The organism is Vibrio proteolyticus NBRC 13287 (genome assembly GCF_000467125.1).
In the GTDB taxonomy this organism is placed as follows: domain Bacteria; phylum Pseudomonadota; class Gammaproteobacteria; order Enterobacterales; family Vibrionaceae; genus Vibrio; species Vibrio proteolyticus.
On the sequence record NZ_BATJ01000001.1, the window covers coordinates 173,015 to 288,357 of the forward strand.

Here is a 115,343-nt window from a genome sequence, read left to right on the forward strand (position 1 = left end):
ATTGAAGAAAGCCCCCTCCTGTAAATTTAACAGTGGTCCTTTCTTCTTATAACTGGAATCTTTAATGCTCTCTTGCCTGAGCAGTTTTTTCTGCACCACAAAAAAGAAGATCACTAAAATAACGACAATAAAGAAAATATTTTCCATTAACCACTCATTACCCGTTTACCCCGCTAAGTTGTAATTCTTATGCGTTTCTTATACTTACGCAAGCAGAACCTGCCAGGAACTAACGGGACACCTTGACATATCGCCGTTCAGGGCGTCCAACCGTTCCATAATTTAAATCCGCTTCCAGTTCCCCTGCCGTGATCAGAAACTCCAGATAACGTCTGGCAGTCGTTCGACTGGCGCCTATTTTTTCCCCAGCCTCATCCGCAGTCAGACTGACTGGTGAGGTAAACAGCGCACGGATTTTATCCAGCGTCACACTGTCAATCCCCTTGGGTAGACGTCCGGAAGGTTTATCACTCCCGACATTGGCCTGAAGCATTTTGTCAACCAGGCTTTGATTGAGATCATCCACACTCCCCAGCTCCTGTTGACGTGACTGATATTTTTTCAACGCCGCCTCTAAGCGAGGAAACATGACCGGTTTAAGTAGATAATCCACCACACCACCACGCATCGCCGTCTGGAGTGTTTCCACGTCACGGGCAGCGGTGATAAGAATGACATCGCATCCCAGATTTTCACCCCGTAACTGATTAAGAATATTGAGTCCGGTTCCGTCTGGCAGATACACATCCAGCAAGACCAGCTGGGGTTTAAGCAACTCAAGTTGCATTTCAGCTTCTGCCTGAGTTGTCGCTATCCCGACGACGTCAAAACCGCCCATCTGCTCCAGATAGCGATGGTGTAATTGAGCGATAGCGATATCGTCTTCTATGATCATGACTCGGGTTAACGTACTCATAATTGATCTTCCTTGGGCAAATACACCGTCATCCTCGTTCCAAATTCTTTATGTCCATTAATTACCAACTCTCCGTGGTAACGCTGAGCTAACTGATTAACCAAATACAACCCCACGCCGCGGGTATGGTTATCTTTGCTCGATACTCCCCGTACGGTCAGTGTGTCTGGTGCAATGCCGTCAGGCAGTCCACATCCCTGGTCATCGACTTCCAGAATGATCTCATGGCCAAAGTCACTGATTGACACTTCAATTTGGCGCCGTTCCCGGGCAATGTGGTGCTCCGCTTTTATTGCACTCATCGTGGCATCAAACGCGTTGTCGATCAGATTACCCAGAATCGTCACTACATCCTCTGCGTTGATGCGCTCAGGTAAACCATTTAGCCTTGAACCTTCCTCCACAACCAGTTCCAACCCAAGCTCGCGCGCCCGCTCCGACTTGCCCAGTAACATACCAGCAATCAACGGGTCTCGAACGGTTTCGCGTAAAAATTCGATCAGACTCTGATAGTGTGCCGTCTCCTGACCGATCAGATGTTGTACCGCTTCCAACTCGCCCATTTGTACCAGCCCACTGATGGTATTGAGTTTGTTGCGGTGCTCATGAGTTTGGGAGCGCAGCAGCTCGGCATACGCTTTGGTTTGGGAAAGTTGTTCGGTTAATTCATTAATTTCATCTCTGAGCCGGAAACTCGATACCGCGCCAACCACCTTGCCCTCAACAATAATCGGGCTACGGTTCGCAATCAGTCGCTGACCATTGAGATACAGATTAATATCATGATCGGTTTTGCCTGTCTGAAGAACGGTGTGTAAGTCACTTTCCGGCAGCACTTTCGAAAGTGGCTGATTCAGCGCTGTGTCTTTGTCGATGCCGAGAATATCGCACGCACTGCGATTGATTGAGCGCAGTTTACCAGCACCATCAATACTCAAAATGCCTTCTTTGAGCGTACTCATGGTGACATCGAGTTCAACGTACAAGCGGCCGATCTCCTCAGGCTCAAACCCTAAAATGGCTTTTTGAAAGCGGCGTGATGCGTAGCTGGAAACGATCGCATTCGCGCCAACCACACCAAGTGCCATGAGGATGAGAAATACCAGGAACGGTTCGACTCTATCTTGCAAACGCTCAATAAGATAGCCGACTGACACCACACCAATGATGTCGCCATTGACATTGAATATCGCAGATTTTCCACGCACCGAAACACCAAGGGATCCTTTTGCCGTCGATACGTAGGCGCGGCCCTCAATCAAAGCGCCGTCATTATCACCACCACGCATTGGTAGTCCGATACGCTGATCTATCGGGTGCACAAGACGCACGCCTTGGGCATCTCCAATCACAATGAACGCCGCTCCAATCAAATCCGTCAGTTCGCGAAAACGCTGCTGATGTTCAACGATTTCACGATTCTCGACCATATTGATCACATAGGGAGAGCGAGCCAGAAATGCAGCGACACCCAAGGCTTTCTGCCCCATTTCTTCCTCTTGGGCATGTTTAACGTAAATGAACCCTGCTGCGACGAGCAACAGCAGTTCTATCAGCCCTGATAAGGTCATGATGATCAGCATTCGCTTACGAAAGCTGACTTGACTCCATTTCATACCACTATCCTTAGTTATCTGGCGCTAAGTTACCACTGAATCTTGTGAGGCTCTAAGCTGTCAGCCAATATCTGTGAGGATGAGTAAGGAAAAAGGCCGACAGAATGGAGTTCTGTATGTAAATTAGTCACTTACTATCAGTACTTCCAAAAAGGTGAAAATAGCTAAATATTAATCAAGTTGAATATGTGAATTGAGTCACATCAATTTTAGTCGATATAATCAGCGAAGGCGCTGTACGAATTGTATAATTATTATGCAGCGGCCACATAAGGATGCGAATGTTCAGCGCGGCAATTACAACATAATCAGCTGTCGTCGCGGGGCAATAACGAGGTCAGAGGGATAGAAAATGAGACGGGATGTTTTTGGGATTTGCCTTTCCAAATCCATGCTAAATAATAATCTAGGCGCCACTTTTACTCATGTGCGGGCTTACCAATCAGACGAGCGAAGTGACGATGTGCGGGTAATGAAATCTTATCCGCAAATGTCCGGGCAGGAAGTCCTCAATACGATGCAGGATTCCAAGAGCCTCATCTGGCGAGCAGAGTTTTGCTGTTTGCCGATGAAGTAGTCTATCCGGACTCTTTTCAGTGACTCTCGATTGAACTCGATCCAGCTTAAGGCTGGCTCTTTTTTATTATTGATTCTTTTATTCAAAACCGTTAGCCAAATGAGCTGCTACGCGATTTTCCGCTCCGGCGTCAATTCGAATTTGAATGCTTTGGCATGTTCCCGCCCGGTCACTAAACCCATTTGATACCCTTCCATCAGAACCGACTGTTTCATGGTTAAGCGCTGTACGTGAAAATCTTCCGGCGGTGCAATAACACGAATCACAGCATCGGCCGGCGGGTTATGAATAAACGCCAGCGAGTCATTGTAGTTATCGGCGCGTTTAAGCATGGCATCCGCCAACACAGGATGACGAGCAAACAGTTTCTTCATTAACCAGGGATTACGTGCCTGAGGCATTTCATAGCTGACCGGATGAGACAGAATCACCGTAATATCGCGCGCACCACGACGGTATGCTTCTTTGACAGGGATGGAATCGGCCACACCACCGTCAGTGTAACACCCACCAGAAAAACATGGCGTGTGCTTGTACGCGATTGGTAGTGCTGTCGTTGCCTCAATCGCTTTACTGAAGTTCTCACGGGTCACGCGGTAATAGTCTGCTGATCCAGTGTTCACATTGGTGGCGGCGGCAAGAAACGGAATAGAACTGAAGACACGTTCTTCATCGACGGGATAACGGCGGTTGGACTCTTCAAATAGCCATTTTACGTCAATCAGATCGCCACCTTTAATAAATCGGGTCGGGTCAAAAAAGCGCTTACTGGTGGCAAGCTGAGTAATGACATTAATGCTTCGGTGTGGGTAGTCCGCGAGATAACCAATCAGGTTCGATGCGCCAGCCGAAACACCAATGGCAAAATCATAAGGTTTATGATCCAGCTCCAGAAAAGCATCCAATACACCAGCGGCGAACACGCCCCGCATGGCGCCACCTTCCACAACGATTGCACTTTTTGACATCGGCCTTCCCCATTTAATCACTCAACCAAGTAATTAGGGTATCGGGATCAGCGAGTTAGGGAAAATAGATTGTGCTTATCGATCAGATAGACTGCACCTATTAATCGGTGTTTATTTGCGGTTATCCGGATGACGTGGACAATCAGCACACAGTTCCCTGCCCTGACATTTGAACACCAAACAGCAACTTGTTCGTACCAGTTGCAGTCGTCCACTTTGAGGGTGAACGCTCAGGCTTTTTAAGTGTTTATCCGGCAGTTGGCAGGCGTTCAACCATAACGCAGCCTGCTCAGTTAAGTAGTCATTCGTCAGCTCAGGAAAGAACTGTTGCACTTTGATAATACAACCAAGCAGCAGATCGGCCAGGAGATGATTGGTAAAGCCAGGACGGATTCGACTCCATTGGCTAATCTGGTCACGGTAAAACGCCAATAACTCCGTTAGCTGCCGACCAGCCTCAGCTATCAGGGTTTCCTCATCACCATGTATATGATTGGCATCGGCAAACCGGTATCCTGCGATGAATTCCGGCTGCACCAGTTGCGCCATGCGATGAATGTCAGGCAAGGTGCGAAAACCATAGATGGAGAGAAAAGCAATATAAACCGGCTGCCAGCATAATAAGTCCCAGGTACGCGTTAACCAGTAAGCACTGCCCGCATCCGGATTTGACTGAGCTAATCGATGGTACAACGCCTGAATCGTTTCCGAGGCCGGGGTACTGATATGAATGGAGAGTTCCGGAACTGGCCCGATTTCTCCGGAGAGATAAGGCGTGATCTGTTTTGCGTGATGAAACAACTCATCAAAAAACCCGTGCTGCATGTTCCGCCTGTTGTTTCCCTACAAGTAACTGACGACACGATTATGCCTTTTTTACCAATAAAAGCAATTAGTTCTCATTTGCGCTCGTGAATAAGAGTCACTTACAAAAAAGCCGGAGCAAAATGACTCCGGCTTGGTTATCCCACCAACAACAGCGTTTAGCTGGTTTGCGCTTGATCCTTTGTCTGTTCACGCAGCTTTGTCAGATACTTGATCCAACTCTTGGCCTGGCGAGATGGTTCGGTAGCATCTGCACGTTTTGCCTGGACCAATGCGGCTTCAATTTGATTGAGTTTGTATAAAGCCCGGGTTTTCGCCAACGCGACATCGGCTTTACGCGCCGGTGAGGTCACTTTATCTAACTCCTTCAACGCGCGCTGATAGTGCCCTTCCTGTACCAACAGTTGTGAGACATTCCAATGGTACTGCGCATTGAATTTCGCAGCTTTTGACCAGAACTCAATTGCTTTGTCCCACTCTTTTGCCTGTTGCCAGTATATGGCTTGTTCTTTGAGCAATTTAGCGTCTGAAGCCGAACCGTTTAACTCTGCTAATTGCTGTGCAGCTCGTTCAGGGATCCCACGTTGCGCGTAGAGTTGGGCTAACAAACGTATATCCTGCTGGCTTAACTCGACACCTTGCATCTTGGCCAGTGCCAGCGTGTCCAGCGCACTGCGGTTCTGCCCGACGCGTAAATGAAGGCTCACCAACTGACGCCACCAGGCTGATTTCTGCGGTTCCAGTGCGAGTAACAACTTCAGCGTCGGGATAGCGGGCTTCCACTGCTCTAACTCTAACTGCGCACCCAGCTTAAGTTGAAGTGCACTGGCATTGCTACGATTTCCGAAAGCTTCATACTTTGCAATCGCGTTCAACACCGGCTGCCACTTCTCAACCTGATAGTTCGCCTGAGCGATCCGGAACCAAACTTCATCCGCCTTTTGCGTCTTAGGTACCGATTTCACCAACGCATAGTAGTGCTTGAGTGACTGCGTGTACTGGCCGTCATTGAGCAACAAATCGGCCAGCATTTTTTCCGTGTGCCACGCCTGATCGTCGACCAGCGCACCACTGTTAACCGCCGACTTTAACGACGTAATCGCGTTGGTGTTATTGCCGTTTTGCCAATACACCACTCCAAGCATTCGATTGATCATCGCCTGGTCGTACTTACGCGATGTATCAATCCCTTGTAACAGTTGGATCGCATCTTTGTACTGCTCCTTCTGCGCCAGGTCGTTCGCTTTTTGTAACCGAATGGCCGTGTACTGGCTCAACTCGGCAGCAAGTGCAGAGGCTGAAAGGAGTAAGACTGATATGCAAAGGAGTAATCGCTTCATCACTTGTCCATCTTAAACTCAATGTTCACGGTTTGCCCTGGCTGAGCAACCCCTTCTCCATCCACCATTTGTGGCTGATATTTCCATTTCGTCAGAGCGCGAATCGCTTCACGTTCAAACACCCCTTCCGGGTTCGCACTCACGACTTTAATGTCCGTCGTGCGACCAGAGGCGTCAATGGTAAAACTCAGAACTACGGTTCCTTCGAGACGACGCTTCTGGGCGCGTGGCGGGTAACGCGGCTCAACCCGGTAAAGCGGCATCACTTGTTGAGTGACCCCAAAACCACCGAACTGTGGTGCGCTGACCGCCACACCCTCGACCGCGGTATCGAGCCCCATAGGTTGCAAAGAAGACATCGGTTTTGCCTGCTCAACCGAGCTGGTAGACCGCGTCACTTCGGTTTGCGGGAGTACTTCCGGTTTCTCCGGCGGTTCCGGCAAACTGCGCTGACGACGTTGCGTCTGCTGCTCATTCTCAACCATTACCATGTTGAAACTGAGTGCTTCAGTCGCATCCGGTGCTTTGCGCTGACTGTTGTCCACCATCCAGGCCATAAAGCTAAACAGCGCCATCGTCACGCCGAAAGCCACAGGCAAGGCAATAAGAACTCGCCGCATTAGCCTTTCTCCGCTGCCAGCGCAATGCTCTTGATGCCAGCGCCCTTAGCGGCGTCCATCACTTTCACAACGGTACCGTTGTACGCATGTTCATCCGCCTGAATCACCAGCGACGCATCAGGCTTGTCCAGAATCAGGTGTTCCAATGTTGCCTGAACACGTTCCGCATCGACCATGCGCTTATCTATATAGATGTCGTTAGCCGCAGTGATTGCCACAAAAATACCGGCGTCTTTCTGGCTAACCACATTCGAGGCCTGGGGTCGATTAACCTCCACGCCAGACTCTCGTACAAACGAACTGGTCACAATGAAGAAAATCAACATGATAAAGACGATATCCAGCATGGACGTTAAGTCGATCTGCGCTTCATCGTTTCGGGTATGACGTCGACCGAGTCTCATGACTGACTCCTTAAAGCTTGTTCTAATTTTAATTCACGCAAGTTGCAGGCTTTTGCCAACCGGGCATGGACAAACATCCCGGCCAATGCAGCGACCATGCCTGCCATGGTAGGTAACGTGGCCAGCGAAATGCCAGACGCCATCAATTTTGGATTGCTGCTGCCTTGTGCGGCCATCACATCGAAGACCGAGATCATGCCTGTTACCGTGCCAAGTAATCCCAGCATGGGGCAGATAGCGACTAACACTTTAATAAAACTGAGGTTCTGATTCAGCGCAATATGCGCTTCACCGATCCATCCTTCACGGATAGAGCGCGCGTACCAAGACGATTGATCGTGACGCTCTTGCCAACGCACTATCCATTCGGCCTTCTGTTTCGGAAACGTCATTGTGAGATACAAAATACGTTCCGTTACCAGCAACCAGCTGACCAGTACAACAGCCGCCAACCACCATAAAACCTGCCCCCCTTGCTGCATAAACTGCGACAACGACAAAGCCCAGTCACTGGACGTTATCGAGGCAGGTAGCCAGGAAAAGGAGAATAACGTATTCATTACGCAGCGTTCCCTACAGCTTGTTTCGCGTTATAGGTAGCCGATTCCTTTTCAGCTTCCGCCGCAACCAGACCAATACCCTGTTTCTCCAGAATATTGCGAATCGCTTCAGCCTGAGAGCTCAAGATGTTGTGGGCCAGTAGCAGAGGCATCGCCGCGACCAGGCCTAAAACTGTCGTCACCAGTGCCATAGAAATTCCCCCAGCCATTACTTTCGGATCGCCATTGCCAAACTGAGTAATGACCTGGAATGTTTCAATCATACCTGTCACCGTTCCAAGCAGACCCAGCATCGGTGCCAGAGCAGCTAAGAGTTTCAGCATTGACAGACCACGTTCCAGGCCCGTCTGCTCATCCACCACGGCTTCAAGTAATCTCAGCTCCAGCGCTTCAACACTGCGGTTTTGTTCTTTATTGTAAACTGACAGCACGCGACCAAGCGGGTTGTTACCCGGCTGGTCGGGTGTTTTCAACTGCTGACGAATTTTCTGACGCGCAATCGACAGTGACGCTCCACGGAACAGCGCAATGCCCAACCCAACCAACAACAAAGCAATGATGATCTTACCGACCACACCACCAGCATCGAAACGGTCCGCCAACGTTGGCTCTTGCGCTAGTTGCTCCAGCATGATGCCACGCGACGGGTCCAGGGATAAATGTTGTGTCTCGCCGGAAGCCAGTTGCGACGCGACAGATAGTGTCGGTGCATTGTCCGGTTGTTTCACATAAGCAATCGCATCCTGTCGTTGACCATTCCAATGAACGTAGCCCTGCTCGGTCACCAAACCAAACGCGCCAATACGCGCTGCGTTGACCTGCTCGGTAGCCCCGTCACCATTGATGAAGTTCAATGCACCAGTTGTAATTTCAGCACTCGCATTAATCTGGTCTTGCATCGCCAGCCATAGCCCTTGCAACTGCTTCATAGACGGTAACGATTTGGCTGCGACAATCTCATCGACCACAGAATTGTATTGATTGTGATCCCAGCTGATAACGGAAGATTTCAGTTCCGAATCCAGCTCTTTCGCATTTTGACGCACGACTCCGAACAACTCACCCAGACTACCGGTTTCCAGACGCAGCTGTTCTTCCAGACGCGCCAACGTGTCTTCGTTATCGCTGAACTGTTTGGCCAAAGCATCGGTATCGGCTTGAATAGCGTTACGCTTTGCCACCAACTGCGCTCGAAGCGCCGCAAGCTCTTTTTCTGTTTGTTTAAAGCCCGCTTCACGCTGTACGTTGTGTGCCTGCTGCTGCTTGGCCTCTTGTGCCGCTTTGTTAACCAGGCCAGTATCTGCAAATGACGTTAATGGTAATGCCGCCAAACACAGTGCGGCGACTAATGTTTTCATCTTCATTATTGTGCCTCCGCAACAGAAACCGGCAAGGTCACCAGACCCGGTGCAATTTGTTGATTGGCGATACTGAACGCTTTATCCAGCTCGGCTTTAACGCCTGAATCCAACGGCTGCCACTGTTTCGCTGACTGATTCCAGTTCCAGTACTGCCCACCATTCAAACTGCGTGCAACCAGCGACACTCGGCCAAGGTACAGCACATCTGCTTCGATGAGATTACCACCAAGTTCGATTGGTCCCTGATAGCTACCCAGCTTAGTGCCGTAATCCACTTCAATCTGATACGCTTCCAGAATGCGACGATATTTTTCCGCATCACTGACATCTGCGCGAGTCATTAGCGCTTCGAGCTTGTTCACGCGCTCTTCACGCTGCGCTTTTTTAATCGGTTTGTCGTTTTCAATGCTGGTTTTCAGCCCATCAATCATCTGGTACATCAAGGGCACAATGCCCTGACGGGTTTGTTTGATGTCTTCGATCTGAGTTTGCAGCGAAACGCTTTCCTGCTGCTGGTTTTCAACTAAGGCAGACAGGTGATTGCGATAAATCTCGAGATTTTTGATCTCTTCCCGAAGCTGTTCAATTTCGGCTTTGTGGGAAAGAGTGGTATCGGCGCTGTTGTCGATGCGTTGCTGACTGGCTGCGGACGCCTTGTTGGTTTTGCTTTGAATCGCTTCGGCTTGATTCAGCGATGTGGCGTTTGCACTGCTGATAGTTGTCGCAATCAGCAAAGCAAAGGTAGATTTTGAAAGATTCATAATGGTTATCGGTCGCTTAACGTATGGAACTTGTCCCAATTGATAAAAGCTATCATTATCAATAAAGGTCACATACTAGCGAATTTCACCATTTTTGCAATCAGACAGTGTCGAATATCTGCGAATAATATAATCAAAGCCCTGCATATGCAGGGCTTTGGATGGTCAGGCTTATTGATCGCTAACCAAAAGCACACTCGCTTCAAGCATCGTCGGGCCGTAACTCACCACTTCTGCATTACGCACATCAAACAGTATGATTTCACTGGTTGATTGAATATGGCTGTTACTCCAGACGTACGAGCGCACATCTCCGGCGCCATATCCTTCTTCATTGGTTGAATAAGGAAACGCATTCGCAAAGGCTTTGCTGTTCAGAGCTGGCTTCATGCACGCATGCTCTGCCAGTGTCATTAACTCTTTAACGCTGGGCATACGCCATTCACTTTTGCCAGCAAAGTGATACAGCGCGTGATTCTGGCTTTGGTTAATTGACTGTACCTCATTCAATGCCGCCTGCCAGAACATTCCTGTACCTTCGCCATCACAGCGCTGGTTCGTGCTGTTCCACTTTTTCCCGAGTGGACAGCGCATCCAGGTCAAACCGGTGACTTTGTCTTTGATGGTGCCGTTGCTATTGAACGCATAGCGCACATTAGGTGCGCTCTTTTGTAAATCAATCGAGCATTGTTGCCCTGCCATCCCAACTATTGGCATCAGTGATAGCAGGATACTGGTCGTCAATTTTTTCATTATTTTGCCTCCTTGGATACCAGACGGATCGGTAGCTGATACGACGTACCCATTCCAGCTTCAACCTGGTCACTGTATATCTCGACACCATAGGTGATGCCGCGAGTCTCACCGCGCGTCTGGGCAATCTGGATGTAACGCGCCCCTTCTACTTTGTATGCATCGTATTCGGTAAAGAATTCGGTTGATGTCCAGACTTCTCCCTCAGCAAATTCGCTGGCCACTGATTGACGAGGAAAGTACTGTGTCGTCAGGCCATAAACGCGACCGTCATCATCCGTTTGCGTTTCGCCAAAATCGATCAGGTCGTAGTATTCGCCAAAGGTCGGCAGTCGCCACTGGTCAATGCCACACACTTTATGTTGATTCAGATACGCGACGTACTCCTCGGTTGAGCAGATACCGTCAGTGGCTTTACAGCCTGTTGCGTCAATATCCGCTGCATATGGTTCAAACTGACCACTGACCTGATAAACGAACAGACGGTCCTTAAACTGAGGTGAGGCAGCATCGTCAACTTTACTTTCCCATACCAGACCGGTTCGCTCGTCGCGCACGCATGACCATTCTTCTGCATCGGCACTTAGCGGCTGACCATTGGCATCCAGCTTGGTCAGCTTGAATCCACCGTCTGCGGGGTCGTAACCGAAATCAGCGTCCTGCCCCGGGTAGTCCGCCTGCGGATCCGGACTGTCACCGGCATCGGAAAAGTAGCTGACGATACCGGTGTCATTGTGCCCCAGCTCCGCAGTAGCATTCACTAGCTCGGCCAACAAGGCGTCCATCATCTCATCTGTTGGCGCAGTCGCCAAAATGACGTCCTGATAGTCGGACAAGTTGCTGCTCAGCGCAGCCAGCATCGCATCCGCTTTGGATTTATCCATAGCGGCAATTAATGTCAGCATGTTCTGTTCCAGTGTCGCGTAGTCGTTGCTGTCGCCCTCATTGAGAAGGTTGTTTGACGCCGGCAACCCCATCGCTTTGAGCTCAGCAATGACGTTCGATACCGCAACAGACAAGCTGGCCCCCGCCGCCATCTGCCCTGCAACCAATGTCGTGATGGCATTGATTTGGTTGCCTGAGGTTTTACGTTGACCTGGCGCGACAAGAAATGCGTTCGCTGACGACATTCTGTTCGCATCGCGAGACAAGGAAGAAATGCCGGTATCCAGCGCCACTACCAATGGCGATTCCAAGATGGCCTTGTTGGTACTGGTGATGGTAAAAGCGCCATTTTGTGATGTGGTGGATGGCTCACCGCTGTCACAACGAAAATCTCCGTTAAGATCAGCACACACTTTTTCATTGCCATTGGCCGCTTGTGCGGTCACTGTTCCTGATAAGCTGTAAGTTGGAGCACTGGTGTCAGACCCGCCGGAACCTGAACCACCACAGCCTGCCAGCAACACAGCTGCGGCCAAAGCAGATAGTTGATATTTCATAATAATCATTCTTTATTTAGATGATGAATTAAAGCGCTCACGACGCCAGAACATCAGGCCACTCAGTAGCAGTAGTCCCCACGAGAGTGACCCGCCACCGGACCCGGATTCGTTATTGTTATTTTCAGTAGTGTTATCCGTCGTTTGACGACAGTTGTAGCCTGTCAGCCGTCCAACTGACCACTCGATCAAAGAGCCTGCATCGCCCAGAGAAAAATCGGTGATTTCCAGCCGCCAAGTGCCCGCCAGAGATTCGCCCGTAAACGCCTTTGCCTGAGCATCATGCTGACCCACCCAGTAAAGTGAGCGAGACGACTGAGAGTAAGCCTGATTGGCCATCAAGGTTTGACGTGTTCCGGCCGGAGAAACCAGAACCAACTTTACGTCTTGCAGGTTGTCATGTGCCAGTTTGACGTAAATGACCAGATCATCATCGATGCGCTGACTATCGTCGTTAATAATGAAGTTAAAACTCTTGAATCCGTAATTCACACTTCCGTTGTCTGCTTGCGTGGCATCCGGGATAACCGAGTTTTGCACCCGCACGGTTTGGTTGAGCTGAGGAATGCCAGCGATAAGAGACTGCACATCCGACCAAGTGTGTGTCTGCAAGTTCGGCTGGTACTGATAATCAAGTTGAGTGGTGACAGTGAACACCTCGCCACATACGTTATTTTCAGAGAGCTTAAGCTCTGTGTTCAACGTTTCAAACTTGTCCGAACGCAGCGTTTGAGATTCGCCAGTCGACGATTGAACGCGCCCCTCAACACTGGCTTGCCTGCCATTGCTAAGCAACCGAATCTTGACGGGCTGTCCGCTGTCGACATAACGCGCTTCAAACTCGGTGTTAAACGGTGCTTTCAACAACCCGTGCAACGCCAGGTTTTCCTTCAGCAATCGCTTATATTCACGTGCCGGATAGAGCTTGTCTGCAACAAACATCATACTCTCAGCCAGATCATGCATTTTCATCCCGCGGCCCAGACCATACATGGACTCAAGCACTAAGGTGTCGACTTCTTTAAAGGCCTCTTCACCATAGAGAGCCACACCTTGCTTCAGCGTCTGAAACAGCGGTGTTGACCACAGTTCGTCACCTAACTCTCCAGCCACACTCTCGTGAGCTCGGTATTCACTCTGTTCGAAGTATCGCGCTCGCTGATTCCACAAGCTGCGTGTCGACACTTTGTTACCGAAATAGCCATCCCAGTTAAATAAGGTATCAATCTCAAAGTCACTGCCCTGCTGATACAGTTTGCGGTAACTGTTGGAACCCGCCCAATAGTCGGCAAATCCTTCTGCCAGAGCGCCGGTGTGCCCGTAGCCCCAGTCTGGTACGATTTGATAGTGGATGGCGTGCCCTAACTCATGCACCACAACGTCAGCGTCCATAGCATCCGGAGAACCACCGACACCGAACATCAACGCTTTAGGGCCGAAGAAATAGCTGGAGTTGTTATTGGCTAACCCTCGCGCATCAAACACAAGTGGATCTTCAAACAGATCAAAGCCCAGTGATTGCAGGTACTGCAACGACTGATCAATCTGATAAAAAGCCATCACCTGAACGAAGTCTTCAGAGGCAAATGTGAGACGATTAAGCGCGTTTAAGTCAGCGATTTGCGTCAAACCTTCTTGCGGCAGAAAGGAGGCACTGTCGCTTTGCGACCACGTACCGCTATCCGGGTCCTGCTGCTCAAGGTACGCCGCATCAACTTGCATCACGCGTGAATTTGACAGATAAATTTGTCCACCCACATCAAGTACATCCACCTGACGTTCGACAAAACGAGGCGCATTAGGATAGTCAGACACACTCAGCCAGGGGCCATCCGGCGCAGGTTGCTTGTCCATTGTGCGTAGATCTGGATCCACTACGTTCACCCTGGCAGTCGTGACCGTCCCACTGGCCAGATCGGGCGGCGTTGTCGCCTCAAGTCGACGCGGTTGTTCCAGCTCAGCGGCTGTAATCGCCACGCCGTCACGCAGCACTGTATCTTCGAGGCTCTTAAACACACGTTGCACCACCCCACTGGTGTCGGTGTGAATCACAAGGGTACGTTGCGGTTGATAGGCGCCATCGACGCGGATATCAAAATTGTAGTAATGACCAAGCTGGCTATTCGACTCATAACGTAGCGTTGCGGTTCCTGCCGTTGGGTAATGCAGCTCGACGTAAGCGCGTGCCGCCGCCGGGTCGGCCACCACTTCATTGCCCGCGGGGTAATCCCACTCACCCGCATTCACTGTGGTCGCCGCAAGGCTCAACGCCAGTAAACTCAATTGAGGCTTCATGCTGACTCCTTAAAACGCATAACGCGCGTTGACGGTAAAGTAGCGACCCGGCTCAGTAGAAAAGCGGGTCTGAGACTCAGCAACGCCAGCCACATCCTGGTAGCGCACATATTCGCGGTCGAAAAGGTTAATCACGTTGAGGCTGACATAAGTGTTGGCATTGAAGTTGTAGCCGACGCCCAGATCCACCGTTGCCCAACCAGATGTGGTGGCACAATCCGCTTTCAAACCGAGATCCGTCGCGCAGCTTGGCGTTCTGTCCATGGCATCGGCCCAATTAAGACGTGCGTACCCGTTCAGGTGGCGATTGTCATATCGCAAACTGACGTTGCCTTCCAGAGGTGTAATGGAACGAACATATTCGCCGTCATCATCTTTGCCATTCACCCAGCCTGCTTTGGTCGAAGCGGTCCAGTCGTCAGCAAACGCGTATTCCACCGTCGCTTCCGCACCGTAAGTTTCGACACCGTCGATGTTTTCATAGCGTTTTTCGAACAATCCGCTAGCACCGTTAAAACCTTTGTCGACAACGCTAATGAAGTTATTGAATTTATTGTAAAAAATCGCACCATAAACACGCAGCGCACCGTCATCGTATTTGGTACCGATTTCGAAACTGTCGCTGGTTTCTGCTTCCAAATCGAAATTCGGCAGAATCACAAACGGAGTGATCGGAACAAAATCATGGCTGACGTAACCGTATGTTTTGTCATATTCAGGCGATCGGTAGCCGTGCTTGTAACTGACATAGGCATTGAGATCCGGCGTAAACTGGTAAGCTAAAGAGGCGCTCGGAGACAGCTCGCTGCTGCTGTTATCTTTCAAGTCTTCGTAGCCGATCGCATCGGCATCATCAGCGGTCAGGCGATGCGCGTCGAAACGCAGCCCGAGCATGGCTGTCCACCTGTTCCACTGCATGGCATCCTGGAAGAATACCCCCATAGAATAGCCGCGCGCTGGCGCAAATGGCGTCGAAGAGTCACTGATTTCCCCATTCCAGTCGGAGCGCGTTTCATCGACCGGACGATCGTGGTATGTGGTTTCAATCACAGCACCATACACCATGGTGTGTTCTACACGGCCCACATCCAGCACTTTGTTCACATCCAGCGACCAGCCTATTAATTCATCATTGAAGCGGCGACGTTCGATTTCGCGCCGTTGCTCTGTGATCCCATTGTTGTCACGGTTCATCAGACGATTGGTGTCTTGATCGTACTCAGTGGTACGGTAGTAAAACTTAGTATCGAGCGCGTCCATCCAGGTGTGTAACGCATCGTACTCAGCCCCAACCCAGAATAGGTACGTCGACGTTGTGTTCTCTTCGTTGTAATCCTTTATGTTCCACAGGCCGTCAGTCTGAATCGACGCAATGCCCTCTTGGCGCTTCATCGTTTCTGAATACAACTCAGCTTTTGCTTTCAACAGCCACTGATCATTCACTATGTGGTGCAGCGTGTATTCCGCACTGACACCGTCGACATCCCGGTTATAGAGATCCTGACGGTGGTTGCGCGTCTCTTCTCCAGTCCAATACGCCGCGCTAAGAAGGCTACTGGTATCGCCGACACGAAACGCCAGATTAGACGCAGCACGATATTTATTACTGATCCCTGTGTACGTCCCGCTGGCATCAACGTAAATATTTTCGCCGTTGAGGAAGTCTTCCGGTGTATTGGATTTGAGGATCACAACACCACCGATCGCACCGGAGCCATAGCTGGTCGAACTGGCCCCTTTTACCACCTGAATCTGTTTGAGCGTCGCAACGTCAAACGAGTTGCGACCGGCGCTATCATTTAAATCATCCGCCCCATAACCATCCGACATTGCGATACCGTCTTTAACGATTACGATACGGTTGCCCGACATCCCTCGAATCGTGATGTTTTGTGGCCGGCCAGCGCCGCCAGTCACGCTGACGCCTGGTTCATGGTTTAATGCGTCATACAGCTCTGTTGCACCTTCTTTCTGGATGTCGTCACCGCTGATCACCGCCACCGAGCCAGCCGTTTGTGATAAAGGTTCTTCATATTTGTTGGCGGTCACAACGATTTTTTCATACGTGCCTGGCTCAGATTCAGCGTGCACGAAGCCTGTTGCCAGTGCACTCAGCACAGCAACGTTCACTGGGGAAAGTTTCATTAACGACTCCGGTTAATCAGATGGTTGTAATTGTTCAATCAGAAATGCGTAATCCATCGCCTGCTGCGCTAGGGCATTGCGCCTGTCCGTTGCATGCCCGCTTTGAAAATCTGTTTTAAGAAGATACGGTCCGGCTTTGGTACTTGATTTCGAGATTCGAGCCAGATATTTTGCTCCCTCCCAGTACGGCACGCGCTGGTCATGCCAACCAGCTCGGACGAGCAAAGGCGGATACGCCTGGATGCGGATATTGCTCATAGGATCGTAACGCGTCATCGCCGCACGATCATTGACCGGGTTACCCCACTCCTGATACTGCTGCGCGGTGAGAGGCAGACGGGTATCAGACATACTGGCGATCACATCAACAAATGGCACATTGAGACTGGCCGCCGAAAAACTTTCCGGGCTTTGATTTATCGCCGCGGCAACCAGAGTTCCACCGGCACTGGCTCCGATAGCAGCGACTTTGCGTTGCCCTTGTTGAAACTCACTGAGTGCTTTGGCCACATGTACAAAATCTGCTACGCCTTGGGTTTTATTTACACCCCGCCCAGCTGCATACCAGGATTCACCGAAATACCCACCGCCGCGCACATGAGCAACGGCGTAGATAAATCCACGATCCAGTAGCGAGGTGATCTGAGGCATAAAATAAGGCTTCATCGTGAAACCATACGCGCCGTAGCCGTACAAAATCACAGGCGAATGCTTGCTTAATGCGGAAGGCTTGTATGCCAGTGTGACGGGGATTTGTACGTTTTCCGACAGTACGTCAATCTGCTCGGTTCGGTATTGATCACTTCGGTAATTTGGGTATTCGTCCTGGCTCAGCAACTGACGTGATGCATCGGCCACATCAAGAGCTTCCCATTTCGGCGGCTGAATCATAGACATAGAACGAATATGTATGGTGTTGCTGGCATAATCTCCCGGGCGGCTTAACCAACCAACCGTACCCGATTCAGCGAGCGGTTGTCTGATCCGCACTTTGCCGCTGCGGTCCAAAATGACGAATGTCTCTTGTCCTTTTACACGTTCGGAAAGCACAATGCCGTGTTCGAACAAATAATAGGTGTTAAGTTGAGCGCCATTTTGTGGCTGGTAGATGGCTCGCCAGTCAGAGGTATTGCTCAAAGCCGCCCGATACAGTCGGTTCATGCCAGACAAATTACTGACAAGGTAGACAGCGTTTTCTGCGATATCGGCGTAATACTCAACACCAGTTTTACGCGTGCGGATTGGCGCGGATAACATGCCAGAATTCAGGTTCAGTATCCGCTGCTCACTGGACAACTCATTGTTTACCTGCAACAGGGCATAGCGTTTGTCGCTGGCAACATAAGCAGACAACAACCATCCCGCATCCGCCTCTGAATACACTGTACGAGAGTCCCCCGACTCTAGGTTGTATTCAACCAGATTGGCTGGTCTCAGGTCGCCGTTGGTTTTTCTGATGGCGTACAGACGCGTACTGTTCGTCGACCAAAGGATCTCCGTATCACTGTGCTCGTCGATCACCCGCTCTTGCTGAGTTTTCAAATCAATCAGAGTTATCCGGTACGCTTCGTTGCCTTCATTATCTTCAGCCAGAGCCAGCAAACGGCCATTCGGACTCAGTGACCAATTCGCCAATTGATAATAGCCGTTGCGAGCAGCTCTGGATTCAACATCAAGCAATAGTTTGGATTGTTTGGTGGTTCGGTCTCGCTGAAGCAGCACTCTTTTCTCGTCTTTAACCGTCAGTAGAAACTCGCTTTGACCAAGAATGGTCCAGGGCTCCTGCGCTTTGGTCGGCGTGCTGTCACTCCACTCTTTGATTAACGCCTGCTTAAGGGGCTGCAAATGTTGTAGATATGAATCGGCCAGCTTGTTTTGTTCAGACAGATACGTTTGTACCCGTTCACTGCTGCGGGTGTCATCTCTGAGCCAGGAAAAGTCTTCACTGGCAGACAGATTGGTGGTTAATGCTGATACGGACAACAGAACAACATTCACTCGTTTCATACAATAAACTACAACATTCAAATCATTGATAAGGCGCGTATACTAACCACAAACGATAATGAGATCAATTATCATTTTTATTCAATAGGAAATTATGAGCACATAAACTTCTATCGGACACAAAATCACCAATTTGCGTTAATTTATTGTCTTAATTGAATAAAATTGAGACGAACACTCCCAATGAGCGCATGGTATTGAGGAGGGAAAATCCGAGTTACGGAGAAATAGAACAGAGTTACCAACGATGTGCTGCAGACAATTAGTAATAAAATTGACCGAGCTAAATACAGCCCGGCCAGAGGACATCAATGCCTACGCAGTAGAAAATTATCATCTACAGGAATGAATCGATCACTGACCTCGATCAGATTCTTAGCGGTGAGCCCAGGGACGCCATAAACATCCACACGAGTATTAAACCGTTGCTGAATACGCTCAACCAGAATGTCAAAATCGCCGTCACCTGAGAGCAGAATCACCCTGTCCACTTGTGCAGCGGCTTCGTATACGTCCAGAGCAATACCGACATCCCAGTCCCCTTTCGCACTGCCATCCTGGCGCTGAATAAATGGTTTGAGTATGACGTTAAAGCCGACGCCCCGCAGAATGTGATGGAACTGCCTTTGACCAGGATCGGTCGAGGCGATCGCATAAGCATTTGCAGTGACAACGTCACACCCTTCGGTGGCTACTGACCAAAAAAAGTTGTAGTCAAAATTAGCCCGGTATTTCTCGCGGGTGGTGTAATAGATGTTTTGTACATCCACAAAGATGGCGATTTTTTCCATAAGCTCGAACGTGTCTCTCATCACTAAATTGCGGTTATGATAACAGTTCCCGCCCGTGTTCGCCGGAAAATTACCAGCATCAGACCCTGCGACTGAAGCATCATTCTTGACGGTTAAACCAGGTCAACTTTTCATGCAACGATGTCACACTCCCCACCACAATCAATGCCGGACTCTCGGCAACCCTCCCTAACACAGGCAACTGCTCCAGTGTCCCGGTAAAAACACGTTGCGTGCGCCGCGTACCATTCTCGATGATTGCACACGGCGTTTCCGCTGACAGGCCATGTTTCAGTAACCGTTGCGTAATGTGGCCACTCTGTTTGAGCCCCATGTAAAACACCAGAGTGTGATTGGATTGTGCCAACGAACCCCATTCGATTTCACGCCCGTCTTTTTGTACATGCCCGGTGATAAACTGAACACTTTGCGCATGATCCCGGTGGGTCAACGGAATACCTGCGTATGCTGTGGCGCCCGCTGCGGCGGTGATCCCAGGCACAACTTCAAAAGCAATACCGTGCAAGGCAAGCTCTTCCAACTCTTCTCCGCCGCGGCCAAAAATAAATGGGTCACCGCCTTTCAGGCGTGCTACACGCAAGCCTGCATTGGCTTTCTCCACCAGAATCTGATTTATCTGCTCTTGAGGAACGCAGTGAAAATCGAGTTTTTTACCGACGTAAATCATCTCCGCATCACTGCTGGCCAGAGCTAGAATTTCCGGTGACACCAGACGGTCATAAACAACCACATCGGCCTGTTGAATGACTCGATATCCTTTTACCGTCAGTAGATCCGGATCGCCCGGCCCTGCGCCGACGAGTGAGACAAACCCGATATTCGCTGGAGTGTGGTTGGTAGTCATAGCAACGCCTGCCTGTTCAGATTTAGATATAAGAAGTAACACTCAGAGTACACCGCTGCGAGTGACGACTTTTTATAGCTAAGCCAGAAACATCCGAAATAGAAACGTCAATCTAATGCTGGCCCCACCCGTTAGAAATGGGGCCAACCCAAAGGCTTATTTTGCCATCGCCGTGGTTGCAGGGACTGGCTTCTCTTCTGCATTCAGAGCCGGCGCGGTTTTTGCGTGGGTCAGATACAGAGGCAGACAAGTCATCACAAGGCCACCAATAATGTTACCCAAGATGGTTGGAATGAGATTGAAGTTGAGCCAGGTCGCGATGCCAAAATCGGCGCCAAGCATCATACCCAGCGGAAATAGAAACATATTCACGACTGTATGCTCAAAGACCAGCGCAAAGAAGATGAAAATTGGAAGCCACATCATTGCTACGCGACCCGATACGGAACGTGAAGTCATGTTGCCGATAACCCCCAGACACACCATGAGGTTACAAAAGAGGGCGCGAACGAAACAGGTGATCCACCCGTCCATACCCATGTTTTCAAACCCAAGACTGCGTGCAGTCGATACGGCGACAAACTTCTTCGCCACTGCGTTAAACTCTAATGAAAAGTTGCCCGTAAGCGAGATAGCCACCAGGTAAGCAACGATCAGAGAACCAATCAGGTTACCCAAACCAACCAGTCCCCAACAGCGAAAAATACGCCCCCAGGTGATGCCCGGACGGTTGGCAAATCTAGCCAAAGGAGCCAGACCAAATACGCCAGTCACCAGGTCGTAACCCATCACACTGAGAATCACAAAACCCACAGGGAAAACAAGCGCGCCCACCAGGCCAATCCCCGTTTGCACCATTGCAGTAATCGCGACAACCACTGCCAGCGACAAAATGACGCCCGCCATGGTACCGCGCAGCAGAAGATCGCGTGTGCTGGTATTCGTTTTGGCCTCACCAACGTTAATCATGCTTTGCACGAATTCAGCAGGTTTAAAGTCTGTAGACATGTCAGTGTCCTTATTCAAAAAGTGAAAGTTAAAGATTAAATAGAGAAAGATTTCCCAAGACTGAACACTCAGTGTGCAGTGTTGCTTCCTGTCCCCCGACCATAAGCAACGGAAACCTTTGTCTATTGAAACTGCCGCCCCTCCCAGCATGAAGGAGGGGCGAAACGGCTACGCGCTAATCTCAACGCCGCTGTCAATGACCCGGGCTTTGTATGCTCGAACACTAAAACGCTCGTCTTCCATACAAGCACCTGTTTTCAGGTTAAAACGTTGCTTCTTCAGCGGGCTTGCTACCCAAAGCTCACCTTGATGCTCACAAATCAAACCGCGAGAAAGCACGTTGGATTGGAAGAATGGATCGGTGTTGCTGATCGCCAGCACTTCTTCCGATTCTGTTGGGCGAAATACCGCCACTTGCTGACCATTAACCAAAGCACAAACGCCAGTGCCCGGTACGATGTCGCTGATTTGGCAAATCTTTTCAAATGACATTTTCAACCTTCCCTTATGCTTCAATGATCGCTACGTGTAGGATGTCGCCTTTCGCTTCAGGGTGTTTCTCCGTGAAGGTCGCTGGGCGGTGTTGTTCGCGTTCTTGTACAAACACAACGTTGTCATCGCGCTTGTCAGAGTTGATGAAGTGCGCGAAACGAGTCAGTTGTGATTCGTCATTGATGGTTGCCGTCCACTCACATTCGTACTCGTCTACAAGCTTGGCTACGTCTGCTTCAAGTTGCGCGTTGATGCCCAGTTTGTCCTCAACAATCACTTCGCGCAGATAGTCGACACCACCTTCTAAGTTTTCCATCCAAACCGATGTTCGTTGTAGTGGTGCAGCGGTGCGGATGTAGAACATCATGAAGCGGTCGATGTACTTAATCAGCGTGTCTTTGTCCAGGTCGCTGGCCAGTAGATCTGCGTGACGTGGTTTCATACCGCCGTTACCACATACGTACATGTTCCAACCTGCGTCTGTCGCGATGATGCCAAGGTCTTTACCTTGTGCTTCCGCGCACTCACGAGTACAGCCAGATACACCGAACTTCATCTTGTGCGGTGTGCGGATGCCTTTGTAACGGTTCTCGATGTAAGAGCCCAGACCAACAGAATCCTGAACGCCGTAACGACACCAGGTTGAGCCGACACAGGTCTTCGCCATACGCAGTGCTTTTGCGTACGCCTGACCGGTTTCAAAACCAGCGTCGATCAGCTTGCGCCAGATCTCTGGAAGATCGTCTTTTTGCGCGCCAAACAAACCAATACGTTGTGCGCCAGTTACTTTGGTGTATAGGTCGTACTCTTCTGCGACTGTTGCTAGAGCACCCAGTGCTTGCGGCGTAACTTCACCACCCGCCATACGCGGAATAACAGAGTACGTGCCGTCTTTTTGGATGTTACCCAGGAAGTTATCGTTGGTGTCGTGCAGCTTAACCAGCTGTGGCTTAAGAATGTGCTCACCCCAGCAAGACGCCAAAATAGAGCCAGCCAGTGGTTTACATACTTCACAACCGTAACCTTTCCCGTACTTCTCCAGAAGCTCATCAAACGTTTTGATCTCTTCGATACGGATTAGGTGGAACAGCTCCTGGCGCGAGTAAGCAAAGTGCTCACACACGTCGTTCTTCACTTCGATACCAGATTTAGCAAGCTCGGCGTTTAGAACAGACGTCACTAGCGGGATACAACCACCACAGCCTGTACCTGCGCCAGTCACTGCTTTGATGTCCGCTAGCGTATGGTGACCGTCAGCCACTGCCTGAGCGATCTTGCCTTTGGTCACGTCGAAACATGAACAAATCACTGCACTTTCTGGTAGTGCATCGGCCCCTAAAACGGGTTTCTCAGCGCCTGCGTGTGCGGGAAGGATCAACGCATCTGGGTGTTCTGGCAGGTCAATGCCGTTCAGCATAAGTTGAAGCAGATCGCCGTAGTCAGACGTGTCACCCACTAGTACGGCGCCTAGTAGCTTCTTATTGTCTTCAGACACGATGAGGCGTTTGTAAACTTCTTGTTCTTCGTTTTGGTAAACGTAGCTCTTACAACCTTCAGTACGGCCATTCGCATCACCGATAGAACCCACTTTCACGCCGAGCAGTTTGAGCTTGGCAGACATGTCAGCGCCTTCGAATTTGCTTTCTGTGTTACCTAACAAGTGGTCAACCGCTACGGTCGCCATCTTGTAACCCGGAGCAACAAGGCCGTAGAACATATCGTTCCAAGATGCACACTCACCGATGGCGTAGACGCTTTCATCCGAGGTTTGACAATGATCGTTGATGGCAACACCGCCACGAGGGCCAACTTCTAGCGCCATTTGGCGAGCCAGTTTGTCTTGTGGACGAATGCCCGCGGAGAAGACGATAAAGTCTGTTTCTAACTCAGTGCCATCAGCAAAACGCATCACGTTACGTGCGTTTGTGCCTTCTGCTACAATCTCAAGCGTGTTTTTGCTGGTGTGAACGTTCACGCCCATACGCTCGATCTTTTGACGAAGTTGGTTACCACCAGCAAGGTCAAGCTGTTCTGCCATCAGTTTCGGCGCGAACTCAACCACGTGTGTTTCGACACCAAGTGCTTTCAGTGCCCCCGCGGCTTCAAGGCCAAGCAGACCACCACCGATCACCACGCCTGATTTGCTGTTCTTCGCGCACGCTTCGATCGCTTTGAGATCTTCGATGGTGCGGTAAACAAAGCAATCTTTGCTCTCATGGCCTTTGATCGGTGGAACAAATGGGAAGGAACCAGTAGCGAGGATCAGATTGTCGTATTGCACTTCACGACCGGTACTGGAATAGACTGTGCGGTTTTCACGATTAATATTAATCGCGCGCTCACCAATCAACATGTTGATGCCATGTTTCTCGTAGAAACCGTGTTTAACCAGCGACAGCTCATCAGCGGTGTGATGAGAGAAGTAAGAGGAAAGGTGAACGCGGTCGTATGCCACGCGAGGTTCCTCACAGAAAACCGTTATGTCCATCTCAGAGACATCGGCTTTCTCGACTAAGTCTTCGATATAACGATGGCCGACCATGCCATTCCCGATGACGACCAGCTTCAGCTTGCTCATATTCTTTCCTGCGAATTCGTTTTGTACTAAGCGCATTTTTAAATGTGAAAGAAAATGAAAAGATGATGTAAATCAATTACAACCTCAAACTACCCTAAAGGGGTAGAACGAAAGAGGTAACCTTACCAACATCCTGGTTTATCAGTACATTTCAGGCAAAGACATTCACTTACTAAGTGACATTCAGGATGAGCGAAAACCCTCAGATCCCATTTTGATGTAATTTTTTTTCATTCCAACCTATGTGAAGTGATCCACTTTTCAATCAGTCACTTATAACCAATAATGAATCTATGTCGCGTAATACCCTGATATTAAAGGAGCTGAAATGAAACTGATGAAATTGGGAGTGATGTGGCTTGTCGCCCTGACAACCTTGATTGGCTGTACAGGTATCCCTGCGAAAGTCGAGCCGGTACAGTCTTTTAATCTGCAACGCTACCTCGGTACCTGGTATGAAATCGCCCGGCTGGACCACAGTTTTGAACGCGGATTAAACCGGGTGAGTGCGACCTACTCTCTGAATCCGGACGGGAGCGTGAAAGTCATTAACCGAGGTTGGAATGAGGAGCTTCAAGAGTGGGATGAGGCAGAAGGCAAAGCAAAATTCGTCGACACACCAGATATTGGCCACCTCAAAGTCTCCTTTTTCGGCCCGTTTTATGGCAGCTATGTGGTGTTCTACTTAGAACCGGATTACTCCACTGCCTTGGTCAGCGGCTACAATACGGATTATTTATGGATCCTGTCACGCAACTCCGTCATTGCAGAAGAGAAGCTGGAATACTACATCGACATCGCAGCCAAAGCAGGATTTGATACCTCAAAGCTTATCTTTCCGGATCAGGAAGCCAAACTTCATAATGGAAGTCAGTAGTGTTCGCGCTTTGATCTTGGTCGCCCGCCAGTGTGTGGTCGGCCGTCTTGGGGCGGTATCGATCAAATGTTGATACGCGTCAGGCGTTAAGCGAATCTCGCCGCCGTGTGCTGCCAACAAAAGCTGGGGCTGCATGGCAAACACTCTGGCCAGAGACGCTCGGTACTTGTTGGGGTGAAACACCGGAAAAGGCGCAATCAGTTTGCGTTTTACTTCAACCATTAAGTCCGCAACGTAAAGAATGTCCTGCTGTGGATGATAGACCGAGAGATCGCGGTCGGTATGCCCCGGTGTTTCCATCACCATCCAATCTTCAAAACCGGGAATGCAGTCGCCGTCGTTGAGTTTATGATCTGCAACCAACCGGCGTGAATACCATAAGTTGGCCTTGGGGGTTCTGAGTCGATTCGCCATCCAGCGTGCCAAAGCTAAATCCGTCAGGTGCATTAAGAAACCATCAATTCCCTGATACCAATCAGCCTCTTTGTTAGCGCTGACAATAAAACACCCCGTCAGCGCACGCAGTTTATGCGCAGCACCGGCATGATCCGGGTGCATGTGAGTCACCACCACCACACGCAAATCATAAAAGCTACGCATCAGTTCTTCTTCAATGAAATGACGCAAATGTGGTATATCCGCCCGGCTAGCACCGTCGAGCAGCATCAGCTTATCCGGGTACTCGGCCAAATAAATGTTTTGTATATAACCTTTAATACAGTGGAGCTGCACAGTGTTCCTGCCTCTGTTGACTTTCCGTAGCAATCTGGTCAGACCAATACTTATTAATACTTTACTGTGAGGCATCGATCCGTGCCACACTGGGATGCTCAGGATGTGACATGTTAACAAGTTGTAAAACCAAACGCCCTTTCCTAATTGCATCAGGATGTATCAATACACTTTATCTTGGCGATTATCGCTGCCACACTTGTCTCTGGTTGTAGTTATCAAGGAACCTCTGCTTTGAAAAAAACGTCCTCCGTTACTCCGCCCGTCGCGGAAAAAATCCCTCACGCCCTGACAATGCATGGCGACACGCGTGTCGATAATTATTATTGGATGCGCGACGACAGCCGCACCAACGAGGCCGTTCTCTCGCATTTAAAAGCAGAAAACCGTTACGTCGATGAACAGTTGGCTCACACCCAGGCGTTACAACAACGTCTGTTTAACGAAATTAAAGGGCGAATTGTTAAAGACGACAGCTCGGTCCCCACACGCAAGGGGCCGTTTTATTACTCCAGTGAAGTGACCGGTGATAACGAATATGCCGTTTATGTGCGTGCCACAGATGCTGAAGGCACGGACAAACAGGTGCTCATTGATGCCAACCAGTTGGCTAAAGCCCATGATTACTTCAGCATTGGTGGCTTGAGTGTCAGCCCCGACAACAACCTGCTGGCGTATGGCGAAGATACGCTCAGTCGCCGAGTCTACACGTTACGGGTAAAAAACCTGACAACCTTGGAATATCTGCCTGATGTGATTGAAAATACCGCTGGTTATGCCGTTTGGCAAAATGATAACCAAGCTTTTTACTACGTGCGTAAAGATCCACAAACTCTGCTCGGCTATCAAGTCTACCGCCACAGACTCGGACAACCCCAGAGCGAGGACCAATTAGTTTACGAGGAGCCAGACAGCAGCTACTTCACCTTCATGGGGAAAAGCAAAGACCGGCAGGAAATCTACATTTACCACTCCAGCACGGAAACCAGTGGCGTGTCGATACTGGATGCAAACGACCCGGAAGCACTGCCCATCGCATTTTTCCCGCGTGAAGACGGCGTCGAATACGAGATCGCAAAATTGGGCGAGTGGTACTTCATCTACACCAATTACCAAGCAGTCAATTTCCGGTTGATGAAAGTCCATGCCAGTCAGCGCAGTGAACGAAACCAGTGGCAGGATGTGATTGCGCCTCAGGAACATGTCCAGTTAGTGGATTTTACGCTGTTCAACGATCATCTGGTGTACGAGCAGCGAGAAAATGGTTTGGCACGCATCACCGTCAGACGCCTTTCCACCGGTGACGAGTTCGGGCTTCAGTTTAACGACACCGCGTTCACCGCTTATCTGGCGGACAACCACGAGCTCGATAGCGACAACGTCAGGGTCTACTACACGAGCATGACCACGCCCGTCACCTATTATGACTTCTCTTTGGCCGACGGAAAACGCACGCTTCTCAAACAAACCAAAGTACTGGGTGACTTTGAGCCACAGAATTATCGCTCCGAAAGATTGATGATTGCCGCTCGCGACGGACAACGTATTCCGGTGACTCTGGTCTACCGTCAGGATCGGTTTAAGAAAGACGGCACAAATCCGCTCTACCAGTATGCATACGGCTCCTATGGACATACCATCGAACCAGGGTTCTCCTCTACTCGACTCAGCCTGCTGGACCGCGGCTTTGTTTATGCAATCGCACATATTCGTGGATCTGAAATGCTTGGCCGTCCCTGGTATGAAGATGGCAAAAAACTGAACAAGCAGAATACATTTAATGATTTTATCGACGTCACACGCTCACTGATTGACCAAGGGTACGCAGCCAGCGACAAAGTATTCGCGGTCGGCGGCAGCGCCGGTGGGTTATTGATCGGAGCGGTTGTCAATCAGGCGCCACATTTATACCACGGCGTAGCTGCTCACGTGCCTTTTGTTGACGTAGTCACCACCATGCTCGACGAATCTCTGCCCTTAACCACCAACGAGTACGATGAGTGGGGCAACCCAAATGAGAAGCTCTACTACGATTACATGCTGAGCTACTCTCCCTATGACAATGTCGGTGCTCAGGCGTATCCTAATATGCTGGTCACCACCGGGCTGCATGACTCTCAGGTGCAGTACTTTGAACCAATGAAATGGGTGGCCAAACTGCGAGAGTTTAAAACAGACGATAATGTCTTGCTGTTTAAAACCGATCTGGATGCAGGTCACGGCGGGGCTTCCGGACGGTTTAAGCCAATCAGAGAAGATGCGCTGGAATACGCATTTTTTCTCGACCTGCTCAATATAGACGCCTGAATACAATCAGCCCGGCCCCCGGCCGGGCTCACTTTTCTCTTCAGAGATCAAAGCAGCGCTACCAACAGATACGCGTTTAATGCCAGAACCAAGGCCACGATAACCACGCCAGCATATGCTACCCATTTGTTGTTTTTGAACTGCCCCATCAATCGCTCGCTGTTCGTGAACATCAACAAAGGAATGATCGCCAGCGCAATTCCGAAACTCAGTACCACCTGGCTCATCAACAAAATATCGGTGGTGTTGACTCCCCATCCAATCACGACAAAAGATGGTGCCATCGTGACTGTACGGCGCAACCATAAGGGAATCGAGAATCGAACAAAGCCCTGCATGACGACCTGTCCTGCCATCGTGCCGACCACGGTTGACGATAAACCAGACGCAATCAACGACACCCCAAACAGCGCAGCAGCTGCCTGACCGACCAGCGGGGTCAGAGTCAGATATGCGGTTTCAATTTCAGCAACATGTGGATGTCCGCTGGCATGAAAAACCGCAGCCGCCATCGCCACAATCGCAATATTAACGAAACCGGCAATCACCATCGCGATAACCACATCCAACCGCGTTGAGCGAAGCCGAGTCACTTTGCTTTCGCCATAGCTGTTTTTAAACAATGCGGAGTGTAGGTAGATCACGTGTGGCATTACCGTAGCGCCAAGAATACCCGCAGCCAGATAAACCTGACGAGAGTCTGAAAATCCTGGCGTCAACAAGCCACTCAGCATCTCTGTGCCGACAGGTTGCGCGAAGATCAACTCAGCGACGTAGATCATGGCGACCAATAGCAACAAAGCACCGATTATCATTTCAAGAGGCTTCTGCCCTTTCCTGCTGAACATCAAAATCATCACCGTCGCCGCCGCAGTTACCACGGCTCCCTGCACCAGGCTGATGCCAAACAGCAATTGGAACCCAACGGCAGCCCCAATAAACTCGGCCAGGTCAGTAGCAATGGCGATCACTTCTGCCTGAATCCAGTAGAAGCCCACCGCCCATTTATTGGGTAGATGGTCACGAAGGTGCTCGGCCAGATTCTTACCCGTCACGATCCCCAGTTTGGCCGACAAATACTGAATAAGCATCGCCATAAGGTTGGCCCACAGCACAACCCACAGCAATTGATAACCAAATGCTGCGCCAGACTCAATGTTGGTCGCAAAGTTGCCCGGGTCGATATAACCGATTGCAGCGATAAACGCCGGCCCCAACAACATAAGTTTACGTTTGAGCTTCAAAGACCAATGCATGTTTGCCGAAGGCGGACGGATTGTGATGGTCGAGGTATTCATAAGACTTTCTCCTCAAGGGTATGAGAAAAGATTACGACCAACGCAAATGAGAATCAATATCAAATGAAATTCAAAAACGAAACGTTAGATTCCAACTATCAATAATAAAAAACCAATCGTAAATACCTATATAGATTTTCCCATATGCTCGACACATATTCCGGCCAGGATCTCAGTTTTTTTCTCATGTAGATGAAGGGCAAGACAATGACGATTAAGGTATTACTGACGAATATGCATCAAGGACGAGTTATGAAAGACGAAACGCTCTCTATTCATTTTGGTTATGAAACCGATCCAACAACAAAGTCAGTCGCCACACCGATTTATCAGACGGTCGCTTACGAGTTTGACAACGCACAACACGGTGCGGATCTCTTCAATCTGGAGGTACCAGGCAACATTTATACTCGCATCATGAACCCCACTAATGACGTACTGGAAAAACGCATGGCGGCATTAGAGGGAGGAGTTGCAGCTCTGGCAGTGAGCGCCGGAAGCGCTGCGATTAACTATGCGATTCTGACGCTGGCTGAGGCGGGCGATAATATTGTCTCCACCCCTCAGCTGTATGGCGGCACCTATACACTATTTGCTCATATGCTGCCCAAACAAGGCATAGAGGTGCGCTTTGCAAAAGATGATCACCCGGAAAGCCTGGCAGAGCTGATTGACGACAACACCAAAGCGATCTATTGCGAAAGCATTGGCAACCCGGCGGGTAATATTGTGGATTTATCGGGGATTGTCGAAAAAGCTCATGCTCTTGGCGTACCTGTGATCGTAGACAACACGGTGGCCACGCCGGCGCTCTGCAAACCGATCGAATTTGGTGCCGACATTGTAGTCCACTCACTGACCAAATACGTCGGCGGACACGGCACAAGCTTAGGTGGCATTATTGTCGACTCCGGTCAGTTCCCATGGGCAGACCATCAGGAACGCTTTCCAGTCTTCAGCCGTCCAGAACCTTCCTACCATGGCGTTGTTTACACTGAAGCGTTTGGCCCTGCCGCTTTCATTGGTCGCGCCCGAACCGTGCCATTGCGCAACACCGGTTCGACGCTGTCTCCCATGAACGCCTTTATGCTGCTGCAAGGGCTGGAAACTCTGCCACTACGAATGGAACGCCACACTGACAATGCCCTCAAAGTTGCCCAGTATTTGCAACAGCATCCACAGGTCAGTTGGGTCAGTTATGCGGGGTTATCAGACTCGGTCTACTATCCTCTGGCCGAGAAATATATGAAGGGCAAACCATCGGCCATACTGTCATTTGGCCTCAAAGGAGGCTATGACGCCGGTGTACGCTTTTACGATGCATTGCAGATTTTTAAGCGACTGGTGAATATTGGCGATGCCAAGTCTCTCGCTTGTCACCCTGCGTCGACCACGCATCGTCAGTTGAGTGCTGAAGAGCAAAAACAGGCTGGAGTGTCACCAGAGATGATTCGTCTTTCGGTCGGGATTGAGCATATTGACGATATTCTTGCAGATCTGGAACAGGCACTTAACGCCTGACGAAAAAGGGGGCAGCCTCAAGCTGTCCCCCTTTAGTTTACAGTGCGGTTTCTTCCGTCAGATATTGCTCCGCCTGCTCTCGCCCCATGTATTTTCCGAGCGTTTTGAGCGGTACGTTTTTCAAATTGACCACAATCAAACCATCCAGAGCATTATTGAACGTCGGATCGACGTTAAAACACACCAGTTTCCCGTTCATCCCCAGATACTGACGCAACAACACCGGCAGCCCTTTTCCCTGCTCCATACGTGCCAACACTTTAGACAACAACGACACATTGGCTAACGCAGACAACATACCCGTTTGCCAAAATACCGGTTCCTTATCACTCAGGGGCACACTCGGCTGAACCAGACTGGCCTTATCCTGATCATAATGATGAATGGACAACGTTGCCGCCATTAACTGACGCGCCTGATGACTGTAGTCGTTGCTGATGCTAACCGGGCCAAACAAATGGGTGTATTGCGGATGACGATAAACAAACGTGGCAATTCCTTTCCACAGCAACAGCAAGGAGTTGAGGTTGCGCTGATATTTCTTTGAAACGACCGAACGACCGACTTCGAGGCTTTGATCGAGCGAATCAATGAACGCCTGGTCATAACGGAACAGGCTACGTGAATACAACGCCTCAATGCCGGCTTGATCAAGCAATTGATCTACCCGTCCCAAACGGTAAGCCCCCACCAGCTCCTGATGGTCTCGGTTCCAGACAAACAGTTGAAGATAATGTAAATCGTACTCGTCCAGATCGCATGCCAAACCACTGCCTTCACCCACGGAACGGAAACTGACTTCGCGGACCCGACCAATTTCACGCATCATGTTGGGAATCTGCTGAGAGTGTGTGCAATACACATCAAACTCCCCTTGACTGAGCAGTAGCGCATCTGGTGGTAACTGCGCCAGATCCGCTTCCAGCAATGTTACATCGACTTGGGTCATGACCGGCGTCTCATACGCGCCAGTATAGTCTTTCATTTGCTCAGTCTGTCGTCCCATCAAATAGGTGTTGAGACGAAAGTAACTGACCAGATCCGCATCGTTTTCAAATCCTTTCACTTCTGAATACGCAATTGGGCTGCCAATAGAGATATTAATGGTTGAGGCTTTTTTATTCAGCAACTCACGGCCTAGCATGGCAGTACGAAGCAAAGGATGAACGCGGCCAGCGCGGTAGAACCAACGACTGTTGCTACCATCGATAAAAACCGGCACCGTTACTGCCTGACTACGACGAACAAATTTCGCCACGGACTGACTCCATTCAATGTCCAATAACCCCGTTTCGCCCTGATGATAAGTCGATACTTCCCCGGCAGGAAAGACGACCAACACTCCCCCCAGGGCCAGATGCCGGTGTGCTTCACGAATCGCATTCGCATTGGTTCGCGCCGCGTCTTTGCTGACAAAAACATCGATACCAATAAACAAATCTTCAATTTCTGGCAGGCGTTTGAGTAACTGATTGGCCAGAACTTTCACATCATTGCGTACCGATCCAATAAGATCCGCCAGAATCACTCCTTCGATAGCCCCCAGCGGGTGGTTTGCCACAATCACCACCGGCCCATGCTTCGGGATATCGGACGTGGTGCCCTGCGCTAGTTGGTAATCGATATTCAGAACGTCGAGCGTGTAACGCATGAATTCAAAACTGGTCTCTGTTTTCGGACGCTGCTGATAATATTTATCCAGCTTAGCCAGCCCCGTCGCCCATTCGAGCATCGACTCTCCGACACCAAAGGGCGTATAACGTGGCAAACGAAACGGACTGTGTATCATCTCAGGCCTCCTTGTGAGTCAGTTTATACAAAAACCCTTTGTCTGAACGCCAGTCTCTGAACGCCAAAAAAGCTGCACATAGCCAAACCAGGCAAGCCATGCCAAATAATAAACCGCCGTCATCGCCCACCACCTTACCGGTGTCATCAAACGCAGGCATGATGACACCAAGTGGCGTGAACAGATGAAAGAAAATAGCGCCAGACATGATTCCGACCGCCATCAGAGCGCCCAGCCCATGGAAACGGGTGAACAGCAAAATCGAAGCAATCAACTCAGCGATGCCAATCAAGTAGCCACCGTAAGTCCCGAACCAAGCCAAACCAGACCATTCCGCCAGCGTGCCGAAAATATGATCGGTTTCATAGGAACCGGTAAACTTGAAAAACAGCGATTGAATGAAGACAAACGCAATAAACAGCGCTGGTAGATGCTTACTTAGTTGAAAACTCATGACCATTCCCTATTTGATCAATGCTGGCCAGTTTTTATCGGCCTGCTTGATGTGTTGTTGACGTTTTTCATCCCAACGCTGCTTGATCGCTTTATCGTAATTGAGGTAGAGCTTGTCATCCACAATCGCCCAATACTTCGGGTCTCCAGGGGCAAAATCGTTCTTTGCCGATACCGCCCAGGCGCAATAGCCACCATATTGAGGTGCGTATTTTTCCGGGTCAGCCTGAAAGCGTTTAAGGTTCTGTTCCGAGGCGAAATACCAGTCTGCACCTTTATACTCCACCGAGAATTCTGACTTACCTTTCACGGGTTTATTGTCGGTAAAATAGGCTACGGTGTCATAACCGTCCAATGCTTTGTTACTGAAAAAACCGGTATAAATGGGATCTTCAGCCCAAACGCTGCTGCTCACTAGCAGCAGTGCCATCATGATAAACTTCTTCATAACTGACTTCCTTTGTTAAGAGACCAGCGACGCCCGCCCGACAATGCGATACCGGTATTGCATAAGCGCATGTCGGGTCAAGTGCAGACACGGACATCCGGCAACATAGGCCATTGACGTATCGTCGCTGGTGACTGCGAGGTGGGTAAAACTGACCGTGTGCGCATCTTTTCGGTGCATACAGGTCGACATGTGTAAATATTCTGGATGATGCTGGGTGTGGAACTTCAGCAGTTGTTCTTCGCTCATCTCTTTCGATGTCAGATGCTGATAGATGCTTAGCCGGTAATCGCGAACCGCCACCAGATCAACACCAGATGAAAACAGTGGTGAGTCCGTCGCGTGAATCCGGCTTTGAGTACCGTCCCATTCCAACGCCATCACAGCTCGCAGTTCAGGCGTGAGTTCGGGGTCGAACACCAGCAGAGAAAATGGTGCAAACTGGCGAAGTTCCAGTTGTTTGAACGCGTGAATAACGCCATGCACGCTGTAATTCGACGCCAGCTGACGCAATAACAGGCCGCGACTGACGAGCTCGCCATCAGGGACAATGCCTTGGTAATTATTCAACAAACAGAGAGATAAGCCGTATTCGTTGAGACTGATCCAGCTTCCCATTCCCTGGGGGTCAATGGGCATCAATACTTCCACCCCATCAATGTTAAGCTGTTGTGGTGGCAACGCCAGTGCGCGCGACTTTTGTTCATCACGATTAAAGAACACCTGATAACCGTTACGATCCACTAACCAAGATACAGAACACATCGTCATTGCCCCCGATAAAATGACGCCGTAGCCGGCGCGAGACCAAATGTCTCGTAAGCCTTGATGCCCAGCAAACTAGCCACTACCTTCGCCATGGCAAAATGGTGGCTGGCATGTAGCGCTGCAAACGTCAGTTCACGCTCAAACGTTGACACTGAAGCGATGCTTTCACTCGCACTAAGCGACACCTCAGAGATCACGGTGACAGGTGCGTGCAACGCTTTCGGCGAGCAGTGCAAGACCCAATCGATCAGATGTTCGATCTCTTTCATCGCGGCCTGACGTGACGTTTCGACGTGGTGCCCTCGTCGGCGCTGATTGTAATCCACCACCCCTTCTTGTGTGTGTTGCAAAGCATGGAAGATATCCAGCCAGTGGCGGTAGTGCTGACCAATTGAACTGCAAAGGTGGGGCTGAGCCACATGAGTGTAGTCACTGTCCTCCAGGTGATGAAGAAACGCATACCCTTGATCCAGTGTTTCAACACAGCCTCGTACCGATGCAGGCTGAAGACTGGTTACGCTGGCGTTTGATGAATTCGTCTCAGAGAGTGCAAGCATTGTTGTCGCCTTTTAGTCAGTCGGTTGCCGGATATTGCTGAGTGAGTTGTTTTTCTTCCCGCCAGGCATGAAAGAGCTCTTTTAATGCTGGCGTTTGATGCCCGCGCTGCTTTTGCTGCGCACCGATATCAAACAGCATCCGGTACTGAGCCAGTAAAGTGGAAAAAATTTCGCGTAGCGGTGTATTGCGGTCCCAGATGTGGGCGGCTTCACTGCTGGCGCCATTAATTTCGAGAATCATAAAGCGCTCGCCTCGCATAAACTGATGAATATCCTCAAATTTGATATCAAGACGACCAAAGTGGAAACTGTCAAAATCATCAAAGATCTTATCCAGTTGACGAGTCAGTTCTTCTGTAATGAATTGATTGCCATTACGAAAGATCGAACCACGGCTGTGGCTGCCGGCAAAGGCTAACTGGAACTCTTCCCCTTTCTTGGGGACCCAATCAAGTTTGTCCGGATAACGAGGGAAATACAGATGCGTCAGTTGACCCGCTCTCGGGCAGCGCTCGATTAGGCGCTTCAAGGTGTGTTTACCATCACCGATCACCGAAGGCGCGTATTTCAGCGTCATGGAAAATATCCGTCCGCGCTGTTGCCCGGGATAGCGGACATAAAACACCCCGGCTTCAGCCTGATATGGCGCTTTTTGTTGGATAAGAAAACGGGCATGATCAGGAAAGCTTTCGATATAGTGTCTGAGTTGCATGTCATCTTGTACCAACTTAACCCCAACACCTCGACAGCCCAAATCGGGCTTCGCCACGACAGGGAATGCCAACTGCGCACTTTGCATTGCGTGAAGCGCAGCTTGCAGCTGGTCATCAATGGACCGCGTATCTTTCGTCAGTGTGACAAACGGAGCGATCCAGCGTTTGGCATGCGAACCGGCCAGATTGAGGATATCGTGTTTCGACTCCCCAACCATGCCGCTGAGACGAATCGTCGGATTGGCAATCAGCGGCAATGTCCAGTCTAAATAGCGGACGCCCTGCAACAGACTCTGCATCACGACCGGTGTGTAGAAAAACCAGCTGGGCAGGAACTCATACGGTGACACCGTACGGCCCGTATCCAACTCCAGTATCGGCATACCCGCGTTTATCCGGTTCAGTTCAATACATGGAATGTCAGGTATTAACATCAGGAAATCCCTCTTGTTAGTGTTTTATTCAGGAAACGGTTGACGAACACCAACCCAGAAAACGCCAGCGGAATCAATAACCATTGATAAGCGCTGGTTTGCTGCCAGACCGAAACACCCAGCCAGTACACCACTGAAAACACCAGCAGTGTCCATACTGCCGTCGCAAGCAATACCGCGGACAAAAACAGCCCCGCGGGTATGGCAAAGAAGCCGCTGAGCGTATAGCCCACAGTTCGTAAACCCGGAACAAAACGAATCACGAACAGGTTGCTAAACGCATGACGACTCAGCCGTCCTTTGAGGTGACGAAAATGGCGATTGGTTACCGCACGATAACGTAGACTCCGGACGCGCCGTGACCATTTCCCCAGGTAATACAAGCCAAGATCGCCGCTGGCAATACCGACAAAAATAGCCAGTAGCGCCACCGGATACGACGTCAGTTGTTGAGAGGCCAGTCCGGCTGCCGTGACGATTGCCAGGTCTTCAAGCAAATACGACAACGCAACAATGCCGACAAATAGCATCAGCGTGGAATGCGTTCCTGTGGTCAAAAATGACTGCAAATGTTCTGTCACGTGAAGTCCTTATCTGTTGGTATCTCTGGGGTAATCAAACTAAGCACAGGCAAACTGGTTCATTGACCTGCCTTTTACAAGACCGAGCAATCACAAAGAAAATTGCATAAGTATGAATTTTTTAACGTGTTACTTAATGAAAGGATAAAAATGGCGGGTTAGCGAATAAACTGGCGGTACTCAACCTGTACCAGGTAAGTTTTGGGCGGTTGATTACAAAAAAGCCCGCGAGAATCGCGGGCTGGCAAAAAATCAGAGCGTTCAGGAAGCTTGCCCACGCAAGCGCATTAAGCGTCCGTCAGTGCGATAGAGAATCAGTGACAGGAGAATCAATGAACACCCGACGATTTTGTTCATCGACAAAATTTCACCATACCAGAGGATACTGAGAATCACTGTCCAGACTGGCTCTAAGATCATAATTAACGCGGCGTTGGATGGCTGGCTGTGTTTTTGCCCTAATGTTTGCATCACGTAGCGTAAGCTGGTCGCCAGCAACGTACTGAGCGCGAACCATCCCCAAATGGACGGAGCAACAGACGTCGGAATTTCCTCAGTCAGTGACGAAACCATCAATGCAAGGCAACCGGTCACAAACAACTGAATGCAGGTTAGCAGTAACACAGGTAAACGCTGTGAGTATTTACTGTTCACGTTGAAGTGCAGCGCAAGCATAGTGGCACAACCGACAAACCAGATTTGACTTGCCGACTGTTGCCAGCCGCCCGCCAACGAGAGCGATGCCAGCCCCGCCACAGCAACGGGCATTGAAAACCAGAATGCGCGTTTAGGCCGCTCGCGAAAGAGTATCCAGGCCACAATCGGAACGATGAGCATCGACAAACTGACGATAAAGGCCCCTTCACCCAAGGTTTCGCTGATTGAGATTGCATGAATCCAGCACAACAAAGATCCGCTCAACAAACACCCAACCATGGCCGCTGACGCAATATCTTTCAGTTTGGCACGGCGCAAAGCGGTGAGACACAGTGGCAACAGGCACAACGACGCAATAGTAAACCGCAGCCCGATAAAGCCGAAAGGAGGAAGCCCCTGGATAGTTTCTTTCGAAAAAATCCAGCCAAATGCAGCCAACAAGGTGGTCGCCACCAGAATCAGGGCAGCTTTACGTTCAGAATTCAAGATAGACACTCTTCTAGGCGCGCGTTCGCTGTCATCAGCGAGCCAGCGCAGCGGTGGTTATGGTTGCTCAATCATGCCAGCTAAGTGCTTCACTTGCGATAAAAATTAACCGAAAGTCATGCGGATTACAGCTTCGTTTGCCAGTCACTTATTACGTCGATTATCGCCAAGCAATCGCCAGAGTGTGAACCAACTCATCCGATCCATAAATCTTTCATGATTTTGCCATTTTTTAAACACGGAACTGAAACATTGCATCACCAAGATAGCCAGCAAACGAAACAAAAGAACTCTCGTTCGAAACTAAAAAAGGGAACAACAATGAATAAGCTATGGTTAGCAGGACTGGCAGCAGCCAGCGTCTCTGGTTCAGCACTGGCAACGACGGAAATCACCTGGTGGCATGCCATGGGCGGCCAGTTGGGAGAAACGGTGAACAAAATCGCTTCCGATTTCAATGCTGCGCAAACAGAGTACAAACTGACACCAGTGTACAAAGGCAGCTACACAGAAACGCTGACGGCTGGTATTGCTGCGTTTCGCGCAGGTGAAGCTCCTAACATTCTTCAGGTATTTGATGCCGGTGCCGCAACCATTATGAGCGCTAAGGATGTCGCCAAACCCGTGCAGGACATCATGGTAGAGTCTGGCTATTCATTTAACGCGCAGGATTACTTGTCTGGCGTGCGAAACTTCTACGCAGACAACCACGGCAAAATGATCGGCATGCCATTTAACAGTTCAACGCCGGTGCTCTACTACAACAAAGATCTGCTCAAAGAAGTGGGGGCAGAACCACCGAAGACCTATGAAGAAATGGAAACGGTGATGAAGAAGCTGGCCGACAAAGGGCATGCTGGGTTTTCGCAATCTCTGACGCCTTGGATCATGTTTGAAAACTTCAAATCCCGCCACAACCTACAGCTGTCGGACAACAACAACGGTTACGACGGACTGTCGAGCAAAATCATGTTCAACACCAAAGACATGATGATGCATGTCCAAAAACTAAAAGCATGGTCTGACGAAGGTTACTACAAGTATTACGGCAGCGACTGGGACGCAAACCAAACACCATTCGAACGTCAGGAAGTCGCGATGTGGATGGGCTCATCCGGTTCATTTGGCGGGCTGAGAAATCGGGTTAAGTTTGATTTAGGAACGACCTACCTCCCTTACTGGGAATCGATCACCAAAAAACCAACGCATACCTTTATTGGCGGCGCCGCCCTGTTCGCACTCAACGGCCATGACAGCAATCAGGATAAAGGCGTAGCAGCGTTCTTCGCTTATCTGACCAAACCTGACACTCAGAAGTACTGGCACGAAACCACTGGCTATGTTCCGGTGACTGAGGCCGCCTACGAGCTCACTAAAGCATCAGGTTACTATCAAGAGCAGCCAGATGCCGAAGTCGGTGTTAAGCAACTGAGCTTGACCGACGGCAAGTGGACAAAAGGCTACCGTTTGGGTTACTACCCACAAATCCGCGAGGTGATGCACCGTGAATTCGACAATATCTTTGCTGGCCGTGAAAGCGTTGAGCAAGGTTTGAATAAAGTGGAAAACGAGAGCACTAAGTTGCTGAAGCGTTTTGCCCGCACGGTGAACTAACCACCACTGGCCTCTGCTCCCATCAGTAGAGGCCGTTTCTTTGTCTGTCACAGGCTTGTCTTTGATTTAACCTGGAATGAGTTGTGGAACGTCGTCAACAATTTCGTCACACCCCGCTGCCTTACCTGCTGCTGGCACCTCAGATTATTATCATCGCGGTGTTTTTCTTCTATCCGGCCGCTAAGGCGATTTATCTCTCTTTTATGCTGGAAGACCCATGGGGCATGTCATCGGTTTTTGTCTGGTTTGAAAACTATCAGATGCTGTTTGATTCCTCGGAGTACTTAGATTCCATCGGCTTTACGCTGCTATTCGCCGTTGTGGTTTCATTTCTTTCACTGGCGATTGCTCTGCTGCTTGCGGTCAAAGCCGACAATGTGCTGCATGGCCAAGGCCCGTATAAAATCACCCTCACCTGGGTGTACGCGGTTGCGCCTGCAGTGGCTGGCATCATCGGGGGCTTTTTGTTTAATCCGCACATCGGCGTGCTTAGCCACCTATTCAGTCAGTTGGGCTGGAATTTCAGCTTTCAGACCGACCCATTTGATGCCAGCGTAGCCCTGATTCTGGTTTCGGTATGGAAGCAGGTCTCCGTCAACTTTATCTATTTTCTGGCGGGTTTGCAGTCCATCTCTTATGCCGTAAAAGAAGCGGCCACACTGGACTGTGTCAGTGATTCAAAACGTTTCTGGACCATCACTTTCCCGCTGCTGGCTCCAACGGGCTTTTTCTTGCTGGTTATCAACCTGACGTACGCCTTTTTCGAAACCTTTGGCGTTATCGACACCATGACCTCTGGCGGCCCGGGAGGAACCACCACATCACTGGTATACAAAGTCTATCGTGATGGATTTGTGGGCGCCGATCTCGGTGGAAGCTCGGCTCAATCAGTCGTGCTGCTTCTGTTGGTATTGGTCCTGACGTTCATTCAATTCCGCTTTGTCGAAAAGCGGGTGCATTACTGAGGAAAGAACATGAAATCCAACAAACTTTCCGATCATCTGATCTTAATTCTCGGGGCTCTGTTTATGCTGGCACCGATCTGGCTGATATTTGCCAGCTCCACGCACGATCCTAATACGATCGTCAGTGACGGTCTACAGTGGCGGCTTGGCGATCATTTGGTGTCCATCTATCAGGAAGCCTGGGATAAAAGTCTCGGCTTCGCGGGCAACGTGACCGCGAAAACGATGATCATCAACTCTATGGTCATGGGACTGGGTTTTGCGATTGGCAAAATCATCATTTCCATGATGGCTGCATTCGCATTGGTTTATTTTCGCCTGCCTTATGCCGCCCTGTGGTTCTGGTTGATTTTTGTCACCCTATTACTGCCGCTGGAAGTGCGGATCATTCCGTCTTACGAAGTGGTATCCAGCCTCGGCATACTTAACAGCTATACCGGATTGATTCTCCCCCTGATTGCCTCTGCCACCGCGACCTTTTTCTTTCGTCAGTTCTTTAAAACCATCCCTGATGAACTGCTGGAGGCGGCTCAACTGGATAATGCCGGACCCGTACGCTTTTTCATTGATATTCTGTTTCCACTTTCCAAAACCATGATGGCGGCGATATTCATCATTATGTTCGTCGTCGGCTGGAACCAGTATTTGTGGCCAATCATGATGACCACCGATGAGAGCTATAACACCATCGTGATGGGCATCAAACAGATACTCAACAACATCAATGAAACCAGCCTGCCCCGCTATGATTATGCCTTTGCCATGGTCATTCTGGCGATGCTGCCTCCGGTGGTGATCGTGATTGTATTCCAGCGCTGGTTTGTGAAAGGACTCGTCGAAAGTGAAAAGTAACGCCCTCATCAGCACACACAATGTACATAACATCGTAACCACCGCTCAGGATAGCCGTATGAATATGTTAGAACTTAAGAGCCTGATCAAAACTTACGAAAATGGCCATCAAGCGGTCAAAGGCATCAACCTGGCCATCCGACAAGGTGAATTTATCGTTTTGGTCGGTCCATCTGGGTGTGGAAAATCCTCCGTACTGCGCTCTATTGCCGGGTTGGAAGCCATCAGTGGCGGTGAGATCCACCTTGGAGGCCGCCGGGTAGACAGCGAAAAGCCAGCCCTGCGTGACATCGCCATGGTTTTTCAGAATTACGCGCTTTACCCACATATGAGTGTTTACGACAACCTGGCGTACGGACTTAAAAACCGTGGTGTGGATAAAGCCACTATCGCCAGAAAAATTGCCTCCGTCTCGAAGACACTCAAAATTGAAGACTATCTGGACAGGAAACCGGCCAAGTTATCCGGAGGTCAGCGCCAGCGCGTCGCCATGGGACGGGCAATCGTTCGCGACCCTCAGTTATTCCTGTTTGATGAACCGTTGTCGAATCTGGATGCCTCACTTCGCGCCCACATGCGACTGGAAATTAAAAGGCTGCAACGTGAGCTCGGCGTAACCAGCATCTACGTAACCCACGATCAGGTGGAAGCCATGACACTGGCCGACCGTATCGTTGTACTCAATCAAGGTGATATTGAACAGATTGGCACTCCGGCAGAAGTCTACCACCAACCCGCCAGCACGTTCGTCGCCAGTTTCATCGGCAGCCCGGCGATGAATTTCCTCCCCGCAACGCTGGATAAGGGCTATCTGACGTTTGGCGAGCAGCGCATCTATCTGCCCGATTATGCTGACGTTGCTCACTGTCACGTAACACTCGGCATTCGTCCGGAGCATGCGGAACTGTCGCCATCAGAACACACCATGTCTCTGACACTGGATATCAGCGTTGTTGAGCCGCTTGGGCCTAACCAGTTGGTGCACGGACAGGTACAACAGGCACCTTTCATCGCCGTCACACCCGAAGTGGCCTTTGATACGGCTCAGCCATTAACGCTTCACATCGCACCTTGCAACCTGCACCTGTTCGATGACAACGGCAAGCGTATGTGCCCTTTCGCGCTGACTCAACAAACCGTAGCTTAGAAGGATTACCGTGAGTTTATCTTCCAGACAAAAAGAGATACTCAGCTATCTTCAGCAAGCGCACGGCGTGCTATCGAGTTCACTGCTCTCAGAAAAGTTCGCCGTGTCAGTACAAACCATACGTAAAGATATGAACGATCTGAGCGACAAAGGTATGGTACGTCGCGTACACGGCGGGATTACCTTACCGAGTGACAATGACAACCTGTCGTTTACCAATCGCGACATGCTCAACCTGTCCGCCAAACAAACCATTGCACAGTGTGTGGCCGATGAGTTGCCCGAAGGTAGCAGTATTTTTCTTGGTATCGGCACCACCCCAAAGCATGTTGCGCATGCGCTGCTCGATCATCCTGGCCTGACGGTTGTCACTAACAACATCAACGCCGCCTTAACGCTCAGTCGCAACCCGAATGTGGCTGTGCATCTGGCCGGAGGCGCCGTCCGTTCATCGGATGAAGATACGGTTGGCGAATCCGCCACCCACTTTTACCGCCAGTTCAATATCCGCATTGGTATCTTCGGTGTGGGTGGTTTAGGTGATGGTGGCCAGTTACTGGATTTCACGCCGGAGGAAGCGAGCCTGACCCGCGCCATCATTGAACAAAGTGAACAGTGTTGGTTAGTTGCAGACAAAACCAAGTTAGGGCGTTATGCTCCGGTGGTCAGCGGTAAGCTGTTTGAAATACAAAGAATGTTTGTCGACGAAGACACCATCGACATCGCGCGCCTGTGCCAGTTGAATCAGGTCGAGTTGGTGGTTGCCCAGTCTCGTGAGGAATAATTATGTCGCCAATAATTGTCGGTCACCGTGGTGTGGCCGGTCACTATCCGGAAAATACCCGCGTCAGCGTTCAGGCCGCCATCGATATGGGGTTGAAATGGGTCGAAATCGATGTTCAGCCAACCAGAGACAACGTCCTGATCGTCTGTCATGACCACACTATTGACCGTTGCAGTAACGGCAAAGGACGTGTTGATCAGTACACGCTGGCCGAGTTACAGCAGTTTGACTTTGGTCAATGGTTTTCAGCCCAATTTGCCGGCGAACCCGTCATGACACTGGCTGAACTGCTTCAACTTGCAGCGGAGCACGGACTGGGGCTCAATATTGAAGTCAAAGTGGATCGTCACGATGTAGCCAGCGTCGCTGCCCAATTGAAAGAGCAGTTGGACCAAGGCCCTCTCCCGCAATCGCAGATCCTGTTGTCCAGTTTCAGTCACGGAATTATTCGTGAGTTGCATCAGCATTGCCCGGGCTACCGTTTAGGCGTGCTGAGTGAACGGCTTTCAAAAAAAGACTGGGACGTTCTGCGCGAAGTCAACGCCTTCAGTTGTAACCTGAACTACACCTGGACCTCGGAAAAACACATCGATGAGCTGCACCAGCATGGCTATCAGGTGTGGTGTTACACCGTCAATCGGGCAGAGAAATTTAAACATCTGGATAAGGTGGATGCTATCTTCACCGATTACCCGGAACGTTTGTTAACCCTCGGTTGTGCATCATCATGATAATAGAGCCTTCCATTTGGATTTGGGTACCACTAGCGCTGGCAACACTGGCCGGGCTGCTTGGCCAGCCCAAAACCAGTTACGGTTTGTTGGCCGCCGCGATTTTTGGTGCGTTGCTGGAAGAGCGTCTATCTCTTCAGGCGTTAGCTACTGTACTGATCGGTTTGGGTGTGGCCTTTTTTGCACCTCGCCAGGACAGTGTCTGGAAAAAAGCCATTGCATATGGGTTCGTGCTGATCTGGTCGCTGGCCATGTTTGCGCACTTACTGCCTGGCTTTGCCAACCTGAAAGTACTGCACAGTGTCGTTAGCGGCCCCCAGAGCGTGCCGTTCAACATGCATCTCAACCTCGACAAACCCTTGGTGTTTTTCGCCTTGCTATTGGCTTATCCGATGTTGCTCGGTCAAGCTAAGACCGTCAACCTGAAAGTCTTATTGGCCTCTTCAACACTGTTGATCGTCCTGCTCCCGATTGCCACTGGCACCGGGGCAATTCGACCTGAGCTGACACTGCCTGACTGGTGGTGGCTATTTGCCCTTAACAATCTTCTCTTCACCTGTGTTGCCGAAGAGGCGTTATTTCGTGGTTTCATCCAACAATCTCTCACACGACGCTTTGGGTGGGTCGCAGGGCTGGTCGTCGCCAGTTTGTTATTTGGCCTGGCCCATTTCGCTGGCGGCATCACGCTGGTTCTGTTCGCGACGCTGGCCGGGTTAGGATATGGCCTGATGTTCCACTTTGCCGGACGATTATCGGTCGCTGTGACCGCACACTTCTTGTTTAACTTTGCCCATCTGATTTTCTTTACCTACCCCGTCGCCATTAGGTAAATTCCCCCAGACAAAACACCGGATCAACGTATCCGGTGTTTACATTCATGTTATTAATATATCTGTGACAACTGCGTGTTACAGATTGATTAAAAACGAATAATTCTCGTTTTTTGCATTTTTATCCTAAGGTTTGGTGATTTTATAAAACTCCAGGGAGGAGATAATGAAATATACCAAAACGTTACTGGCTATGGTTCTTTCCGCCACTTTTTGTCAGGCTTACGCCGAAGACAAAGTGTGGATCTCAATTGGTGCGGACGCCAATCAAACGGTGATGAAGTCCGGGGCAGAATCCATTCTTCCGAATTCCGTCGCCAGCAGTGGTCAGGTGTGGGTTGGACAAGTCGATGTCGCTCAGCTCGCTGAGCTTTCGCATAATATGCACGAAGAGCATAATCGCTGTGGTGGGTACATGGTACACCCTTCAGCGCAAAGTGCGATGGCGGCAAGTGCGATGCCCACTACGCTAGCCAGCTTCGTGATGCCGCCGATTACACAGCAGGCGACCGTCACAGCGTGGCTGCCTCAGGTTGACGCGTCACAAATCACCGGGACCATCAGTTCGCTGGAGAGCTTCACCAACCGTTTTTACACCACCACTTCTGGAGCTCAGGCCTCGGACTGGATAGCCAGCGAATGGCAGGCTCTGTCAGCCTCTCTGCCCAATGCCAGCGTCAAGCAAGTGTCTCACTCAGGCTACAACCAAAAGTCGGTCGTTATGACCATTACAGGCTCAGAAGCGCCTGACGAGTGGATTGTGATTGGTGGTCACCTTGATTCGACCATTGGTTCACACACCAACGAACAAAGTGTTGCACCGGGTGCGGATGATGATGCTTCGGGTATCGCAGCCGTCACTGAAGTGATCCGTGTGCTGTCAGAGAACAACTTCCAACCAAAACGTAGCATTGCCTTCATGGCTTATGCCGCTGAGGAAGTCGGCTTGCGTGGTTCACAAGATCTGGCGAATCAGTATAAATCCGAAGGTAAAAACGTGGTTTCCGCCCTGCAACTGGACATGACCAACTACAAAGGTTCTGCCCAAGATGTCGTGTTTATCACCGATTACACTGACAGCAACTTCACTCAATATCTGACGCAGCTAATGGACGAGTATTTGCCGAGTCTGACTTACGGTTTCGATACTTGCGGGTACGCCTGTTCTGATCACGCATCATGGCACAACGCTGGCTACCCCGCCGCCATGCCGTTTGAGTCGAAGTTCAACGATTACAATCCGCGTATTCACACCACTCAAGATACGTTGGCGAACTCCGATCCAACCGGCTCTCATGCCAAGAAGTTCACTCAGTTAGGTCTTGCTTATGCGATTGAAATGGGCAGCGCAACCGGTGACACACCAACACCAGGCAATCAGCTGGAAGACGGTGTGCCTGTCACCGATTTGTCTGGTAGCCGAGGCAGCAACGTATGGTATACGTTTGAACTGGAAACCCAGAAAAACCTGCAAATCACCACCTCTGGTGGCTATGGTGATCTGGACTTGTATGTGAAGTTTGGCAGTAAAGCCAGCAAACAGAACTGGGATTGCCGCCCATATCTCAGTGGGAACAACGAAGTCTGTACGTTCAACAATGCTTCACCAGGCACCTACTCCGTCATGCTGACAGGGTACTCCAACTACAGCGGAGCCAGCCTGAAAGCCAGCACTTTCTGACATACGTCACTAAAAAAGCCCTGAGCATAATACTCAGGGCTTTTGATTATAGACGTGCAGTAATCACGTCAATCTCCTGCTGCCATTTGGCCTGCAGCGCTGGCTTCTGATGTTTGGGCTTGCGCCGTTTATCGTCTTTCAGCAACTGTTCCAGTTCCAACAAACGTTCTAATAACGCATCATCGTCCTGTTGTGGCTCCACCGGAGAGTGACAAGCAGCTAAACGATCGAAGTCACTTTGCCGTCCAACGTGACCATCCGCATGCAATTGCTGATAGACCTCTTCCACGCTCAGGTACTCCGTTAACTCGCCATGTTGGATCAGCCAGAACCGATTACAGCTTTGCTCTATCAGCTGTCGGTCGTGACTCACGATCAGCGCTCCACCCGGATACGTTTTCAAGGTCTCAAATAACTCTTCTTTCCCTTCCAAATCCAGGTGGTTGGTTGGCTCGTCGAGAAACAGCATGTGGTAGCGCGCCAGCGTCAAACCAATAAACAACAACCTGGCACGCTCACCACCACTTAATGACGAGACGCTTTGCTGATGACGCTGATACTCAAACCCGGCGCTAATCAACGCCTGTTTGCGCATATCATCGCTCAATGGTGCAAAATCGCTCAGCGCTTCATTCAGCCCTGCCTCATCTTGTAGCTGTTGCAACGACTGATCGTAGTACCCCAATTTACATTGAGGATGGAGTTTGACACCGACAGTTTCGCGCTGTTGATAGTAGCTGTAGAGTTGCTTGAGCAATGACGATTTCCCTGTGCCATTGCTGCCCATGATCGCCACCCGATCGCCGCTTTTTACCTGCTTGTTGACGACATCAAACAGATGGACGGATGACTGTGGAGGCCTAACACTCAATTGTTCGATATCGATTAAGCGATTGGCCGGCAGCGCATCACCCTGCAAACTGAGAGTCCATGGAGCCCCGTCTGTCAGGCGGGTTTGTTGCTCGACCAGACGCTCTTTTCTGGCCTGCATGGTTTTGGCTTTACGGGCTAGATCTTCGTTGTCGTAGACCTTACCCCAGGTTGCTAGGCGTTTCGCACTCTGCTCCAGACGATCAATCTCTTTTTGCTCACTGGCATGACGCTGCAAATCTGCTTCGTCCCGCTCGGTCAGAGCGCCCCGTGCCAGAGAACAAGGCATCGAAAAGTGATGCAAGGTGCGATCTCGCATGATCCAGGTAGCATTGGTTACCCGGTCAAGCAATGCCTGATCATGTGAAACCACCACAAAGGAGCCTTTCCAGTGATTCAGAAAGTTCTCCAGCCACAACAGTGCTGGTAAGTCTAAATGGTTGCTCGGCTCATCCAGTAACAGCAGATCAGGTTGATTGATGATCGCCCGGGCCAGCAGCAGGCGCATGTGTTGTCCACCACTCAGGCTGCCAACGGTCAGGTGCCAGTCTGAATCTGAAAAGCCCAGCTCAGACAATAACTGTTCAGCTCGCCAGGTTTCACCTTGGCTGACTTTCTCCTCTAATGCCTGGATGAGGGTCGCCTGCGCCAGACGTTGAGGCAGGTGTTGTTCGACATAAGCCAGTATGCAACGGTTAGCGATGATGACTTGCCCGTTGTAGTCCTGTTCAACACCACTGATTTGTTTAAGCAACGTGCTTTTGCCACAACCATTGTGGCCAATCAGACCGATGCGGTCGCCTTGATTGATGGTAAAACTGACCTCTTCAAACAGAGGAGAAGAAGCAAAAGAAACGCTTAGTGATTGTGCAGATAGATAAGTACTCATAAAAACTCAAGAATTTTGGGCGCAAAGCGCCTTTGTCAGTTGCTGACAATAATTCTCCGAGCTCGAGTGAAGAGAACTCTTTTTGATTGCTGCCTTACGGCAGTCATAGATTCTAAATTTCGCTCAAGTCGGGATTATCGCAGCGCGAAGTCACAAACTCTTGAGCGAGCCTCTATAGCAAAGAAGCTTGCGTTGAACAAACGACACTGATGCATAGGGGACCTCCTTTTCAACGTTGAGGGAAACAGCATGTTTCCGGTGATTCGGTAACATAATCATAAACACAGGCGCCATACTCAGGCAAATACTGTGTCGAATAACAACGCGTAACTGCCTGTCTGATCTCAGTTTCTTTGCCTCAAAGTCAAAAAAGCCCGTTAGCAGACACCTAACGGGCAAAGGTTGAGAGAAATTCTGTCAGATTACTGCGCGTCCGGCTGATTCTCCGGCGCGGCTTCAACGAACGCCGGTAGCTGGTTTAAACGCTCCACAATGGCACCTAACAGCGGAAAATCTGTCATATCGATACCAAAGCGAATCGCGTTGTAAACCTGCGGAACCAGGCAAACATCGACCAGTGAAACGGTATCACCGACGCAGTATTGCCCTGCCCGACCATCCAACTTGTGCTCCAGAGCCCGAAAGCCGGTTTCGATCCAATGACGAATCCAAACTGACTTCTGTTTCTCTTCAACGGACAGTTCGTTAGTCAAGTATTGCAGCACTCTCAGATTGTTCAGAGGGTGGATATCGATAGCAATGTCCTGAGCCAACGCCTTGGCTGCAAAACGTGCCTCACCGAACAGTGGTGTGATTGGGCAATCGGGATAACGTTCATCGAGATAATCAATAATTGCTAACGACTGGTTAAGCACCATCTCACCATCCACCAGAACCGGAACCAGTTGACTTGGATTCAGCGCTTGATACTCGGCGCTGTGTTGCTCACCACCGTTGTTCACCAAATGAACCGACTTTTGCTGATAGGCCAGTCCTTTCAGATTCAGAGCAATGCGAACCCGATAGGCTGCCGAAGAGCGCCAATAGCCATAGAGAGTGCGTTCGGACATCAGTACTTCACCACTTTTTGGTTTATGGCACCAAATATACTGTGCCCATCCTGATCCCGCATTTCGATACGGATGGTGTCACCAAATTTCATGAAGCTGGTTGATGGCTGGCCATCACGAATGGTTTCAATCATGCGCACTTCTGCTATACAGGAGTACCCGACCCCACCTTCAGAAATTGCTGTACCGTAGTCTGTCCCTTGTTTGTTCGACACAGTACCAGACCCAATGATTGCCCCGGCAGACAGCGGACGCGTTTTCGCCGCATGCGCCACCAGTTCAGGGAATTCAAAAGTCATATCAACCCCTGCATTCGGACAACCAAATGCTTCTCCATTGTAGAAAGACAACAATGGCAAGCTGACTTTACCACCATCCCATGCATCACCCAGTTCATCGGGTGTCACGGCAACCGGTGAAAACACCGAAGAAGGCTTGGACTGGAAGAAACCGAACCCTTTTGCCAGCTCGGCAGGAATCAGTCCGCGCAATGACACGTCATTGACCAGCATCAACAAGCGGATCGACTGCGCCGCCTCCTGCCTGCTGGCGCCCATCGGTACATCCCCGGTCACAACCGCCACTTCGCCTTCGAAATCGATGCCCCACTCTTCGCTACCCAGTGGTATGTCATCACAAGGACCGATAAACGCATCGGAGCCTCCCTGATACATCAGTGGGTCAGTCCAGAAACTCGGTGGCATTTCCGCGCCACGAGCTTTGCGCACTAACTCAACATGGTTGACATAGGCGGAACCATCCGCCCACTGATAAGCGCGGGGCAGCGGCGATTCACACACCGACGGGTCAAATGGCATCTCATTCACCAGTTCACCGGCGTTCAGCGCCTGATAGACTTCCTGTAGCTGGGACTCAACACGCGGCCAGTAATCCAGCGCCTGCTGCAGATTCTCCGCCACATCCGGTACCGGAACACATTTGCTCAGATCGCGGCTTACCACCACGAGCAAGCCGTCGCGAGATTTGTTTTTCAGGGTTGCTAACTTCATTTCTTATCCCTATTTTTCTGGATGCTCTTTCCAGCTGTAGACGTATTCTTTGTTTTCAACCTGTTGCGCTTGCGGGCTGAAGTTCAATGCGTGACGGGTATCGATCATGACCGCCACTTCATCGGTAAATTTCTTCTTGTATTCGCGTCCGGCTTTAAATGCTTTCGGGTGCGGGCCGTGCGTAAACCCGGCCGGATGAAATGTCACCATGCCAGCTTCAATGTTGTCGCGGCTGAAGAAATCTCCCGCGTGGTAGAACAGTACTTCGTCGTAGTCGTCGTTGTTGTGATAAAACGGGACTTTTAACGCGCCCGGATCGCTCTCAATCGGACGAGGCACAAACGTACATACCACAAATCCCTGCCCCACAAAGGTGGTGTGCGCCGAGGGTGGCAAATGATAACGATGTGACATCAATGGGCGAATGTCTCGCCAGTTGAGTTTGACCACCGCCAAATCGCCGTGCCAACCAACTGCGTCCAATGGATTAAACGGGTACGTCACCACGCTGACCTGACCGTGACGTTTGAGGTGAACCTGAGTCTGATCCTCGGAGTATTGCGCACGAAATGATTCGTTGATCGACGGTACTTGAAGCACCGCAGGATCAAACACCGCGTGGTTGCCGACCAACCCTTTTTCAGGCAGAGAATAGGCCGCATCGGTATTTTCAATCATCAACACGAACATCGGCGCTTTGGGTTCAAGACGCCAGTTGGTCGAGCGTGGGATCATCACATAATCCCCTTCACCAACTTCCAGATGACCATAATCACAATACAGATCGGCTTGGCCCTGATGGATAAACAGCAGTTCATCCCCGTCGGCGTTACGGACCAGAAAATCCATTTTTTCGTCCAGTCGCCAGATGCGCACCTTACAATCGGCATTGTGCAGCAGATCCGGCACTGCCCATGGAGAGTGCTGGGCGGCAGTTTCAACCAGATTAAAATTGAAAGCACGCGGTCGTAGCTCGCCTTCCCACTCGCTCCAACCCGTGGGGGCGTGCTGATGGTGGAAATGGGCCGCTGGGCCGAAGAATCCACTTCGGCCCGCTTCCCGTTCATAAATCGCCTCTTCCGGAAAATCTGCGTGTGCCTGACGAGAACACACTCCCTCCCGGTGAGGGAATGTGATCCATTTATGCATCGCTCAGCACTCCACGACGAATCTGATCTTCTTCTATCGATTCAAACAGCGCTTTGAAATTACCTTCACCAAAGCCTTCATTGCCTTTACGCTGGATGATTTCGAAGAACACAGGACCGATAACGGTTTGAGTGAAGATTTGCAGCAGAATGCCATCTTTCATCGGCGCGCCATCGATCAGAATTTGCAGTTCACGCAGTTTGTCGACATCCTCGGTATGCCCTTCCACACGAGCGTTGACTTTCTCGTAGTAGGTGTCTGGTGTCGGCATAAAGTCCATACCACGTTCGCGCAGTGTGCTGACGGTTTTGTAGATATCATCAGTACTCAGAGCGATATGCTGGATACCTTCACCATTGTACTCACGGATGAATTCTTCAATCTGCGATTTATCGTCCGATGATTCATTAATCGGAATACGAATTTTGCCACATGGTGCTGTCATGGCGCGGCTAACCAGCCCCGTCAGTTTCCCTTCAATGTCGAAATAACGGATTTCACGGAAGTTACCAATACGCTCGTAAAAACCGGCCCAGACATCCATGTTGCCCTGCTTCACATTGTGTGTCAGGTGATCAATGACGTAGAGGCCCGCATCCATTTTCTTCAGGCGCTCTTGTGCATTGTCGTAGAATTTGAAGTCCACGTCATAGATGCTGCTGCTACCATAGCGGTCCACAAAGTACAGCAGGCTTTCACCAATGCCGTAAACGGCTGGAATACTCAGTTCCATCGGGCCGATTTCGGTTACGTACTGTTTCGCGCCGTTAGCAAGCGCATGCGCCATCGCTTGCGCAGAATCGTGTACACGGAAAGCCATGCCACACACGGAAGGGCCATGTTCTTTCGCAAACTCTTCTGCCTGACTATGAGGCTGAGCGTTGACAATAAAGCTGATCTCGCCCTGACGATACAGCCACGCCTCTTTTGAGCGGTGCTTCGCGATCTCCGCAAAACCCAGCGAACTGAACAGTGCTTTCAGGTCGGCAATGCCTTTCTCATTTGCAGCGGTATATTCCACAAACTCAAAACCATCAGTGCCCAGTGGGTTGTACGATTCAGTCATGCTCTACTCCTTTAGGTTCATCACAGGGGCGTCCACACGCCCTCACAAAGCGGTATGTATTAAAGGTGAAGCACAACCAATAAAAAGGAAATACAGCAGGCTAAATAGCTGTAATAAAAAGAAATGACGGACATTGTCACAATAAATTTACATAAATTAAACAACCTTTACATTGTTTGCATTAAACACCAGCTAAACTGATGTTTAGAGGCAAGTTTTTACTGTGTAACGAAACTCAGACGAGCACCCTGCAGGTGTAAATCTGTTACGCGGAAAGTACCGCTTGAATTACACAACAGGATTTCGAACAAAACGCTACGCAATCGATTCCCTATGCAACTTAGGTTTTTTGTAATTTAGGTGTGATTGTCGCGGAATGACAATTGTTTATTTATGGTTATTCACTATACTCTCCCTCTCATTTATGAGAAATCATTGAAATAATTAATAATTTGCTTGCATGCTAAAAAACAACCCAATATCAAAAAGCACTATTAAAGTCATCATTGCCATTCTCCTGCTGCCAATGCCTATCGTGTTTATGGCGGCTTACAAAGCAGGCTTGATGAGTATTGATGACGGACTGAGCAACATCGCTGACGGGTATGTTCATACCTTAGATGACATTATTGAAGACCTGCGTAGTGAAAATTTGAAAGCATTGCGTCACCCGGAGAACTGCGAACGTATTCAGCAAGACTTGCTGTTCGAAAGTGTCTTACGAGAAATGTTTGTGATCAAAGACCGCAAATTGATCTGCTCGTCCAAACGCGGGGAATCATCCATAGATGTAAGTGACAGGCTGCCAGAAAGTGGATTGCGAGCGGGAGTATTTCTCTATGATTTGGGGCAAGACATCAAAGCCCGGACACTGATCGTGGTCGACGTACACCGAACACAACCGAATATCGGGGTTGTCTCCGGGGTTGAAAAGCAGTTCGTCATTGCTAAGTTAGGCTACACCAATGACAGCCGGGTGAAGCGAGCCGTTATTCGTTCCGGTACACGTTACTTCCCGGTCGATGAGCGTTTTGAATCGGACACAAGACACACGGTGGTCAAGTCGAAAAAATTTGGTTACGAGATTTTTGTTGAAGCCAGTGCCGACTACAGCCGATCACAACAGGGCTTTTTCCTGTTGTCGGCATTGCCGGTCTCGCTGGCGCTGTCTGCGCTGATCTTCATATTAATGATGTGGTCCGGGCGTAAAAACACTATGCTGAGCGACATCAAAAAAGCATTGGCACGCCAGGAGTTCTTTCTGGTTTACCAGCCTGTCGTGGACATCGAAACCAATCAAATTTCAGGGTTTGAAGCGCTGATGCGCTGGATTCATCCTCAAACCGGGTATATCCGCCCAGATACGTTTATCGCGCTGGCGGAAGAACATAACCTGATCAATGAGCTGACCGATTATGTGTTCGACTGTGCGTACCGAGATTGCAAAGATTTGGTGTTTAAACACCGCGTTCACATCGGGATTAATGTGCCGCCTTCTTATCTCAACTGTAAAAACTGTCTGGAAAATCTCAAATTAAATCAGCAGCGTTTTGACGAGCTTAACCTGATCCTCGGGCTGGAAATCACAGAGCGCCAGTTACTCGATAAAGAAACTCAAAGCATACTCGATGATGTGCGTGCACTGGGTATTGACGTTGCCATCGATGATTTTGGCACCGGACATACGGCTCTCTCTGTGATGCAAAACATCCGCTTTGACTACCTGAAAATAGACAAATGTTTCGTTGACACTATAGGTATCGAATCCATCAACGCCCCGGTGCTCAATTCGATCATTGAACTTGGACATCAACTCAATGTTCATATCATCGCAGAAGGCGTGGAAACACTGGAGCAGGTCAAATACCTCACTGCGAAAGGCGTGCGTTTCCATCAGGGTTATTACTATTACCGCCCGATGATGCTCAATGAACTGAAACAACTGATCTGATTTATCCATGGCGCAAATGCCAAGCGCCGTGGATTCTTTGCATCAACAGCTCACCTGACGTTGTTATCAGGATTGGTGGTTTCTTTGATTTATCTCAGGGTTACACTGCCCCTAAGAGCGTTAAGGTAATCGCCTCTGTTCCCTATCGAGGTACCATAATGACTCAGATTAACCGCGAGCGTTTAGTTGAACACTTTATCCAGTTGGTGAAGATCGACAGCGAATCCTGCAACGAAAAACAGATTGGTGAGACACTGGCCGAACAACTGGGTTCTCTAGGATTCAGTGTCAGTAGACTGCCGGTCCCGGAAACGATCTCCAACGGATTCAATCTGTATGCCCGACTGGAAGGGACGCTCAACGACAGCGTGGTGCTGAGTTGCCATATGGACACCGTCAAACCGGGAGTCGGCGTGGAACCGGTCATTGAAGATGGCATTATCCGATCCAAAGGCAGTACGGTTCTTGGTGGCGACGATAAATCCGGCATTGCGGCGATCGTTGAAGCGGTGCGCGCCATCCAGGCAGACAAGCTCGCCCACAAAACCATTGAGATCGCTTTTACCGTCCATGAAGAAGGCGGGTTGTTTGGCTCCCGACACTTCGACATGGCCTATATCCAGTCCGACAAAGCCATCGTGCTGGATACCGGAGGCCCGATCGGCACTATTGTCAACGCTGCGCCCGGCCAGCAAAAGCTGACCGTCACAATTAAAGGCCGCCCCGCCCACGCTGGACTTGCGCCAGAGGAAGGCATCAGTGCGATTGGGGTTGCAGCGGAAGCGATCACTCAAATGAAACTGCTGCGTATCGATGAAGAAACCACGGCAAACATTGGCCTGGTGCAAGGTGGTGGCGCAACCAACATCGTGATGCCAGAGCTGAAAATTGTCGCTGAAGCCCGCTCACTCAATGACACTAAACTCGAAGCGCAGGTCGCTCACATGAGCGAAACATTTAAATCGGTAGCGGCCAAACATGGCGCCGAAGCATTGATTGAGTCCACTCGCGCGTATAACGCCTTCGTTTTGGATGACAATCATCCGCATATCGCATCGATCAAAACCGCCTTTGAAGCCATCGGCCTGACTCCGAAGACCAAACGCACGGGCGGAGGCAGTGACGCCAATAACTTCAATGCAAAAGGCTTAACCACAGTGAACATCTCCACCGGAATGGCCAAAGTGCATACCACAGATGAGCACATTGCTATTGATGACATGGTCAAAGTGACGGAATTTGTGAAACATTACCTGACGCACTAAATCGGTCAGTTTATGAGAGCTGATATCGCACCGCATCAGCTCTCATGGCACGATACTTCGCTAACAATTGCGCCTGAGTGCAATGCTCATCGCCAAAAAATAACCCACCTTCTTGCTTAAGTTGTCCATAATCCTTTTCTAAGGTATTCAGCACATAATCTGCCTTTTGCAGTGTGTAGTGCGTACATGACTTGCCGTGCACATCATCCAGCATATCGAGTAGTGTGGAACGAAACTTTTCCCGCTGGAATAAACGGCGCAGCGCCGATTCCTCCTTCAACGCCTGTCGCCAGTCGTTTAATAACGCATCATGCCAACTCAGCACTGCCTCACTGGCTCCGCGATCAGCCAAACGGCTACGTTTGTCCTGGTAGGCCTCAAACGCACAGGTTTTCTCACAGTGATACAAGGTCAATTGTTCCTGCGCACTCAAGGTGTGAGAGTGCTTAAGCAGATAATCGAAAAAGAACCGGGTTTCAAAACGCTCCACCCCGTGAAACATCGGTGTATCCAGACCGTTACTGTTAAATTCTGTTTTGGGATCAAAACGGTACATATAGCCAAAATCAAACAGCTTAATCTGGCCACTCTGGTCAACAAGCAAGTTACCCGGACATAAGTCCCACTCAAACAGTCCGGCCATTTCCAGCGAACAAATGGTTGAAAATATCTGACGAAAGACGCTTTCATCCAATCGCGATAAGCCCTCCCCCTCAATCCAGGGCGACAGAATCACGCCATGCAAAAAAGAGGCATAACGCGTATCAACGACGTGTACAAAACCGCCCTGAGCCTGTTGTTTGAGGTGGGTAAAATCGCAGCGTCGCTGTACTTCGTTGAGAAATGAGGTTTGCCCGTCAATGTTCTTTACTAGGCTTTGATCACGTTTACGTTTCAGGGTCCAGTTCTCTCCACCCAGATTCAGTTTATAGACCACTGCGGTCAGTCCGGAATCAAACACTTGCTGCACATAATTCGATGCTGATGTGGTTGCCGCCAACGTCACGACATCGATCCCCAAACCGTCGAGTGTACCGATCGATAACTCCTGCCCGCTTTCGACAAATGCCTTCTGCTGGACCTGACGTTTCTGTTCCTGATTCATGATTCTCTCCCTGACAAAACGCTCAATGTAGCGACAAGCAGGGTCTACAATCCGTGATGACGCCTTTGAAATCAGGTCATAAGCACAAAAACACCGGCGCGCGGGCCGGTGCTTGATGACGAAGAAAATCGCTTATTGTTTATCTTTGCCCGAGCCGTCTTTTCCAAACAAACCTTTCATTAACTCCATCGGCATCGGAAATAGAATCGTCGAGTTTTTCTCACCGGCTATTTCGGTCAGCGTCTGCAGGTAGCGCAGCAGTATCGCGTTTGGCTCAGACGCCAGTTTGCTCGCCGCCTCCACCAGCTTATCGGACGCTTCCATTTCACCAGAAGCGTGAATGATCTTGGCTCTCCGGGTTCGTTCGGCCTCCGCTTGACGAGCAATCGCCCGAATCATCGATTCGTTCAGATCGATGTGTTTAATTTCAACGTCAGACACCTTGATCCCCCAGCCGTCGGTTCTGGCGTCCAGAATCGCTTGAATGTCGGTATTCAGCATGTCTCGATTCGCCAGCATCTCATCCAACTCGTGCTGCCCCAGCACAGAACGCAACGTGGTTTGTGCCAGTTGAGACGTGGCCTGAAGGAAGTCCTCCACATTAATGATCGCTTTCTGAGCGTCGATAACCCGAAAATAGATCACCGCATTCACCCGCACAGACACGTTATCCCGGCTAATCACATCCTGAGTCGGAACGTCCATCACGACGGTACGTAAATCCACCCGAACAATTTGTTGAACCAAAGGAATCACAATGATCAAGCCCGGCCCTTTGACGCGTTGAAAACGCCCCAGGAAGAAGATCACACCCCGTTCATACTCACGCAGTATATGGAACATACTAAACGCCAGTAACAACAGAAGAATCACAGCCAGTACTGGGGTCAGCATGCCGCTTTCAATCAGAATTTCCATCATTTTTCTTTGCTCCCCGAAATCTTGGATACTTTCAGAGTCAGGCCATCAACTGCGTTGATCCGGACTGTCTCGCCTTTCTCGACCTGCTCCTGACTCTCTGCCGCCCACCGTTCCCCACTGACTTGCACAAACCCTTTGCCGTTGAAGCTCCCTAACACCTGAGCTTCACTATCGAGCAGCTCTTCCTGACCGCTGACTATTTTTTGTTTTCTCAGCTTTAACAAACGACCGAGTACGAAGACAATGAACCCGCCGGACAGCGCAGCAATACCGTAAATCAGATTCAATGACACTCTGAGCTCGGGGATATCGCTGTCGAGCAGGAATACCGAGCCCAGCACAAACGCCACCATCCCGCTGATACCAAATAAACCGAAACTCGGGATCAGCGACTCAGCCACCAACAAGGCCAGCCCTACACACATCAGGCCAAGACCGACGTAGTTAACCGGTAACAGCTGAAATGCATACAGGGCAATCAGCAAAGAAATCGCTCCGACAATGCCCGAAATGCCGAATCCAGGGCTGTAAAATTCAAGCAATAGTCCATACACACCGATGAGCATCAGAATATAGGCAATGTTGGGATCGGTAATGGTGGATAAGAACTGATTACGCCAATCCGGTTCACGCGGCTCCGTAACAGCTCCCGCCAGCTCCATCACGGTTAACTGATTATTGATTGTCACGCTCTTACCATTCGCCTGTCTGATCAGTTCAGCCGGCGTTTCGACAATCAGGTTAATCACATTCAGTTCTAAGGCTTCAGGAGCGGACAATGTCGCCGCCTCACGCACGGCCTTTTCTGCCCATTCAACGTTGCGTCCGCGCAATTGGGCCAGCGATCGAATGTAGGCAATCGAGTCGTTGAGCATTTTCTTTTCCATGGCAGAGGGCTCTGCCGATTTCTGATCCTCTTTTTGTTCGCCACCACCCGCCGGCCCACTGATGTTCACTGGCGTTGCGGCTCCCAATGTGGTTGCCGACGACATCGCTGCAATATGGCAAGCGTACAAAAGATAGGTCCCGGCGCTGGCAGCTCGGGCCCCCTGCGGATAGACCAGGCACAAAACCGGAATATTGGAGGCGAGAATATGTTGGTTTATATCGCGCAGGCTGGAAACCAGTCCACCCGGCGTATCAATAGTGATAACCAATGCGACCGCATTGGAAAGTTGATTGGCGCGCTGAATCTCTTTAATCAAATAGTCACCGACAGCAGGGCCAATTGCTCCGCTGATTGTCAGTACAGGAACTGTCTTTGTGTTCGCGGACGGTGCTTCCTCAGCGCCGTCCACATACGGACTCGGAATTCCGATGAGACAGCTCAAGATAATCCCGATAACCCACCGATACATCTTATTTGTCCACAACGAGATACCTTATCAGTGTAGCTCATTCTGTATACTCGTCATGGCACAGTGGGCACGTTCATTTATCTATGAAGTAGGCTCAATCCACTTTATGCATTAAAGAAACTTGGGTCGGCGCAGCCAGCCAGTCGATCAGTTTACTGGCCGCTTGACGGGTGTACGCTTGTTGGTGATGTGCGTCGAGATCGTGCTTATCAGTCCACTCCTCATACAAGTAAAGAGCAGTTTGACACTCGGATTCGTGCAGATCAAAGCGCAGGCAGCCCGGCTCGGCGCGAGTGGGTTCAAGAATGGACAGCAGCTCAGCTTTTACTTGCTCAAAATACTGACTTTTGGGCGTGATAGTCGCCATAACAAAAAGAGAAGTGTTGATCATTGCAATACCTTAACTTGATAAGTAAATTTCACTACTGGTTCTTGTAAATCAGCAGTTCTCCTTTGCCGACAGGCACCAAGGAAGTTTGCAGATGCGGCTGGGCCGTAACCCAATCCACGAATTCAGCCAGCTCCTGCTGGTGAGAAACCGCGTTATCACACACCATTAGGCCTCCAGGCTTTAACAGTACGAAGAGTCGTTCGGCCATGGCACAATAGGTCGCGCGGTTGGCATCCAAAAAGATGAAATCAAACGCACCGGACAACTCATTCACCAGCTCAGTAGCATCACCCCGTAACTGCGTGATCTTGTGACTCAACCCGGCACGTTCAAAATGTCTTTGCGCCTCATCCGCTTTGCTTGATAAGAACTCAATCGTAAAAAGCTGTCCATTGGCTGGCAGCGCATTTGCCAGCCACAATGAGGAATACCCATTGGATGTGCCGATTTCAAGCACTTGATTTGATTGCGTTGCTTTGATCAGCAACGCTAAAAATTCGCCTGTATCTCGAGTGATGTTGAGATACTTCTTGGCTCGATCGCTTTGTTGCGCATCGTTTTGCAACCCCACTTGCTCAAGTTCAACCAGCAAATTGCCTAGATTCATGATTCCCTCCACAAGGCAGCCAGAACATTAATAAGCAAACAGTAACATATAAAAATCTGTCATCAGCAGGCTTTTTGTTCTTAAATCACACTCACTTAACAAACAGAAAGCCAACTTAATGATTAGCAACAACAAAATTTCACTTTATTGTGCAAGTTCATTGACCTTCCCCTTAGGGAAAGGTCTATACTTAGTTTCTCTTTGAATGGATATGTTGTTATGCCTAAGTACTCTCTTCGTACAATTTGGATGACGTTGCTGACTGTGCTGGCCTTTTTAGTGTCTGGCGTATCATCAGCTGATCCAAGCATGGCATTTCAAATCTCATCCTCTGCACATCATCAGTCCATGATGTCGTCCCCGAGTACAACCGACCATTCGCCCAATGCGCATCACTCGATGGCAAAAAGCAATGGTTATGGCTGTGATGGCTGGTCCGGGTTACAAGACTGTTGCAACGTTACGTGTATTAGTGCTCTTGCCACCTTGCCTGCACCGATAACCAGTTTGACGCGCTCACACCTGCGCGCGCCCGTGCCTCACGATCTGCCTGCGATAAAAATCAAACGGCAAACCACACTCTATCGCCCCCCTATCGTCTGATTTCTTTTCAATCTGATTGTATTCCGTTTCCTTTAACACTTTAGAAACGGGTGTTTTCGCCTGGCCTGAATTCGTTCACGCCTCACGATTGATGGAATCTACACGTGAAAATCAAACCATCCATACTCGCTATTGCTGTGAGTGGACTGGTTGGGTTGACGTCTGCGCCACTGGCTGCTTCAGGCAGCGTACGTACGGCGGTACAACAAGACGTGCCCGCACACCAGCCCATACTCAAGCAATGGATTGAACTCGCGCTGGAAAATGATGCGAGTCGCAAACAAATCTACGCTCAGGAGTTATCCCTGAGGGAAACGGCCATCGCCAATGCCACACTGATGGATCCGAAACTCAAAGTCGGTGTCGGCGGCCTGCCCGTCGACAGCTTTAAATTTGATGACGATCCGATGACAAACATCTCGGTCGGATTGATGCAACAGTTTGAGCGAGGCTCAACACTTGATCTCAAACAAAAGCAAACGGGGCAGCAAGCCGATGCCATGCAACTGCAACGCCAGACACGTGAGCTCGAGGTCGCGAACAGCATGACCCAGCTTTGGCTTGAGCTGGGTTACCAGCAACAAGCCGAACGCATCCTGCGTGAGAACCTGCGCCTGATGAAAGAGATGGAGCGCTACATTGCGACCAACTATCAGCTCGGGAAGAGTGACACTCAGGATCTGATTCAAGCTCAACTGCAAGTGAGCAAGCTGGATGAAAAACTGCTTGCCAATCAACAAATGCAGCGTCGTATCCAATCCCAGTTGTCCGAATGGTTAGGTCCCGCCTGGCTCAGCAATCAGGCCCGGATTTCCGCCAGTAACACACTCGACTGGCCTGATCTGGAGGCCAAGTTACGCCAATCTGACGGCAACCAGCACTATGCTCTGCTAAACCAGCACCCCATGCTAAAAATGGCCGATGTGGCCGTCGCCACCAGTCAGACTCAGGTCGAACTGGCTGAGCAGGCATACACACCTCAGTTTGGCGTGGAAGTCATGTACGCCTATCGGCAAGCCAACAACATGCGAGGCGAACCCGCGTCGGATTTAGTCAGCGCCTACCTGACACTGGATATTCCGCTGTTTACCGGCAATCGTCAGGATCGCCAGCATGCCGCCGCGCAATATCAGGTTGGTGCCGCTAAATCCAACAAAGACCTGCTGCTGGCACAAATGAACGCCAAAGTGAACGCATTGCTGGTCGACAAGAATAACCTGGAGCAACGTCTGGAACGTTATCAGGACACCTTATTGCAACGCGCTAAAGAGCGGACCCGGGCCGTAGAACGCGGTTACCAGAACAACACGGCTCAGTTTAATGACGTGCTCACCGCCACAGCCGATGAGCTGGCGCTGGATCTGGAAAAGCAGCGGTTGTTAACGGATCTGAACATTGCTAACAGCAATCTGGCTTATCTGCTAGACGCATTTGGCTATCAAGTGAACCAACCCGATCTGTCACCGACTGCCTCATCTGCTCAGGAGCGCCAACAATGAAAACAATCACTATCACGACACTGGCACTGACCGTCGGTGTTGCACTCGGCTTTACCGCCAACCAATTTCTGCCAGTTGGGCAGAGTGCCGCCTTATCCGCCAGCACCGCGTCTTCATCAACCGATGAACCACTGTATTGGGTCGCTCCAATGGACCCGAACTATCGACGAGATAAGCCGGGGAAATCGCCGATGGGCATGGATCTCATTCCTGTGTATGCCGAAGATCAGGCCAACAATACACAGGCGGCGGGCACGGTCACCATCAGCCCCTCGGTGGAGAACAACTTGGGCGTCAAACGAGAAGCAGTAAAAAAGGCCTACCTTGCGCCGCGTATCGAGACTGTCGGCTATATCGCTTTTGATGAAAGTCGATTATGGCAAACCAACGTGCGTGTGGCTGGCTGGGTCGAAAAACTGCACATCAATGCGGTCGGCGAGAAAGTCCAACAAGGTGATGTGCTCTTCACTTTCTATTCACCTGATCTGGTCAAAGCGCAGGAAGAACTGCTTAATGCTTACCGGACGGGCCGTAGCGGCCTTATTAAAGGCGCCACTGAACGGCTAGTATCGCTTGGTGTCGACCGCGAACAGATCCGCCAGATCGTAAAAAGCGGTAAAGCTCAGCAAACCATCGCCATCAAAGCCTCCGCAGATGGCATTATCGCCAGCCTCAATATTCGCGAAGGGGGGTATCTGTCGCCGGCTCAGACGGTGATCAGTGCCGGCCCGCTTGACGATGTCTGGGTTGATGCCGAAGTGTTCGAGCGCCAGGCTCACTGGATCACATCCGGCAGTCCGGCCACCATGAGTCTTGATTCTCTTCCAGGCCAATCATGGCAAGGCGAAGTGGATTATGTCTACCCTATTCTGGATCCACAAACCCGCACATTGCGCATGCGGCTGAAATTCCCTAACCCGGATGGGGAACTCAAACCGAACATGTTTGCTGGTATCACCCTGCAACCCAAATCTCAACAATCGGTGCTCACCGTTCCACGCTCAGCCGTTATTCACGCAGGTGGCATGAGCCGTGTCGTGCTGGCAGAAGGTGACGGCCAATACCGCTCTGTGCGCATCGAAACCGGACGAGAAGCGGATGACCGTGTTGAAGTCCTTAAAGGGCTCGAAGACGACGACATTGTCGTGACCTCCGCACACTTTATGCTCGACTCAGAGTCGAGCCAGTCTGCCGATCTGTCACGCATTGATTCTGGTAACGACGCAGATGCCTTGAACAATACCGCGTGGGCCAAAGGAGAGATCACCGACGTGATGGCAGATCACCGCATGCTTACCATCCGCCACCAACCGGTGCCACAGTGGGACTGGCCGGGCATGACCATGAACTTTCAGGTAAACGAACAGGTTGACCTCTCGACTCTTGGCAGAGGTCAGGCCATTGAATTTGAGATGGCCAAAACCGATGCCGGCCAGTTTGAAGTTATTAACGTGAAAGCGGACCACAGCGTGCTGGCTGCGGAAGTCTGGGTGACGGGAGACATCACCATGCTGATGGCCGATTTCGGCATGCTCACACTGAAACATCAGCCAGTCCACGAGTGGCAGTGGGACGCAGGCGTGATGAACTTTTCGGTGGCCGATGACATCGATTTGTCCGCGTTCAAAGAAGGTGAAACGGTTCGGTTTCTGATCGCTCGCAGCGGCTCAGACTACACGCTGGTTGATATTGAACCGGCAATTCAGGGAGGCAAGTAATGATTGCAGCCATTATACGCTGGTCGATCAACAACCGTTTTCTGGTGCTGATTGCGACCCTGTTTCTGACTCTGGGCGGTTTATACAGTGTCAAGAACACCCCCGTCGACGCTCTGCCGGACTTATCGGATGTTCAGGTGATCATTAAAACCAGCTATCCGGGGCAAGCGCCTCAGGTGGTTGAGGATCAGGTCACCTACCCACTCACCACCGCGATGCTCGCCGTTCCAGGAGCCGTCACGGTGCGAGGTTATTCCTTCTTCGGCGACTCATACGTATACATTATCTTTGATGATGATACCGACATGTACTGGGCGCGCTCGCGGGTACTGGAGTATCTCAGCCAGGTCGCCCCTAAGTTACCACCGAATGCCAAGCCCACGCTCGGTCCCGACGCAACCGGTGTTGGTTGGGTTTACAGCTATGTGTTGCAGGACAAAACCGGTCAACACGATCTGGCCCAATTGCGCAGCTTGCAAGACTGGTTCTTGAAATACGAACTGCAAACCGTGAGCGGGGTGTCTGAAGTCGCCACAGTCGGTGGCATGGTCAAACAGTATCAGGTACAAATCGATCCGGCCAAACTGCGTGCCTACGATCTGACGCTACAACAGGTCAACAACGCCATACAAAATGGCAACCAGGAGACGGGTGCGTCAGTGGTTGAAGTGGCCGAGGCTGAACATATGGTACGTACCACCGGCTATCTGCGAAATGTCGACGATATCCGCGCGCTGCCGTTGAAAGTCACCAGCAAAGGTACTCCATTGCTGCTTGGTGACATCGCCGACATCAATCTGGGGCCTCAAATGCGTCGCGGCATCTCTGAATTCAACGGAGAAGGTGAAGCCGTCGGCGGTGTGATCGTGATGCGTTACGGCGAAAACGCCAGTGACGTGATCGCGGCCGTCAAAGACAAACTTTCCGAGTTGCAGCGCAGCCTGCCTGATGGCGTGGAAATTGTCTCGACTTACGACCGTTCAACGCTGATCAACGCCGCCGTCGACAACCTTTGGAAGAAGTTAGCCGAAGAGTTCATTGTGGTGGCGGTCGTGTGTGCTCTGTTTTTGTTCCACATACGTTCGTCGCTGGTGATCGCACTCAGCCTGCCGGTCGGTATCCTCTCGGCTTTCGTGGTCATGCACTGGCAAGGTATCAATGCCAACATCATGTCACTCGGCGGGATCGCCATCGCCATCGGTGCTATGGTCGACGGGGCTATCGTGATGATTGAGAACGTTCACAAACACATAGAACGCACCCCGTTGACCGACAAAAACCGTTGGCAGGTTATCGGCCGTGCGGCTGAGGAAGTGGGAGCACCACTGTTTTTCTCACTGCTTATCATCACGTTGAGCTTTGTGCCGGTTTTCGCACTTGAGGGACAAGAAGGCAAAATGTTCTCGCCTCTTGCCTTCACCAAAACGTACGCAATGGCCGCCGCTGCAGGCCTGGCAATCACACTGGTTCCTGTATTGATGGGGTACTTTATCCGCGGAAAGGTACTGCCAGAGCACAAAAACCCGGTCAATCGCGGCCTGGTGGCGCTCTATCGGCCACTACTGAACCTCAGCCTGAGCTACCCGAGATCGATGCTGATGCTTGCTCTGGCCCTGATGGCGTCTGCGTACTACCCCATCAGTAAAGTGGGCAGTGAGTTTATCCCACCACTGGATGAGGGCGACCTGATGTACATGCCGACTACCTACCCCGGCATATCCATCGGTAAAGCGCGCGAATTACTGCAACAGACCAACAAACTGATCAAGACCGTACCCGAAGTAGCGACCGTGTGGGGAAAGATTGGCCGCGCAGAAACGGCCACCGACCCCGCGCCATTGACCATGATCGAAACCGTCATTCAGCTCAAACCAAAAGAGCAATGGCGTGACGGCGTCACTACTGACGATCTCAGGAAAGAGTTTGATCAGTTGATTCAGTTCCCAGGGCTGACCAACGCCTGGGTCATGCCAATAAAAACCCGTATCGACATGTTGGCAACGGGGATCAAAACACCGATCGGGATAAAAATTGCCGGACCAGACCTGAACGTGATTGAGCAAATTGGCGCCGATCTCGAACCGATTCTCAATCAGTTAAACGGGACGGCGTCGGTGTATGCCGAGCGTGTCGCTGGTGGACGTTACGTCACGATCGACATTAACCGCCGTCAGGCGGCGCGGTATGGGTTGAATATCAGAGATGTCCAACAAGTGATTGCCACCGCCGTGGGCGGCATGAATGTCGGAGAAACCATCGAGGGACTCGAACGCTACCCAATCAATGTGCGTTACCCGCAAAACTACCGTGATTCGGTCGTCAAACTGCAGAATCTGCCGCTGGTAACGCCAAATGGCGCTCGCATCGCACTCGCAGATGTGGCTGACATTCGCTACGAAGACGGTCCACCGATGATCAAAACCGAAAACGCCCGTCCGAACGGTTGGGTCTTTGTCGATATCGATGGTCGAGACCTAGGTTCATACGTCCATGAAGCGCAACAAGCCGTCGCGGCACAACTCGATATGCCATCCGGTTATTCTCTGACCTGGTCTGGTCAATACGAATATATGGAGCGCGCCAAAGCGCGCCTGAGTGTGGTAACGCCAATCACACTCGCCATCATCATGTTGCTGCTCTACTTCAGCTTCCGCCGTGTTGGAGAGGTGCTGATCATTATGGCGACCCTGCCACTGGCAATGGTGGGCGGTCTTTGGCTGATGCATTGGCTGGGCTACAACTTCTCTATTGCCGTTGGTGTGGGTTTCATCGCACTCGCCGGTGTTGCAGTGGAAATTGGCGTCATCATGCTGGTGTATCTCAATCAGGCATGGCACGCGCGCAAGCTGCATGCGCAGGAAAATCATCAACCGCTGGAAAAACAGGCACTGATCGATGCTATTCGTGAAGGAGCCGGGTTACGCGTCCGTCCGGTGATGATGACCGTGAGCACCGTCATCATCGGCCTTATCCCAATCATGTATGGCGAAGGCACAGGTTCTGAGGTCATGCAACGCATCGCTGCCCCGATGATCGGTGGTATGGCGTCCGCTTTATTACTCACCCTGCTGGTTATTCCAGCTATTTTCAAACTATGGAAGAGCCGGGAAGTCCGGCCAACCAATCCAACTCAATCGTCACTCTCGGATAAATAAGGAATTCAACAATGAAAAAAACACTACTGACTCTCTCTCTGATCATGGCCGCAAGCGGTGTTATGGCTGACGAGCATATGCAGATGAACCATGACAGCATGATGGACAGCGGCACCATGCACGAATCAATGATGGATAACAATAAAATGGACCACTCACAAATGATGAACATGGAAGGCATGTCGGATGTGGGCATGCCTGCCGCTGGCGCCAAGCCGGATAAAGTGATTCACGTGATCTTAACGGACGACATGAAAATCACCTTTAAAGAAGATATACAGATCCAGCCTAACGATGTGGTGCAGTTCGTGGTAATGAACACCGGCAAAATCGATCACGAGTTTTCCATCGGCTCGAACGCAGAGCAGTTGAAACACCGCGAAATGATGCGTCAGATGACCACAGGGCACGCTCACGATTCAGGTAGCACGGTCACCGTGCAGCCAGGCAAAGCCAAACAGCTCACCTGGCACTTCCACGGCGATAACAACGTCGAGTTTGCCTGCAATATTCCAGGGCACGCCGAAGCTGGCATGGTTAAGGATGTGGTTCTGAAATAACTGACAAAGCCCCGGTTACGGGGCTTTATTTAAAATAAGGCGTCAGTCACGAGACAACTCTCGACACATCTAGGGTGATGATGGGTGTCAGAAACTGGAGATCAGGGTTCGCGGACACCAATTAGAATTCTATAAAGGCTGTGCCGTCTCATGCAGATGACGCCATATCACCTGATCACCTTTCCCCAACTCAAACACAACAGTGGAAAAACGCAGCGTGGAACGTTGCCCTGGCAGTTGTTGTCGTTCTTGGTACGTCACGCAAGCCCCTACTTCACTCTCCGTAATCAAACGCATATTATCTATTTTAATCTTCAGCCCCGGTTTCGCTCCACATTGCGCCTGAAAAAACGAAGTTAGAGACGTGTAATTAAGCTGGGCACCGTCAGGTGTTACCATTGAATAAGCCGGGCTGAAACGTGTTAACAACTCTTCACACACTTGTGTAGGACTCCTGACGTCGCTAAGCCAACAGCAAATCAAATCGTGTGCATCTAAGATTTCTTGAAAATAACGGTTCATCATTTCTCCTTATTTAATATAGGTATCACACCGGAATTCATTATTCGTAGGCTGAGTAACACAGGAATGAAGGCACTAACGGCCGCCAGAGCAAAGCACAGTTGATATGCCTGGAGCTGGCGAATTCCTTGCATATTGAGTAACACACTCAGCAGCAAGCTAATTAACGTGACCCCAAAACAGAAACTGAGCTGACGGTTGATGTTCCACAGTGCACTAGCATCTGCCAGATCGCCATCATGCACTTGAATAAACGCCAGGCTTTGCGCCGCACTACTGCACAGACTTCCTCCGAATCCCATCAACGCATAAGAGATGAACGCAAAAACAACGTCGTCGGCGCTGCCGACCAACATTAATAATCCAATGCCCCACCCCTGCACCAGGCTACCAACGATAAACAACGGACGCGGTCCAACTTCATTAAAGTGTTTACCCGTCAGAGAGATCGCAGCAAATGCGGCGAGTGCCCATGGAAACATCATCGCTCCCACTAAAGTGGCATGAATCCCCAGTAGATCTTGCAAATACAACATCGCAATCAGGCTGACGCCAGTGAAAATTCCCGGAACGAGTTGATAGATCAGCATCGCGGTATGCAACATCGGGTCCTTAATTAGGCGTAGGTTCAGCAACGGCTGTCGTTTACGTAACGAGGCGATTACATACCAGACCATCAGCAATATACCGAAGGCCATTAACGTTGTGCCCAAATTCAAACGTTCGCCTTCACCCATATACGTCAGGCCCAGCAATATCAGAGTTAATGCCGCACTGCCTGAAATAAAGCCCCTCACATCCAGCGGTTCGATATCAGTAGTGAGTACATCACGCTTCAACCAGGCCAAGGCAAGAAGCAATGAAAAAACTGCCAGAGGCAAGCTGGCTCCAAATACCCAACGCCAACTAACATTGTCTACCAGCACACCACCAATGGCCGGAGCGAGCGCTGGCGCCAGCAAAGCAACCAGCATCACGGCAGAAGAGAGCTTTGCCCGCTCATGGTTGCGATAAAGTACATAGGTCATTGCCTGACCAACTGGGATCAACAACCCTCCCCCCAGACCTTGAACTACACGCCAAAGAATAAGTTGTTCAATTCGGGCAGCACCTATTACTCCCAAAGTACCGATAATGAAGATAATCAATGAGAGGATAAACAGGCGTTTGGATCCCATTCGTTTTGCCAACCAACGACTCAAAGGAATAACTAACGTTAACCCCAGAATGTACCCATTACTCACCCACGCCAGCTGACTCACTGATGCATTCAACTGCCTGCCAATATCCGGATAAGCAACATTGGCGATAAACATGTTAAGCAAATCGATGAAAAAACCCAGCAGATAAACGCTGGCGACACGCACCCGATAACTCATATATTTCTCAAGGAAAACAACATAATGGGTGTAGTATAAATTCAGGAAAATAAAGATAAATCCACGTATTGCAGTTACACTGTCAAGAATATTTTGACAATAATCCAAGAAAATTAGGTGGAAGCATGCTCAATATGCAACGTTTGGAAATATTTGTGGCAGTCGTGAAAACCGGAAGTTTTACTGGCGCGGCAAATACACTGGGACTGACTAAAGCTGTCGTAAGCTTTAATATCAAGCAGCTTGAGCAGGAATTAGGGGTTTCCGTACTTACACGCAGTACACGAAAGGTGGCGGTCACCGATGCAGGTGAACATTTTTATTGGCGCTGTCAACAACTGTTACAAGATGCGGAACAGCTTTTGGATGATGTCCGCAGCGATCATGCAGGTCTGAAGGGTATCTTACGCATTACCACAACGCCTGAATATGGCCCCCGAATTGTAGTGCCAGTACTATCAACCTTCTCAGTGTTACACCCTCAACTGCGCATCCAACACGTTTCGTCATCACAAAATGATGACTTGATCACTGGACGTTTCGATGTCGCGATACGCCTTGGTCAATTGACGGATTCCACGCATCGCGCAAAGCTGATTGATCAGTTCGATATTTTACCCGTCGCTTCAAAAGAGTACCTAACAACATATCATGACCACGGCATCGCCGACCTGAAGCAATTACAAAGTGCACACTGGCTTGCACATAGCCGTCTCTCCACACCGTTGAGCTGGGACGTCACAACACCTGCAGGTGACAACGTGCAATTCAGAGCAGATACGCCTTCCAAGATTATGGCTGACAGCGCCGCTTCACTACTCGAATTTGCTCGCAATGGCGCAGGCGTTGCTCTACTGCCCGCTTGGCTGGTGCAAGAAGACATTACCAATGGCTCGTTAATCCGTTTGTTGCCTGGTTATCGCTTTCCCAAACAAGGTATCTACGCGCTTTATCCCAATACTCGCCATGTGCCTGAAAAAGTACGGACATTTATCGATTTCTTGCAGAGCCAGGTCGAGAAGTCTCACTGATCAGACTCAACAAACGTCTGTTTGCCATTCAACGAAAATGCCGACCTCCTCGCACAACAAATCAACGAACTGTTAACAAACACCGGTAGTAAGTCGTTTTATTAGTTAACTCACATCGACCCAACCGTTGTTGTTCAGTTTTCGGGGACACAGCTGATTAATAGCCGCTTTTTTGTTACCGGGCAAAGTTCAATTAATCCGATGATGACTCCAATTAGCGACACGATCATTCGATTTAGTCTGCTTTTTTACTCTAAAGTTATTGGCATTTGTGCAGATACAGTATCGATACGTCACGTCTAATTTCGCGGGACACTTTTTACAACAGTGGTTTCATCTCTAAGCGTCATAGGCTTAACAGAGTCCTAGCTTTAGACATCAAAATAAAATTGCGTTGAGACAATCAGAATGAAAAGAATAATCCTATTAGCCGTCTGCGCCATGTTCGGCATTGCTGTCGTGGCCAGTATGGCATCAACTTATCTCATTTCGAGTCAGAAAATCGACGAGATCATCCTTAACAAATCCCAGGTTCAAGCTGAGTTTCTGGCAAAGAATGCCAGCTACATTCTGGAAAACTCAGACAATCCGATTCAAGATCTTCAAACATTGGTTGACGGATTAAAGCAGCGCTCTGACGTGAGCTATGCCATTGTCATCAATAAAAAGGTGGCCGCCGTTGCACACAGTGATAAGCAAAAACTCAACAAAGTTTATGACGACGATTATACCGTTGCTGGTGCGACCAAAGGCGTGCAACAGTATTCAAAATGGTACGCTGACGTACAACAGGTATGGGTGTTTGACATCATGGCCCCTATCTACGTCAACGGCCAGTTATACGGAACGTTTGATATCGGTATTCCGATCACTGAAGTCAGCCAGGCGACCAACGGAATTATTACTTATCAACTGACCTCCATGGTTGCGATCTTTGTACTCTGCGTCATTGTGCTTTCACTTCTGTTGGGCAAATTAATGCGCCCTCTTTCGGTACTAAAGAATGCATTGCACGAGATTTCTCAGGGAGATGGTGATTTAACCGTCCGGCTACCAACCAAAGGCAACGACGAAGTCGCGCAAATATCTGCGGCATTTAACGTGTTTGTCGGTAAAGTTCACGAGATCATCACGCAAGTTGTCAATACCGGTGTCGAATTGAACAGCTCGGCCATCGCACTGCGCGAGCAATCACAGCAAGCCTTGGCAAGAGGACAAGAGCAGAACGAACAGACGATGCTGGTGGTGACGTCCATGAATGAAATGATCGCCACCGTCAATGAAATTGCCTCAAATGCGGCCGGTGCAGCAAATGCTGCTGGCACCGCGACCAATGAGACGCAAGCAGGTTACAAGACGTTGGAAAGAACAACGACAGCAATGACCAACCTTGAAACCGAAATGAACAGTACGTCAAACATCATTGCCAGTCTTGCAGACAACACACAGTCGATCGGGACCATCCTTGAAGTGATTCGGGGGATCTCTGAACAAACGAACTTGCTTGCGCTGAATGCTGCAATTGAAGCGGCACGTGCTGGTGATGCCGGGCGTGGTTTTGCGGTGGTTGCAGACGAAGTCCGTAATCTCGCGACAAAAACGGCACAATCGACAGACGAAATTAACACCATGATCAACCAACTGCAGAGCGAAGCGCAAAGTGCAGTGAATTCAATGGGCAACAGTAAATCGTTGATTGAGGAAGGCACTACCGAAACAGAATTGGCCAGACAAGCGCTGGAAGAGATCTCAACTCAAGTGATGACCATTCTGGACATCAACACTCAGGTCGCAACAGCAACTGAACAACAATCCACCGTGGCCAATGAGATCAATATGAACATGGATACCGTCAGCCACTCGGTGAAAGGCTCGTTAAGCGCCAGTGAACAGCTGGAAGAGTCCAGCCAACGCCTCGCTGAGCTGTCTAGAACACTCGACCGTCATGTTGGGGCATTCAAAATCTAGCAAGGACGTTGTCCAAATCTAAATCCGCTTGCCGATTGAAGAGCCAGCAACGCAACGTTGCTGGCTCTTTTATCATGAAAAACATGTGCTATCGCTCAACACATCACACGCCGTTTTCGCATAAATGACCGTGTTATCTAATGCTCCGGATAGAGCCGCTTTGTTTCCATGCTCTGCGCTCCCTTGTCACTGAGCCGATATGGTTATTTCTTGTATTTTCTATACAGGGACTCAATGGAGTAATCAAATAGCTCTTTGAGCTGTTGTTTGGCTTCGGGTATCGACATAACATCAAAGTTTTTGGAGACCGTATTGCGACCAAATAGATTCCAAAAGCTCGACTTTATGACAACGTCTAAGTCAAGAATCCCCTTATCAACATCGATTGGCGTAAACTGGAACGTAGCGTATTTGTCCTCCTCATCACCAAAGACAAAGAAAAAACCGCCACCCTCTCCTACTTTGTCAAACCATTCCATTTCTTCTGCCCAGGGATAGTTGTCAATGACGTCGCAGGCTTCATGATAGGTCGAAACAACTTTGTCATGATTCACGAGTTCGGGGCCATCAACCCGATGCTGATAAAACACTTTAACGCTCACACTCTCTCCTCTTCACGCAACAACGGATTCTTTCTTGTTTATTCAGTGCTGGCGTACCGCTTAGTCCATATCACCACTTACGCTCAGATAGTGTCACACCTCGACATACGAAACAACACCCATAAGCATGTAACTCCTTGACTTATCAAACAGAAAACCCTGAAAAACGATTCGGTTTATCAGGGCAGGCATTAAAACGACTAGTAAACGATGAGCGGTAATCAGAAGACTTTCTTAATTGCCGCTTCTGCACATTCAACATCCAGATGGCCGCCAGGAGCGCCACCTACACCAATAGCACCAATGAACGTCTCATTGAGTTGCAACGGAACGCCCCCTGCCAGAAACAGCAGATTGTCATCCATATTTTGCAGTGGTTGCATAATTGGCTTTTCAGCAACCAGCTTCATCAGATTACCTGACGGTTGTTTCATACTGGCAACGGTAAACGCCTTCTTACGCGAGCTATCCAGCGTGTGGATACCGGCACCATCAGAACGAAGCTGCGCCAATACCTGACCCGACACATCGACTACCGTGGCAGAAACTTTGTACCCTTTCGCTTCACACTGGTTGACCGCATCCTGAGCCAGCAAGAATGCACTCTTAGATGAAATTTGTGTGACGGACACGGTATGAGATTGGTTGGCAGCCAACGCGTTGCCGGACAAAGCCAGAAAACTCATAGAAGCCGTCAGTAACGTTAATTTGATGTTTTTCATGTTCACTCCTGTCATAGGTTGTCTTATTCAGCAGTAACATGCTAACGAATCGTCTATTACCGCAGACTTTCCCCAACATTACGAAGATGTAATGTTGGTTATATTCAAACCCGGTTGTTGGTAAAGTGTGAAGTGAGTTGAGTTGGTGGCAGAGAATGACGGGAAAACCATGAAAATATTATTAATTGAAGATGATGCACACATCGCACACTTTCTAACCAATGGTTTTCAACAGGAAGGCTGCGCCATCACACACGTCAACAACGGCGTCGATGGCCTGTATCAGGCCGTGAGTGAATCCTTCGATGTCATTGTGTTGGATATTATGCTGCCACAAAAAGATGGTTTTGAAGTCCTGGCCCAACTTCGCGGAGAAGGCCACACCACACCGGTACTCATTCTTAGCGCCAAGCATTCCGTGGAAGAGCGTGTTAAAGGTCTGCAGTCCGGTGCGGATGATTATCTGGTCAAGCCATTCGCCTTTCCTGAGCTCATGGCACGCTGCCAGTCACTGACACGCCGAGGCAAGCAGCAACAAACCAATCCGCACGAACTGAGCTATGGCGAACTATCTCTTGATTTGCTCAGACACTCGCTCAAACGTAACGACATCCCCGTGCACCTTAATCAGCGTGAATTCATGCTGATTAAGCTACTGATGGAACACCCGGAAACAGTCATCACCAAAACGGCTATTCTGGAATACGTTTGGGGCCACCAGTTTGACCCACAAACCAATGTGGTCGATGTACTGGTGTGTCGTCTGAGAGGGAAAGTGGACAAAGGTTTTGAGCACCCGATGATTTATACACTGCGGGGAGTCGGCTATGTCCTCAAATCACAACATTGAGCAAGCGCTGATTAAAGCGCGGCGCACTCTACTGCTGCGATTTATGTCGTTGTTATTGCTCTGTTTGCTATTGGTTGAACTGATCGTCGGTACCTTGTTCTTTTTTGACTTGTACCGTACGGAGAGAAAAATTCTCAGCTCCATGGCGACCGAGTATCAACGTATTCTCACCTACGATTCCGCCGAGCGTCTGGTGCATGTTTTAACCGCGAACCCACACCGCCTGATTGAAAACAACATTGCCGCCTTCGCTGTACCGACAGGAGATCTGAGTGTGCCCCGATTTATTGCTGGTGATGGAAATATACCAAGACGTATTGATCTGTCGACCTACACCGCAGACAACCAATCCTGGTTCAACGCCTTCGTATTCAGCCCGTTCATGTCATTGAAAATAACCGGTGAAAACCAAGATTTTTGGCTGATTCTGGATAACAAAGCGCGCTACACCATCGCCTACAAACAGTGGTTGATGACCTTCTACGCAATGCTTGTCCTGATTGGCATCACCACTCTGTTCACCCGACGCATCATCCATCGCGCGATGTCACCACTAGTGACGTTGGGCGATATGTTACACAAATTACGTCACGGCAATCTGGACATCGCCGACCCACCACGTGATGACCCTCAAGGCCTGAGTGTAATCAGCGCCAGCGTTCATGATGCGATTGCGCAGCTTCATCATGTCACGACGACCCTGAACACCACGGTGGACGCCATTGCTCACGACATCCGCACGCCACTATCAAGGATCACACTTAGCGCCCAATCGGCGTTAACGGATGAGAACAACGCAGACAAAACCCAACATGCCCTGGCTGACTGCGCCGAATACGCCATGCAAGCGAGTAACATGCTGACTGCATTGATGAAATTGAATGACGAACTCACTGGGAAGCAGCAAGCACAATACGAGGCCACCGACCTCCATCAGGTCATGCATACTGTAGTCAGCTGGTATGAAGATGTGGCTGACGAAAAGCAGATCGAATTGCGCGTTACCACCGACGAAGCACTGGTAGTACAGTCTGATCCGGACAAACTGACCCAAGTGCTGGTGAACCTGGTTGATAATGCCATCAAGTACACACAGCCTGGCGGTCAGGTTACGCTCAGCGCCCAACGTACCGACGATAACCAGATAAAGATTCAGGTCACGGACACCGGAATCGGTATCGCCCCCCAATATCAGGCTCTGATCTTTGAGCGTCTGTATCGTGTGGATACAAGCCGCAGTAATGTTGAGGGTTATGGCCTCGGACTTTCTCTCGCCAGAGCGATGACCGAGAATTTAGGTGGTCAGTTGAAGTTGGCGTCGCAGATTAATCAGGGTTCCGTGTTCACCATCCTATTGGATCAATAAACACTCATGCTCGCCAACCGCGGACATGAGTGTTCAAACGTTATCGACCCTGGTTGCGCTTACTGCTCTAATCCTGCCTGCAGAATATGGAATGCCGCTTTCACTCGTTCCTGATTTGGGTAGTTTTTATTGGCAAGAATCACGATACCCGCTTCTTTGCTTGGAATGTAGACCACGTAGGCACCAAATCCGCCGGTCGAGCCTGTTTTGTTGACCCATACCTCGTTCGTCGGTGGTGTCGGCGGCATGTTGATCTGAATTGGTTGAGGCTTAATGACCACATCCGTCGAATTTCCTTCCAAAAGGGCATTGAGTATGCTGGGATACGGGTACATCTCCCATGCTAAACCTTGCGTAAAAGTACGGGACTGATAGAAGCCGGTTCGGTTATTGACCAGTGCCTGCTGCATATCAGGTGCGACCACGGCCAACCCCAGATTGGCTTTGATGTACTGTACCATGTCCGAACTGCTGGACTTGACCCCATACGCCTCTGCATCCAGTACACCCGGATTCACTCTCACGGCTTCGCCGTTCGCGTTATAACCAAATGCATACTCTTTCATTTTATTATCCGGCACATTGATGTAGGTATTGGACATACTCAGTGCTGGAAACACATTTTTTTCCATAACGGACGCGTAGTCCTCTTTCAGGCTTAACGCGGCGATATAGCCAAACAGACCGATACTGGGGTTCGAATAGAGCCTTTTAGTGTTTCTTGGGTACACTTCGCCCCAATTCCGATAGTACTGAACCATATCCTGATTGTTTTTCACCGCATCTGGAAACTGCAACGGTAACCCGCCTGCGAGGTACGTTCCTAACTCTTGCAAGGTTCGCGCACCGATGGTGCTGCCTTTCAGTTCTGGCATGTGTTGCTCCGCCGTATCCGTTAACGACAGTTGCCCCTTCACCTGCGCGTAGCTCGCCAGCGTGGCTGCGAATGTTTTGCTGACCGAACCCAACTCAAAAATCGTCGCTTCAGACACAGGCTGGTTTTGCGCTTTGTCAGCCACACCGTAATTGTAAAAATACGCCTTCCCCTCAATGACAACACCAAACGCCATACCCGGAATATGATAGTTCTGCATCAATGCTTGAGCCTGTTTGTCGACCTCGTTTTTTAGTTTTTCTCCCACGCCAGCCGCGTTAACGACAGGCGCAAACAACATAGCCAGAGCTATTGCATTGATGGTTAGTTTTCTCACACACATTGAAGTGAACCTCTCCAATTATAACTGTTACTTATTGATTTTTAATATATATCACTCTAGAAACACACCAATCGTAAGGATAGACGTATCAGAGAACAATATGTTAAAACTAAACTCAGCCATAAGTTAAACTAAGATCTAATCATGAACATCACACATCTACCGTTGAATGCCCTGAGGGCATTTCTTATCTCTGCTAAGCATTTGAACTTCACCAAAGCCGCTATCGAGCTCTGTGTCACGCAGGCGGCGATCAGTCAGCAGGTTAAGATGTTGGAACAGCAACTGGGGGGAGCGCTGTTTTATCGTCTTCCGCGGGGATTAGCGCTGACCGATGAAGGAATGATGTTATTGCCGGTGGTTAAAAATGCGTTTGACAGTATGACCGATACGCTAGAAATGCTTGAACAAGGAATTCACCGAGAAGTGGTCAGTGTTGGTGCGGTGGGCACCTTCGCTCTGAACTGGTTGCTCCCAAGAATCAAAGACTTCAATGAACGTTTTCCCTATATCGATGTCAGAATCTCGACCAACAACAACGTGGCGGATCCCGTGTCCGAAGGGCTGGACTTCTTTATTCGTTATGGCAAAGGCAGATGGCATGCGACCGAAGCAGAGCATTTGTTTCCTGCCCCTTTAACCGTGCTTTGCAACAAAACGATCGGCCATCACTTAGAGAAACCGCAGGACATTCTGGGCTACACCTTGCTGCGTTCATACAATCCTGAGGAGTGGGCGTTGTGGTTTCAACAAGCCCATATACCGCTACCTAAGTCCAGACTCAACAGCATCACCTTTGATTCATCCGTTTCGATGATTGAAGCCGCAGTTCAGGGATTCGGAATTGCATTAGCGCCTCCCGTTATGTTTGAAAAAACACTCATGGAAGAGAAGCTCATCCAACCCTTCGATATCTTTCTCGACAACGGCTCCTACTGGCTAACAAAACTCCAAAGTCAAACTGAGACCAAAGCGCAAACCCTATTCAAGCAGTGGCTCCTGGAGTATCGCGGATAGTGAACGGGTATTAATCCTGAAACGTCCAGCTGTCAGCGCCATCAAAATAGCGGACATCGATGTTCGCCACCTCTCCGGGGTCAAACATCCGATAGTTCACCGCCAGACGATCACTATCCCACGCTTCCGTTGCGGTGTAGTGCGTCACACAACCGCACTGATTACAATGTTTAAAGCTAATGCATTTGTCGCCATGTTCGTAACTGCCCAGACCAAACTGCCCGATATCCACCTGGACCTCATTGCAAGTCAGGTACCCCCACAATGCGCCATAGCGGTGGCAGATCGAGCAGTTGCAACTGGTTGTGGTCTCGGTTAAACGTGGAATGGTCAACGTGACGTTGCCGCAATGGCATTTCCCTGTATACATAGTCATCCTGGTTATTGGTTATTGGTTATTGGTTATTGGTTTAGAATACTGTCGCAGCCCCCTCTTGTGGAACAGAAATAAGGGAGCACTGAGTTAATGATCAGCCAACTCTTGTGGCGTCATATTCGCGGTTGATAATGGCAATAACGCACATCGCAAACGCCAGACCATGCTGGCCAACATTCGATATTCCGAGCTGTGATGTGTGACCAGCCCGTCTGTCATTGCCTTTAATCGTGCCACCAGCTCGTCGATTTGTTTGCGATCATAAGCGTCGCGAATAATCACCTTACTCACCTCCGCCATGACCTGGCGTTTGGCTTCCTGAAGTACAGGATCGCGAGAATGCCAACGCCGTAAACACCACAAAACATGATCAACATTGATCATCACAACGCCCCAGCGTAAAACCCACTTCCTGACGGTCATGTCCTTACGTTGCAACGCGAGGTTGACGTGCTGGTAAATAAACGCCGCAAAATGCTCTTCATTCATTCGTGGTCTTGCCCTCAACTGACCACTAAACTGACGACGAATAATATCAATGATAGAAGCTCCCCACTCTTTGTCTTTGTGAGGCTGGACGAGCGCAAATGACAGCAGCGCCAGACACGGACCAAGAGACATCGCCAATACCGAATTCAGGTACGACTGGACATCGTAGACTGGCGGATCGGTAATCATCAGCAATGAACCTAACATCACGATAAGAAACAGCATAAAAGCCTTGTTCTTTGGCTCGGCCAACCCTTCGAGCAGCTTCATCGTCACCAGTAAAGGAAACAGCAGCATTAGAAACACACTCAAGTCATAGACGTGCACTAATACGAGAAACTTGAAGAAAAAGCAGAACACCGCCAGCACCAGAATGGCCTTAATCGCTGGCGCAATCACCAAATGTGGGTACGGGCGGGTACAGAACATAATGCACATCATGGCTGCCAGCGACATGAATGAGCTGCCTTTGTCCCATTGTGTGCCGATAACAAACGCGCAAGATACGACAATCACAGCAAACGTGCGCAGCGCGTTATAACCCGCCTGTTTGTGCTCAATAATGTCTTCAACTCGGGTGCCTTTGGGAGGCTCAGCGCGAAGCTTTGAGGCTTGCGGTGCATTAAGGTGCTTTAGCCAACGCAGATAACTGAACTGCAATTGCTGAAAATGTTGCAAGCGTTCCCAGATCGTATAGTAACGATGATCGTTGCGTGCGTCGGGATACATTTTCGCCAATACGCGCGCCACCTGGTAACGACACGGTTCAGGCTGTTTGAGTAAATCCAGATACTCCCGGACATGGCTTCTGAGGCTCTCTGGTTTCTCTTCCCAATCAATAAAAAAGCGCCGCATTGCCGTCAACTGCGAGTGCATCCGAAACAATAAATGCATCAGATAATTCAGTACTGCTTTATTACGCCGGGACTCCAGATTTCCCCACAGCGCCTGAACCCGAAGCAGATTGACCGACATGATTCTGCCGACAAACCCCAACAGGACGGAGACCGCTTTGTCGCTTTCCTTTTCACGCCACATCTCGATGGCGTGATCCAGCAGTTGCGAACGCATTGCACTTAAAGCCTGGTGCAATTTGAGTTTGTCGTTCGATGAATCTGGCATAATCGCCAGCATCAACGCAGAGCAGACAATGCCTACGATCACTTCGCTGATCCGCCAATTGGTGGTGTAATACAAAGATTCCAGCCCGACACTGTTGATCGAGCTGAACAGCACTAACGAGCTGGTGTACCCCATGATAGCGATGCCGTAGGCGTTGTCCCGAACCTGAATCGAAGACACGTAAGACACCAGCGCCAGCCAGGACGCAGCGCAGAATACCAAAAGCCAGGGTTCATTCATGGTCCAGCCCGCGATGATCATCGCCATCACTCCACCAACGACCGTAGCGACGATCCGCGCGAGTGAACGCGTCAATAAGCTGCCTGTTGTGGACTGACGCAGCACCGCCACCGTGGCCATCGACCAGTAAGGCTGTTGCAACTGAAAGTAAAATGCGACCGCCAATGCCAGACACATTCCGATTGCAATCCTCAGACTACTGCGCCACAAATCCGGACTGGCAGCCCCCCAAGGCGTATTTCGCCAGGGCAGCTTTTGAAACACGGTAGCTAACGCCTTATTCATTGAGGAGTGACAACCACAGTGCAACTGGTGCCGACAACCAACAGGGCGTGTGCAGGTAACGTATTCAGTTTAATGCGAACCGGCACGCGCTGCGCCAGCCGAATCCAGGGAACATTGGTCTTAACGGACGGAATGAGTGAACTGGCGCTGTCGACACTCTGGTCAGCAATCGCCCGGCCGATACTTTCCACCACACCAGTCAGGGTTTCATCGTTGCTGTATAACGTAATTTTGGCTCTATCGTTTACCTGAATGTGGCTAAGCTTGGTCTCTTCAAAATAACCGGTGACATAAAATGATTCGCTATCGACCAGCGCCACCAGTGACTCTCCCACTTGGGTGTAGTGGCCCTGACGCACTTTAAGGTTGGTCACGTAGCCATCGGTTGGAGCCACAACCTGACTTCTTTCCAGTGACCAAGTGGCATGGTCTACTGCACTTTGCGCCTCTGCAACAGCGGCTTTTGCCGCCAGCGCGTCATTGATCGCATCATCAATACTCTCAGCCGGTATGGTGCCCGATGGCATGTTTCTGCGCCGCTTGGCAATGTGTTCCGCTTTGATTTGTTCCGCTGTCGCACGTTGCAACGAGGCTTTCGCCTGTTCCAGAGCAATCTGATAAGGCTGGGGATCGATAACAAACAAGATATCTCCCCGCTTTACCAGTTGATTATCTTTTACCCGGACTTCCGTAACTTTACCGGCGATGTCAGAAGAGATACTGACGATGTCGGCATTGATCTTCCCATCCCTCGTCCAAGGCGCCGCCATGTAGTAATGCCAAATCCACTGTGCCATGAAAATCGCGATGAGCGTTAAAACTATGGTTAAGCCGTAACGTTTAATGAATTGCAATTGGATTCCCTCACAACATCAAAATTTTCAGACTCGCAGCCAGGCTGATGATAAAAAGTGACAAGTCAGCCAGTGACGGATGCCAGATATGGCCAGAGTGCAGAACAGGTCGGAGTATTTGATGTAACACGGCCCAAATCAACAGGCCAAGCAACACAACTCTCAGGAAAGGTGGAAGGTAAATAGAATCGGCTAAAATGACTTCGTTAAACCCCATCCATACCTCCTTAAAAGAATTATCATACGCCAAAGTTTGCAAGCTGCACTCAATATTTTGTCTTTAATTACTATAGCTTACTGAGCATGATAAGAGACGATGCACCACATTCATCGCCCAAATAACAACAAAGCCCTCAATTGAGGGCTTTGTATGATAATGCTGCATCCACCTGACCAGCAAACATCGATTAAGCGGGTGATCAACGCATCCGGACGACGTTCGTCTGTTGCTTACGTTTCATTTCAGCAAAACTGATCACAAAGGGCTGAGACTGCTTCACTTTGCCCGGTAGCGATGAAAGCGCGTTGTATGCCTCTTGCTTGGTTGCGAAATCGCCTACCGTAACGGTATACCAGCGTGTACCCCGGCTCGCTTTCCAGTTTACCCATACCGGATGTTTTGGGTCGATATAGCGGATGTAATCTTTTACATCCTTTTCTTGTCTCAGCGCCAGGACCTGCATGGTGTAATGGTTGGGATTAAGGTAGCCATACGCATCTTCAGACGACATCACACCGACACACTCCCGGTTGTCCGCCACTGAATGAGGACTGACACACCCTGCCAGCATGAACGCTGCCGCTAAAGCTAAGATCTTACGCACTGTATACTCCTGTGTTATTGCATCTCTAGGAGTACACAGGCGACCAGTGGTCGGAGTTCAATAAATCTCTCAGGCGAGGTTGATGAAATCTTACCCGTTCAGCCAGCAGAATAACCAACACCCGCCGATGGATAACTGTCAGAAAGTCAAAAGCCGCCTAGACAGGCGGCCAATGAGAGATACTACCCTGCGTCACTATTTGCCGTTGACCAGATGACGATGAAGCGTATCTTTTAACTCTGCGCGCTCCATTTTAAGCTGGTTCATGGCCCTGTCGTCGATAGGAGCCCCTCTTAGTTCAAGAACCCGTATCTCTTTATCCAGAGCATCATAGTGTTTGGCATTTTGAGCAAAGCTTTCGTCAAGTTTACAAAGCTCAGTGATGGTATCCAGATGTTCTGGAAATTCGTGAGTCAGTGAGTGATTTTCGCCTAACATATCTACCTCTTTTAACCGTTCAGATAAATGGAAGGGATGGTTATCTCATCAATCAATGTAGCACTTGATCACGGAATATGATGCCAACTCAGGCATGAAAGCAGGACAAAAAATCGTCAATTTTAGACATTGAGACGTCAGCGTCAGGTTAAACGAAATGAGACTGATAGTATTTCGGTGTGACCGCCACTTTACGTTTAAACTGGCGTTGAAAGTGCGCTTGATCAGAGAACCCCAGAGACAGCGCCACGCCCGCGATGTCTTGACCTCGTTTCAGTAACACCTTAGAGCGTTTGATTTTCTCATCCATCAGATAGGCATGCGGTGACAAACCAAAATGGTGTTGAAACGCCCTCAACAGTTGGTAACGGCTCATGTTGGCCTCCTCAGCGAGTTCACTAAGTTGATGCGCAGAATCGAGTTCATCCAGCAATTTATCACGCACTCTTTGTATGCCCGGTACATCTAACGGAACCTGTGTCCGAGATACATCTTTGAGCTGGAAGCTGCGCGCAATAAACCGGAACAACTGGCTCTCTGCGGTCAACCGATCACTCTCTGAATGTAAGGCTGAAAACAAGTTGAGAAAGTCTTGTTTGAGGTACGGATTACGCTCCAGATCGTAGCGAAATGGCTGGTAGTCAAATGATACATCATCCAACACCTCCTGTTGGCACTCTCCCATTTTGCGAGTATCGACAAACAACATCCGGTAAGACCAAAGCCCTTGATGCGGATTGCACGCATGTACATCCGCAGGGTTAATCGTGACAATGTCACCTTTTCCGATGGTATGCCGCCTGCCGCGATTGAGATACAGGGCCTCGCCCTGATCGATGATTCCGAAAGAAAACTCATCGTGTGAATGAGCCTCGTAACACGCCGAACTGTTGTCAGCGACCCGCAACTCAACCCAAGGCAACTGCGTACTTAGCTTGAAATGGGCACTCCGGTCCTTTTTCATGAATCATCCTTGTGTTTACAGCCAAATCAGACCAATTGAACAGCCGAGCAATACAGCCATTCCTCTGTTAAAAGTACGTTGTTGAAACGGATTTTCAAGATATCCGGACAACATTCTTCCAATTACGGCCCAAATACCGACGCCGAACAGACACACCACTAACGACACTAATGTGAAATGGATGAGCCACACATCCTGCTGCGTCTGCCCAAGCACATACAAACTCACACCCGAGGCAGCGTACAACCAGGCTTTGGGATTAAGAAATTGAGTCATAGACCCTGTCCAGAAGCCGGAGACAGCGGCGCCCGCTTCGCCAACCGCTGTCACTGGCGCAGTATAAATTTTGTATGCCAGATAGAGTAAAAAGACACTACCGACACACTGCAACCCAAACTCCAGGCTCGGTAGGCTGCTCAATACGCTTTGCAGCACACTGCCTGAACAATACACCACCAGGGCGTAAGCGATGGAGGCGCCCGCTACGTGCATTAACGCCGCTGATAGCCCGCGGCTGACTGCCGTGCTGGTTGCCAAGAGATTGACCGGCCCCGGCGTCACCGCCCCTACGAATGCAAACACCACCATTGCAATCCAAACATTGTCCATGATTACGCTCCTCACTTTTTGACAAGCGTAATCCTCCCTGCCCAATGGGTATTGAACGATATTGCAGGCGGCGATCAGAAAAAGCTGATTGGCAAGTAAAAATCGAGTTCGAACTGCTCGTTGTCGTTCAGGAAGTGATTCTGATGATAGTGGACATACGCAGGCGTCGCACCGAGCTTGAACCCAGAGCCAGGTAACCAGGTTTCCAGCACCATGCTGATTTGTGGCAGCAACTCCCCATAAACGCCACGCAAGCGGAACACGGCATGCAAACCGCCCGGAATGGTCATCTGATTGACGATTCCACGAAGTTTGATGGGTTTATCAATCTCAATACACGCGACATAACGGCATTGGTTTAGTTCTATCCAAGCGGGATTGGAATGGTGCAAACCAAACTGCGTTGCGAAATCTCGCTGCTCGGCGTTAGCCCAGGCTTTTAAAATCAGCCAGCTGTTCCTAATAGACCTATTGTAACCCTGATGGCGAACATACGCCGTCATGCGCTCAGGTGTTTCAATGATTTTCGGCGATGGTAAGGGTTTTCCGTACACACGATGATAGCCAGCAGCCACTTCAGGATCTTTCAGATACGGTTTGTCCGACACCTGAAGATCATGCTGGCGCCATTGGCCAGGCGCCATCTCAAAAGTGGCCTTGAAGGCCCTGCTGAACGAAGACAAAGAGTTAAAACCGCACTTGTTGGCGATCTCTAATACCGACGACCGCGGATCAAACATCAGTTGATTCGCGGCATATTCCATGCGCGTTCTTCGCACATACTGATGAATCGATTCACCAACCACTTGTTTAAAAATACGGTGAAAGTGCTGTTCAGAATACGCCGCGACATCGGCCAGTTCTTTTGCAGAGAGCGCACCACTGATGTCGCGGTGAATGTGGTAAAGCACGTCATTGATTCGGGATATGTGTTGCTGACTCATCGACTAAATAGCATAAATAGACATGTTGAAGAGCATAAATGGACAAACAAACCAACGCAACGACTTGTACTATCGAACTATCATAAAATTCGAATAAATACAGGAACACAACATGGAAATTGCTCACTCTCTGCAACAGATTCAATCGTCGTACATCAGAGAAATTCTGGCCGCAGCCAGTGATAAGAACGTTATTTCTCTGGCCGGCGGCTTGCCAGATGAGAAGACATTTCCTATCGAGTTAATGAAGCCGACGCTTGAAAACATGGCCAATATGGCGCACGTTTTCCAATATGGCGCGACCGCAGGTTATGGGCCGCTACTCGAGCACCTAAAAGTACGTTTTGCACTGCCGGAAAGCCACGATGTCATGGCATGTACCGGCTCTCAACAAGGGCTGGATCTGATTGCACGTGCTTACATCAACCCCGGTGATGTGGTTGTCATGGAAGCACCGAGCTACCTTGGTGCGATGCAGGTTTTTGGTCTGGTTCAGGCTGATATTGCTACCGTATCTCAAACGGCATTCGGCCCAGATGTAACGCAATTAGAGGAAGTGTTTAAGACCCGTCAGCCTAAAATGTTTTACGCTGTACCGGACTTTCACAACCCGACCGGTGTTTGCTGGGCGCTGGACACACGCCAACAAGTCGCCGATTTGTGTGAGCGCTATAACGTCGCCTTTATCGAAGATGCCCCTTATCGTGAACTCCGTTTCCGGGGTGACGCGTTACCTCTGGTCTCGGATTTCTGCCCTCAGCACTCTATCGTATTGCGCTCTTTTTCTAAAATAGCCTCGCCGGGGCTACGCATCGGTGCGGTTTCCGGTAAAAAAGAGTACCTGGCGCCACTGATTAAAGTAAAACAAGGCGCGGATCTGCACTCTAGCGTTCCAATGCAGGCATTGCTGCTCGGCTTGCTGGAGCATGACAACTTCGAACTGCACATGAAAAACATTCGTCAGTTGTACAAGTCACGCTACGAGGTTCTGCATGAAACCCTAAGTGCTCTGTTGCCTGATACCTGTGAACTCAAATCTATCGACGGTGGCATGTTTGTCTGGCTGTCTATTCCCCAATGTGACACTTTTGCACTTGCCAAAACGTTGCTTTCCAACGGTGTCGCGGTGGTACCAAGCCCTGTTTTCTACCCTCAACCAGAAGGTACACCGGCCGCATTGCGTTTGAACTTCACCAACGCCGAACCCAAAGAGCTGACCGAGGCTGTTCGTCGTCTGGCGGACGTGCTCAACGCTCTGTAAGCAAAGGACAGAGAAACAAAAACACCGGGATATTCCCGGTGCTTTTTCAGGTATCAGTAGTGCTGAGAAGAATCGTTTCGCGTTGACGCGAATTACCGCCTGCGGTGAGGTTTCTTCAACTCTGGATGAAAGCGCCCTTTCGCGCCAAGATCGGCAATCGTGTATTCATCCGTTCCCGGAGTGTTGACATCGCGCGACTGCGATAACTGTAACGCGTCCATCATCATGGCCTCCAACCCGAGGTTATATTGCTGAAACTCCTCTTCAGTCAGCCTGAGTTTAGAGGTAATAAAATAGGCTGATTTGTTGTCCTGCTTAATACATTGCACGCGCTCTTTCAGCCCTTCCAGCACCTGATTCTTAAAATAACTCGGAAAACGATGCGACTCTGAAAATGCAATGTGCCTCGGCACAGCCACACGAAATCGTAGCCCACTGATGAGGTTAATCAATCCCAGCTTTTCAAGGTCGCGCAGATACAAATACATCGACGCTTCATCCAAATCGTACTTTTTCATCAACCAATCGGCATCGGCTCGGTCTGAAATCATATGATCCAATAAGGTATACAGCTCCTGATGCTCATAGAGTGCAGCGTCCTGCTCATCGCTAAAAACCGGCACCGCGGACACCGCCTCTTCCGCTCTGGCCATGATCTGCGATACCGATACCCCAACTAAATCAGCAATATCACACACTCTGGAAATGGACAGCGGCTGCTGTTGATTGAGCAGCCGCTTCACACTGACTTCAGACACACCAAGATGCTCACTGAGCGCTTTATACGAGACGCCTGCGCGTTTCAATTCCAGCTTAAGCTGGCGACAAATCTCACTGTGTAACGGCTCCACCTTGCCCTCTTGTATCTTCAAACTGACCATAAGGAATCATATATAGATACCTTTTGGTTTTCAATTGCACAAAAAAGGTCATTTAAGGATTCTTAGCTCAACGCAATCATTGAATCACGCATACACGAGGTCACTATGTATCACTTAGACCGCTCCTCAGATTACATACCAGAGCTGCATAAAAAAACATTCCAGGAAGATCCCCAACCAGTACCGGTAAAATCGGTCAGTCAACGCTCTCCGGGGCGTCTGCCGTTATTTGTCATGTGTCTTGTCGCGCTGGTGTTGGGCTGGCTGATACTCTAGACCAACCCCGCGTAACTTGTGCGTATCAGCGGCATCGTCGTGTCATGGCGAATCAGTGACTCACTTCGGGCAGTTGCTTCGCCATGACCACACCGAGCAGAGTGACGACTGAAAATACCAGCACGAGCGATGACAAGCTGATCACATGCGACAGCGCACCAATCGAACTCATCAACAGTAGCATCAAACCAATCACCGTATTGCTGACTGCGACATAGCTGGTACGTCGGTCGCCTTCAGCAATATCAACCAGATACGTTTTGCGCCCGACACGCACACCGTCGTGCGCAATGCAGACACAAAAATACAATACTGGCAGCAAGTAAACCGGGGCAGACGAGCCATTCAGCCATTGCTCACACACAAACAGCACAACACCGATCAATGCGCTCATGGTCGCGCCAATGATCATCACACTTCGGCTGGAACGATCGGACAGGCGTCCCCAAAACGGTCCGGACACAAAAGAGGCCAATCCACTGGCAAACATAAACAGCGCCAATACCCACAGTTGATTGCCAAATGATTGTTGTGCCAGCACCACATAGTATGGGGCACTGAGCGCCGAGCACAGGAACAGCGTACGCGTAATGACAAAACGACGGAAAGTTGGATCGGTTTTCAGCAACGCCAGTTGTTTAAACGCTTCGAGCATACCGCTTTTTCCACCGTCAATTTCACCGGCATATTCATTAATCCTTGCATACACCAACGCGGCCAGTAGCCAAACGCCTCCAGCCGCAGCGAGACTAACCCCATAAAAGCGTTCGCTTGGTTCCACTTGCCACCACCAGGACAGCCCGAGCAAGCTGGCCAATATCAGGGTCACCAAACCGGATGAACTGGATGAGCAGCCGTTCACCTGACCGCGTTGGGATTTGGGAATGGTTTTACCGAGAATGTCTTTGGAGGCCACCGAGTTAAGACCACGTGACAGGCTAAATACGACCAATGCGGCGATCACAGCGTAACCAGCGGCCACGCCCGTCATGGTCAGAGCAATAAATCCAATCGCAAAAATGGAGAGCGCCTGTAAGATGCTGCCTGCCACCCACACCCATTTGCGCACTGGTATACGGCGAATATAGTGAGCGATACTCAGTTGCGGGATCAGCGATCCCGATTCACGAATCGGCACCAGCCAACCGATCAGATACACAGGCGCCCCGATGCTTTGCAGAATCCAGGGTAAGGTAACTTTCGGATTGATCAACGCATCACCCACTTTGGTCAGAAACTGGGCCACAATCATCTTAATAAAGTTGCCCGGCACTTCACGACACGCTGAATCTGGAATGGCTTTACAAGCTCGGGCATCCTCATCGTTAATGATTTTTTCGTAGATACTGTCCAGTGTTTGTTGATTCATGATCTTCTCCGGCAAATCGAATCTGGCCTTGTGGTGACGTCATTAAGTTAACAGCTTGTGTATAGAGATCAAATGGTTGCGAATCTCTGGCTTTCAGGTCAACATGGCGTTGTCTCTCCCCGCTTTAGGAGCTTGATTTGGCCACTCAGAACAAACTCATACGTTATCTCAGCATTGAAGCTGAAGACGCATTTCGCAAAGAAAGTGAACTGCTCAGCCAGGTACAATCCGGCGCGCTTTCTCAGGTTCTACTGCTTTGGCAAGCCAAAAGCCCAACGGTGGTGCTTCCCGCCGGAACAAAATGGCCGAGAACCGCAGAATTAGACAGCGCAATCGCCAGCCTTGGCTGGAAGTTGGTCGAACGAAAAACCGGAGGGGCGCCGGTGCCACAGCTTCCGGGCATTATTAATCTATCCCACATTTACCACTGGCCGGACAATCAGCCTTATGACATAAAAGCCGCGTATCTCCATTTGTGTGACGTTCTGAAGCGATTTTTTACTCAATTCGGAGTGAGTACCGACATTCATGCCACTCCGGGATCCTACTGCGACGGTGACTACAACCTGAATATCGCCGGACAAAAAGTGGTCGGCACGGCACAGCGGGTGCTGCTAAAGAAAGGCGGAGGACAAGTGGTCTTGGCGCAGGCCTGTATTCTGTTGCAGGCAAACCTGCCGCAAATCGTTGAGCCGATACGGGTATGCAATCGACTCAGTGGCCAAACCGCTGACATTCTTGCGGATGTCCACACGCCGCTGTTCGACCACCTCTCAGACCATCCGAGTGTGGACAGCCTTTATCAAGGCATCACTGATGCCTTTCTCAGCCAGCGTTAGATGACCTCACCGAGCAGATTCCTGATGGAGTAGCGCTTCGATCTCCGCTCTCAGCGCATCAATTTGTTCAACGACGCTCGGACGACCCTGATGAAAATCGACGGGCGAGCGGTTAAGTGCACACACGGTACCAACCGCTTGACCCTGACAATGGATCGGCACACCGTAATAAGTACCTAAATCGAATTTCACCAGATCTTCATTACCCTGCCACTCAGCGTCGGTTCGGGCATCTCCAACCAATAACGGCTGATTCGTATCGATGACACGTTCACAATACAGCTCATGGCAACCGGCTTGATTGCTTTTCGGGCCCGCATCTCCCGGGCTGTAGATCTCTTGAGTATTGGCGGCAAATACCACCATTTCATTGGGCATCGACTGCATCACCAACAGCGAGTGAAGCCCAGAGTCGGTGGCGATTTGATTCAGTTTTTGAGTGATAGCGGCGTGATGAGCAGCAATTGCATTCAGTTCCATTGAGGTCTCCTGGTTGTCAAAATCAAGCACTAAGGTGTGATGAATGGGTCACAGTCTAGAGCGCTTCGTTGGATATAACCGTTCTACTGCTCAATTTCTTTCATCCGTATGTGTTTATTGTATTGATGCCTGTTCAGGCACGCAGGCCGATATGCGCTTGGTAAGCCATTGTTCGAAGGCCGTAACCAAGGGCGAACTTTCCTCAGGTAAGCCCAACAACACATAATCGTGTCCGGAAGGCACAAAACCGAACGGTGCTACCAAACGGCCACTTTGCAAATCGTCCATGACCAGTGGATACGGGCCAATCGCTGCGCCGAGCCCATCGGCTGCCGCCTGCAAACAAAAATAAAAATGCGCGTACGTTTGATTGTGCTGATGGCTTAATGGAGCATGATTCGCCATCGCCTGCCACTCTTGCCAAGCCTCCGGCCGGGTCTGACTGTGCAACATTTTAAGCGACGCAGATTCAGTACAAATCTGTTGCCAATACTCAGGGCTCATGACCGGCCCTACCCATTCTTCCACCAAAGTGGTTTTGGTGTAGTTTTCGGTCAGGGGAAAATCATCACGCCGGATCGCCAGAGACAAACCACTGCGACCGAGTAACACCGGGCCACCTGCTGTCGATAAACGAACATCGGCTCCCGACTGGGCATGAAACTCCCCCAATCGAGGCATCAGCCAACGCATGGTCAGTGTCGGCTCGCACGACACTTCCAGCGCTTGTGTTTGCAGCCGGGAAAGGTGTTCCACTCCTTGTTGCAAAGAACCAAACCCTTTATCGGTGTAATCACTCAGCGCCTTGCCCTGTGCAGTCAGTACCACATTGCGCCCCTGCTTGGTAAACAGAGGTTGTTTGAGATAGCTCTCCAACGTTTTTATCTGCTTGCTGACCGCGCCATGCGTCAGGTTGAGTTTCTCGGCCGCCTCACTGAACGTTTCAGATTGCGCCGCAACATGAAAAACATAAAACGCTTTCAGATGCCTCATATGTGAGTTTTCCTCACTTATCAATCGAATTCTTTTCGATTATAGACTCGCATTCGACGGCATACAATCATCGAGAAAATTTCATTCTTATCAAGGACAATCTGTGGAAGTTATCAGCTTAGCCATATTAGGCATACTCATTGTAATCAGCCCAGGGGCAGACTTCGTTTTGGTATTAAAAAATAGCCTCAATGCGGGCCGAAAGGCGGGGCTACTTACCGCGGCTGGTATCAGCCTAGCGATCACTATCCACATTTCGTATTCCTGGCTGGGAATCAGTTACCTGGTCTCACAGAATCAATGGTTGTTTATGGGGATAAAATACGCAGGGGCTGCGTATCTGATTTATCTTGGGATGAAAGGGATACTCAGCGCGTCAACCGATGCAGCCCTCTCCTATTCCGCGGAACAGCCACTTGCAGCGCACCGGTATCTGCTGCAGGGATTCCTATGCAATGCGCTGAATCCGAAAACAATGCTGTTTTTCCTCAGTATCTTCAGCCAGGTGATCTCGGCTGACGGCAGCACCGACATGGAAGCCCTGCTTTATGGCGTGTATATGATTGCGCTCCATGGCATCTGGTTTTCGCTGGTGGCCACATTGATTACCGCGCCTTTGTTGCAGAAACGTCTGCTGGGCATGAAGAAACGGCTTAACCAGGCCTGCGGCGCAGGATTGATGCTGTTTGGTGCAGCGTTAGCGGTTAAAGCGTAATCACCGGGAAACTTGTTGCGCGGTCCTTGCGGACCGCGTTTCTACCACATTACTGACGACCACTAGCAGCAAGGCGGTGCCCATCAACATAGCGGCTACCGGGAACAGTGGAGCATAAACGCCTTGCCAGTCAAAAAAGGCCGACATGGCACTGCCAGACAACGCCTGAATCAAAGCAAACATTGCTGTCGCCAAACCCCACATTTTCTTGTGGTGCAATACACCCACCAGCTCAGCCAGCCGCCCTGAAGTCAACGAGACGACACCAGGGATCATCGCCCCAACTAAAAACGAAGAGACCGCCAGCCCGGCTGGTGTGAGGATAAACACAGGTATCGCGACAGCCGATGTTTTGATGATAAAGGCACATACAATCGCACCTCGCCAGCCAACCATTCGCACCAGAAGATTGGCGATCAGCGGCCCGGACATGGTGCCAAAACCAAACATGCTCCAGTACCACAGCGCTTGTTTTGTCCCTTGATTCAATCCCACCGCGATATAATCGACCCAAAAGATGGTGTGAGGAATGAAACCCGCCGCATCGAATCCGTACGCCAGAATCACCAACCAAGCAGCAAGGCCAGGCTGAAACATATCTTCGTTTTGCGTATGTCGTGATGCCTCAGACCTTGTTGGCACGTATAAACGGCGTAATCCAACACCACACAATAAGGTGGAAAGCAGCGCCATCAGCCCCAACACCAACCAGGTTTGGGTTAAACCAACAGAGAGTAAAAACGGCATCACCACGGCGGAGATTACCACCCCAAGACCGATGCCCATAAAAATCATCGTGCCAATCGTATTGCGGTGGCGTTCAGGCGTATTGAGAAGCGCGAAGGAAGGGCCGACCACAATCAGCATGCCACCACCAATTCCGGAGAGACAACGCCATAATGCAAACCACCAAAAGGAAAATGGCGTAAAACACACCAGATACGCCAACCCCACAGCCAGTGCAGACACCAGCAAAACCCGAGCAGACCCAAAACGCTCCGAGACTTTGTGCGCCAGCAAGGCACCGATCAGATACCCCAGTAAGTTCGACGCGCCAAGGTAACCAGCCTCCACCGACGTAAACCAGTTTCCCTGAGCCAGAGCCGGAATTAATGGCGTGAACGCAAAACGGGAAAGTCCTATCCCCATCAGGGTTGCATTAACGCCAACAAGTAACGCGGCAGTGGTTTTGCTGATCGCCATCCTGGCTCCTTTTGTTTGCCGCTTCGACGGCGGGTTGTAGCACGAGTTATTCAACTACTTTGTCAGAAGCGGAACCAAAAAGCGAGCCATGAAATCACGCGGTATAGTGCTATACAAGTCCCTGACTCGCCGAGGTTTATACGTCGTAAATTTCTGATAAGGTGGCGTAACTGCGCAATTTCAATCAGGCAACGCGCAAACTCACTGATTATGATAACGCCAACTTCTGAACATTAAGACGAGATAACGATGAGTGTAATTCGCACCCGAGAACAACGTGTGCAACGTGTATGTGATTATATTGAGCGACATCTGGATGATGATCTTTCACTGGATATGCTCAGTGACATCGCGGTCTGCTCAAAGTACCACTTTCATCGCGTGTTTAAGGCGTCGATTGGTATCAGTACCATACAATATCTTCTGTTGGCCCGATTACGAAGAGCGTCATTTCGCTTGGCCTTCGAGCCGCAGAAAACGGTCACAGATATCGCACTTGAAGCTCGATTTGACAGCCCGGAAGCCTTTTCGCGGGCATTCAGTCGCACGCTTGGCCAAACACCGTCTCAGTTCAGAAGTCAGCCGGACTGGCCAACCTGGCACAGCCGACTGGAAATTCATCCGATAAAAACAGGAGACATGAACTTGGACGTCAGAATCATTGACTTTCCGCGCACTCAGATTGCGTTTATCACGCATCAAGGTGATCATCAGCGCGTGCTGGAGACCGCTTCTAAACTGATTGAGTGGCGCAAACAAACCGGTTTATCGCCGGTGAAAACCAGCCAAACGTTTGGCATTCCGTACAGCGATCCCAACGATACGCCCAAGGAGGCATTTCGTTTTGATATTGCAGGCAGTGTACTGCAAGATGTGCCCGAGAATGAATTTGGTGTCGAAAATGGCGTGATTCCTCCGGGACGTTGCGCGGTGATCCAACATAAAGGGAGCCACGACGGGATCAGCGATACGGTGTATCACCTGTATCGAAAATGGTTGCCGGACAGCGGCGAAGAGCTGAGAGATTTTCCATGCTTTTTCCACTATCTGAATTTAATCCATGAAGTGGACGAGTGTGATCTGATCACCGACATCTATCTGCCGATCAGATAAGGCTGTCCGCCCTATAACGTAAATTACGGTCTGGTGACTGCAGCGCCAGATCTTACCGCGTTCGACATCAGCGTTCAGCCAAAAGTCAACACATCACCGTCGCTGAGCGTGGTTAATTCCGGCCCTAACAAATGAATCGTTCCCGGTAGTTCAGGCGTGCGCTGGCCATCAAACTTCAGCGTCACGTGCCCCAGTTTGGCAAGGTTGTGATTGGCCACTTTGCCGACAGCCGTCACCACATATGCCCGTTCACCGATCAGTAACGTGGTGTCGTGATCTATCTGTCCGACCAACTCCGATCCTGAATGCACAAAACAATACTCCCGCACCTCTTGCGGCGCATTGCGTCCAAACAAAATCACCATATCATCTTGCAAAGCATCTCTGGCGCATTCTCCTACCGAGAGGATCGTCGTCTGATATTGCAACATATGCCCTCACTGATAAATGAAGAACGACACGAACCAGGCAATCAGCACCGTTGGCGCTCCCGTTAGAAACCGGGAGTACAACACTGAGGGCACCCCAACCTGCACAGTTTCTTGCTTTGCTTCTGCCAACCCCAGGCCGACTGGAATAAAATCGCATGCCGCCTGAGCATTGATAGCAAACAGAGCCGGCAAAGCAAGATGCGGGGGTATCGTACCCATACCAATTTGAGTGCCGATAAGAACGCCGATCACCTGAGCGATGACTGCGCCAGGTCCGAGAAACGGTGACAGCAAAGGGAACGAACAGATCAACGCAATCGTCAGTAGGCCTAGCGGGTTTCCGGCCAATGGCGATAACGCATTCGCAATCACATCGCCCAAACCGGACGCCAAGATCACACCAATCAGCATTGAGACGAACGCCATAAACGGCAGAATGGTTTTCAGTACTGTATCGATCGTTTCCCGACCGGCCTGATTCAACGTGGCCATAACGGATCCCATCCCGATACCGACGCGAGCCAGCAACCCATCCGTCTGTTGAGTCAGTTTTTTTGTGGTATCAATCGTATCACTTTGAGCCAGAGGTGCAGATTCGCGTTGGGGCACATCGCGTTGGTCGAGCAGAGAAAAGCAGCCACTGCGTACATCCGACACATAGATGTCGTCCTGAATGTATTGTGCCAACGGGCCACTTTGGCCAGTGGCGTGGATGTTCAGAGTCGGGATACGTTTTTTCGGATAGAGCCCACAACGCAACGTACCACCACAGTCAATCACCACACAGGCAATGTGCTCGTCGGGTACAAAACTGTCGAAACCATCCACCGCCTGCATCCCTGTCATGCTCACCATTTCATCAATGAACACCGGACGAGTGCCCGCAGTGATGTAGACGATCTTCTTCTCTGGCTCCACTGGAATAAACAACGGCCCGCCCCAGCCGCCCTGCCCGCGGATCACTTTTAACACCGTCATGCCTTCTCTCCGGCCGAATCCAGATCGACCTTGTCATTCAATGTCACCCCCTGCTGTCTGGCGACCCATTGCGTGGTGAGGTCAGTCACCCAACCACGCAAAAAATTTGTCACCAAACCAACCAATAAATAAGAAATGGCGAGTGGCCCGAGCGACAACCCCTGCTGAGTGATTCCGGCAGCGATCCCCAGATAGATGAAAAGCTCACCGGGGTTCACGTGGGGAAACAGACCATTCATGGTGTGACAACTGTAAGAAGCCGACGCGTAATAGGAGGGTTTGTATTTTTCGGGCAAAAAACGTCCGAGGCTGAGCACCATCGGATTGCAGAACACAAAGGTGCCAATCGTCGGTAACAACAGGTAGCGTGACACGGGATTGGAAGCGCTTTTCTGCGCCAGTGTTTCAATATGGTGTTGACCAATAAAACGAATGAGAGCGTTCATCGCAACCAACAGACAGATCAGCAATGGCAGCACTTGTGTCACCATACCAGTAAACACCTCACCACCCTTTTCAAACAGACCGATAAACCAGTCTGCTCCCTTCACGATCCAATTCATGCTTTCGGCTCTCAATTAACCCGGTGAATAGCCGAAGTGTTTCCCTTATTGACACATTGAAAAAGAGGCAAAACAAAAAAGCGTGATTTTAATCACCAAGAATTTTCATTCTAAAAGCATAAAATTGAAAGAGACAACAAAATGAAAAATAAAACGCAATAAAAAAGGAAGCCTTTGGGCTTCCCTGTCTTACGATTCTCTATCTACACTAGGCATCTACTGTGATCACCTGAATCCCTTTGCCTTCCAGATAGGCGGCATCTTCTGCCGAAATATGGCTGTCGGTAACCACGACGTCAATTTTCTCCAGCGGCACCACCACATTCGGGCTGCGGCGGCCAAACTTGCTGGAATCCGTCACCACAATAATCTGATTTGCAGCCTGGCACATCGCCTGACTAACCTGATACGCTTCGTTGTAAGTGGTGGTACCCTGAGCAAGGTCAAAGCCATCAGCACCAATAAACAACTTGTCGAACGAGAACTGCTTGAACGCTTGCTCCGCCAATGTTCCGTGGAACGAAGCTGACTTACGGCGATAAGTGCCCCCCGGCATCAGCACCGTGTGTTCTGCTTCTAAATTGGCGACGGCATTCACAATGTGAATGCTGTTGGTCATTAAGGTCAGTGCCATCACGCGCTCAAAATGCGGCACCATCTGTAATGTGGTGCTGCCACAATCAAGAATAATGGAATCACCGTCGTTCACCAATTGAGAAGCGGCTTTGGCAATCAGACACTTACGATCTAGGTTGACCGTTTGTTTCTCATCCATAGAACGGTCTTCACTGCTGACACCACTCGGTGAACACGCTTCTGCAGCGCCGTAACGGCGAATCACCAGCCCTTCTTCTTCCAGAGAACGTAAATCGCTTCGAATTGTGGCTCCTGAGGTTTCAAAGGTATCCGCCAGATTGTTGACTGACGTCTTACCATTGGCACGCAGATAATCCAGCAACTGCGCTCTTCTGTTATCTAAATTCATAGCATCGACTTAATAATTAAACTCATGACAGTCTATAACAGTTCTTTTTCAATTTAAAAGTTAATGAAAGATATTCTTTCACTATTGCTTAGAAATTGCGACGCTTAACGCTTCCTGAACATTCATGTCGAGCTGAGACAAAAGCGCTTGAGGCGGCGGAAATACCTGACCAATCAAAGACGACAGTGTTTTGGGTCTGGCGAACACCGAAATACCCTTCATGACTTTGGCATCCACGATACGGTGCACGCTGTCTTCAGCCAGGACCACGACCGTTCTGGGTTTCCAGCGGCTCTGAGTCCGGCCAATTTTAACCTGACCTTTGTGCGCCATCGCCTGAAGCATGCGATTGAATGCGCGGATTTGCAGGTAGCCAAATACAATCTGAATCGCCCATGCGCCGGCGGCAAAATAAATCAGTACCGTTGTTGAGTCCATCTTTCGTCTCTCTGTTAAAAAGGGGCAAGCCAGTGGCCTGCCCAAGATAAGTTGCCCTTATTCTCGGAGCATAGGGCTTAATCCACGGGGGTGGATTAGAACATCACCTGCCCGCCGGTAATATTGATCGACTGACCGGTGCAGTACGCCGCCTCGTCGCTGGCATAGAACTTCAGTACATTGAGGACATCCTGATATTCGCAACCAGCTTTTAGTGGTACTTTATCAATATAAATCTGCTCAACTTCCGATTCTGGCACACCCAGTTTTTGCGCGTATTGAGGCAGCAAAGACTGGAACATCGGACTCTTCAACAAGTTACCCAGCATCAGGGAATGCACCGTTATCTTATGCTCAGCAAGATCCAGCGCCAGTGACTGAGTCAGTCCGACACCACCAAACTTGGCGGCCGAATAACCACTGTTGTGCTTCGAGCCTACTTTACCTGATTTCGAGTTGATCTGGATAATGCGTCCGCCACGCTGCTCACGAATCATCACTTTGGCGGCTTCACGGGCGCAGAGGAAATATCCCGTCAGGTTGACATCAATGGACATCTGCCAGGCGTCCAGCGGGAAACGATCGATTTTGGCCGCCTGAGCGACGCCGGCACTGTAGACTAACAGATCAATCCGGCCAAAATAGTCATCCACCCTTTGAACCATGTTGACCACGCTCTGTTCTTTGGTCGCATCGACTTCCACACCGAAGGCCGTCTCCTGACCGTATTCGCGGTTGATACGTTCTGCAACCTGCTCGGCATTGCTGCCATTCAAATCCGCGACCGCGACACGATATCCTTCATCCGCCAGCCCAAGACTCAGGAATTCACCCAAAGTCTGACCACCACCGACAACTAACGCAACTTTACTCATAACTTACACCTTACTCTAAATGTGCTCTGCCACAGGCGCAGAGCACGAATACTCAATTCAAAAACACAATTTCATCGCCACAACGAACCTGTTGTGGACGGGCACCATTCACATGTAGGCACCCTGGGTACTCAGCCTCCGCCAACGCGTCAAACCGGATCGTGATATGGCCAAGCTCGGCGAGGTTTTGGTTAACCACCTCACCCACCGCGGTGATCGGATACTGCTGCTCCCCCAGCTTCAACACTCCGCCAGGCTTTATGTCGCCTTTCAGCGCGTCGTGGTTGTGAATGAAGCAGTATTCAGCCGCATCGACAGGCGCAACATTGCTGAAAATAATCATCATGTCGTCTTCCAACGCGCTGTTGGCAAACTCACCAATACTTTCGATCTTTACCTGATACAGTGGTGACATTGCATCTTCCTCCTATTGATAGATAAACATGGAGACAAACCAGGCCAGCAGCACGGTGGGTGCGCCGGTCAAAAAGCGCGAATACAACACCGATGGCACCCCAATCTCGACTGTTCTCGGCTTGGCTTCTGCCAGACCAAGACCAACTGGAATAAAGTCACACGCCGCTTGAGCATTGATGGCAAACAGGGCGGGCAGTGCCAGATGCGGCGGGATATTTCCCAGACCAATTTGCGTACCGACCAGCACCCCAATCACCTGCGCGATCACCGCGCCGGGGCCAAGAAACGGCGACAGCAGCGGGAACGAGCAGATCAATGCCAACGTCACCAGGCCAAAAGGATTCTGCGCCAGCGGCGTTAGTGCATTGGCGATCACATCCCCCAAGCCGGAGGCCATGATCACCCCAATCAACATGGAGACGAACGCCATGAACGGCAGGATGGTTTTTAACACCGTGTCAATGGTTTCACGCCCTGCCTGAAAGAACGTTGCCATGACCGATCCCATACCAATACCGATGCGGGCCAGCAGGCTGTCACTCTGTTGAGTGAGCTTTTTACTGGTGTCGTACTTACTCTCTTCCTGCGGTGCTGCGTCTCGAACGACGGGTTGAACGTTAACGCCGTCGCCATCGAGCAACTGGATATCGTTCTCCCGCACGCCAGATACGTAAATATCTTCTGTGATGTACTGCGCCAACGGCCCGCTTTTTCCTGTAGAGTGAATGTTCACGGTTGGGATGCGTTTTTTCGGATACAAACCGCAACGTAAAGTGCCGCCGCAGTCAATCACCGCCACGCCGACCTCTTCATCGGGAATGCTGGTTTTAAACCCATCCACCGCGTCGTAGCCAGTCAGCTCGGCGATACGGTCTACAATAGCGGGACGCGTTCCCCCGGTGATGTACACCACTTTCTTGTTGGCTTCGACGGGTAGCTCCAACGGGCCACCCCAACCACCATTGCCTTTTTGTATGCGTAATACCTGAGACATATTCCATTTCCTCTGTTAGCTGAAGTGAACCTGACGTTCCAACTGGACGCCTTGCTGACGCTCGACCATGGACGTCGTAAAATCGGTGATCCAGCCACGGAAGAAGTTAGTCACCATCCCCACCAGCAGATAGCTGACGGCCAAGGGACCAAGTGGCAAGCCCAAAGTTGTCAGACCGCTGGCAATACCGAGATACACGAACAGCTCACCCGGATTAATGTGCGGGAATAAACCGTTCATTGAGTGGCAGCTGTACGAGGCTGCCGCATAATAGGAAGGTTTGTAACGCTCCGGCAGGAAGCGACCGAGACTGAGCGTCATCGGGTTACAAAATATAAACGTGCCGATCACTGGCAAAACCAGGTAGCGGGAAACCGGATTTCCGGCACTGCGCTGCGCCAGCTTTTCAACCCGATCTTGGCCTATCAACCGGATAAGCGCATTCATCGCCACCAGCAATGCAATTAAGAGAGGCAGAATACCGGTCACCATACCTGTAAACACCTCTCCCCCTTTTTGGAACAGTCCGATAAACCATTCCGCTCCGTGAATTATCCATTCCATAATCAAACCTCGTTGTTGTTATTGGCTCTGTGTCAGAGCTCACTTTTATACTTTCACTTTAATTTTCACTTTAAAAGAAAAAGTTTTTACTTTGTTGATTAAAATCACACTATATAATTTTCAAAATAAAACAAATGAAAGGAGAATGCTGAATTTAAAAAGGAGCAAAAATGGTCATCACGGTCAATGACAACAGGAGGAAAAGTGCGATAGTGCCCATGTGGAATAGTTATAGGATACCCGACCGGACACAGGATTAAATTACTGTTTTTAATAACATTAATCCCAACATAAAACGAGTCGTCGTGATAGTCAGAGCCAGTCGTCTTGTCATTCGAGACCCGTTATCCAGACAGCATATGCCTGCTCTAAGTCACAGATGTAAGCCAAGTCACTACCTATCATTCATCACTTGGTGTAAAACTAATGGCATCATTTCTTTCAAATTAAAAGACACTCATCGAACTAACTGAGCATTGAGCTTTTGATATGAAAATTACATCGTGGCTTAGTCAACCGTATTGGCTAAGTCAAAGCGAGCGAACAACACCGGACATGATCATGGAAACACATCACTCAATTGAAGAAATCTGCCAGCTCGGTCGTGGCGTGATTGAACAGGAACTGGAGCAGGCGAAACGGCTGCTGAATACCTTGAACCAGTCGTTTGCTGATACCTGTCAGGCTATTTTGAATTGCAGCGGGAAAGTGATTGTGACGGGAATTGGCAAATCCGGGCATATTGGTAAGAAAATCGCGGCGACCCTGGCATCCACCGGATCCCCGGCTTTCTTCGTTCATCCGGCAGAAGCCTTACACGGTGACCTGGGCATGGCACGTCATGGTGATGTGGTTATCCTGATCTCCAATTCAGGCGAAGCGAATGAATTTAAACTGATGGTGCCACTGCTCAAGCGTCAGGAAATTACCACCATAGGGATGACCGCCAACCTCAACAGTTTTCTGGCCAAAGAGTGTAACCTGGCGCTAGATATCGCGGCAGAAAAAGAAGCGTGTCCACTTGGCTTGGCGCCCACTGCCAGTGCGGCAAATACCCTGTTACTTGGTGATGCGCTGGCGTTAACCGTGATGACACTTCGCAACTTTGATCACAATGATTTTGCGTTATCTCATCCTGCGGGCTCTTTGGGCAGCCGCTTGTTGACCAGTGTAGAGCAACTGCTGGATGCGCCGCACAAAAACGCCTTTTGCTCACCAGAATCCAGCCTGCAGGAAGCCGTGGGAGTGATGTGTCAAACCGGGTTTGGTTTAATCGCAGTGGTTGCAGATGGCAAGCTGCATGGGGTGTTTACCGACGGTGATTTGCGTCGCTCATTTGCCAAGGGCGTCGCACCGGATACCGCGATTAGTCACCTGATCAAACCGGGCGCCGTGACAACGTCCCATTCGGCGCTGTGCTTCGATGCACTAACGTTGATGCGCGAACGTGCGATTACCGCGTTGCCAGTGCTGGACGAGAACGACCATTTTGTGGGCGTCATCAACCAGCATACCATTCAAAAAGCGGGTATTTACTGAGCTGAGTTACTCAACTCAGAATCAAGACAGCGCGGCGATAGCGGCGCTGTCACTCAAACCCTTCTGCCAAATCAATCGCTTGCCTCGCTTCACTGAGGCTACAACCACACATATCCACCAACGCCAATGCCGAAATACCGGGGTGTTGCGCAATCACTTCGGCTGGCGTCGCTTTGGGCGCGGGCAACTGCTTTTCAATCGCAAGCTGAATCCAATAGTAATCGGCGCTGAGTTGCTGGTGTAACTGACGCAAGTTCTGCTCTTCTCCGCTCAGTAGCCAATGGCGTGAACGTCGAATACGTTTCAGACTGACGCCACACGCTTGTACCAGCGACAACACGTGCTGTTTGTCTGCCACACGGTGGACAAAACTATTGAGTTGAACGGATAACATGAGGAACAGAGTCAAAGGAAATGATTGGCAGATTATACAAAAACATCAGGTTCGGCCAAAGCGAACCTGATGTTGCAGTGGTTGTTACCAATAATTTTCGCTGGCGTATTGACCTGGTTTACGGCGCAGGTGCTTTTCTAAACCAAGTTGCTGCAGCACATCCTGCGTATCGTGAACCATATCCGGGTTACCACACAGATACACAAAGCTTTTGTCTGCCGACAACGTCGCGCCGGCCTGCTGCTGAATGGCACCGCTGCTCAGCAAATCAGGAATCCGGCCTCTGAGCGCATAAGGCACTGGCTCTCGGGATACAACCGGCACATACACTAAACGTCCCTGATAGTGCTCCTGCAGTTCTTCGATCTCTGCTCGGTAGACCAGATCTTCTTCATGACGCACGGCATGCACCAGCACCAGTTTATCCAGATGGCTGAGTGCATCAGGCTCACGCAAAATAGAGATAAACGGGCCAATCGCGGTACCAGTGGAAAGCATCCAAAGCTCTTTTGCTGGCTCAGGCAACTCGCCTACCGTCATAAAACCGGATACCGTCTGACCCACATAAACGGTATCGCCAGTGTTCAGTTGATGTAAACGTGGGGATAACTTACCGTGCTCAGCGGTAATGATCAGAAACTCCAGATGCGAGCCGGATGCCCGGTAGCTAGACACCATGGAGTACGCGCGCTTGTGCCACTGGTCTTCGTCTTCCTGCAACGCCAGTTTCGTAAACTGCCCGGCGTCATAGCGGCCGATATCAGCGTCCACCCACAAACTGAACTGATTTTTCGTCCAGTCTTTTCGTCGCACGACTGTGCCCGGGATTAGGTCACGAGGTACTTCTTTCATACAATCCTCCATCAAGGCAGATTTGAAATGCTGTTACTTCTAAGCCTAGGTGATATAAGCAAAACTGATCGGTTTTGCGTGTCATATTCCCCAGGTTCAGGACCCTGTCACCATCCTGTGCCTGTGACTAACTTACTCCTGAGGTGATAGAAAAATCAACACAACAACTGTAGGGACATCGCAATAAAAAAGCCCCGCAAGATGCGGGGCTTAGGTTCGATTCTCTGGCTTACATGCCCAGCCCTTCGGTTAAGGCTTTTATCTGCTGCAGATCCATCTGATGCACTTTGATCATTTGATCCAATTGACTCAGACGAGAGTTGGCTTCGTCTTGCTTATCACACGCATCGGATTTCGCATCCCATGAGCGCCCTTCCAGATAGACATCGCACTCTTTTTTCAACTTAGCAATTTTAGGGACCAGTTTTTCACGCTCAGATTGCAGTGCCGCCAGCTCTTGTTTAACCTTCACTTCACGCTGGAAAACTTCGCGTGAGCGCTCCAGCACTGTCGCCTGAATATCGGCCTGCGCATTCAGCTTCATGTTTTTGTCGTCCGCTTCTATCAGCAACTTGGCTTTTTCGCTGACCTGAGCTTTCAGTGTTTTATTGCTACTTTCGAGTTTACTGATTTGTGCTTTCAGTTGTTCTACCTCGGCCTGATGCACCTGGTCGCGCTCTGCAACCGCTGCGCTAATTTTCTCTTCCACTTCAGCGCTCAGTGCCGCCTGACGCTGCGCCGCTTGATCAACAGAGGCTTTTTTACTGTCTTCTACCTGCTGGTATTTCTCTTCCAACACCTGATAGTTGGCTTCCCATTGCTTCGCCGTGACGCTTGAGCCAATCAGACCACCCAGAGCCAGTCCCAGCACAGCGGCAATAGCAATATACAGATAAGTGCGCTTATCGCGCTCTTCAATCACTACTACATCTTCGTCGTGTTGATTTGTCTCATTACTATTATTCACTCGGTTACTCCGTTTGCTCGTCAGCGGGTTAGTTCAGCAACAATGATGGAAGCGGTATACACCAAAAAACCGGCGATCAGCGTGATCACGACACCTTTTCGTAATTTTTCGTTCGTCCGGTAGCGGATCAACAAAAATGCCATTACTACTAAAATTGCGATCGCCAAAAGTCTAGTCATAACAACTCCTTGTTCAGGGAAACGCTCCCCCATCATTCCTCTTGCAACCTTAACAAAATGAGAGAGTTAAGCATGCAAAGACACTACCATTTTATACCATTTCCGTGCGGATAAAGGTCAGAAAAAAGTAGTTTCGGCCTCACCACTGCTCAAATCATCGACAAACAGGATTTTTGTAGGTGACATCACAAAATCTTTTGGTTACTATCCGAAAGCAAATCATCTACCAATAGATGATTGTTCCGATGAAGACTGCAGGAGAGTGGTTTTTAACCAATATATAACATTTGGTTAAACTAACCCGCCGAAGAAGTAAATCTTTCAGGTGCTTTATTCTAACCCTGGTTAGAAAACCCTTACGGGAAAGCGAGGACTGTAGTTGGAGGAACCTCTGGAGAGAACCGTTCAATCGGTCGCCGAAGGAGCAAGCCGTGTGCAAACAGGGTGAAACTCTCAGGCAAAAGGACAGAGGAGTGGAAAGAACATTATCCGGCTAGCGGCTTTTCTGTCGTTAGTGATCTGTTGAGATCGTTGATCTCCCCCTTTCCCTCTTCTCCTTAGTAATGCTTTATCAATTAAGGGGAATTCATGAACCACTTTCATTCTTTACTACAGACCATCGACAACTTTGTCTGGGGTCCACCACTTTTAATTCTGCTTGTCGGCACCGGTGTTTACTTTACCTTTCGCTTAGGCCTGATCCAGTTTCGTCACCTGCCAACTGCCCTGAAAATGGTGTTCAGTAAAGACAAATCTGCCGCCGAAGGCGATGTATCCAGCTTTGCGGCGCTGTGTACCGCCCTTTCCGCGACCATAGGTACAGGTAACATTGTCGGTGTGGCCACTGCCATCAAACTTGGTGGCCCAGGTGCCCTCTTCTGGATGTGGCTGGCCGCGCTGTTCGGTATGGCAACCAAATACGCTGAGTGTCTGCTGGCGGTGAAATACCGCAAAGTCGACGACAAAGGCCAGATGATCGGCGGGCCGATGTACTACCTGCAATACGGCGTAGGCTCTAAAGCGTTAGCGGTGATGTTTGCCATCTTTGCACTGGGTGTGGCCTGCTTTGGTATCGGTACGTTTCCACAAGTGAATGCCATCATCGATGCCAGTGAGATCTCGTTTGGTGTCTCACGTGAAATTTCCGCGGTGGTGCTGACTCTGCTGGTCGCCTTTGTCACGCTCGGCGGGATACAGTCGATTGCCAAAGTGGCCGGTAAAGTGGTGCCAACCATGGCGCTGTTCTACATCATCGCCTGTGTCAGTGTGATCGTGATGAACGCCGACCGTTTGGTTGAAGCCGTGGAACTGGTGCTGGTGTCGGCCTTTACGTCAACCGCTGCAACCGGTGGTTTCCTGGGCGCGAGCATCATGTTGGCGATTCAATCTGGTATTGCCCGCGGGGTATTCTCCAATGAATCCGGCCTGGGCAGTGCCCCAATGGCGGCGGCAGCTGCAAAAACCGATTCATGCGTGAAGCAAGGGCTGATCTCGATGACCGGTACCTTCTTTGACACCATCATCATTTGTACCATGACTGGCCTGGCTCTGATCTTAACAGGCGCCTGGCAGAGCGATTATTCTGGTGCGGCGATGACCACATACGCATTCGCGCAAGGTCTGAACTCCGATACGCTTGGCCCGATGTTGGTTTCTATCGGCCTGATGTTCTTTGCCTTTACCACGATTTTGGGTTGGAACTATTACGGAGAACGCTGCGTGGTGTACCTGTTTGGCACCAAAGCGGTGTTGGTTTACAAGCTGGTGTTTGTTGCACTGGTTGCTTCCGGAGCCTTCCTGCAACTGGATATGATCTGGCTTATCGCCGACATCGTGAACGGCCTGATGGCGATTCCAAACCTGATTGGCCTGATCGCACTGCGTAAGGTGATCGTCGAAGAAACCCGAAACTACTTTGACGCGCTGGTCGCCACGCCAAATCAAGCGAAAATGCAGGTTCAGTCATAAATCATTCCGCTGTATCTCACGATAAAAAATAAGCGCCTATCGGCGCTTATTTTTTATTTGAGTGAACGCGGTTGGTTACGGCGCTTCTTCCACCAAAAGCTTCACGCCTAAGGCCACCAGCACCACGCCGGTGGTCGCTTCCATATAACGCATAAAACGGGCACTGTTGAGCAGCGATTTGGCTTTGTTCAACGCGCCGGCTAATCCACATTGCCACACCATAGCAATCACAAAATGCACGCTGGCCATCAGCAGTGATTGCAACAGCGGTGAACCTTCAGGGTTAATAAACTGAGGCAGGAATGCCAAGTAGAATACCGCAGTTTTCGGGTTAAGCACATTCGACAAAAAGCCCTCGCGCAGTGAACGTTTCACCACCAGTTGCGAAGTACTCCCCTCATTGACACTCAGTGGAGCATTGCCCTGCATTGTAGCACGCAAACTGGTGATACCGAGATAAATCAGGTACGCCGCCCCCACCATTTTGACGGCATTAAACAGCTCTGCAGACTGAGCCAGAATCGCCGAAATCCCTATCGCGGAAAACGTCGCGTGAACAAACAAACCAGCACAAATACCCACACTGGTGACACTGCCATCGGCAAAGCCGCCACGGGTGGTATTGCGAATCACTAAAGCGGTATCTAAACCGGGTGTTAGGGTAAGAATCGTGATGGCTATCAGGAAAGCTTCAAAGTTCTCAATCAACGTCGACATCCTTGTAAACAAATAAGAAACTTAAATTACTCCGTTTTACAGTCAAATACTATCCATTCGACTCCTCGCATCAGGATATTTCTTGGTCGAGATGTTAATCGTTGGTAAAATTGCCGTTCAATATGAATTATTTTAATGATTAGTCACGGAAGGCGTTCTATGAGTGCATTCAACAAGTTGGTTCAACACTCCCAAAAAATCTCTCACTTTAATCATCTCGCAGCCATTTGCGGCTGGGATCAGGCGGCGGTGATGCCGTCTGGCGGCAACGAGGCCCGCTCTGAAGCGATGGCTGAGCTGTCTGTCCATATTCACGGTCTGTTAACTCAGCCACAGCTGGGTGACTGGTTTGCCGAAGCAGAAAGCGAAAATCTAACCACACAAGAACGTGCCTCATTGCGCGAGCTGAAACGTCAGTGGCAACAGGCAAACGTGTTACCCGAATCTCTGGTTCAGGCTAAATCTCTGGCGGGTTCAAAATGTGAGCACGCCTGGCGTACCCAACGCGGCGACAATGACTGGGCGGGTTTTGAAAAAAACTGGGCAGAAGTCGTGAAATTGTCACGCGAAGAAGCACAAATCCGCGCAGAGGCTACGGGCCTTAGCCCATACGACGCCATGCTGGACATCTACGAGCCGGGCACCAGTTCGGCCTCACTGGATGTACTGTTTGCTGATGTGAAAACCTGGCTACCGGATTTGATTGATCAAGCGATTGAAAAGCAAAGCCACGAAGCATTCGTTGAGCCTCAAGGCCGCTTCGATACCGCCAGACAGAAAGCTCTGGGGCTGGATGTGATGAAACTGCTTCAGTTTGACTTCAACCACGGCCGTCTCGATGAAAGCGTGCACCCTTTCTGTGGCGGCGTGCCAACCGACGTGCGTATTACCACGCGCTACGATGAGAGCGAATTCGTGCAATCTCTGATGGGCATTGTGCATGAAACTGGTCACGCCCGTTATGAACAAGGCTTGCCAAAAGCCCTGGCTGGAACACCGGCCGGTGAAGCACGTTCGATGGGCATTCATGAATCTCAGTCACTGTTTTTCGAAATGCAGGTGGGCCGCAGCGCAGCGTTTATCGAACATTTGGCACGACTTGCCGGTAAGCACTTCAACGACCACGATGCAGAGCTGTTCTCAACCCAGAACTTCCAAAAGCTCTACACCCGAGTGAAGAAAGATTTTATCCGCGTGGATGCCGACGAGCTCACCTATCCTGCGCATGTGATCCTAAGGTACGAAATTGAACGTGACCTGATCAACGGCCATATCCAGCACACCGATGTACCTGCGCTGTGGAATGAAAAGATGCAGTCTTACCTTGGCCTCTCAACCGAAGGGAACTTCAAGAACGGCTGTATGCAAGACATCCACTGGACAGATGGCTCATTCGGTTACTTCCCTAGCTACACATTGGGCGCGATGTACGCCGCGCAGTTTATGGCTGCAATGAAGCAAAGCGTAGACGTAGATGGCGCCATTCGCAACGGCGATCTAACCCCCATCTTCAGTTGGCTGGAAAGCAATATCTGGAGTAATGGCAGCCTGCTCACCACGGACGAACTGGTGAAGCAAGCAACGGGAGACACCTTAAACGCCAACTACTTTAAAGAACACCTAAAAAGCCGTTATCTTTAACCCTCACCATTAAATAAAAAAGGCTCGCCAACGTGAATATTAGCGAGCCTTTTTAGTTGGTTGCCCAGTGTGGGGCTAAAATGGTTATGCCCCATTCCTTGCTAGCTCTCCTAATAGAGTAACTCCCAACAATTCTTTTTATCATACTTTTTCTAATGGATAAGCAAAAGGCAAGGCTAAAGCCTTCGCCTCCTTTGGTGCAATTGGTGGTATAGCAACTAGTTTTCTATTGAAGATTGATCGCTTTCAAAGTAACGCTTTTCGAATGATGGTAGACATATTGACTAATATAGATTTGCTCTTTTTTGAATAGCATTAAATTAATTAGGAGATCATATGCCTCAATCTGAAATCGTGGTATTAGCTAATTCTATTAAGCATGGTCAACATTGTGTCGCTGGAAAGTGTGTTAATACGGGGAGATGGATAAGACCAGTTTCAAATTTACAAGGTGGAGAGCTAAGCAATCAACAAGCTAGAATACAAAACCCACATGGCACTTTTAGTGTTAAGCCTCTTCAAAAAGCTCGTATAGGAATTGCGCAACATGCACCTCTTCCTCATCAGCCTGAAAATTATTTGATTGATGGCACTATTTGGGTTCAAAATTATTCATTTGATGCTGGACAGTTGAATACTCTACTAGACAATCCAGTGGATCTTTGGGGGGATGGTAATAGAGTTGTGCATGCTCTAATAGCAGAAGGTTTATATCAAGTGCCTCAATCACTGTATCTAGTACAAGTAGAAAATTTAAGGCTGTATTATACAGATGATGATAAGCGGAGAGCCTCGTTCTCCTATGGAGGTATTGATTATGACCTTGCTGCTACAGATCCTCGGTTTGATGAGATTGTAAGGGATAATTTACCAACTTTAGGCATACTATGTGTTAGCTTAGGTGAACAATATCAGGGCTATTGCTACAAACTTGTAGCAACAATTTTTTGAGGGTTATTATGCATATTTACACAATAGGATTTACCCAAAAGAAAGCAGAGATGTTTTTTGGATACTTGAAAAACTCAGAAGTGAAAACTCTTATTGATGTTCGTCTTAATAACGTATCTCAACTGGCTGGCTTTGCGAAAAGAGATGATTTGAAGTTCTTTTTACGAGAGCTTTGTGGTGCGGAATATGTTCATATGCCTGAATTAGCTCCAACCAAAGAAATTCTTAACCCTTACAAAAAAGGTGATATGTCTTGGGAGCTATACGAAGACAAGTTCTTAAACTTAATGGCCAAACGTAATATTGAGCGTTTAGTTAAGCCATCATTACTCGATCAAGGTTGCTTACTGTGTAGTGAACACGAACCACATTTATGTCATAGGCGCTTAGTGGTAGAGTATTTAAATGAGCATACTGATTTGAACCTGAAAGTTAAGCACTTGTACTAATGGCGAAGATATTGATTTTATACCCTCAACTTTTTAACTGCTATTCAAAATTTGCAAGAAAAGTGGGTAAGATAACATCGAGTTTGGATGATGTGGAGTTGATTTATCCCCATGATCCAAATCAGTTAATAGAGGTGTTTTGCGCAGAGAACGCTGGTATAGCAAGCTCTAATCATTTATCTAACTGGTCGTGTGATGACATTACACATGCGATAGTTTTTGATGATGGGGAAGAGTTTGTCTCTGAAGTTGAGTTATTGAAAACAGCTCAAATACCTCTTAGATTCATACGTATTCATATTACAAGAGTTATTAACATAAAATCTGATACAAAGTATCAAACTGAAACGAATAGTCCTCACTATGAATACATCGGTAGAAGATCATACTGGGGAAATCCCTACTCAATGTTTGAGGATGGTGATCGTGATGAAGTGATAAGAAAATTTAAGTATGACTTCGATTATGATAAATTTTTAAATGTCGATAAATCAAAGGTTTACTCTTTAGCTGGCAAAAGATTAGGTTGTTTTTGTAAACCACAAGCCTGTCATGGTGATGTACTAGCTGATTTTTTGAACTCTTGGGATGACGGTAAATAAACTCTCATATTACCCCTTTCAAAGCCGATGTAAGAATGGGGTTTCATGTTTTATTGATATTTATTATATCCTTCCTTACCTAATTTTTTTTAACATCAATTTTTGTGGTGTTATGGGTTCAGATCTCGTCGTTTGCCATACGTCCCGTAATCTTAACCACAAGGGTTAGAGTAAAGTCTCTAGCTCATTTCTGTCCAAAAACGTTCTAGGCAGTCCTTCCATCTCCATGCTAGGCGGAAGAACTCAAAAGTTTCTGCCCTTTCTGTATCCATCTGCTACGGAAGTGACGCCGTGACCTTTTGTTATGACCGCAACACCTCTAGACAAAACTTTTCTTACCACGCCCTCCCCTAAACACCTGCCGATAGCTTGCCGGCGAGATATCAAATTGCTGTCGGAAATGTCGTCTTAACGACGTGGCCGAAGCAAAACCCGCTTGTTCGGCAATGCGGTCTATGGCTTGATCTGTGGTTTCTAAATAGTGCTTCGCGGCAATCAGACGTTGATTGACTAACCATTGCGAGAAGCTGCTGCCCGTGGCTTGTTGGAAGCGGCGCGTGAAGTGGCGCCTGCTCATACATGCTTTTTCTGCCATAACGTCGACCGTAAGCGGCATGGAAAGGTTTTCAATCGCCCACTCCATTATGGCGGATAACGGCTCACGCTGGTTCACAGCCGGAACGGGCACATCAATATATTGCGCCTGACCACCTTGTCGATGTGGCGGTACCACAAGATTCCGAGCGACCGCATTGGCCGTCTGTGAACCCCAGATCTGACGTACGATGTGCAGGCAACAGTCAATGCTGGCAGCGGTACCAGCGGAGGTAACAACGTCGCCGTTGTCGATGTAAAGCACCTTCTCATCAACCGATACTTGTTTATAACGATCACGAAAACATTGTGCCCAGCGCCAATGCGTGGTCGCTGTTCGGCCATCAAGTAATCCAGCCGCCGCGACCACAAACGCCCCCATGCACAAACCTATGATACGGGCCCCTCTGGCATGAGCTTGTTGCAGGGCGTCAAGAATACACGCTTCTGGTTGATGCGCGGGGTCGTCCCAGCTTGGCACGATGATGATGTCTTTTGAACTCATCGCTGCTAGCCCCTCTTCGACGATCATCGAAAACCCGGCACTGGTTTTTAGCACCCCAGGCTTCGCCGCGCAGATCGTGATCTCACAAGCGGGCGTTCCATCGACATTTAAGACTTTTTCAAACACTTCGTACGGCACCGACAAATGAAAAGGAATAATGCCATCAAAAACCACGATACCAATCGTCACTTTTGAAAGGTGGCCTGATTCGGGCTTGCTCACTGCATGTATCATCTGCCTAGTATTCCTTTTGCGTCGTTTCATTCAAAGATACCAGCTAATACCCATTTTGGTATCAGCTGGCGGTGTTACGCATGCAGTTCGTTATCGTATCACTGGCATGTCTACGATTGCTTGCGTGGTCTTAATATCAGCAAACACGTCGGCCACACCTGCGATTGCAGCGCGTTGCAAAGTGATGTGATCAACCACGCTTCCATCCCAGTTAGCCAAATCACGAGTAGCCGTGGCGTCTTCCGCGATAATCACTTCGTAGCCCATCGGCACGGCATCACGGGCCGTTGTAGACACACACATGTGAGTCATCAGGCCGGTAATGATCAAAGTTTTAATCCCCTTCTCTTTCAACTGCTGGTCCAGGTTGGTGCCAACAAATGAGCTTGGGGTTGCTTTGTTGATGACAAAATCGGTATCCAACGGTTGCAGATCCTGATGGAACTCCGCGTTCACACTTCCTTCGGCAAACAATGGACCGTCAGCAGCCCCCACATGACGCACAAAATAGACGGGCATCTTGTTCTGATGCGCAAAACCAACCACCTGCTTGGCTTTTTTTAGTGCTTCCTTGCCATTCGGAATAGGCATACGCCCCGTGTAATATTCGTTCTGAAAGTCAATCACCAGCACCGCGGTGGAACCTGCATGGAGTTCTGTCGGCGCTTGAGCCTGAGTCATCGTCCGGATCGTGGGCGCTGACGTGGCATTCGTAGATTCCGCGGCGGCCGAGGCCGTTGCCATTGAAAGTGCCAGTGCACTGCAAACTGCTGTTTTTTTCATTCTCGTTCTCCTCACGTGTTTTCGTTACAGGCGCGATTGCCTGATGTGGGAGCAGTATGCGGAATGCGCGATGTTGCTGACAGTCTGCTTTGTGACGAAAAACAGTACTTTTGGGCCAAAATGAACACACCGAACATTTCAGGCCATCCGCGGATGTTGATGTGACATTATCGTATGTTCAGTAAACATGGCTGTGCTATGGTTTATAGAGATTATCAACGCGAATCAGAGTGTTGCAGCTTAGCTGCTAAGCCTGATTGGTCCACTTTAAGAGGATTCACTATGTTAATTACCTTTCGCTGTAAGGCATATGCAAACATTACGATGTTTGGTGATGTGGGCTTGCAGATGCTAAAACTGATGGGACACAGTGAAACCGTACCCGGCGCTATTCTGGCGAACGATGTCCCTCAGGCACTGGAGCAGCTCAAAGCCGCGGTAGAGGTAGAAAAACGTAAAGCTGCCAACGCAGAACCCGAGAATGATTCGGATGAAGATGCCGAGCCAGCCATCAGTGTCAACCATCGGGCTTTACCTCTTATCGAACTGCTCAGCGCCGCCGTGAAAGAAAAATGCGATGTGATGTGGGAGTCAACGTAACAGAAACGTCTTGGAATTGAATTCGCTTTAATCTATCTAAGCGCCAGTTGTATCTGGCGCATTCGGAATGACACTATTGTCTGAGTAACAGTGGTGACATCACCCTCCATATATTGAGTTCATCGAAAAGCGCGAGTCTCAATCTGCGTGACCTAGCCCCTCCACTCTCCTATCCTGTTATCATTAGATGAATTATCTAAATCAAATCAGAGAACTACTGTGACGGTCGAATCCAAACCCTCAATCAAGCTTGGCATTAATGGTGTCATTTTGCTCGCGGCCATTCCGGTCAGCTTTCTGGCTGATTATCTGTTTAACCTGACACTGAGTGGACGTTTAACCAGCCATGAGTACGGCGACTATAAAGTGGCGTACGCCTACGCGGTGCTGGCGTCAATGGTGATTTTGCTGGGTGGCGATCGTGTGGCACCGAAAATGTTATCGGCCACGTTAGATCAGGGCAACAATCGTCCGGTGTGGTCGTTTGTTCGGTTTTATCTGAAAACAGCCACACTGCTGTCCGTTGTGTTGATCATTGTCACTTACGCGGGCAGTTATCTGCACCTGTTTGTCAGCGGTTCGGACCAACACCACCCCTTAGTCTTGATGTCGTTTGTATTGCCGCTGATCGCGGCCGCGGCTCTGTTCAGCCGGGTGTTGCAATCCGGTAAGTTCTTGATCCTCTCCAACCTGCCATGGCGCGTCGCGCTGCCTCTGATGAAAACCGCCATGATCGTTATGATTTTCTGGCTATTCGGCTCACTGGCACTGTGGCAAGTCATCACCTGTGGCGCGTTAGCCGTGTTAATTCTGGTGAGTTGGCAGTGGTTCAAACTGCGTCAACTGGCTTTGATTTCTGTGTCACTGGCGGCGGCGAAATATCCGACCAACCACCGTGAGCTACTCAAACAATCGCTTCCCATGATGGCAGCCGTGCTGGTCACCGTGGCGCTGAATCAAATTGATCTGTTCATGCTCGAATGGCTGGCCGAAGAGAATGAAGTCGGCCATTTTGGCGCCGCTGCGACGATCGCTCATATTCTGCCGGTGGCACAGACGACAATCGCAGGGTTGTTTCTGCCGCTGCTTGGGATTGCGGTTCATGAAGGCAGTAAACAGAGCATGGCCGTTTACCATCAAGCACAAAAACTGATTTTCTGGGTACTCGGCGGGTTATTTGTCGTGCTGCTCGCCTTGCGACATACTCTGCTCGGAATGTTTGGTGAGGAATACCTGGCAGCCAATCAGGCACTTACTCTGCTGTGTGGCGCGTATGCTATTTGGGGACTGGCGGCTTTTTCGTCCACCTGGCTGCAATACGTAAAACGTGGCAAAAACGTCGTGTGGATTGGTTTGACCGGCATAGGTCTGGACGCTGCACTCAACCTTGTGCTGATCCCTCGATATGGCATTGATGGCGCGGCGGCGGCGACGTTAC

General features: G+C 49.9%; 112 protein-coding genes, 2 pseudogenes and 1 riboswitch (2 of these 115 running past the window's edge). Of the genes and pseudogenes, 37 read left to right on the top strand and 77 right to left on the bottom strand.

Going from position 1 to position 115,343, the window contains the following annotated elements; genetic code table 11:
* The 3 genes from VPR01S_RS00750 to VPR01S_RS00760 form a co-directional block, all read right to left on the bottom strand.
* On the bottom strand, positions 1–147 hold the 5' end (the start) of the coding sequence (locus VPR01S_RS00750; RefSeq protein WP_021703369.1) for a DUF2726 domain-containing protein. It extends 519 nt beyond the left edge of the window; the window shows 147 of its 666 coding nt (coding positions 1–147); the start codon lies at positions 145–147; the stop codon falls past the left edge of the window.
* A gap of 82 nt (positions 148–229) precedes the next feature.
* The gene (locus VPR01S_RS00755; protein WP_021703370.1) at positions 230–916 is read right to left on the bottom strand and encodes a response regulator; all 687 of its coding nucleotides are present in this window, start codon (positions 914–916) and stop codon (positions 230–232) included.
* Positions 913–2,532, bottom strand: coding sequence for an ATP-binding protein (locus tag VPR01S_RS00760; RefSeq protein WP_021703371.1), 1,620 nt, complete (start codon positions 2,530–2,532; stop codon positions 913–915). The genes VPR01S_RS00755 and VPR01S_RS00760 overlap by 4 nt, the downstream gene beginning before the upstream one ends.
* A gap of 352 nt (positions 2,533–2,884) precedes the next feature.
* Between VPR01S_RS00760 and VPR01S_RS23000 the strand changes: the two genes are divergently transcribed.
* Complete coding sequence (locus tag VPR01S_RS23000; RefSeq protein WP_040902084.1) at positions 2,885–3,109, top strand: hypothetical protein; 225 nt, start codon at positions 2,885–2,887, stop codon at positions 3,107–3,109.
* A gap of 107 nt (positions 3,110–3,216) precedes the next feature.
* On the opposite strand, the gene VPR01S_RS00770 is transcribed toward VPR01S_RS23000, so the two are convergent.
* The 18 genes from VPR01S_RS00770 to nirB form a co-directional block, all read right to left on the bottom strand.
* On the bottom strand, positions 3,217–4,077 hold the full coding sequence (locus tag VPR01S_RS00770; RefSeq protein ID WP_021703372.1) for a patatin-like phospholipase family protein: 861 nt from the start codon (positions 4,075–4,077) through the stop codon (positions 3,217–3,219).
* A 111-nt stretch (positions 4,078–4,188) separates the two neighbouring features.
* Positions 4,189–4,902: a siderophore ferric iron reductase gene (locus VPR01S_RS00775; protein ID WP_021703373.1), complete on the bottom strand. Its 714-nt coding sequence runs from the start codon at positions 4,900–4,902 to the stop codon at positions 4,189–4,191.
* Between the two features lie 158 nt (positions 4,903–5,060).
* Positions 5,061–6,242, bottom strand: a complete 1,182-nt coding sequence (locus VPR01S_RS00780) for a tetratricopeptide repeat protein (RefSeq protein ID WP_021703374.1) — start codon at positions 6,240–6,242, stop codon at positions 5,061–5,063.
* Entirely contained in the window at positions 6,242–6,862 is a 621-nt protein-coding gene (locus VPR01S_RS00785; RefSeq protein WP_021703375.1) for an energy transducer TonB, read from the bottom strand. The genes VPR01S_RS00780 and VPR01S_RS00785 overlap by 1 nt, the downstream gene beginning before the upstream one ends.
* Positions 6,862–7,266, bottom strand: a complete 405-nt coding sequence (locus tag VPR01S_RS00790) for an ExbD/TolR family protein (RefSeq protein ID WP_021703376.1) — start codon at positions 7,264–7,266, stop codon at positions 6,862–6,864. Before VPR01S_RS00790 ends, VPR01S_RS00785 begins: the two co-directional genes overlap by 1 nt.
* Positions 7,263–7,826 carry a MotA/TolQ/ExbB proton channel family protein gene (locus tag VPR01S_RS00795; protein ID WP_021703377.1) on the bottom strand — a complete coding sequence of 188 codons (564 nt, stop codon included), beginning with the start codon at positions 7,824–7,826 and terminating at the stop codon, positions 7,263–7,265. The genes VPR01S_RS00790 and VPR01S_RS00795 overlap by 4 nt, the downstream gene beginning before the upstream one ends.
* Positions 7,826–9,190, bottom strand: a complete 1,365-nt coding sequence (locus VPR01S_RS00800; RefSeq protein WP_021703378.1) for a MotA/TolQ/ExbB proton channel family protein — start codon at positions 9,188–9,190, stop codon at positions 7,826–7,828. Before VPR01S_RS00800 ends, VPR01S_RS00795 begins: the two co-directional genes overlap by 1 nt.
* A complete protein-coding gene (locus tag VPR01S_RS00805; RefSeq protein WP_021703379.1) occupies positions 9,190–9,948 on the bottom strand; it encodes a DUF3450 domain-containing protein in 759 nt (252 codons plus the stop codon). The genes VPR01S_RS00800 and VPR01S_RS00805 overlap by 1 nt, the downstream gene beginning before the upstream one ends.
* Before the next feature lie 171 nt (positions 9,949–10,119).
* Positions 10,120–10,701: an Lcl C-terminal domain-containing protein gene (locus VPR01S_RS00810; protein WP_021703380.1), complete on the bottom strand. Its 582-nt coding sequence runs from the start codon at positions 10,699–10,701 to the stop codon at positions 10,120–10,122.
* Positions 10,701–12,143, bottom strand: a complete 1,443-nt coding sequence (locus VPR01S_RS00815; RefSeq protein ID WP_021703381.1) for an Lcl domain-containing protein — start codon at positions 12,141–12,143, stop codon at positions 10,701–10,703. Before VPR01S_RS00815 ends, VPR01S_RS00810 begins: the two co-directional genes overlap by 1 nt.
* A 12-nt stretch (positions 12,144–12,155) precedes the next feature.
* Positions 12,156–14,438: a proprotein convertase P-domain-containing protein gene (locus tag VPR01S_RS00820; RefSeq protein ID WP_021703382.1), complete on the bottom strand. Its 2,283-nt coding sequence runs from the start codon at positions 14,436–14,438 to the stop codon at positions 12,156–12,158.
* A 9-nt stretch (positions 14,439–14,447) separates the two neighbouring features.
* Entirely contained in the window at positions 14,448–16,583 is a 2,136-nt protein-coding gene (locus tag VPR01S_RS00825) for a TonB-dependent hemoglobin/transferrin/lactoferrin family receptor (RefSeq protein ID WP_021703383.1), read from the bottom strand.
* Positions 16,584–16,595: 12 nt separating this feature from the next.
* Positions 16,596–18,590, bottom strand: a complete 1,995-nt coding sequence (locus VPR01S_RS00830) for a prolyl oligopeptidase family serine peptidase (protein WP_021703384.1) — start codon at positions 18,588–18,590, stop codon at positions 16,596–16,598.
* 308 nt (positions 18,591–18,898) lie between these two features.
* The gene (locus VPR01S_RS00835) at positions 18,899–19,381 is read right to left on the bottom strand and encodes a LabA-like NYN domain-containing protein (RefSeq protein WP_021703385.1); all 483 of its coding nucleotides are present in this window, start codon (positions 19,379–19,381) and stop codon (positions 18,899–18,901) included.
* 100 nt (positions 19,382–19,481) lie between these two features.
* Positions 19,482–20,246, bottom strand: coding sequence for a uroporphyrinogen-III C-methyltransferase (gene cobA / locus VPR01S_RS00840; RefSeq protein WP_021703386.1), 765 nt, complete (start codon positions 20,244–20,246; stop codon positions 19,482–19,484).
* 156 nt (positions 20,247–20,402) lie between these two features.
* Positions 20,403–21,254, bottom strand: coding sequence for a formate/nitrite transporter family protein (locus tag VPR01S_RS00845; RefSeq protein ID WP_021703387.1), 852 nt, complete (start codon positions 21,252–21,254; stop codon positions 20,403–20,405).
* Positions 21,255–21,422: 168 nt separating this feature from the next.
* Positions 21,423–21,746 (bottom strand): nitrite reductase small subunit NirD, encoded by a 324-nt coding sequence (nirD, locus tag VPR01S_RS00850; protein WP_021703388.1) that lies wholly within the window; start codon positions 21,744–21,746, stop codon positions 21,423–21,425.
* A 13-nt stretch (positions 21,747–21,759) separates the two neighbouring features.
* Complete coding sequence (gene nirB / locus VPR01S_RS00855; protein WP_021703389.1) at positions 21,760–24,324, bottom strand: nitrite reductase large subunit NirB; 2,565 nt, start codon at positions 24,322–24,324, stop codon at positions 21,760–21,762.
* 328 nt (positions 24,325–24,652) lie between these two features.
* Here nirB and VPR01S_RS00860 point away from each other — a divergent pair, with 328 nt between their 5' ends.
* Positions 24,653–25,201, top strand: a complete 549-nt coding sequence (locus VPR01S_RS00860) for a lipocalin family protein (protein WP_021703390.1) — start codon at positions 24,653–24,655, stop codon at positions 25,199–25,201.
* On the opposite strand, the gene VPR01S_RS00865 is transcribed toward VPR01S_RS00860, so the two are convergent.
* Positions 25,148–25,933, bottom strand: coding sequence for an MBL fold metallo-hydrolase (locus VPR01S_RS00865; RefSeq protein WP_021703391.1), 786 nt, complete (start codon positions 25,931–25,933; stop codon positions 25,148–25,150). The genes VPR01S_RS00860 and VPR01S_RS00865 overlap by 54 nt on opposite strands.
* Positions 25,934–26,098: 165 nt before the next feature.
* Between VPR01S_RS00865 and VPR01S_RS00870 the strand changes: the two genes are divergently transcribed.
* Entirely contained in the window at positions 26,099–28,240 is a 2,142-nt protein-coding gene (locus VPR01S_RS00870; protein ID WP_040902174.1) for a S9 family peptidase, read from the top strand.
* Positions 28,241–28,287: 47 nt separating this feature from the next.
* Here VPR01S_RS00870 and VPR01S_RS00875 read toward each other — a convergent pair whose 3' ends face one another.
* A complete protein-coding gene (locus VPR01S_RS00875) occupies positions 28,288–29,538 on the bottom strand; it encodes an Nramp family divalent metal transporter (RefSeq protein WP_021703393.1) in 1,251 nt (416 codons plus the stop codon).
* Between the two features lie 252 nt (positions 29,539–29,790).
* Between VPR01S_RS00875 and VPR01S_RS00880 the strand changes: the two genes are divergently transcribed.
* Positions 29,791–31,059: an O-acetylhomoserine aminocarboxypropyltransferase/cysteine synthase family protein gene (locus VPR01S_RS00880; protein WP_021703394.1), complete on the top strand. Its 1,269-nt coding sequence runs from the start codon at positions 29,791–29,793 to the stop codon at positions 31,057–31,059.
* Positions 31,060–31,096: 37 nt separating this feature from the next.
* Here VPR01S_RS00880 and VPR01S_RS23220 read toward each other — a convergent pair.
* The 9 genes and pseudogenes from VPR01S_RS23220 to VPR01S_RS00920 form a co-directional block, all read right to left on the bottom strand.
* Positions 31,097–31,945, bottom strand: a pseudogene (locus tag VPR01S_RS23220) (GNAT family N-acetyltransferase); the annotation flags it as partial.
* Between the two features lie 108 nt (positions 31,946–32,053).
* A pseudogene (locus tag VPR01S_RS23225) lies at positions 32,054–32,848 on the bottom strand (lysophospholipid acyltransferase family protein); the annotation flags it as partial.
* A 1-nt stretch (position 32,849) separates the two neighbouring features.
* Positions 32,850–33,302 (bottom strand): hypothetical protein, encoded by a 453-nt coding sequence (locus tag VPR01S_RS00890; RefSeq protein WP_021703396.1) that lies wholly within the window; start codon positions 33,300–33,302, stop codon positions 32,850–32,852.
* Between the two features lie 9 nt (positions 33,303–33,311).
* Entirely contained in the window at positions 33,312–33,749 is a 438-nt protein-coding gene (locus VPR01S_RS00895; RefSeq protein WP_021703397.1) for a YHS domain-containing (seleno)protein, read from the bottom strand.
* A 15-nt stretch (positions 33,750–33,764) separates the two neighbouring features.
* On the bottom strand, positions 33,765–34,514 hold the full coding sequence (locus VPR01S_RS00900; protein ID WP_040902088.1) for an NRDE family protein: 750 nt from the start codon (positions 34,512–34,514) through the stop codon (positions 33,765–33,767).
* A 2-nt stretch (positions 34,515–34,516) separates the two neighbouring features.
* Positions 34,517–35,074: a hypothetical protein gene (locus tag VPR01S_RS00905; RefSeq protein WP_021703399.1), complete on the bottom strand. Its 558-nt coding sequence runs from the start codon at positions 35,072–35,074 to the stop codon at positions 34,517–34,519.
* Positions 35,075–35,090: 16 nt separating this feature from the next.
* On the bottom strand, positions 35,091–36,221 hold the full coding sequence (locus VPR01S_RS00910) for a hypothetical protein (protein ID WP_021703400.1): 1,131 nt from the start codon (positions 36,219–36,221) through the stop codon (positions 35,091–35,093).
* Positions 36,221–36,751 (bottom strand): DedA family protein, encoded by a 531-nt coding sequence (locus VPR01S_RS00915; RefSeq protein ID WP_052035719.1) that lies wholly within the window; start codon positions 36,749–36,751, stop codon positions 36,221–36,223. The genes VPR01S_RS00910 and VPR01S_RS00915 overlap by 1 nt, the downstream gene beginning before the upstream one ends.
* Positions 36,752–37,063: 312 nt before the next feature.
* Entirely contained in the window at positions 37,064–37,948 is an 885-nt protein-coding gene (locus VPR01S_RS00920) for a DMT family transporter (RefSeq protein ID WP_040902177.1), read from the bottom strand.
* A gap of 318 nt (positions 37,949–38,266) precedes the next feature.
* On the opposite strand from VPR01S_RS00920, the gene VPR01S_RS00925 reads away from it, so the two are divergent.
* From VPR01S_RS00925 to VPR01S_RS00960, 8 genes are all read left to right on the top strand, one after another.
* A complete protein-coding gene (locus VPR01S_RS00925; RefSeq protein WP_021703403.1) occupies positions 38,267–39,559 on the top strand; it encodes an extracellular solute-binding protein in 1,293 nt (430 codons plus the stop codon).
* A gap of 83 nt (positions 39,560–39,642) precedes the next feature.
* Positions 39,643–40,524 (top strand): ABC transporter permease subunit, encoded by an 882-nt coding sequence (locus tag VPR01S_RS00930; RefSeq protein WP_021703404.1) that lies wholly within the window; start codon positions 39,643–39,645, stop codon positions 40,522–40,524.
* 9 nt (positions 40,525–40,533) lie between these two features.
* On the top strand, positions 40,534–41,376 hold the full coding sequence (ugpE, locus tag VPR01S_RS00935) for a sn-glycerol-3-phosphate ABC transporter permease UgpE (protein WP_021703405.1): 843 nt from the start codon (positions 40,534–40,536) through the stop codon (positions 41,374–41,376).
* Between the two features lie 64 nt (positions 41,377–41,440).
* A complete protein-coding gene (gene ugpC, locus VPR01S_RS00940) occupies positions 41,441–42,523 on the top strand; it encodes a sn-glycerol-3-phosphate ABC transporter ATP-binding protein UgpC (RefSeq protein ID WP_040902178.1) in 1,083 nt (360 codons plus the stop codon).
* 10 nt (positions 42,524–42,533) lie between these two features.
* Entirely contained in the window at positions 42,534–43,307 is a 774-nt protein-coding gene (locus VPR01S_RS00945; RefSeq protein ID WP_021703407.1) for a DeoR/GlpR family DNA-binding transcription regulator, read from the top strand.
* Between the two features lie 2 nt (positions 43,308–43,309).
* Positions 43,310–44,038 carry a glycerophosphoryl diester phosphodiesterase gene (locus VPR01S_RS00950; protein ID WP_021703408.1) on the top strand — a complete coding sequence of 243 codons (729 nt, stop codon included), beginning with the start codon at positions 43,310–43,312 and terminating at the stop codon, positions 44,036–44,038.
* A complete protein-coding gene (locus VPR01S_RS00955) occupies positions 44,035–44,868 on the top strand; it encodes a CPBP family intramembrane glutamic endopeptidase (RefSeq protein ID WP_021703409.1) in 834 nt (277 codons plus the stop codon). The genes VPR01S_RS00950 and VPR01S_RS00955 overlap by 4 nt, the downstream gene beginning before the upstream one ends.
* 166 nt (positions 44,869–45,034) lie before the next feature.
* Positions 45,035–46,549 (top strand): M28 family metallopeptidase, encoded by a 1,515-nt coding sequence (locus tag VPR01S_RS00960; protein WP_021703410.1) that lies wholly within the window; start codon positions 45,035–45,037, stop codon positions 46,547–46,549.
* A gap of 46 nt (positions 46,550–46,595) precedes the next feature.
* Here VPR01S_RS00960 and VPR01S_RS00965 read toward each other — a convergent pair whose 3' ends face one another.
* The 5 genes from VPR01S_RS00965 to hppD form a co-directional block, all read right to left on the bottom strand.
* Positions 46,596–48,308 (bottom strand): ABC-F family ATP-binding cassette domain-containing protein, encoded by a 1,713-nt coding sequence (locus VPR01S_RS00965; protein WP_021703411.1) that lies wholly within the window; start codon positions 48,306–48,308, stop codon positions 46,596–46,598.
* Between the two features lie 422 nt (positions 48,309–48,730).
* Entirely contained in the window at positions 48,731–49,378 is a 648-nt protein-coding gene (maiA, locus tag VPR01S_RS00970) for a maleylacetoacetate isomerase (protein WP_021703412.1), read from the bottom strand.
* The gene (locus VPR01S_RS00975; RefSeq protein WP_021703413.1) at positions 49,378–50,388 is read right to left on the bottom strand and encodes a fumarylacetoacetate hydrolase family protein; all 1,011 of its coding nucleotides are present in this window, start codon (positions 50,386–50,388) and stop codon (positions 49,378–49,380) included. The genes maiA and VPR01S_RS00975 overlap by 1 nt, the downstream gene beginning before the upstream one ends.
* 9 nt (positions 50,389–50,397) lie before the next feature.
* A complete protein-coding gene (locus tag VPR01S_RS00980) occupies positions 50,398–51,537 on the bottom strand; it encodes a homogentisate 1,2-dioxygenase (RefSeq protein ID WP_021703414.1) in 1,140 nt (379 codons plus the stop codon).
* The gene (gene hppD, locus VPR01S_RS00985) at positions 51,530–52,603 is read right to left on the bottom strand and encodes a 4-hydroxyphenylpyruvate dioxygenase (RefSeq protein ID WP_021703415.1); all 1,074 of its coding nucleotides are present in this window, start codon (positions 52,601–52,603) and stop codon (positions 51,530–51,532) included. Before hppD ends, VPR01S_RS00980 begins: the two co-directional genes overlap by 8 nt.
* 460 nt (positions 52,604–53,063) lie before the next feature.
* Here hppD and VPR01S_RS00990 point away from each other — a divergent pair, with 460 nt between their 5' ends.
* Both VPR01S_RS00990 and VPR01S_RS00995 read left to right on the top strand, forming a co-directional pair.
* Positions 53,064–54,554, top strand: coding sequence for an EAL domain-containing protein (locus VPR01S_RS00990; RefSeq protein ID WP_021703416.1), 1,491 nt, complete (start codon positions 53,064–53,066; stop codon positions 54,552–54,554).
* Positions 54,555–54,712: 158 nt separating this feature from the next.
* Positions 54,713–55,819, top strand: a complete 1,107-nt coding sequence (locus VPR01S_RS00995; RefSeq protein WP_021703417.1) for a M20/M25/M40 family metallo-hydrolase — start codon at positions 54,713–54,715, stop codon at positions 55,817–55,819.
* 10 nt (positions 55,820–55,829) lie between these two features.
* Here the strand turns inward: VPR01S_RS00995 and VPR01S_RS01000 are convergent, their stop codons facing one another.
* The 5 genes from VPR01S_RS01000 to VPR01S_RS01020 all read right to left on the bottom strand — a co-directional run bounded on the left by VPR01S_RS01000 (position 55,830) and on the right by VPR01S_RS01020 (position 60,201).
* Positions 55,830–56,924, bottom strand: a complete 1,095-nt coding sequence (locus VPR01S_RS01000) for an AarF/UbiB family protein (protein WP_021703418.1) — start codon at positions 56,922–56,924, stop codon at positions 55,830–55,832.
* A gap of 132 nt (positions 56,925–57,056) precedes the next feature.
* Positions 57,057–57,845 (bottom strand): slipin family protein, encoded by a 789-nt coding sequence (locus VPR01S_RS01005; RefSeq protein WP_040902091.1) that lies wholly within the window; start codon positions 57,843–57,845, stop codon positions 57,057–57,059.
* On the bottom strand, positions 57,842–59,203 hold the full coding sequence (locus VPR01S_RS01010) for an NfeD family protein (RefSeq protein ID WP_040902093.1): 1,362 nt from the start codon (positions 59,201–59,203) through the stop codon (positions 57,842–57,844). Before VPR01S_RS01010 ends, VPR01S_RS01005 begins: the two co-directional genes overlap by 4 nt.
* Positions 59,204–59,297: 94 nt before the next feature.
* Positions 59,298–59,594 carry a putative quinol monooxygenase gene (locus VPR01S_RS01015; RefSeq protein WP_021703421.1) on the bottom strand — a complete coding sequence of 99 codons (297 nt, stop codon included), beginning with the start codon at positions 59,592–59,594 and terminating at the stop codon, positions 59,298–59,300.
* Between the two features lie 31 nt (positions 59,595–59,625).
* Entirely contained in the window at positions 59,626–60,201 is a 576-nt protein-coding gene (locus tag VPR01S_RS01020) for an O-methyltransferase (RefSeq protein ID WP_021703422.1), read from the bottom strand.
* A gap of 219 nt (positions 60,202–60,420) precedes the next feature.
* Between VPR01S_RS01020 and VPR01S_RS22575 the strand changes: the two genes are divergently transcribed.
* The 5 genes from VPR01S_RS22575 (at position 60,421) to copI (ending at position 67,736) form a co-directional block, all read left to right on the top strand.
* Positions 60,421–60,804 carry a hypothetical protein gene (locus VPR01S_RS22575; RefSeq protein ID WP_156008611.1) on the top strand — a complete coding sequence of 128 codons (384 nt, stop codon included), beginning with the start codon at positions 60,421–60,423 and terminating at the stop codon, positions 60,802–60,804.
* 104 nt (positions 60,805–60,908) lie between these two features.
* Positions 60,909–62,303: a TolC family protein gene (locus tag VPR01S_RS01025; RefSeq protein ID WP_021703423.1), complete on the top strand. Its 1,395-nt coding sequence runs from the start codon at positions 60,909–60,911 to the stop codon at positions 62,301–62,303.
* Positions 62,300–64,021, top strand: a complete 1,722-nt coding sequence (locus tag VPR01S_RS01030) for an efflux RND transporter periplasmic adaptor subunit (protein ID WP_021703424.1) — start codon at positions 62,300–62,302, stop codon at positions 64,019–64,021. The genes VPR01S_RS01025 and VPR01S_RS01030 overlap by 4 nt, the downstream gene beginning before the upstream one ends.
* Complete coding sequence (locus VPR01S_RS01035) at positions 64,021–67,176, top strand: efflux RND transporter permease subunit (protein WP_021703425.1); 3,156 nt, start codon at positions 64,021–64,023, stop codon at positions 67,174–67,176. Before VPR01S_RS01030 ends, VPR01S_RS01035 begins: the two co-directional genes overlap by 1 nt.
* 11 nt (positions 67,177–67,187) lie before the next feature.
* On the top strand, positions 67,188–67,736 hold the full coding sequence (gene copI / locus VPR01S_RS01040; protein WP_021703426.1) for a copper-resistant cuproprotein CopI: 549 nt from the start codon (positions 67,188–67,190) through the stop codon (positions 67,734–67,736).
* A gap of 129 nt (positions 67,737–67,865) precedes the next feature.
* Here the strand turns inward: copI and VPR01S_RS01045 are convergent, their stop codons facing one another.
* Entirely contained in the window at positions 67,866–68,258 is a 393-nt protein-coding gene (locus VPR01S_RS01045) for a hypothetical protein (RefSeq protein ID WP_021703427.1), read from the bottom strand.
* Complete coding sequence (locus VPR01S_RS01050; RefSeq protein WP_040902095.1) at positions 68,258–69,637, bottom strand: MFS transporter; 1,380 nt, start codon at positions 69,635–69,637, stop codon at positions 68,258–68,260. Before VPR01S_RS01050 ends, VPR01S_RS01045 begins: the two co-directional genes overlap by 1 nt.
* A gap of 125 nt (positions 69,638–69,762) precedes the next feature.
* Here VPR01S_RS01050 and VPR01S_RS01055 point away from each other — a divergent pair, with 125 nt between their 5' ends.
* Together VPR01S_RS01055 and VPR01S_RS01060 are read left to right on the top strand one after the other, a co-directional pair.
* Positions 69,763–70,668, top strand: a complete 906-nt coding sequence (locus VPR01S_RS01055) for a LysR family transcriptional regulator (protein WP_021703429.1) — start codon at positions 69,763–69,765, stop codon at positions 70,666–70,668.
* Positions 70,669–71,076: 408 nt separating this feature from the next.
* On the top strand, positions 71,077–72,636 hold the full coding sequence (locus VPR01S_RS01060) for a methyl-accepting chemotaxis protein (RefSeq protein ID WP_040902099.1): 1,560 nt from the start codon (positions 71,077–71,079) through the stop codon (positions 72,634–72,636).
* Positions 72,637–72,839: 203 nt separating this feature from the next.
* On the opposite strand, the gene VPR01S_RS01065 is transcribed toward VPR01S_RS01060, so the two are convergent.
* Positions 72,840–73,238, bottom strand: a complete 399-nt coding sequence (locus VPR01S_RS01065; RefSeq protein ID WP_021703431.1) for a hypothetical protein — start codon at positions 73,236–73,238, stop codon at positions 72,840–72,842.
* Between the two features lie 221 nt (positions 73,239–73,459).
* Positions 73,460–73,960: a GlcG/HbpS family heme-binding protein gene (locus VPR01S_RS01070; RefSeq protein ID WP_021703432.1), complete on the bottom strand. Its 501-nt coding sequence runs from the start codon at positions 73,958–73,960 to the stop codon at positions 73,460–73,462.
* A gap of 169 nt (positions 73,961–74,129) precedes the next feature.
* Between VPR01S_RS01070 and VPR01S_RS01075 the strand changes: the two genes are divergently transcribed.
* A complete protein-coding gene (locus VPR01S_RS01075) occupies positions 74,130–74,810 on the top strand; it encodes a response regulator (protein ID WP_040902179.1) in 681 nt (226 codons plus the stop codon).
* Complete coding sequence (locus VPR01S_RS01080; RefSeq protein ID WP_021703434.1) at positions 74,788–76,176, top strand: sensor histidine kinase; 1,389 nt, start codon at positions 74,788–74,790, stop codon at positions 76,174–76,176. Before VPR01S_RS01075 ends, VPR01S_RS01080 begins: the two co-directional genes overlap by 23 nt.
* Before the next feature lie 59 nt (positions 76,177–76,235).
* On the opposite strand, the gene ampC is transcribed toward VPR01S_RS01080, so the two are convergent.
* The gene (gene ampC, locus VPR01S_RS01085) at positions 76,236–77,393 is read right to left on the bottom strand and encodes a class C beta-lactamase (RefSeq protein WP_021703435.1); all 1,158 of its coding nucleotides are present in this window, start codon (positions 77,391–77,393) and stop codon (positions 76,236–76,238) included.
* A 144-nt stretch (positions 77,394–77,537) separates the two neighbouring features.
* Here ampC and VPR01S_RS01090 point away from each other — a divergent pair, with 144 nt between their 5' ends.
* The gene (locus tag VPR01S_RS01090; RefSeq protein ID WP_021703436.1) at positions 77,538–78,410 is read left to right on the top strand and encodes a LysR family transcriptional regulator; all 873 of its coding nucleotides are present in this window, start codon (positions 77,538–77,540) and stop codon (positions 78,408–78,410) included.
* Positions 78,411–78,420: 10 nt separating this feature from the next.
* Here VPR01S_RS01090 and VPR01S_RS01095 read toward each other — a convergent pair whose 3' ends face one another.
* The 9 genes from VPR01S_RS01095 to VPR01S_RS01135 all read right to left on the bottom strand — a co-directional run bounded on the left by VPR01S_RS01095 (position 78,421) and on the right by VPR01S_RS01135 (position 85,555).
* Positions 78,421–78,780: a GFA family protein gene (locus VPR01S_RS01095; protein WP_040902102.1), complete on the bottom strand. Its 360-nt coding sequence runs from the start codon at positions 78,778–78,780 to the stop codon at positions 78,421–78,423.
* Positions 78,781–78,873: 93 nt separating this feature from the next.
* A complete protein-coding gene (locus tag VPR01S_RS01100) occupies positions 78,874–80,901 on the bottom strand; it encodes an FUSC family protein (protein ID WP_162147555.1) in 2,028 nt (675 codons plus the stop codon).
* Between the two features lie 17 nt (positions 80,902–80,918).
* Positions 80,919–81,776 (bottom strand): efflux RND transporter periplasmic adaptor subunit, encoded by an 858-nt coding sequence (locus tag VPR01S_RS01105; protein ID WP_021703439.1) that lies wholly within the window; start codon positions 81,774–81,776, stop codon positions 80,919–80,921.
* A gap of 10 nt (positions 81,777–81,786) precedes the next feature.
* Positions 81,787–81,993: a DUF1656 domain-containing protein gene (locus tag VPR01S_RS23180; RefSeq protein WP_021703440.1), complete on the bottom strand. Its 207-nt coding sequence runs from the start codon at positions 81,991–81,993 to the stop codon at positions 81,787–81,789.
* 202 nt (positions 81,994–82,195) lie between these two features.
* Complete coding sequence (locus VPR01S_RS01115; RefSeq protein WP_021703441.1) at positions 82,196–82,600, bottom strand: SPOR domain-containing protein; 405 nt, start codon at positions 82,598–82,600, stop codon at positions 82,196–82,198.
* A 195-nt stretch (positions 82,601–82,795) separates the two neighbouring features.
* Positions 82,796–83,038 carry an HP1242/YdcH family protein gene (locus VPR01S_RS01120; protein ID WP_021703442.1) on the bottom strand — a complete coding sequence of 81 codons (243 nt, stop codon included), beginning with the start codon at positions 83,036–83,038 and terminating at the stop codon, positions 82,796–82,798.
* Between the two features lie 148 nt (positions 83,039–83,186).
* Positions 83,187–84,002, bottom strand: coding sequence for a helix-turn-helix transcriptional regulator (locus tag VPR01S_RS01125; RefSeq protein WP_021703443.1), 816 nt, complete (start codon positions 84,000–84,002; stop codon positions 83,187–83,189).
* Between the two features lie 15 nt (positions 84,003–84,017).
* On the bottom strand, positions 84,018–84,611 hold the full coding sequence (locus VPR01S_RS01130) for a LysE family translocator (RefSeq protein WP_021703444.1): 594 nt from the start codon (positions 84,609–84,611) through the stop codon (positions 84,018–84,020).
* A gap of 74 nt (positions 84,612–84,685) precedes the next feature.
* Entirely contained in the window at positions 84,686–85,555 is an 870-nt protein-coding gene (locus tag VPR01S_RS01135) for an AraC family transcriptional regulator (RefSeq protein ID WP_021703445.1), read from the bottom strand.
* A gap of 112 nt (positions 85,556–85,667) precedes the next feature.
* Here VPR01S_RS01135 and VPR01S_RS01140 point away from each other — a divergent pair, with 112 nt between their 5' ends.
* Positions 85,668–86,816, top strand: coding sequence for an aminotransferase-like domain-containing protein (locus tag VPR01S_RS01140; RefSeq protein WP_021703446.1), 1,149 nt, complete (start codon positions 85,668–85,670; stop codon positions 86,814–86,816).
* Between the two features lie 92 nt (positions 86,817–86,908).
* Here the strand turns inward: VPR01S_RS01140 and VPR01S_RS01145 are convergent, their stop codons facing one another.
* Entirely contained in the window at positions 86,909–87,667 is a 759-nt protein-coding gene (locus VPR01S_RS01145; RefSeq protein WP_040902181.1) for a helix-turn-helix domain-containing protein, read from the bottom strand.
* Between the two features lie 135 nt (positions 87,668–87,802).
* On the opposite strand from VPR01S_RS01145, the gene VPR01S_RS22580 reads away from it, so the two are divergent.
* Positions 87,803–87,973, top strand: coding sequence for a hypothetical protein (locus tag VPR01S_RS22580; RefSeq protein ID WP_021703448.1), 171 nt, complete (start codon positions 87,803–87,805; stop codon positions 87,971–87,973).
* A 52-nt stretch (positions 87,974–88,025) separates the two neighbouring features.
* Here the strand turns inward: VPR01S_RS22580 and VPR01S_RS01150 are convergent, their stop codons facing one another.
* On the bottom strand, positions 88,026–89,342 hold the full coding sequence (locus VPR01S_RS01150) for an MFS transporter (protein ID WP_021703449.1): 1,317 nt from the start codon (positions 89,340–89,342) through the stop codon (positions 88,026–88,028).
* Between the two features lie 137 nt (positions 89,343–89,479).
* Between VPR01S_RS01150 and VPR01S_RS01155 the strand changes: the two genes are divergently transcribed.
* Complete coding sequence (locus VPR01S_RS01155; RefSeq protein WP_021703450.1) at positions 89,480–90,181, top strand: lipoate--protein ligase family protein; 702 nt, start codon at positions 89,480–89,482, stop codon at positions 90,179–90,181.
* 6 nt (positions 90,182–90,187) lie between these two features.
* Here VPR01S_RS01155 and VPR01S_RS01160 read toward each other — a convergent pair whose 3' ends face one another.
* Both VPR01S_RS01160 and VPR01S_RS01165 read right to left on the bottom strand, forming a co-directional pair.
* Positions 90,188–90,661 (bottom strand): GAF domain-containing protein, encoded by a 474-nt coding sequence (locus VPR01S_RS01160; RefSeq protein ID WP_021703451.1) that lies wholly within the window; start codon positions 90,659–90,661, stop codon positions 90,188–90,190.
* 114 nt (positions 90,662–90,775) lie between these two features.
* The gene (locus VPR01S_RS01165; RefSeq protein ID WP_021703452.1) at positions 90,776–91,654 is read right to left on the bottom strand and encodes a LysR family transcriptional regulator; all 879 of its coding nucleotides are present in this window, start codon (positions 91,652–91,654) and stop codon (positions 90,776–90,778) included.
* Between the two features lie 103 nt (positions 91,655–91,757).
* Here VPR01S_RS01165 and VPR01S_RS01170 point away from each other — a divergent pair, with 103 nt between their 5' ends.
* Positions 91,758–92,369, top strand: coding sequence for a LysE family translocator (locus tag VPR01S_RS01170; RefSeq protein ID WP_021703453.1), 612 nt, complete (start codon positions 91,758–91,760; stop codon positions 92,367–92,369).
* On the opposite strand, the gene VPR01S_RS01175 is transcribed toward VPR01S_RS01170, so the two are convergent.
* Complete coding sequence (locus tag VPR01S_RS01175) at positions 92,370–93,572, bottom strand: YbfB/YjiJ family MFS transporter (RefSeq protein WP_021703454.1); 1,203 nt, start codon at positions 93,570–93,572, stop codon at positions 92,370–92,372.
* Positions 93,573–93,821: 249 nt separating this feature from the next.
* On the opposite strand from VPR01S_RS01175, the gene VPR01S_RS01180 reads away from it, so the two are divergent.
* Complete coding sequence (locus tag VPR01S_RS01180; protein ID WP_021703455.1) at positions 93,822–94,685, top strand: AraC family transcriptional regulator; 864 nt, start codon at positions 93,822–93,824, stop codon at positions 94,683–94,685.
* A 74-nt stretch (positions 94,686–94,759) separates the two neighbouring features.
* Here the strand turns inward: VPR01S_RS01180 and VPR01S_RS01185 are convergent, their stop codons facing one another.
* The 9 genes from VPR01S_RS01185 to srlA (VPR01S_RS01225) form a co-directional block, all read right to left on the bottom strand.
* Positions 94,760–95,116 carry a PTS glucitol/sorbitol transporter subunit IIA gene (locus tag VPR01S_RS01185; protein ID WP_021703456.1) on the bottom strand — a complete coding sequence of 119 codons (357 nt, stop codon included), beginning with the start codon at positions 95,114–95,116 and terminating at the stop codon, positions 94,760–94,762.
* A 6-nt stretch (positions 95,117–95,122) separates the two neighbouring features.
* Positions 95,123–96,094, bottom strand: a complete 972-nt coding sequence (gene srlE, locus VPR01S_RS01190) for a PTS glucitol/sorbitol transporter subunit IIB (RefSeq protein ID WP_021703457.1) — start codon at positions 96,092–96,094, stop codon at positions 95,123–95,125.
* Positions 96,091–96,657, bottom strand: a complete 567-nt coding sequence (srlA, locus tag VPR01S_RS01195; protein ID WP_021703458.1) for a PTS glucitol/sorbitol transporter subunit IIC — start codon at positions 96,655–96,657, stop codon at positions 96,091–96,093. Before srlA (VPR01S_RS01195) ends, srlE (VPR01S_RS01190) begins: the two co-directional genes overlap by 4 nt.
* Positions 96,658–96,865: 208 nt before the next feature.
* A complete protein-coding gene (gene srlR, locus VPR01S_RS01200) occupies positions 96,866–97,642 on the bottom strand; it encodes a glucitol operon DNA-binding transcriptional repressor SrlR (protein ID WP_021703459.1) in 777 nt (258 codons plus the stop codon).
* A gap of 81 nt (positions 97,643–97,723) precedes the next feature.
* The gene (locus tag VPR01S_RS01205) at positions 97,724–98,080 is read right to left on the bottom strand and encodes a transcriptional regulator GutM (protein ID WP_021703460.1); all 357 of its coding nucleotides are present in this window, start codon (positions 98,078–98,080) and stop codon (positions 97,724–97,726) included.
* A 95-nt stretch (positions 98,081–98,175) separates the two neighbouring features.
* Positions 98,176–98,955, bottom strand: a complete 780-nt coding sequence (srlD, locus tag VPR01S_RS01210) for a sorbitol-6-phosphate dehydrogenase (protein WP_021703461.1) — start codon at positions 98,953–98,955, stop codon at positions 98,176–98,178.
* 52 nt (positions 98,956–99,007) lie between these two features.
* A complete protein-coding gene (locus VPR01S_RS01215; RefSeq protein WP_021703462.1) occupies positions 99,008–99,370 on the bottom strand; it encodes a PTS glucitol/sorbitol transporter subunit IIA in 363 nt (120 codons plus the stop codon).
* Between the two features lie 12 nt (positions 99,371–99,382).
* Positions 99,383–100,366: a PTS glucitol/sorbitol transporter subunit IIB gene (gene srlE, locus VPR01S_RS01220; protein ID WP_021703463.1), complete on the bottom strand. Its 984-nt coding sequence runs from the start codon at positions 100,364–100,366 to the stop codon at positions 99,383–99,385.
* 15 nt (positions 100,367–100,381) lie between these two features.
* Positions 100,382–100,930, bottom strand: coding sequence for a PTS glucitol/sorbitol transporter subunit IIC (gene srlA / locus VPR01S_RS01225; protein WP_021703464.1), 549 nt, complete (start codon positions 100,928–100,930; stop codon positions 100,382–100,384).
* Between the two features lie 561 nt (positions 100,931–101,491).
* Here srlA (VPR01S_RS01225) and VPR01S_RS01230 point away from each other — a divergent pair.
* Positions 101,492–102,469, top strand: coding sequence for a KpsF/GutQ family sugar-phosphate isomerase (locus VPR01S_RS01230; RefSeq protein ID WP_021703465.1), 978 nt, complete (start codon positions 101,492–101,494; stop codon positions 102,467–102,469).
* Positions 102,470–102,518: 49 nt separating this feature from the next.
* On the opposite strand, the gene VPR01S_RS01235 is transcribed toward VPR01S_RS01230, so the two are convergent.
* The 4 genes from VPR01S_RS01235 to VPR01S_RS22825 form a co-directional block, all read right to left on the bottom strand.
* Positions 102,519–102,863: a ribosome recycling factor family protein gene (locus tag VPR01S_RS01235; RefSeq protein ID WP_021703466.1), complete on the bottom strand. Its 345-nt coding sequence runs from the start codon at positions 102,861–102,863 to the stop codon at positions 102,519–102,521.
* Positions 102,864–102,947: 84 nt separating this feature from the next.
* On the bottom strand, positions 102,948–103,715 hold the full coding sequence (locus VPR01S_RS01240) for a ferredoxin--NADP reductase (protein ID WP_021703467.1): 768 nt from the start codon (positions 103,713–103,715) through the stop codon (positions 102,948–102,950).
* 229 nt (positions 103,716–103,944) lie between these two features.
* The gene (locus VPR01S_RS01245) at positions 103,945–104,682 is read right to left on the bottom strand and encodes a hypothetical protein (protein WP_021703468.1); all 738 of its coding nucleotides are present in this window, start codon (positions 104,680–104,682) and stop codon (positions 103,945–103,947) included.
* Between the two features lie 20 nt (positions 104,683–104,702).
* On the bottom strand, positions 104,703–104,861 hold the full coding sequence (locus VPR01S_RS22825; RefSeq protein WP_021703469.1) for a hypothetical protein: 159 nt from the start codon (positions 104,859–104,861) through the stop codon (positions 104,703–104,705).
* A 381-nt stretch (positions 104,862–105,242) separates the two neighbouring features.
* Positions 105,243–105,340: riboswitch (glycine riboswitch) on the top strand.
* A 109-nt stretch (positions 105,341–105,449) separates the two neighbouring features.
* On the opposite strand from VPR01S_RS22825, the gene VPR01S_RS01255 reads away from it, so the two are divergent.
* Positions 105,450–106,829 (top strand): alanine/glycine:cation symporter family protein, encoded by a 1,380-nt coding sequence (locus tag VPR01S_RS01255; RefSeq protein WP_021703470.1) that lies wholly within the window; start codon positions 105,450–105,452, stop codon positions 106,827–106,829.
* Positions 106,830–106,904: 75 nt separating this feature from the next.
* On the opposite strand, the gene VPR01S_RS01260 is transcribed toward VPR01S_RS01255, so the two are convergent.
* Positions 106,905–107,537: a LysE family translocator gene (locus tag VPR01S_RS01260; RefSeq protein ID WP_021703471.1), complete on the bottom strand. Its 633-nt coding sequence runs from the start codon at positions 107,535–107,537 to the stop codon at positions 106,905–106,907.
* Positions 107,538–107,705: 168 nt separating this feature from the next.
* Here VPR01S_RS01260 and VPR01S_RS01265 point away from each other — a divergent pair, with 168 nt between their 5' ends.
* From VPR01S_RS01265 to VPR01S_RS01280, 4 genes are all read left to right on the top strand, one after another.
* Positions 107,706–109,187: a carboxypeptidase M32 gene (locus VPR01S_RS01265; protein ID WP_021703472.1), complete on the top strand. Its 1,482-nt coding sequence runs from the start codon at positions 107,706–107,708 to the stop codon at positions 109,185–109,187.
* A gap of 336 nt (positions 109,188–109,523) precedes the next feature.
* Positions 109,524–110,138 carry a dual OB domain-containing protein gene (locus VPR01S_RS01270; protein ID WP_021703473.1) on the top strand — a complete coding sequence of 205 codons (615 nt, stop codon included), beginning with the start codon at positions 109,524–109,526 and terminating at the stop codon, positions 110,136–110,138.
* 8 nt (positions 110,139–110,146) lie between these two features.
* Complete coding sequence (locus tag VPR01S_RS01275) at positions 110,147–110,587, top strand: DUF488 domain-containing protein (protein WP_021703474.1); 441 nt, start codon at positions 110,147–110,149, stop codon at positions 110,585–110,587.
* Entirely contained in the window at positions 110,587–111,189 is a 603-nt protein-coding gene (locus tag VPR01S_RS01280; protein ID WP_021703475.1) for a DUF4326 domain-containing protein, read from the top strand. Before VPR01S_RS01275 ends, VPR01S_RS01280 begins: the two co-directional genes overlap by 1 nt.
* 319 nt (positions 111,190–111,508) lie before the next feature.
* On the opposite strand, the gene VPR01S_RS01285 is transcribed toward VPR01S_RS01280, so the two are convergent.
* Both VPR01S_RS01285 and VPR01S_RS01290 read right to left on the bottom strand, forming a co-directional pair.
* Positions 111,509–112,522, bottom strand: coding sequence for a GlxA family transcriptional regulator (locus VPR01S_RS01285; RefSeq protein WP_021703476.1), 1,014 nt, complete (start codon positions 112,520–112,522; stop codon positions 111,509–111,511).
* A gap of 90 nt (positions 112,523–112,612) precedes the next feature.
* Positions 112,613–113,305: a cysteine hydrolase family protein gene (locus VPR01S_RS01290; protein WP_040902113.1), complete on the bottom strand. Its 693-nt coding sequence runs from the start codon at positions 113,303–113,305 to the stop codon at positions 112,613–112,615.
* 282 nt (positions 113,306–113,587) lie between these two features.
* Here VPR01S_RS01290 and VPR01S_RS01295 point away from each other — a divergent pair, with 282 nt between their 5' ends.
* Both VPR01S_RS01295 and VPR01S_RS01300 read left to right on the top strand, forming a co-directional pair.
* Complete coding sequence (locus tag VPR01S_RS01295; protein WP_021703478.1) at positions 113,588–113,905, top strand: DUF1840 domain-containing protein; 318 nt, start codon at positions 113,588–113,590, stop codon at positions 113,903–113,905.
* A 219-nt stretch (positions 113,906–114,124) separates the two neighbouring features.
* Positions 114,125–115,343 carry the 5' portion of an oligosaccharide flippase family protein gene (locus VPR01S_RS01300; RefSeq protein WP_021703479.1) on the top strand. The gene runs 92 nt beyond the window's last position, so 1,219 of the gene's 1,311 nt are visible here — the first part of the coding sequence; it begins with the start codon at positions 114,125–114,127; its stop codon lies beyond the right edge, outside the window.

Bases quoted from the DNA above. Each gene is read 5' to 3' on its own strand.
- VPR01S_RS00755 (WP_021703370.1), bottom strand. From the start codon at position 916: ATGAGTACGTTAACCCGAGTCATGATCATAGAAGACGATATCGCTATC.
- VPR01S_RS00760 (WP_021703371.1), bottom strand. From the start codon at position 2,532: ATGAAATGGAGTCAAGTCAGCTTTCGTAAGCGAATGCTGATCATCATG.
- VPR01S_RS23000 (WP_040902084.1), top strand. From the start codon at position 2,885: ATGAGACGGGATGTTTTTGGGATTTGCCTTTCCAAATCCATGCTAAAT.
- VPR01S_RS00770 (WP_021703372.1), bottom strand. From the start codon at position 4,077: ATGTCAAAAAGTGCAATCGTTGTGGAAGGTGGCGCCATGCGGGGCGTG.
- VPR01S_RS00775 (WP_021703373.1), bottom strand. From the start codon at position 4,902: ATGCAGCACGGGTTTTTTGATGAGTTGTTTCATCACGCAAAACAGATC.
- VPR01S_RS00780 (WP_021703374.1), bottom strand. From the start codon at position 6,242: ATGAAGCGATTACTCCTTTGCATATCAGTCTTACTCCTTTCAGCCTCT.
- VPR01S_RS00785 (WP_021703375.1), bottom strand. From the start codon at position 6,862: ATGCGGCGAGTTCTTATTGCCTTGCCTGTGGCTTTCGGCGTGACGATG.
- VPR01S_RS00790 (WP_021703376.1), bottom strand. From the start codon at position 7,266: ATGAGACTCGGTCGACGTCATACCCGAAACGATGAAGCGCAGATCGAC.
- VPR01S_RS00795 (WP_021703377.1), bottom strand. From the start codon at position 7,826: ATGAATACGTTATTCTCCTTTTCCTGGCTACCTGCCTCGATAACGTCC.
- VPR01S_RS00800 (WP_021703378.1), bottom strand. From the start codon at position 9,190: ATGAAGATGAAAACATTAGTCGCCGCACTGTGTTTGGCGGCATTACCA.
- VPR01S_RS00805 (WP_021703379.1), bottom strand. From the start codon at position 9,948: ATGAATCTTTCAAAATCTACCTTTGCTTTGCTGATTGCGACAACTATC.
- VPR01S_RS00810 (WP_021703380.1), bottom strand. From the start codon at position 10,701: ATGAAAAAATTGACGACCAGTATCCTGCTATCACTGATGCCAATAGTT.
- VPR01S_RS00815 (WP_021703381.1), bottom strand. From the start codon at position 12,143: ATGAAATATCAACTATCTGCTTTGGCCGCAGCTGTGTTGCTGGCAGGC.
- VPR01S_RS00820 (WP_021703382.1), bottom strand. From the start codon at position 14,438: ATGAAGCCTCAATTGAGTTTACTGGCGTTGAGCCTTGCGGCGACCACA.
- VPR01S_RS00825 (WP_021703383.1), bottom strand. From the start codon at position 16,583: ATGAAACTTTCCCCAGTGAACGTTGCTGTGCTGAGTGCACTGGCAACA.
- VPR01S_RS00830 (WP_021703384.1), bottom strand. From the start codon at position 18,590: ATGAAACGAGTGAATGTTGTTCTGTTGTCCGTATCAGCATTAACCACC.
- VPR01S_RS00835 (WP_021703385.1), bottom strand. From the start codon at position 19,381: ATGGAAAAAATCGCCATCTTTGTGGATGTACAAAACATCTATTACACC.
- cobA (WP_021703386.1), bottom strand. From the start codon at position 20,246: ATGACTACCAACCACACTCCAGCGAATATCGGGTTTGTCTCACTCGTC.
- VPR01S_RS00845 (WP_021703387.1), bottom strand. From the start codon at position 21,254: ATGTCTACAGACTTTAAACCTGCTGAATTCGTGCAAAGCATGATTAAC.
- nirD (WP_021703388.1), bottom strand. From the start codon at position 21,746: ATGTCATTTGAAAAGATTTGCCAAATCAGCGACATCGTACCGGGCACT.
- nirB (WP_021703389.1), bottom strand. From the start codon at position 24,324: ATGAGCAAGCTGAAGCTGGTCGTCATCGGGAATGGCATGGTCGGCCAT.
- VPR01S_RS00860 (WP_021703390.1), top strand. From the start codon at position 24,653: ATGAAACTGATGAAATTGGGAGTGATGTGGCTTGTCGCCCTGACAACC.
- VPR01S_RS00875 (WP_021703393.1), bottom strand. From the start codon at position 29,538: ATGAATACCTCGACCATCACAATCCGTCCGCCTTCGGCAAACATGCAT.
- VPR01S_RS00880 (WP_021703394.1), top strand. From the start codon at position 29,791: ATGAAAGACGAAACGCTCTCTATTCATTTTGGTTATGAAACCGATCCA.
- VPR01S_RS00890 (WP_021703396.1), bottom strand. From the start codon at position 33,302: ATGAGTTTTCAACTAAGTAAGCATCTACCAGCGCTGTTTATTGCGTTT.
- VPR01S_RS00895 (WP_021703397.1), bottom strand. From the start codon at position 33,749: ATGAAGAAGTTTATCATGATGGCACTGCTGCTAGTGAGCAGCAGCGTT.
- VPR01S_RS00900 (WP_040902088.1), bottom strand. From the start codon at position 34,514: ATGTGTTCTGTATCTTGGTTAGTGGATCGTAACGGTTATCAGGTGTTC.
- VPR01S_RS00905 (WP_021703399.1), bottom strand. From the start codon at position 35,074: ATGCTTGCACTCTCTGAGACGAATTCATCAAACGCCAGCGTAACCAGT.
- VPR01S_RS00910 (WP_021703400.1), bottom strand. From the start codon at position 36,221: ATGTTAATACCTGACATTCCATGTATTGAACTGAACCGGATAAACGCG.
- VPR01S_RS00915 (WP_052035719.1), bottom strand. From the start codon at position 36,751: ATGCTATTTGTCGGCATTGTTGCGTTGTCGTATTTGCTTGAAGACCTG.
- VPR01S_RS00925 (WP_021703403.1), top strand. From the start codon at position 38,267: ATGAATAAGCTATGGTTAGCAGGACTGGCAGCAGCCAGCGTCTCTGGT.
- ugpE (WP_021703405.1), top strand. From the start codon at position 40,534: ATGAAATCCAACAAACTTTCCGATCATCTGATCTTAATTCTCGGGGCT.
- ugpC (WP_040902178.1), top strand. From the start codon at position 41,441: ATGTTAGAACTTAAGAGCCTGATCAAAACTTACGAAAATGGCCATCAA.
- VPR01S_RS00950 (WP_021703408.1), top strand. From the start codon at position 43,310: ATGTCGCCAATAATTGTCGGTCACCGTGGTGTGGCCGGTCACTATCCG.
- VPR01S_RS00955 (WP_021703409.1), top strand. From the start codon at position 44,035: ATGATAATAGAGCCTTCCATTTGGATTTGGGTACCACTAGCGCTGGCA.
- VPR01S_RS00960 (WP_021703410.1), top strand. From the start codon at position 45,035: ATGAAATATACCAAAACGTTACTGGCTATGGTTCTTTCCGCCACTTTT.
- VPR01S_RS00965 (WP_021703411.1), bottom strand. From the start codon at position 48,308: ATGAGTACTTATCTATCTGCACAATCACTAAGCGTTTCTTTTGCTTCT.
- maiA (WP_021703412.1), bottom strand. From the start codon at position 49,378: ATGTCCGAACGCACTCTCTATGGCTATTGGCGCTCTTCGGCAGCCTAT.
- VPR01S_RS00975 (WP_021703413.1), bottom strand. From the start codon at position 50,388: ATGAAGTTAGCAACCCTGAAAAACAAATCTCGCGACGGCTTGCTCGTG.
- VPR01S_RS00980 (WP_021703414.1), bottom strand. From the start codon at position 51,537: ATGCATAAATGGATCACATTCCCTCACCGGGAGGGAGTGTGTTCTCGT.
- hppD (WP_021703415.1), bottom strand. From the start codon at position 52,603: ATGACTGAATCGTACAACCCACTGGGCACTGATGGTTTTGAGTTTGTG.
- VPR01S_RS00990 (WP_021703416.1), top strand. From the start codon at position 53,064: ATGCTAAAAAACAACCCAATATCAAAAAGCACTATTAAAGTCATCATT.
- VPR01S_RS00995 (WP_021703417.1), top strand. From the start codon at position 54,713: ATGACTCAGATTAACCGCGAGCGTTTAGTTGAACACTTTATCCAGTTG.
- VPR01S_RS01000 (WP_021703418.1), bottom strand. From the start codon at position 56,924: ATGAATCAGGAACAGAAACGTCAGGTCCAGCAGAAGGCATTTGTCGAA.
- VPR01S_RS01005 (WP_040902091.1), bottom strand. From the start codon at position 57,845: ATGATGGAAATTCTGATTGAAAGCGGCATGCTGACCCCAGTACTGGCT.
- VPR01S_RS01010 (WP_040902093.1), bottom strand. From the start codon at position 59,203: ATGTATCGGTGGGTTATCGGGATTATCTTGAGCTGTCTCATCGGAATT.
- VPR01S_RS01015 (WP_021703421.1), bottom strand. From the start codon at position 59,594: ATGATCAACACTTCTCTTTTTGTTATGGCGACTATCACGCCCAAAAGT.
- VPR01S_RS01020 (WP_021703422.1), bottom strand. From the start codon at position 60,201: ATGAATCTAGGCAATTTGCTGGTTGAACTTGAGCAAGTGGGGTTGCAA.
- VPR01S_RS22575 (WP_156008611.1), top strand. From the start codon at position 60,421: ATGCCTAAGTACTCTCTTCGTACAATTTGGATGACGTTGCTGACTGTG.
- VPR01S_RS01030 (WP_021703424.1), top strand. From the start codon at position 62,300: ATGAAAACAATCACTATCACGACACTGGCACTGACCGTCGGTGTTGCA.
- VPR01S_RS01035 (WP_021703425.1), top strand. From the start codon at position 64,021: ATGATTGCAGCCATTATACGCTGGTCGATCAACAACCGTTTTCTGGTG.
- copI (WP_021703426.1), top strand. From the start codon at position 67,188: ATGAAAAAAACACTACTGACTCTCTCTCTGATCATGGCCGCAAGCGGT.
- VPR01S_RS01045 (WP_021703427.1), bottom strand. From the start codon at position 68,258: ATGAACCGTTATTTTCAAGAAATCTTAGATGCACACGATTTGATTTGC.
- VPR01S_RS01050 (WP_040902095.1), bottom strand. From the start codon at position 69,637: ATGAGTTATCGGGTGCGTGTCGCCAGCGTTTATCTGCTGGGTTTTTTC.
- VPR01S_RS01055 (WP_021703429.1), top strand. From the start codon at position 69,763: ATGCTCAATATGCAACGTTTGGAAATATTTGTGGCAGTCGTGAAAACC.
- VPR01S_RS01060 (WP_040902099.1), top strand. From the start codon at position 71,077: ATGAAAAGAATAATCCTATTAGCCGTCTGCGCCATGTTCGGCATTGCT.
- VPR01S_RS01070 (WP_021703432.1), bottom strand. From the start codon at position 73,960: ATGAAAAACATCAAATTAACGTTACTGACGGCTTCTATGAGTTTTCTG.
- VPR01S_RS01075 (WP_040902179.1), top strand. From the start codon at position 74,130: ATGAAAATATTATTAATTGAAGATGATGCACACATCGCACACTTTCTA.
- VPR01S_RS01080 (WP_021703434.1), top strand. From the start codon at position 74,788: ATGTCCTCAAATCACAACATTGAGCAAGCGCTGATTAAAGCGCGGCGC.
- ampC (WP_021703435.1), bottom strand. From the start codon at position 77,393: ATGTGTGTGAGAAAACTAACCATCAATGCAATAGCTCTGGCTATGTTG.
- VPR01S_RS01090 (WP_021703436.1), top strand. From the start codon at position 77,538: ATGAACATCACACATCTACCGTTGAATGCCCTGAGGGCATTTCTTATC.
- VPR01S_RS01095 (WP_040902102.1), bottom strand. From the start codon at position 78,780: ATGTATACAGGGAAATGCCATTGCGGCAACGTCACGTTGACCATTCCA.
- VPR01S_RS23180 (WP_021703440.1), bottom strand. From the start codon at position 81,993: ATGGGGTTTAACGAAGTCATTTTAGCCGATTCTATTTACCTTCCACCT.
- VPR01S_RS01120 (WP_021703442.1), bottom strand. From the start codon at position 83,038: ATGTTAGGCGAAAATCACTCACTGACTCACGAATTTCCAGAACATCTG.
- VPR01S_RS01125 (WP_021703443.1), bottom strand. From the start codon at position 84,002: ATGAAAAAGGACCGGAGTGCCCATTTCAAGCTAAGTACGCAGTTGCCT.
- VPR01S_RS01130 (WP_021703444.1), bottom strand. From the start codon at position 84,611: ATGGACAATGTTTGGATTGCAATGGTGGTGTTTGCATTCGTAGGGGCG.
- VPR01S_RS01135 (WP_021703445.1), bottom strand. From the start codon at position 85,555: ATGAGTCAGCAACACATATCCCGAATCAATGACGTGCTTTACCACATT.
- VPR01S_RS01140 (WP_021703446.1), top strand. From the start codon at position 85,668: ATGGAAATTGCTCACTCTCTGCAACAGATTCAATCGTCGTACATCAGA.
- VPR01S_RS22580 (WP_021703448.1), top strand. From the start codon at position 87,803: ATGTATCACTTAGACCGCTCCTCAGATTACATACCAGAGCTGCATAAA.
- VPR01S_RS01150 (WP_021703449.1), bottom strand. From the start codon at position 89,342: ATGAATCAACAAACACTGGACAGTATCTACGAAAAAATCATTAACGAT.
- VPR01S_RS01160 (WP_021703451.1), bottom strand. From the start codon at position 90,661: ATGGAACTGAATGCAATTGCTGCTCATCACGCCGCTATCACTCAAAAA.
- VPR01S_RS01165 (WP_021703452.1), bottom strand. From the start codon at position 91,654: ATGAGGCATCTGAAAGCGTTTTATGTTTTTCATGTTGCGGCGCAATCT.
- VPR01S_RS01175 (WP_021703454.1), bottom strand. From the start codon at position 93,572: ATGGCGATCAGCAAAACCACTGCCGCGTTACTTGTTGGCGTTAATGCA.
- VPR01S_RS01180 (WP_021703455.1), top strand. From the start codon at position 93,822: ATGAGTGTAATTCGCACCCGAGAACAACGTGTGCAACGTGTATGTGAT.
- VPR01S_RS01185 (WP_021703456.1), bottom strand. From the start codon at position 95,116: ATGTTGCAATATCAGACGACGATCCTCTCGGTAGGAGAATGCGCCAGA.
- srlE (WP_021703457.1), bottom strand. From the start codon at position 96,094: ATGACGGTGTTAAAAGTGATCCGCGGGCAGGGCGGCTGGGGCGGGCCG.
- srlA (WP_021703458.1), bottom strand. From the start codon at position 96,657: ATGAATTGGATCGTGAAGGGAGCAGACTGGTTTATCGGTCTGTTTGAA.
- srlR (WP_021703459.1), bottom strand. From the start codon at position 97,642: ATGAATTTAGATAACAGAAGAGCGCAGTTGCTGGATTATCTGCGTGCC.
- VPR01S_RS01205 (WP_021703460.1), bottom strand. From the start codon at position 98,080: ATGGACTCAACAACGGTACTGATTTATTTTGCCGCCGGCGCATGGGCG.
- srlD (WP_021703461.1), bottom strand. From the start codon at position 98,955: ATGAGTAAAGTTGCGTTAGTTGTCGGTGGTGGTCAGACTTTGGGTGAA.
- VPR01S_RS01215 (WP_021703462.1), bottom strand. From the start codon at position 99,370: ATGTCACCACTGTATCAGGTAAAGATCGAAAGTATTGGTGAGTTTGCC.
- srlE (WP_021703463.1), bottom strand. From the start codon at position 100,366: ATGTCTCAGGTATTACGCATACAAAAAGGCAATGGTGGTTGGGGTGGC.
- srlA (WP_021703464.1), bottom strand. From the start codon at position 100,930: ATGGAATGGATAATTCACGGAGCGGAATGGTTTATCGGACTGTTCCAA.
- VPR01S_RS01230 (WP_021703465.1), top strand. From the start codon at position 101,492: ATGGAAACACATCACTCAATTGAAGAAATCTGCCAGCTCGGTCGTGGC.
- VPR01S_RS01235 (WP_021703466.1), bottom strand. From the start codon at position 102,863: ATGTTATCCGTTCAACTCAATAGTTTTGTCCACCGTGTGGCAGACAAA.
- VPR01S_RS01240 (WP_021703467.1), bottom strand. From the start codon at position 103,715: ATGAAAGAAGTACCTCGTGACCTAATCCCGGGCACAGTCGTGCGACGA.
- VPR01S_RS22825 (WP_021703469.1), bottom strand. From the start codon at position 104,861: ATGACTAGACTTTTGGCGATCGCAATTTTAGTAGTAATGGCATTTTTG.
- VPR01S_RS01255 (WP_021703470.1), top strand. From the start codon at position 105,450: ATGAACCACTTTCATTCTTTACTACAGACCATCGACAACTTTGTCTGG.
- VPR01S_RS01265 (WP_021703472.1), top strand. From the start codon at position 107,706: ATGAGTGCATTCAACAAGTTGGTTCAACACTCCCAAAAAATCTCTCAC.
- VPR01S_RS01270 (WP_021703473.1), top strand. From the start codon at position 109,524: ATGCCTCAATCTGAAATCGTGGTATTAGCTAATTCTATTAAGCATGGT.
- VPR01S_RS01275 (WP_021703474.1), top strand. From the start codon at position 110,147: ATGCATATTTACACAATAGGATTTACCCAAAAGAAAGCAGAGATGTTT.
- VPR01S_RS01280 (WP_021703475.1), top strand. From the start codon at position 110,587: ATGGCGAAGATATTGATTTTATACCCTCAACTTTTTAACTGCTATTCA.
- VPR01S_RS01285 (WP_021703476.1), bottom strand. From the start codon at position 112,522: ATGATACATGCAGTGAGCAAGCCCGAATCAGGCCACCTTTCAAAAGTG.
- VPR01S_RS01290 (WP_040902113.1), bottom strand. From the start codon at position 113,305: ATGAAAAAAACAGCAGTTTGCAGTGCACTGGCACTTTCAATGGCAACG.
- VPR01S_RS01295 (WP_021703478.1), top strand. From the start codon at position 113,588: ATGTTAATTACCTTTCGCTGTAAGGCATATGCAAACATTACGATGTTT.